We start from the raw sequence: 115,343 nt of genomic DNA, 5'->3' as shown, positions 1-115,343 counted from the left end.
AGATGCGGCGGATCCGCTAACCCGCACCTTTGAGGCGAGATATGTGCTTGAGGGGGCGCTGGCCAATGCGCCGCTGGGATCCACCGTGACACTTCATATTGCAGACGAGAAATCACCGGCGCAGGTGATGCAGGTGCCTTTAGCTGCACTTTATGATCCGGGCAAAGGGCCGGGTGTCTGGGAGATTTCGGGTAAACCGGCCAGGGTGTCATGGCGGCCCGTGCAGGTGCTGAGGTTGGGGGAAGATGCGGCGAGGGTCACCGGGAGCTTAACGCCGGGTGAACAGGTGGTCGCTCTGGGCGCGCATCTGCTGCATGAAGGTGAGGCCGTGCGCATGGCTGAACAGCGCGACGCCCGCGTCGCCGGGAGCCAGCCATGAGCGGGGGAAGATTCAATCTTTCAGCGCTCGCCGTGCGTGAGCGCTCAATCACCCTGTTCCTGATTATCCTGATCACCGTGGCCGGTATCCTTTCGTTTTTCGAACTGGGGCGGGCTGAAGACCCGCCGTTTACCGTCAAACAGATGACGATTATTACTGCCTGGCCGGGCGCCACCGCGCAGGAAATGCAGGATCAGGTGGCTGAACCGCTGGAAAAGCGGATGCAGGAGCTTAAGTGGTATGACCGCAGTGAGACGTATACGCGTCCCGGCCTGGCGTTTACCATGCTTTCGCTGCAGGACCGCACGCCGCCTTCACAGGTGCAGGAAGAATTTTATCAGGCGCGCAAGAAGCTGGGGGATGAGGCCAAAAATCTGCCGGCAGGCGTCATCGGGCCGATGGTCAATGATGAATTCTCCGACGTGACCTTCGCGCTCTTTGCGCTGAAGGCGAAAGGGGAGCCTCAGCGACTGCTGGTGCGCGATGCGGAATCTTTGCGTCAGCGTCTTTTGCATGTGCCGGGGGTTAAAAAGGTCAATATTATCGGTGAACAGGCTGAACGCATCTTTGTCTCGTTCTCGCATGACCGGCTGGCCACGCTGGGCATTTCGCCTCAGGATATTTTCTCCGCCCTTAACAGCCAGAACGTCCTGACGCCCGCCGGTTCGATTGATACCCAGGGGCCGCAGGTGTTTATCCGCCTTGATGGCGCTTTCGATAAGCTGGAGAAAATCCGCAAAACGCCCGTTGTCGTTCAGGGCAGAACCCTGCAGCTTTCTGACGTGGCAACCGTTGAGCGGGGCTATGAAGATCCGGCGACCTTTATGATCCGCAATCAGGGTGAACCGGCGCTGCTGCTGGGCATCGTGATGCGGGACGGCTGGAACGGTCTGGATCTGGGTAAAGCGCTGGATGCGGAAACGGCCAGCATCAATGAGGGGATGCCGCTGGGCATGACGCTGACCAAAGTCACGGATCAGTCAGTCAACATCAGCTCCGCCGTTGACGAGTTCATGATCAAATTCTTTGTCGCGCTGCTGGTGGTGATGGTGGTGTGCTTCGTCAGTATGGGCTGGCGCGTGGGCGTGGTGGTGGCCGCGGCGGTGCCACTGACGCTGGCGATCGTCTTTGTGGTGATGGAAGCTTCCGGCAAAAACTTTGACCGCATTACTCTGGGCTCACTGATCCTGGCGCTCGGGTTGCTGGTGGATGATGCCATCATCGCCATCGAAATGATGGTGGTGAAAATGGAGGAGGGCTACGACCGCATCAAAGCCTCGGCCTATGCCTGGAGCCACACGGCGGCGCCGATGCTGGCGGGCACGCTGGTCACCGCCGTCGGTTTCATGCCCAACGGGTTTGCGCAGTCCACCGCCGGCGAATACACCAGCAACATGTTCTGGATTGTCGGTATCGCCCTGATTGCTTCCTGGATTGTGGCAGTGGTGTTTACGCCGTATCTGGGCGTGAAAATGCTGCCGAAAATCAAAACAGTGGAAGGCGGACATGCGGCGATTTACAACACCCGCCATTACAACCGCTTTCGCCGGTTACTGACCCGCGTTATCGCCCGCAAGTGGATAGTCGCGGGTACCGTGATTGCGCTCTTTACGGTCGCGATACTCGGCATGGGGCTGGTGAAAAAACAGTTTTTCCCGACCTCCGATCGCCCGGAGGTGCTGGTTGAAGTGCAGATGCCTTATGGCACCGCGATTGAGCAAACCAGCGCCACCACGGCGAAAATCGAAGCCTGGCTGAGAAAGCAGAAAGAGGCAAAAATCGTCACCGCCTATATCGGGCAAGGGTCGCCGCGTTTTTATCTGGCCATGGCGCCTGAGCTGCCCGATCCGTCGTTTGCGAAAATTGTCGTGCTGACGGACAGCCAGGAAGCGCGCGAGGCGCTCAAGTTCAGGCTGCGTGAAGCGGTTGCCAGCGGTCTGGCACCTGAGGCGCGCGTGCGCGTGACCCAGCTGGTGTTTGGTCCGTATTCTCCTTACCCGGTGGCCTACCGGGTCATGGGGCCGGATCCCGCCACGCTGCGCGAAATTGCAGACAAGGTCGAAAAAGTGATGCAGGCCAGCCCGATGATACGGACCGTCAATACCGACTGGGGGCCGCGGGTACCGGCGCTGCACTTCACGCTCAATCAGGACCGTCTTCAGGCGGTGGGGCTGACATCGAATGCGGTCGCGCAGCAGCTTCAGTTCCTGCTTTCAGGTGTTCCTGTCACCGCAGTGCGTGAAGATATCCGTTCGGTGCAGGTCATGGGGCGTGCGGCGGGGGACATCCGTCTCGATCCGGCAAAAATAGCGGGCTTTACCCTGGTGGGTTCTTCCGGCCAGCGCATTCCGCTGTCTCAGATAGGGGAGGTTAAGGTGCAAATGGAAGATCCTGTTCTGCGCCGTCGCGACCGCACCCCGACCATTACCGTTCGGGGTGATATCGCCGAAAATCTGCAACCGCCGGATGTCTCCGCGGCAATTATCAAAGCCTTGCAGCCGGTCATCGGGACGCTGCCGGCCGGATACCGCATAGAACAGGCGGGTGCGATTGAGGAATCCGGTAAAGCCACTCAGGCGATGGCACCGCTGTTCCCAATCATGATTGCCATGACGCTGTTGATTATTATCCTGCAGGTGCGGTCAATGTCGGCGATGGTGATGGTATTCCTCACTGCACCGCTGGGGCTGATTGGCGTGGTGCCCACGCTGTTGCTCTTTAACCAGCCGTTTGGCATCAATGCGCTGGTAGGACTGATTGCGCTGTCGGGCATCCTGATGCGTAACACCCTGATCCTGATAGGGCAGATCCATCACAACGAACAGGAGGGGCTGGCACCCTTCCATGCGGTGGTGGAGGCGACGGTGCAGCGCGCGCGACCGGTGTTGCTGACGGCGATGGCGGCCATTCTGGCGTTTATCCCGCTGACGCACTCGGTATTCTGGGGAACGCTGGCTTACACCCTGATTGGCGGAACCTTTGGCGGCACCATTATCACGCTGGTGTTCCTGCCCGCGATGTATGCCATCTGGTTCAAGATACGGCCCGAAAAGCATGAGTTTACTGAAAGTAAAATCGTGCCTGACGCCAACCGATAGTCCTTAAACGATGAGGGTTTAACGAGGCCACCGGTCGGCAAGTCGTTCCACCGGATAGCTTTTTTGACATCTTAACTGCCCGCAGCCTTACCGGTCGCGGGCGTTTTTTTGAACAGTATTTCCGGGTTCCCCGCAGAGACTCCCGCCGTTTCTGAGTGCCAAAAGCAGCCATGCTCATGAGGGAGAAACCTTCCTGAAACAGAGGCACGTGGCATATCAACTCAACACCAGGAGCCGGCAATACCTTTACGCTTTGCAGCCCGTCACCTGCGGGTAAGCCCTGCATACCAGCATCAATTTGTCCTTTGGCTCAAAGCCGTGATCAATCATGCAGCGTTGCGCTTTGGCGGTACTTCCGATGCTGGCGACATTCAGATTTGACCCGAGGGGTTTGGGATAGCCGCAGGCGTACATGAACGGCAACGCTTCCCGGTTATTAGGAACCTGCGTTGAGAACCCCCTTGGCGCGCCCACTTTACGCCAGGTGACCTGCATGTCCTCGTACCTGCCGGAGTCCGGATTTATCGGGTAGAACCCTTCATCGGCATGATAGGGCAGCGCTTCGAGCCGGGACTGGCTGAGCGGATGCCCCTGTTTTTTTTCGACGCAAGCCGGAAGTTCGGGCATGACCTGACAAAAATCAAACCCGTCTTTACGGGTAAAACCCCTGTGTTGCATGCACAGGAATTGCAACGCCTGTTCGTTTTCGGGCAGGGTATTCATTGAAAGGCCAACCGGATCACCACATTCAGTCATGGCCGATTTCACAGCCTCTTCGGTGGTTGAGGGGCGTTGCCACTGGGTGTACTCCGCAGCAGGTGGACAGCCTGTCAGAAAAAATACCGAAATGACCACGGAAGGGAATGTCATTAGCTGAATTTTACGGAACATCGTGATCCTTATGTTGCCTGCAGATTTTCTGCCGCTACTTCTTCACAATCCCGGCAATATCATTGGTGTTCATCAGATGATAATCGCCGTTCATGTCGGTGTAGCTGGTCATGCCGGTATCACGGTCGCGATCCGGTTCGCCGTGGGCGAAAAACTGGTCACCGGCCTTGGTGTTGATCACGTAATCACCGGCGCATCCGGAGAGTGTCAGGGCCAAAACCACGGCCGTCAGGCAGGATAATTTCTTCATTGTTCAGTTGTTTCCCTTTGCAATTATCTGCCCGCATTACAAAACAACCGCCATGAACATGCAAAGAATAAAAATGTCAGCAAGCGTAAGAGCGGGAGCCGCCGGGCAAGATCCTCTGCGTCTCATCGTGGTGCACGCGAGGGCGGCGTGGCCCTTTTTCGCCTGTTTTCAGCACCAGCACGGTGCGATGTGATCAGACCGTTGTTTCTGCAACTTGCCTCAGAGCTGGCCGCCACGCGCTCTATACTCAACATGACCTGCTGTTCAGTCACACATTGCAACACTGGCAGCAATTTTGCTTAAGGTTTTCACCTTTGGCAAAACCGTAAGGAAACCCCGCCGTCGTCCCCAGGAAATTTCAACTACTCCATTTCAGTGCTTTTGTTCGTGTTTTTGCTACAGGATTTACGACTACGCTCAGGCGTTTTTACTAAACCATTTTGCTCAAACAGGCTTCTAAGGAACATGATGATGTCGATGAAATTTATAAGAAATCCACTCTCTCTTTTACTGGCAGGTTGTCTGGTGACGGCGTTTTCCGCGCAGGCAGATATTGTGATTGGTGTCGCAGGCCCGTTCACTGGCCCGAATGCCACCTATGGCGATCAATACTGGCACGGCGCAACGCAGGCGGCAGAAGACATTAATGCCGCAGGCGGGATCAACGGCGAAAAAATCAAACTGGTGCAGGGCGATGACGCCTGCGAACCGAAACAGGCGGTCGCCGTCGCCAACCGTTTAGTCGATCAGGATAAAGTGCAGGCCGTGGTCGGGCATTTCTGTTCCTCTTCCACCATGCCTGCCTCCGAGGTGTACAACGACGCCGGGATCATCGCCATTACACCCGGATCCACGAATCCGCAAATCACCGAACGCGGCATGAGCGATATGTTCCGCATGTGCGGGCGCGATGATCAGCAGGGGCTGGTGGCCAGCGATTACATCATCGACAAACTGAAAGCCAAAAAAGTGGTCATTATTCATGACAAAGACACCTACGGTCAGGGTCTGGCGGATGCCACCAAAGCGGCGCTCAACAAACGCGGCGTGAAAGAAGTGATGTATGAAGGTTTATCGCGCGGCGAAAAAGACTTCAACGCGCTGGTGACTAAAATCAGTGCGCAAAAACCGGATGTGGTGTTCTTCGGCGGCTGCCATCCTGAAGCCGGTCCGCTGGTGCGCCAGATGCGTGAGCAGGGCGTTCAGGCCACCTTCTTCTCCGGCGACTGTATCGTCAACGAAGAGATGGTCACTGCCGCAGGCGGTCCGCAATACACCAACGGCATTCTGATGACTTTCGGCAAAGACCCGCGTCTGATCGCCGAAGGGAAAGCAGTTATCGATAAATTCCGCGCCAACAAATTCGAGCCGGAAGGCTACACCCTTTACTCCTACGCCTCCGTACAGGCGATTGCCGCCGCCTTCAAAGCCACCGGCGGCAGCGATTCCGCCAAAGCCAGCGCGTGGCTGAAAGCCAACAGCGTCGATACCGTCATGGGTAAAAAATCCTGGGACAGTAAAGGCGACCTGAAAGTCTCTGATTACGTGGTTTATAAATGGGATGACAAAGGAAAGTATCAGGAAGTGAAGGAATAAATCATCTCGATTTGCCCGTTCTGATCTGTGTCAGACCGCGCCCTTATTGGGGTGCGGTCAAAAAAAGAGACTGCGTATTTATGGATTCATTCTTCCTGCAACAGCTGTTCAATGGCATTACGCTGGGTGCCGTCTACGGGTTGATCGCCATCGGCTACACCATGGTTTACGGCATCATCGGCATGATTAACTTTGCTCACGGCGAAGTGTATATGATTTCTGCCTACCTCTGCGCCATCGCGCTGGCGCTGCTTTCCTTCTTCGGGGTGCACTCTTTTCCGCTGCTGATCCTCGGCACGCTGGTCTTTACCATTGTGGTCACCGGCGTTTACGGCTGGGCAATTGAGCGCATCGCCTATAAACCGTTGCGTAATTCCACGCGTCTGGCACCGCTGATTTCCGCCATCGGCATGTCACTGATTTTGCAAAACTACGCACAAATCAGTCAGGGGCCGCGCCAGCAGGGTATTCCGACGATGTTTGATGGCGCGCTGCGTTTTCATATCGGCGACAGTTTTGTCCAGATGACCTACACCAAACTGTTCATTCTGGTGGCCGCATTTGTCGGCATGCTGGTGTTGTCATGGATTATTAGCCACACCCGGCTCGGGCGTATGTGTCGCGCGGTGCAGCAGGACAGAAAAATGGCCTCGATTCTGGGCATCAACACGGACCGGATTATCTCGCTGGTCTTTATGATTGGTGCGGCGATGGCCGGGCTGGCGGGCGTGCTGGTCACCATGAATTACGGCACGTTTGATTTCTACGCCGGATTTATCATCGGTATCAAAGCCTTTACTGCTGCGGTGCTGGGCGGGATCGGTTCCTTGCCGGGTGCGATGCTCGGCGGGCTGATTTTAGGCATTGCCGAAGCGCAATTCTCCGGCATGGTCAATTCCGATTACAAAGATGTTTTCTCTTTTGGATTGCTGGTGGTGATCCTCATTTTCCGCCCGCAGGGCCTGCTGGGTCGCCCGGTAGTGACTAAAGTGTGAGGGAAAATATGACGTCACAAACTGCTGTTGCGGATCACGGCTTCTCGCTCAAACGCTGCCTGCTGGATGCCATTTTTGCCGGGCTGGTCGCCCTGATCATATTCGGGCCGGTAGTGGGCGTGGTGCTCGACGGGTACAGTTTCAACTTTCACAGCCAGCGGCTGGTGTGGATTATCGCTGCGGTAATGGCCGGTCGCTTTCTGCTCAGTGCCTTTCTGGAAACGGCTGCCGGGCAGACCATGCGCGCGCGTTTTGAACGTGACAGCGCGGGTGTTTACGTCCGGCCTGCGGATCACAAAAGCAGCCTGCGCTGGGTGTTGCCCCTGTTAATCGCGCTGGCGATATGCTTCCCGTTCGTCGCCACCAAATACATTCTGACCGTGGCGATTTTAGGGCTGATTTACGTGCTGCTCGGCCTCGGGCTGAACATCGTGGTCGGTCTGGCCGGGCTGCTGGATTTAGGGTATGTGGCGTTTTACGCCATCGGCGCGTACGGGCTGGCACTCGGGTATCAGTATCTCGGCCTTGGGTTCTGGTCAATGCTGCCGCTGGCGGCGGTGATGGCTGCACTGGCAGGCGCATTGCTGGGGTTTCCTGTGCTGCGCATGCACGGCGATTATCTGGCGATCGTCACGATGGGCTTTGGCGAAATCATCCGTCTGGTGCTCACCAACTGGCTGTCTTTCACCGGCGGGCCGAACGGCGTTTCTGCGCCTGCGCCGACGTTTTTCGGGTTGGAATTCGGAAGGCGGGCGAAAGAGGGCGGCGTGCCTTTCCATGAGTTTTTCCATCTGACCTACAACCCCAACATGAAGTTTATTTTCATCTACGCGGTGCTAGTTCTGGTGGTATTGCTGGTGCTGTTTATCAAGCACCGCCTGACCCGTATGCCGATTGGCCGTGCGTGGGAAGCGCTGCGTGAAGATGAAATTGCCTGCCGCGCGATGGGGCTGAACCATGTGCTGGTCAAGCTTTCGGCCTTTACGCTCGGCGCGTCGACGGCCGGTATCGCGGGTGTGTTTTTCGCCACCTATCAGGGTTTCGTGAATCCGACCTCTTTCACCTTTTTTGAATCGGCGCTGATCCTCGCCATTGTGGTGCTGGGCGGTATGGGCTCGACCATCGGCGTGGTGCTGGCGGCCTTTGTGCTGACCGTCGCGCCGGAGCTGCTGCGCAGTTTTGCCGAATACCGCGTGCTGTTGTTCGGTGTGCTGATGGTGGTGATGATGATCTGGCGGCCACGCGGGTTAATCCGCATCAGCCGCAGCGGGTTTGCCGTGCGTAAAGGAGTTGCGCCATGAATTCAGCGGTGATGAACGACAGCATCCTCAGCGTTGACCATCTGATGATGCATTTTGGCGGCATCAGGGCGCTCAATGACGTCAGCCTGGACGTTAAGCGCGGTTCGATCACCGCGTTAATCGGCCCGAACGGTGCCGGTAAAACCACGGTATTTAACTGCCTGACCGGTTTCTACAAAGCCACCGGCGGTTCCATTTCGCTGCACACCCGCCGGGGCGCGACCAATGTGATTCAGGTGCTCGGACAGAAATTCCAGCCCGACGACTGGATAAAACCGGCGCAGCTCGGCAAACGTATTTTCTACAAAATGTTTGGCGGCACGCATCTGGTTAACCGCGCCGGGCTGGCGCGTACTTTCCAGAATATCCGGCTGTTTCGGGAAATGTCGGTGGTCGAAAACCTGCTGGTGGCGCAGCACATGCAAACCAACCGCAATCTTATCGCCGGTGTTCTCAATACGCCGGGGTATCGCCGGGCAGAAAATCAGGCGCTGGATCGGGCATTTTACTGGCTTGAAGTGGTCGAGCTGGTGGACTGTGCCAACCGCCTGGCGGGGGAGATGTCTTACGGGCAGCAGCGACGGCTGGAGATTGCCCGCGCCATGTGTACCGCACCGGAAATGATCTGCCTAGACGAACCGGCCGCCGGGCTCAATCCGGTGGAAACGCGCACGCTGAGCAAAATCATCCGCTTCCTGCGCGACCACCACGGGATCACCGTGCTGCTGATTGAACACGACATGGGCATGGTGATGGAGATCTCAGACCACATTATTGTGCTCGACCATGGCGATGTGATTGCCGGAGGACCGCCGCAGGCGATTCAGAATAATGAGAAAGTCATTGCCGCATATCTGGGTGCTGATGAAGACGACGAGGTCAGCTTATGAGCGATGCAATGCTGGAGTTTCGTGACGTGGACGTTTTTTACGGTGCCATTCAGGCGCTGAAACAGGTGTCGCTGGAGGTCAGTCAGGGGGAAACCGTGGCGCTTATCGGCGCGAACGGCGCAGGGAAATCGACGCTGCTGATGTCGATTTTCGGGCAGCCGCGCATTCGCAGCGGGCAGATTTTATTTCGCGGCGAAGATATCAGCCGCAAATCCACGCACTTCGTGGCGGCAGCGGGCATTGCCCAGTCGCCGGAAGGGCGGCGGGTGTTTCCGGATATGACCGTCGAGGAGAACCTGCTGATGGGCACCATTCCCGTCGGCAATAAACACGCGGCTGAGGATTTGCAATCCATGTTTGATTTGTTTCCCCGCCTGAAAGAGCGACGCAGACAGCGGGCGATGACCATGTCCGGCGGCGAACAACAAATGCTGGCGATTGCGCGGGCGCTGATGAGTCGCCCGAAACTGTTGCTGCTCGATGAACCCAGTCTCGGGCTCGCGCCGATTATCGTGAAACAGATTTTTCAGATCCTGCGCGAACTGGCGAAAAACGGCATGACAATCTTTTTGGTGGAGCAGAATGCGCACCACGCACTGAAACTCTCCGATCGCGCCTACGTGATGGTCAACGGGCAGATCCGTCTGAGCGGCAGCGGCGAGGCTTTACTGGTCAACCCCGAGGTGCGAAAGGCTTACTTAGGCGGCGTGTAAAGGGTCATTTTGTTGCCCGTCGTGACGCCCGTGATGCCCGCATCGCGGGTTTTTTTTTAGCGTTTTTTTCCTGAATTTTTCTCATTTCAAACGCTCCCTCCACATTTCACTCATACTATTCCCGTATCATGCAATTCCTACAATTTAGTGAACGGCAGGTTACATCTTTGCGGTATCATGCAGAGATAAGCATCACGAATTTGTGAAAAAATGGTTTATTCGGATAAATCAGTGACATAAAACAGCATCAGGGCGTTGACCCCCGGATGTTCAACAGGCTATATAGCGCAACCCGTTTTTGGCACAAAATTTTCCTGTCTCAGGGATGAAGTGAATGACAAACGGGTCATTTACTCGATGAATTGAACCGTCGGCGCTGCTGGCAAACAGCAGACTCGTTCGTAGTGTTTATTTTTTTTAATCAGACAGGGCGCTAAAAATGGCTTCTGAGTGGCTTTCATTTGTTTTATTTCTTTCCTCTATCTATTTCTACGTCACACGGGCGTCGGCCGGTCGTATCTGGTTTTCGCTGGTGCTGTTCTTCTTAGGGCTTTACGTCATTCTGAACGTGATCCTGATTGGCAGTAATTATTTCACCGGTGAAGGCATCACCGATGCGGTGTTGTACACCGTGACCAGCAGCCTTAAAGGCGCCGGACTGAACAAATATATCCTGCCGTTCCTCGGCTTGCTGGCCGGGCTGGTCATCGTGTTCTGGCTGCTGGCCTGGGGCCTCAGGCAGCGCCGTGCAAAAAGCAGCAGCTGGGTTTACAGCGTGCTGGCCGTGATGCTGGCGGTGTTTTCCGTCGGCTCGACTCAGGCCTTCCAGAACATTTCCCGTCTGGTGAAAACGCAAATGTCCGGCAGTGGCGCGGATTTCGATACGTATTACAAAGTGCCGGTGAAAGCCGTGAAGGGCGAGAAAAAGCCTAATCTGGTCTATATCTATGGCGAAAGTCTGGAACGCACCTATTTCGATGAAAAGGTCTTCCCGGGGCTGACCACCGAATTAAGCCGTCACAAGGCGGAAAGCACGGATTTCACCAACACCCGCCAGTTGCCGGGCACCGGTTACACCATTGCCGGCATGGTCGCTTCACAATGCGGGATCCCGCTGTTCGCGCCGTTTGATGGCAACGCCTCCAGCGCGCTGGCGACCTTCTACCCTGAAAACGTCTGTCTGGGCGATGTGCTTAAAGGCGCGGGTTACACCAACTACTTCTATCAGGGGGCTGAACTGGCGTTTGCCGGGAAAGGCACATTCCTGAAATCCCACGGTTTTGACCACCTGTACGGCTACAATGAACTGCGTCCAACCGTTGCCGATCCGGCGTACAAAAATGACTGGGGCTGGTACGACGACACGCTGCTCGACGAGGTGTACAAGAAATTCATCGAACTGAGTAAAGCGGGTAAGCCATTCTCCCTGTTCACATTGACCGTGGATACGCACCACCCGGACGGTTTTATTTCCCGCGGCTGCACGCGCAAAGCCTATCCGGTCACCGGCAAACCGAATCAGTCTCTGAGCGCGGTGTCCTGTAGTCAGGAACTGATTGCGGCGTTTATCGATAAAATTAAAAAGTCGGGCTATTACGACAACACCCTGATTGTGGTGTCTTCCGATCATCTGGCGATGAACAACACCGCCTACAACATTCTGACCAAACAGAACCGCAAAGATCTGTTCTTCGTGCTCGATGGCCGCAAACCTGTGGGTGATCTGAATGCCGCGAAGCGCAGTACGCTGGATAACGGTGCCACCGTGCTGGATATGATGGGCGGTGACAACTTCATCGGGCTCGGACGCAGCGGGATTTCTGCGACATCAATGACCGAGCAGTTCCTCAATATCGATGACAAAGTCAACGCCTGGAAACCGGCGGTCATTAAACAGTGGGGCTTCCCGAACAGCATCAAAAATTACACCGTCAGTAACAAGGAAAACAGTTTCACGTTCTCCGGTATGACCATCAAAACGCCGTTCATTTTGAAAGTCACCAGTGACAAGATCGAACCGATGTTTGACGTCTATTTATCCACGCCGCTGAAAAAACAGCTGTCCACGCTGTCCACCAGCGACAACTTTGTCTGGGTCGATAAATGCTACGAAATGGGCCGCGTCTGGGCACCTGAATTGGCGCTCAATACTGGCCTTTGCGTGGCTTCCGGCAACCTCGGAGCACGCCCGGGCATCGTGCAGGCAACGGGCGATACCTTTAAAGGCAAGGTGGATTTTGTGAAGGATACGTCCGGCAGCAACGCGATTTATCAGCAGACGGTAAAAATGCTGAACGTGGATGATGCCGATACCACCTATAAATCTGAGGCGATAGCCTTCATGCTGCCGGGGATGCCGGAGCAGGTGAAAGCCATTACCGGTATTTCTGCGCTGGAAAACTGGGGCCGCTGGTCAGACGCTAATCTGGCGCCGTCGGTGAAAATTGATTACGTCAAACCTCTGCCGACCACCTTTGACGTGGTGATCCGCGCCAGAGCCTATGGCAATAACATTGATAAACCGGTGTCTGTGCGCGTCGGCGATCAGGAGCAGTTTGCTTCCTTTGGCGATAAAGACGGAACGGTGAAATTGCAGTTTACCAACCCCGGTGCGGCGCAAAGTATTGTTATCACACCACCGTCACCGACAGAACCGACCGAGGGCACCAGCGGCGGATTCCTGCCGCGTAAACTCGGTATCGGTATGGTGTCGCTGGAGGTTCAGCCGGTCGATCCGCAGTCATAACGCCTCAGTCATCAGGACAAAAACCCGCTGCGGCGGGTTTTTTATTGGCCGTCATCTTGGCGCAAAATCCTTATCGTTTTTATCGCTTTACTATGCCATTTTACATATTCAATTCAGGAATATGTATCTCTTAAACAATATTATAAAGAAATAAGCCGATCGGTATACTCGCCAAATTCCTGCACAAAATCACAGCCATGTGCAGGCCTCTCATCAATACTTTTGGGGATAACCGATGCAGACAACATTCAACAAAACCAAGACCCGCGTTAACCGTGCATTTTTACTGGCAGCGACGTCTGCTGTCATGATTTCAAGCGGCATTCTTGCTCCGCTTTCTTTGGCGCAGGCGGCGGATAAAACCACCATTAAAGTCGGCATCATCAGCGGCGAAGACGAAGATGTCTGGCGCGAAGTGGTGAAGCAGGCGGCCGCGAAAGGGCTGACCGTGAAACCGGTGGTCTTCAATGATTACAACCAGCCTAACGAAGCGCTGCAAAACGGCGAAGTGGACGCCAATGCCTTCCAGCATCAGCCATTCCTCGATAATCAGATCAAAGTAAATCATTACGATATCGTGCGCGTGGGTTACACCGCTGTGTGGCCGATTGGCCTGTATTCTAAAAAAGTGAAAACGGCTGATGAGCTGAAAGAAGGCGCGGTGATCGGCGTTCCAAACGATCCGGCTAACGAAGCGCGTGGTCTGATCCTGTTACAACAGTCCGGCGTGATTAAACTGAAACCGGGCGCGGGTATTTTCGCGACCACCGCAGACATCATTGAGAACCCGCGTCACGTCACCATCAAAGAACTGGATTCCGGCATTATCGGCCGCTCGGTTCCGGATCTGGACGCGGCAATCGTCAACACTGACTGGGCGCTGAAAAGCGGCCTGACGGCGGCTGACCGTATCGCGCAGGAGCCGGTAAAAGGCAATCCTTATAACAACTTCATTGCAGTAAAAACAGAGAACGCCAATGCGCCGTGGGTGAAAACATTAGTTGCCGCCTACCAGAACGACGACGTGAAAAAAGTGTTTGATAAGGTCTATAAAGGCACCGGCGTCACGGCCTGGTAAGGATGTAAAGCATGACGATTATCTCTGAGATCGACGCGCATTTTACCGGTTCTTCCGCCGATGAACATTACGCCGGGGAAGCGCAGGTGAATGCGTTCGTAAGAGCTGAACGGACAGGCGCGGCTGAACATGCTGAAGACGTGGTGCAACTGCACCGCGTCAACCGCCGTTTCGCAAACACGCAGGCCCTCAAGGATGTGTCGTTAACCGTCAGACGGGGAGAGATCCTCGGCCTTATCGGTCGCAGCGGGGCAGGGAAATCGACCCTGATCCGCTGCCTTAACGGACTGGAACAACCTGATGATGGCGTGATCAAAATCGAAGGACACACCATCACCGGCCTTAGCGAAAAAGCGTTGCAGTCGGTGCGCAGCCGCGTCGGGATGGTGTTTCAGCACTTTAATTTACTGTCGGCCAAAACGGTTGAGCAAAACGTCGCGCTGCCACTGAAAATTGCCGGTTACGACAAAGCACGCCGCCAGGCGCGGGTCGCCGAATTACTGGCACTGGTCGGGCTGGAAGATAAAGCCAAAAACTATCCGGCGGCGTTGTCCGGCGGGCAAAAACAGCGTGTCGGTATTGCCCGTGCGCTGGCCGCCAACCCGGCATTATTACTCTGCGATGAAGCCACCTCGGCACTCGATCCGGAAACCACGCGATCCATTCTGGCGCTGCTGCAATCCCTTAATCAAAAACTCGGCATCACCATTTTGCTGATCACCCATGAGATGGAAGTGATCAAAAAAATCGCCCACAGGGTGGCGGTGATTAACGCCGGGGAAATCATTGAGGAAGGGCCGGTCTGGCAGGTGTTTGCTCATCCGCAATCTCAGCTGACGCGCACGCTTTTACAGGGATTACTGCCCCAGTTGCCGGAAGCGCTGGCCGAACAGCTTTCGCCGGTACGTCAGGGCGAGGCGATTTACAGCGTGCACTATGCCGGGCAAGGCCGTCAGGGCGAGATCCTCACACTGATGGCGGCGGAACTGCCGGGGCAATTCCGTCTGATTCAGGGCGGCGTCGACCATATTCAGCATTACGCCGTGGTGCGTTTTTTCTTCTCTGTCCCGGTTGATAATCCGGCGTCAGAGCAGGCTGTTTTACACTGGCTGCACCAGCACCAGGCAACCGTGGAGCTGACAGGCTATGTCTCCAGTAATGCTTGATTTATTGATTAACGCTGTCGAAGAAACACTGCTGATGACCGCCATCTCCGGGCTGTTCTCACTGATTGCCGGTTTGCCACTTGGTCTGATTCTGGTGATGAGCAGCCCTGGCGGCATTGCCGAAAACCGCTGGGTCAACCGCTCGCTGGGGCTGGTCATCAACGGTTTCCGCTCACTGCCTTTCATCATTTTGCTGGTGGCATTGATCCCCGTAACGCGCTTTCTGGTCGGCACGTCGCTCGGCACCTGGGCAGCCATTGTGCCGCTCTCCATTACGGCGACACCGTATTTTGCCCGCGTTGCCGAAGTCTCTCTGCGCGATGTCGATCGTGGCCTGATTGACGCCGTTCGCGCGATGGGCGCCAGTAAACTGCGCATCGTCTGGGACGTGCTGATCCCGGAAGCCTTGCCCGGTATTTTATCCGGGTTCGTGGTGACGCTGGTGGCGCTGATTGGGGCTTCGGCGATGGCGGGGGCTATCGGCGCAGGCGGGTTGGGCGATCTGGCAATCCGTTACGGCTATCAGCGTTTTGAAACGGTGGTGATGATTGAAGTGATTGTGGTGCTGATTGTCATGGTCTGCGGCATTCAGTGGCTGGGCGATCGCATCGTGGCACGCGTCGATAAACGCCATTAAAAAAGCCGGTCGTCTGTGAATGGCGACCGGCCCGTTCCGTCATTACATTTCGCTGCGTGAGCGCCAGCGTTCACGCGCCATAAACCCTTTCACACCGATATCCAGGAACGGGCGCGGCGGCAGATAACTGGCGCGTCCGACCGTATGCATATCGGCCAGGAGCGGGTGATCTTCTCCCGCCGCATGATCCGCCAGCAACCGGCCAAAGGCGCTCTGCTTTGAGCTGCCGGAGCCGTTGCATCCCGCCGAAGAATAGACATTCTCCGACAGATTCCCCCACACCGGCGCACCGTTGCGCGTAATGCTGATCAACCCCGACCACGTATAGGCCATATTGACGTCCTGCAACTGCGGATAAATGCGGGCGAACAGTTCCTGATGGCGTCGCGCATGGCGGCCGGTTTCTACCGCACCGGTCACCAGACCCGGCGTGAAATTAACATGCTCGCGGATCAGGAAACGATGATCGGCGGTATAGCGCAGCGTCGCGCCCGCCAGCGCATTCACCGGTGTTGAGCCCCAGGGTGAAATATCCCCGATCCGCTGGCGTTGTTCCGGCGTCAGCGGTTGAGTGAGGGTGGCAAACGTCGACATGGCAAACACGTTGCCTTTAAACAAGGGTAATCCGCGTGCCGCGCCATTAATCGCCAGCATCAGTTTGCGTGCCCGGACTTCTCCATGCGGGGTTTCAGCCCGGATCGCGCCCTGTGTATCAATCTGCAACGCCGGAGAATTGGCATAGACGGTAACGTTCGGGGGCAGGGTCGCCACCAGTCCGCTGATAAGCGCAGCCGGATTCACCAGAATGCAGTTGGGCGTATATACCGCACTGCGATAAAAACCAGTGCCCAGACGCTGTTTCAGCGCTGCGTTATCCAGCCGTTCAAAACGTTCGCCCAGCGTGGTGAGTTCGTCCTGATAGTGCGCGATGTCATCATCAAATTGTTCGCTCACCGCGCAGTGATATTTCCCGGCGTTCTGCCAGTCGCATTCAATACCGTGCTGATCGACGGTTTCTTTCAAATGCGCAAGACCAAACTGTAAAAGACGGCGGTAAGTCTGCGCCTGCTCGAGCTCTGCGGAGGTGCTGCCAACCGTGTGCGGCAGGTCAATCACGAAACCGGAGTTACGCGCAGAGGCGTTATCCGCGACATCCAGCGCTTCGAGCACGACAACGTGTTCATGCGGGCGAAGCTCCGCAATACGGCGGGCAAACGCCAGCCCGGCAAACCCTGCGCCAATCACCAGCCAGTCAGCGGTTACTTTACCGTGCAACGCCGGATGGCGGGGCGTGTTACCGCGCACGGCAGCCCAGCCATTAATATTCTGATCAAGAGGTAAATGTTTAATTTTCATCGTTATGTGAGGTCGTTATCCCAGGTGGTTCGATCCTAATGGATAGACGTATAGATGTCTAATGCGGATTAGACATAACGATATAGGGGGCAGTAAGGGCCGGTTAAAATTAGGACAAAGTGAACGAAAATCAGGCAGGGTTAACTTGATAGAATGCGCGCGGGTGCTTGAGGCTTATCTGGCTTGAGCAGCGTTGTAAAAGACATAATAGTTGTTCAAGGCATAATAAGAAGAAAGCCCCGAGGAGATTTTTCAATCAACCCGAGGCTATCACTTCATGCCTAGACAACATGAGGATAGCCTCTTAAAAGCAGAAATGCAACGGAGGGCAAGATGTCGCGAAAGCTTGTGTTACACGGACTCATCGTGGTTTGTTTCACATTGCTGGCCTGGACCTGGATGGTGCGTGATTCGCTGTGCGAATTGCATATTAAGCAGGGGAAAACAGAAATTGCGGCAGTCTTAAGCTACGAAATTAAGAGCTAACCGTAAGGTGGGGTTCGCCCCACCTTTTTGGTTGTTGTCGACGTATGTTGGCCTCAGGCACCCATTCTTTAACATTACCCTGCCTATTCTGGAAGCTGTATTCCGTATTGGAAACGTCCCACTTGTGAATCACTCCCGGCATCGCAATATGAAAGAATTGCGCATCCAAAGTAAGGGCGATCCCCTTCGGGCGTTTTATGCTTTTGATCCTTTGCGCAGAGGTATTTTACTTTGCGCGGGAAACAAAGTGGGTAATGAAAAACGATTTTATGAAGTCATGATACCGGTCGCCGACAATGAATTTACACGGCACCTGAATACGATAAAAGAAAAGGAATTGCCTTAATGAGCAGAACTCTTGAACAGCTACTGGCATCCGTAAAACCTGAAGTTGCTGCACAAGCGCAGGCGATGGCCGTTGATATTTTGATTACCCTTGAGCTGGCCGAACTGCGTGAAAGAATGAATAAAACACAATGTGAGATGGCTGAAGCGTTGGGCATTAAACAGCCTACGGTTGCCGGTATGGAAAAGCCGGGCCGTGACCTGAAATTGTCGACGTTGAAACGTTATGTTGAAGCAGCAGGTGGCAAGTTGCGCCTGGAAATCGATTTGCCGGATGGCACTCATTTTGAATTTGCGATGTAACCGCATGGCCTGACCTGCACGAATTCGTGCACATAATCAGAATGCAAAAAGCCCGCTTAAGTTTCCTTAAGCGGGCTTTTCTAATTTGGCTCCTCTGACTGGACTCGAACCAGTGACATACGGATTAACAGTCCGCCGTTCTACCGACTGAACTACAGAGGAATCGTTTGAACGGGGCGAATAATAACGACTGCCCGTGGGCATGTCAAAGGGTTAACGAAAAAAGATGACCGACTGCTTTCTTAACATCCAACCTGTTGACTATTAAGACAAAGTGATTGATTCCTCGTCCTCAAAACGCCTTATCTGCCTCTGCGTGCGCGGAGGATGCACTAAAAGTACACACAAGCTGCCTGTTTGTTGTGCACCTCTCGCTCATCCGGCGGTTCTGTAAAAGGACCAGGCCGGGTTTTTAGCGACTTTCCGGCCTGAACGCCCCCTGATTCAAGATCTGCTGCACAAATTTCGCTCATTTCTCGGGGTTGGCACACCCCGTGCATTGTTATTTAACTAACAAGAGCTAGTTTTATGACAATAAAGCAACACGGAGTTAACCAATGCAGCCAGCGCAGGATGTGATTGAACAAATCGAAGCCTCGTTCGCCGTGCAGACGCCAACCGGCAAGCGCATCGCCAGTTATCTGCTGGCAAATCTGGCGCAGATCCCGTTTGAGACGGCGGACAGCATCGCGCGCAGCGCAGCGACCAGCGGCATTTCCGTCGGGCGTTATCTGCGCAGCCTGGGCTATCGCAATCTGGATCACTTCAAGCAAACGCTGCGCCTGCAAAGCGGCACCGCCTATCAGCCGTGGGTGGTGACCGACCGCCTTGGCGCGTATCGCGAGCGCAGCAAACAGCCGCAGCAGGAAAAGCTCCGGCAGTCACTGACGCTCGAACTTGAAGCCATCAATCATGTGTATCAGCTGGCACAGAGCGACAGCTTTGCGCAGATCAGCCGGCGTCTGGCTGATGCGGAGGCCGTATTCATTCTCGGGATCCAATCCGTGCGCGGCATTGCCAACAATTTCTCCAGTTATCTCGAATACTTACGCCCGAAAGTCTATTTCGCCGACGGCCTTTCCGGCACCTATGTTGAATCGCTGAATTCGGAATTCGCGCAGCCTTATCTGGTGGTCACCGACACCCGAGCGTATTCAAAAATGGCGCAAACCTATTGCGAAGCGGCCTGCGAACGCGGGCTGAATGTCGCGCTGATCACCGACATTTACTGCCCGTGGGCGCGCGATTATCCGGTGGATTTGTTGCAGGTGAAAACCGACACCGGCCAGTTCTGGGATTCGATGGCGCCACTCAGTTGCCTGTTCAACCTGCTGTGTTCGGCGGTGCTCGAACTGCGCGGTAACGACGTGGAGCAGCGTCTGGCGAATAACCGGATTTTACAAAAACAGCTTGGACAATTTGAATCCTAACCTTCACACCAGCGGACAGATTTATTGATGAACACGAAAACACCTGATATCGCCCTGATCGATCTGGCAGAGGTTTTACCCGATGCCGTCATCGACCTGAAATATGCCACGGCAGATAACCTGACCGGTCAGCCGATTTATCGCGAATCGCGCTGCCTGTTACACCCTGATGCCGCTGCTGCACTGGTGCGCTGTAACCAGGTGGCAAAACTGGCCGGCTTTACCCTGAAAATTTACGACGCTTACCGGCCACAGGCTGCGCAGGCCTGTTTGTGGGCGGCCTTTCCAAACCCGGATTATGTGGTGGATATCAGACTCGGTTCGCACCACAGCCGCGGGGTGGCGGTGGATCTGACTCTGCTGGATGAGCAGGGCAATGTGGTGGATATGGGCGCGGGCTTTGATGAAATGACCGAAATCTCGCACCCGTTTTATCCGGATTTACCGCCGCACATTCAGCGTAACCGCCTGTTGCTTAACGCAGTGATGGCGGCGGGCGGCTTTAAAGGTATCACCAGCGAGTGGTGGCACTTTGAATTACCGGATGCCAAAACGTATCCGTTGTTGGAAGAGCGGTTCGGCTGCTTTCCGCCGGTGAATGCCGCGTAATCATTGCACGTCTCTTATCACTTTTTGACAGAGCCAGGAGTTCTCCGATGAGCAACACAGCAATCAACACGTTTCGCAAAAATACAAAGACACAGATCGCCGGTGCCATTTTTCTGGCCTTGTCAGGCTTAAGTTTTACCGCCCAGGCCGCCGTGCCGAAAGACATGCTGGTGATTGGTAAAGCGGCGGATCCGCAAACGCTGGATCCGGCGGTGACCATTGACAACAACGACTGGACGGTGACCTATCCGGCCTATCAGCGTCTGGTGCAGTACAAAACCGAAGACGGTAAAGGCTCAACGCAGGTGGAAGGCGATCTGGCGGCAAGCTGGACGGCTTCACCCGATCAACTGGTCTGGACCTTTAAACTCAAGCCCGGCGCCAAATTTGACGATGGCACCGACGTCAATGCCGACGCGGTGAAATGGTCCTTTGAGCGTCTGATGAAAATCGGTCAGGGTCCGTCGGAAGCTTTCCCGAAAGATATGACGGTGACGGTGGTGGATCCGATGACGGTCACCTTTACGCTGAAAACGCCGTTCGCGCCATTCCTCTACACGCTGGCTAATGACGGCGCAGGCATCGTCAACCCGGCGATTGCCAAAGCCAATCCTGCCGACGAAGGTAAGGCGTGGCTGGCCGGTCATACTGCCGGTTCCGGCCCTTACAAGCTGGATCGCTGGCAGAAAGGTCAGCAACTGGTGCTGGTACCGAACCCGCACTACAACGGCGCGAAACCGGCGTTCAAACGCGTGACCGTGAAAATTATCGGTGAAAGCGCCACCCGCCGCCTGCAGCTGTCGCGTGGCGATCTGGATATCGCCGATTCCCTGCCGATGGATCAGCTGGCGGCACTGAAGAAAGAGGGCAACGTTGCTGTCGAGGAATTCCCGTCGCTGCGCGTAACCTATCTCTATCTCAATAATGCCAAAACGCCGCTCAATCAGGTGGATTTACGCCGTGCGATTTCCTCAGCCGTGGATTATCAGGGCATGGTGAAAGGCATTCTCGGTGGCAATGCCAAACAGATGCGCGGGCCAATTTCTGAGGGCATGTGGGGCTTCGACCCGACGGCGAAGCAATACACCTTAGATCTGACGCAGGCCAAATCTGATCTGGAGAAAGTCAAAGAGAAACCGAAGACGCTGGATTTCCTGTATTCCGATAACGATCCGAACTGGGAATCTATCGCGCTTGCCGTGCAGGCGAGCCTCGGTCAGGCCGGTATCAGCGTGAAGCTGGAAAAACTGGCAAATGCCACCATGCGCGATCGCATCGGGCAGGGCGATTACGACATCTCCATCGGTAACTGGAGCCCGGATTTCGCTGACCCGTACATGTTCATGAACTACTGGTTCGAGTCCGATAAAAAAGGCCTGCCGGGTAACCGTTCTTTCTACGCTAACCCTGAGGTCGATGCCTTACTGAAAAAAGCGGTGTCGGTGACCGATCAGAAAGAGCGTACCGGTTACTACCAGCAGGCGCAGAAAATCGTTATCGACGAAGCGGCGTACGTTTACCTGTTCCAGAAAAACTATCAGGTGGCGATGAACAAAGACGTGAAAGGCTTTGTTTTCAACCCGATGCTGGAGCAGGTGTTCAACGTGGGGCAAATGCACAAGTAACAGCGGCATCATTCACGAAAGCCCCTTTCAGGATCTGAAGGGGGTTTTACGGGGAAAACACTATGACTTTTTGGACGTTGATCCGCCAGCGCTGCTGGGGCCTGATACTGGTGATGGCGGGCGTTTGCGTGATCACTTTTATCATTTCGCACATGATCCCCGGTGATCCGGCGCGGTTACTGGCGGGCGATCGCGCAAGTAATGAAATGGTCGAACATATCCGTGAACAGCTCGGGCTGAACCAGCCGCTGTATGTACAGTTTTTCCGTTATGTCAGTGATTTGCTGCACGGTGATTTGGGCACGTCGATCCGTACCGGACGTCCGGTGCTGGAAGACCTGAAAGCCTTCTTCCCGGCGACGCTGGAGCTGGCGGTCAGCGCCCTGTTTCTGGCGATTGTGCTTGGCATTCCGCTGGGCGTGTTGTCGGCGGTATACCAGAATAAATTTCCCGATCATCTGGTGCGTTTGCTTTCCGTACTGGGCATTTCCACGCCTGCATTCTGGCTGGGGCTGGGCGTCATCATCCTGTTTTACGGCCATCTGAACCTGCTGCCGGGCGGCGGAAGGCTCGACGACTGGCTGGATCCTCCGGCTGATATCACCGGTTTTTATGTGCTCGACTCCCTGCTGACCGGCAACTGGGAGACGTTCTGGAACAGTCTGCAACACCTGGCGATGCCTGCGCTGACGCTGGCGTTCGTCCATATGGGCATCGTGGCGCGGCAAATTCGTTCGGCGATGCTGGAGCAACTGAATGAAGATTATATCCGCACGGCGCGTGCCAACGGGCTTTCGCGCTGGCGGGTGATCCTCAGCCACGCCTTGCCGAACGCGCTGATCCCGTCGGTAACGGTGCTCGGGCTGGCGATGGGCGATTTACTCTACGGCGCGGTGCTGACCGAAACCGTTTTTGCCTGGCCGGGCATGGGCGCGTACGTGGTGAATTCGATTCAGGCGCTGGATTTCCCGGCGGTAATGGGCTTTGCGGTGGTGGTGTCGTTTGCGTACGTCATCGTCAATTTGTGTGTGGATTTACTGTATGTGTGGATCGATCCGCGCATTGGCCGTGAGGGGTGAGGCATGTCTGTGATTGAACCGGGCGTCAATAATCACCGGGCCGATATTGTGGCACCGGACGTCAAACCGCGTTTCGCCAGCTGGCGGCGCACATTCCATCTGCTGAGCCGCAGCCCGCTGACCCTGCTCGGGCTGGCGATCATGCTGATCGTGCTTTTCATCATGATTTTCTCGCCGTGGCTGGTACCGCACGACCCGAACGCCATCAGCCTGACCGACCGGCTACAGGCACCTTCCGCGCTGCACTGGTTTGGCACGGATGAAGTCGGGCGCGATCTGTTCAGCCGCGTGTTGATTGGCAGCCAGCAGTCGGTGGCGGCAGGGCTGGCGGTGGTGATTATCGCGGGCAGCATTGGCTCGTTGCTCGGCTGTTTTTCCGGCGTGGTCGGCGGTCTGGTGGATGCGCTGATCATGCGCTGCATGGACATCATGCTCTCGGTGCCGTCGCTGGTATTAACCATGGCGCTGGCCGCCGCGCTCGGGCCCAGTCTGTTTAACGCCATGCTGGCGATTGCCGTGGTGCGCATCCCGTTTTATGTGCGGCTGGCGCGCGGGCAAACGCTGATGCTGCGTCATCAGGCATATATGCAGGCCACGCGCACATTCGGCGCGTCGCGCTGGCATCTGATTACCTGGCACGTTTTACGCAACGTTATGCCGCCGCTGGTGGTGCAGGCTTCACTGGATATCGGCACCTCGATTCTGATGGCGGCGACGCTCGGCTTTATCGGCCTCGGTGCGCAGCAACCGACCGCAGAATGGGGCGCGATGGTGTCTAACGGCCGTAATTATATTCTCGATCAGTGGTGGTATTCGGCATTCCCCGGCGTGGCAATCCTGATCACCGCCACCGGTTTTAACCTGTTCGGCGACGGTCTGCGCGACCTGCTCGATCCGAAAAGCAGAGGGCGCTGACATGACTGAGCAAACCCACGGGCCGGTACTGGAAATCGACAAGTTGCAGCTGGTCTTTCCGGTCTACGGCGGCGAAGTAAAAGCACTGAATCAGGTGTCACTGTCGGTCAGTGCCGGTGAAATTGTCGGCGTGGTCGGTGAGTCCGGTTCGGGCAAATCGGTCACCGCGATGATGGCGATGCGCCTGTTGCCGCCCGACGGTTTTACCGTCACCGGCGGCGAATTACGCATGCTCGGCACCGACGTGGTGCGCGCCAGTGAAGAGCAGATGCGTACTTTGCGCGGCGCACGCGTAGCGATGATTTTTCAGGAGCCGATGAACGCCCTGAACCCGACGCGCAAAATTGGCCGTCAGATGTGCGAAGTCATCTGCCTGCATCAGAAACTCAGCAAGGCGCAGGCGTGGCAAAAAGCCATCGGGTTACTGGATGACATGCAGATCGCCGACGCGGAGCAGGTGATGTCCCGCTATCCGTTTGAACTTTCAGGCGGTATGCGCCAGCGGGTGTTAATCGCCATGGCTTTTTCCTGCGAGCCGGAACTGATTATCGCCGACGAACCGACGACGGCGCTGGATGTCACGGTGCAGCGTCAGGTGCTGCGGTTACTCCAGCGCAAAGCCCGCGCCAGCGGTACCGCCGTGTTATTTATCACCCATGACATGGCGGTGGTGTCGCAGCTGTGCGACCGGGTTTACGTAATGTATGCCGGGCACGTGATCGAAAGCGGCAATACCACGGATGTGATCGACACGCCGTCGCACCCGTATTCCATCGGCCTGTTGCAGGCGGCACCGGAAAACGGCACCCCCCGCAGCCTGCTGAAAGCCATTCCCGGCACGGTGCCGAATCTGTCAAATCTGCCGCAGGGCTGTGCGTTTCGCGGGCGGTGTCATTATGCCGATGACCGCTGTTTAACCACGCCGGAACTTACCCCGCTGGCCCGGCATCCGCAGCAATCCGTTGCCTGCTGGCATCCGCAGCGTGAAATCCGCATCCAGCCGATTGAGGAGCTTTCCTGATGATTGATGAAGCGTTAGTCGAACTCCAGGATGTGCGCGTACGTTTTCCCGCAAGCTTTAACTGGCGCGGTAAACCGACGGGTTATGTGCATGCGCTGAACGGGCTGGATCTCAATATCATCCGTGGCGAAACCTTAGGGATTGTCGGCGAATCAGGCTGCGGAAAGAGCACGCTGGCACAATTACTGATGGGATTACAAAAGCCGAGCAGTGGGGAAATCCACCGCGCGCGCCACGACAATTCGTGGTTCGGTTCCGGGATGCAGATGGTGTTTCAGGATCCGCAATCGTCGCTGGATCCGCGTCTGCCTGTCTGGCGGATCATCACCGAGCCGGTGTTCGTGCAAAAACACAACAGCAGCCGCGAGCGCCGTGAACTGGCCGCCACGCTGGCGGAACAGGTAGGCATCCGTAAGGAATACCTCGACCGTCTGCCGCATGAATTTTCCGGCGGTCAGCGTCAGCGTATATCCATCGCCCGCGCGTTATCTTCAGAGCCAGACATCATTGTGCTGGATGAACCGACCTCCGCGCTGGATATTTCGGTGCAGGCGCAAATTCTCAATTTGCTGGTAGAACTGCAACGCCAGCGCAATCTGACCTACGTGCTGATTTCTCATAACGTATCCGTCGTGCGCCACATGAGCGACCGCGTGGCGGTGATGTATCTGGGGCAAATCGTTGAACTGGGTGCAGCAGAAAAAGTGCTGACCGAACCGCAGCATCCCTATACCCGGTTGCTGCTCGATTCCGTTCCCCGCGCGGGACGTGCGCTTGATGACGGAATAGTGGATAAGAAAGGGGAGTTACCCAGTAACCGAAATCTGCCGATGGGGTGTTATTTCCGCGAACGCTGCCCGCTGGCCGGCGACGGCTGCCAGATGCCGCAGGGTCTTGTCTGCGGGGCAGACGGGGTGGTGGCGAGGTGTCATCGGGTTATGCCGGAGCGGGTCTAAAGACGCTTTTTAATTTCAAGGTCAACGTCGTGGGTTGCCACCCACACGGGCCTTAAGGTCAAAACTGTGGGTTGCCATCCACACGGGCCTTAAGGTCAAAACCGTGGGTTGCCACCCACACCGGCCTTAAGGTCAAAACCGTGGGCGTCGGCCCACACCGACTTGGGGGGCGGCATATCGCCGCCGCCCCCCAAGACCCCCCGGGCTCTTTTACTGCGCGCTATCGCAGGAACGACGGACATGTTCCGAAGCTATCGTGAGTGGCGCAAATCCAGGTGCTTCGCACTGCCTTCTCTCGGTCTTCGAGCCATAGGTCTCGAAGCCGCTCCGTTCAGCTGGATTTTGAGCACGCCAGTTAACTTTTTGAAAAGATGAGAATCAGTCTGCTTTTGAATTTAAGATCGTGCGGGCGATTCAGAAATCTCGCTGAGTGAGAGGTTGCAGACCCGAGTTTTGAAAAGATGGGAATCAGTCTGCTTTTAAATTTAAGATCGTGCGGACGATTCAGAAATCTTGCTGAGTGAGAGGTTGCAGACCCGAGTTTTGAAAAGATGGGAATCAGTCTGCTTTTAAATTTAAGATCGTGCGGGCGATTCAGAAATCTTGCTGAGTGAGAGGTTGCAGACCAGAGTTTCAAAAGATGAGAGTCAGTCTGCTTTTGAATTTAAGATCGTGCGGGCGATTCAGAAATCTCGCTGAGTGAGAGGTCGCAGACCAGAGTGTTGAAAAGATGGGAATCAGTCTGCTTTTAAATTTAAGATCGTGCGGGCGATTCAGAAATCTTGCTGAACGGAGCGGCCTGGAGACCCAAGGCTCCAGGACCGAGAGAAGGAACCGCGCAGCGGCAAGATTTCCAGCCTGTCGCCGTGCTACCTGAAACATAGCCAGCGAGCGATAGCGCGCAGTAAAAGAGCCGGAGATTCTTAAGAGGCGCGGCGATAGGCGCCTCTTGAGGCCCGTGTGGGTGGCAACCCACGGTTTTGACCTTAAAGCCCGCGCGCCGGCACCCCCACGCCCCCCGACCTTATGATCGGTTCCCATCACCACGATGCAAAATATCCACGGTTTTCTCCCACTCAAACGGCTCCAGATCCGAATACCGGATCCCCTTCGCGGCCAGCGCATCCACCAGCCCTTGCTGGGCAAGCACGGTGCCGGAACTCATGTTCGGCGAGATGCCGACATCCGCGAGTGTTTTCACCACTTCGCGCATCTCCTCGGCGCGGCGTTTGCCGTGCTCGGCGATGCGGCTGATGAGATAGTGCGGCAACTGTGCGTCCCAGCCGAGTGACGGAAAGCTGGCGTGCAGCGAGGCCAGCACTTCATTCTCCACGCCGTACTGGCGTGCGGCGCTCAGGCATTCGGCGGTCAGGGCTTCGAGGCCTTTGATCATCACGCTGCGGCACATCTTAATGGCGGAAGCTTCTCCGACGGCGGTGCTGTGGACTTTGCTGTTAAATCCGTTTTCGTTCAGCCACTCGCTGATGGCGTAAACATGCGTGCCGCCCAGCAGCAACGGGGTTTTTAGCCGCGCAGGCGGGTAGGGTGCCATGACGGCGACGTCGATGTAATGGCCGCCCGCCTGTTCAATCAGCGCCATCGCCTCGCGTTTGGTGTTCGGCGAAACAGAATTCAGATCGAGAAAAAACTGTCCGGGCGCGAGATGCGGGGCGACGGCTTCGGCCACCTTTAGCGCTTCGGCGGCGGTCACGGCAGAGAACATGACCTGGCTGTTTTTTACGGCGTCTTCCACAAACAGCGCAAAGTTCACTCCGGCGTCACGGGCGCGCTGGCGTATCACCGCTGAGTCGCTTTGCTTATCAAAGGCCACGATATCCAGCGCCGGATTTTGGTTTTTTAAATCCGTAGCCAGAATCGTGCCGACCTCGCCGAGGCCAATTAAGGAAATGCGGGTGACGTTATTCATGATGCGGTTCCTGATGTTCGTCCTGATGGCCGTCCCACACACTGGCGGGGATGGCGACGCGGCCTTCAAAAATCAGGCGCGCGGTGCGTAACAGCGCGCAGCCTCTGAGGCGCTGTGCGCCGGTTTGAGTCGGATCAAGTTTTAGTTCCACACTGAACTCGCCGGTCGGGTGTTCGACGCTGACCCGCGGTGTGTCGCCGCAGGGTGTTTGCGCCAGTCCTTCGGTGATGCTGCCGGGGATCAGGCAGGCGCTGGCGACGCTGACCGCGCCGAGCACGCCAATCGAGGCGTGGCAGCGGTGCGGAATAAATGTCCGGCTGGAGATGGCGCCGCCGTTTCGCGGCTCAGCGATCAGCGTCATTTTCGGTACGGTGCGCTGCGAGACATCGCCGAGATTCATTTTCGGGCCCGCCTGCAAGCGGATCGACTCGAGACGCTGTTTCAGCGCCGTATCGGCATCCAGTTGTTCGCGGGTTTCATAGCCGCTGCGACCGACATCGGCGGCGCGCAGCAGGATCACCGGCATACCGTTGTCGATGCAGGTGACGTCAATGCCGTCGAAGGTATCGCGGGCGTTGCCGGTGGGCAGTAACGCCCCGCAACTGGAACCCGCGATATCGGCAAATTCGACGCTGATTTTAGCCGCCGTGCCGGGTACCCCGTCGATGCGCAATTCCCCCTGATAACTGACTTCACCGTCTCTGACCGGCACATGCGCGGTGGCAATCTGCCCGGTGTTTTCCATAAAAATGCGCACCGGCGTGATGCCGTCCAGCGGGCTGACCAGCTGCTTTTCGAGGGCGAACGGACCCACGGCGGCCAGAATATTGCCGCAATTTTGTCCGTAATCCACCCCCGCTTTATCGACATTCACCTGTGCAAACAGATAATCGACGTCGGCATCAGGCCGCGCGGAAGGGCGGATAATCGCCACTTTGCTGGTCAGCGGATCCGCACCGCCGAGGCCGTCAATCTGGCGCGGGTCAGGGGAACCCATCACTGCCAGCAGGACGCGGTCGCGCAACGCTTCATTTTGTGGCAAATCAGCGGCCAGGAAAAACGCCCCTTTCGAGGTGCCGCCGCGCATCAGCAGGCAGGGGATCCGGGTTTGTGGCATATCCGCTCCTCAGCGCTTTTCGGCCTGTTCTGCTTCTTCGGTGGAATCGAAATATTTCAGCCCTTTTTCTGCCAGACGCGGACGCATGTTGTAGATATCCAGCCCGAGTTCGCCGTCAGCCATTCTGGCGCGTTTGCTTTCTTCCAGCGTTTCCCGTTCGCGGCTGGCCTGCGCCACCCGGGCGACGTCTTCACGACGCACCACCACCACGCCGTCATCATCAGCCACGATGGCATCGCCGGGGTAAACCAGTTGCCCCGCACACACCACCGGCACGTTCACGGAACCGAGCGTTTCCTTGATGGTGCCCTGCGCATGAACCGCCCGCGACCAGACGCGAAATCCCATGTCGCGCAGGGTTTTGGTATCACGCACACCGAGATCGGCCACCAGCCCGACCACGCCGCGCGCTTTGAGCGATGTTGCCAGCAAATCACCGAAGAAACCGTCAGAACATGGCGAAGTTGGTGCCACCACCAGAATATCTCCCGGCTGACACTGTTCGACAGCCACGTGGAACATCCAGTTATCGCCCGGCGCGGTCAGCACGGTGACCGCGCTGCCGGAAATCGCACAATCTTGCTGGATCGGACGGATACCCGCCTCCAGCAAGCCTTTACGACCCTGTGCTTCATGTACCGTCGCGACGCCGAAGGCCGCGAGAGCGGTAACGTCCGCTTTATCTGCCCGTGGAATATGGCGAACCACGACGCCTTTTTTACCGACCAGACTCATGCTAAATCCTCCGTCACGCGCGGGAAGATGCTTTGATAACCTTCGCCGTAAACGATGTTTTTGGCGCTGGTGATACCGACGTTACGTTTCGCCTGCACGCCGCGCTGCTGGGCGACGCGGGTGTAGTATTCCCACAAATGTTCCTGACCGGCCATGCACTGAATGGCCTGATATTTTTTGTCCCAGACGTCGGTGATATCGAGCAGCACGTCGGGTTTCCAGTCGCACTGCTCCGGCTGATGTGGCTCAAAACAGTACACCGGTGGCGCGCCGACGATGGTTTCGCCGGGCTTATACCCCTCGGCCTGCGCGATAATCCGCGCTTCCTGCGCCAGATGCGTCGCCATCGGGTGATCGTAGTTGTACGGGTCTTTCAGGGAATGGGTCAGCACGAAATGCGGCTGCACACGGCGGTAAACGTCGGCCAGGCGGAACAGCGATTCTTTATCGGCACGCAGCGGATAATCGCCCATATCGAAAAATTCAACGGTGGCACCGAGAATTTCAGCGGCGGCCATCGCTTCTTCGCGACGCGAGGCTTTCACCACGTCCTCGGTCATATTGCCTTTGCGCCACAGTTTGGCGGATTCACCCCGTTCGCCGAACGACAGGCAAACGATGTGCACCGCGTAACCGGCCTGAGTATGTTTGGCGATGGCACCGCCCGCACGCCACACGAAATCGGCGGAATGGGCGCTGACAACTAATGCGCTTTTAGCATCATCTTTTTTGGGCTGAGTCATGAGGGTGTCCTTGGTTTTATTGTTCTCAAAATGTCTGAGTTCCATGCTGTCAGCCAACGTGCGTGACGGGTAATTCATTTGATTGCAGGGGGTATGCGTTTTATTTATATTGCAGCGAGGTGTCACGCAAAAAAACCAGAAGGGAGAAGGGGATGGCGGAAGCTGAGATGCTGAGTAACCTGATGCAAATACGGGCGTTTTGTCAGGTGGTCGATCAGGGGAGCGTATCCCGTGCGGCGGATGAACTGTACCGCACCCAGTCGGCGGTTACGCGGGCTATCCGTGACCTGGAACAGTTTCTCGATGTGCCGCTGTTTGAGCGCCACGCCAACGGCATGTTGCTGACGGATTTCGGCAAATGCGTCTTGCCCCGCGCACGGCGGGCCATTGCCGAGCTGCGCCAGATCCCGTCGCAGCTGGCGAAATTGCAGGGCAAAAGCGGCCAGCGGCGGGGCGATACTGAACCGCTGTATCTGTTTAACGTCCGGCGTCTGCAAATCTTTATCTCTTTGTGCAACACGCGGCATATGCAGACGGTGGCGACCCTGCTTGGTCTGAGTCAGCCTGCGGTCAGTGCCGCGCTGAAGGTGCTGGAAAACGGTGCCGGTCTGGCGCTGCTCGAACGTACGCCGCACGGCATGATGCCGTCGCTGGCGGGGCAGGATATCCTGCCGAATCTGCGCCGTGCGCTCAGCGAGCTGCGGCACATTCCCGCCGATCTTGCGGCTCGCCGCGGCGTGCTGGAAGGGACGGTGCAGGTTGGGGCGTTGCCGCTTGGCCGCACGCGGTTACTGCCGCAGGCGATCATCGGGCTGACGCAGCGTTACGCCGGGGTAAAAGTGGTCACCAATGAAAGCGCGTTCAGTGCGCTGGCCTCTGAGCTGCGTTCCGGCGAAGTGGATTTCATTTTTGGCGCACTGCGTTCCAGCGATTACGCGGCGGATATGGCGACTGAAACCCTGTTTACCGAAAGCATGGTGATTCTGGCGAGAAAGGGGCATCCGTTGCTGGCAGAGACCGTGACGCAGGAGCATTTGCGCAAAGCGCGCTGGGTGTTGCCGCGCGCCGAAACCCCCGCCCGACGCCTGCTGGACAACAGCTTTGCCGCCATGGACATGCCGCCGCCTGACCCGGTAGTGGAAAGTGGCGATCTGGGTATTGTGCGCGGGCTATTGCTCGGTTCCGACATGCTGGCAGCGGTGTCTGCCCGCCAGCTGGAACACGAGCTTGAATCCGGCGAACTGGTCAAACTGCCGCTGGAACTGGCCGATACGCACCGCGCCATCGGCCTGACGTTTCGCGCCGGCAGCCTGTTGTCACCGGCGGCCGGCGCGCTGGTCGAGGAGATCAGAAAGGTGTGCGGCTAAATTACTTCTTCAGATTCACCACTGCCTGCCTGATGGCATATTCATACCCCTGAATGCCAAACCCGCAGATCACGCCGACGGAGACGTCGGAGAGAAAGGAGTGATGGCGGAAGGCATCGCGTTTGTGCACGTTGGTGATGTGCACTTCGTACAGCGGCAGGCTGACGGCGGTCACCGCGTCGCGCAGGGCGACGGAGGTGTGCGTCCAGGCGGCAGCATTCAGGACGATGGCATCCGCGTTGCCGCGACAGGCCTGAATGCGGTCAATCAGCTCGCCTTCGTGATTGGTCTGGAAGAAGTCGATGGTGGCGCCGCAGCTTTCGCCGGTCTGATGACACAGCTTTTCGACAGTCGCCAGCGTGTCGTGACCGTAGGTTTCCGGCTCACGCGTGCCGAGCAGATTGAGATTCGGGCCGTTAAAGACGGCGATTTTATAATTCATGGTCTTTCCTTTCTTCAGTCATCCGTAAATCCAAACAACGCTTTCGGCGTCTGCCACAAAATCTGCTGACGGGTTTTTTCGTCGGGGAATAATTGCTCCACCAGCATCAGCAACGTGCCGAGATCCATCCGGTGTTCCGCCCGCAGGAACGGCCAGTCAGAACCCCACATGCAATGCTCAGCGCCAAAGGCATTGAGCAGGGCGTGCTGATAGGCGTGTCCGTCCTGATAAGGGAAAGGCTGGCGGCTGAACTTCGCCAGGCCCGAGAGTTTCACCCAGGTGCGTTGCTGGTCAGCCAGGCCGAGAAGTGCCTGAAACGCCGGTTGTTGCAGGCCCTGCGTGACGTCAGGGCGGCCGGAGTGATCAATCAGCAGCCGCGTTTTGCTGCGGTTGATCAGCGGCAGCAGCGCCAGCAGCTGATCGTTTTGCACCTGAATGGCCGCGAACAGTTCCAGTTCGGCAAGACGCCCCATCAGTCCGTCGAGATGCAGAAACGGCTCCGTGCCGAGCATCGCCACATTCATGGCGATGCCGACCACACCGGCCTGTTTCAGGCTGGCGAGTTGCTCAATGCTGATATCAAACGGCACCACGGCGATGCCTTTGAAGCGGCCATTGCCTTTTTCCAGCGCATCCAGCAGACAGGTGCTGTCGGTGTTGTAACCTGACGTCGGGCCGACAATCAGCGAGTGGCGGATGTTGTACGCCTGCATCACGGCGCGGTAATAATCGGTGGTGCCGATCTCGTGCCCTTGTGGACGATAAGGCGTGTCCGGAAGGTACGGGAAGCGCGCCGGATCAAACACGTGGTGATGAGTGTCGATCTTAGGTTGCTCAAAAATCGTCATGCTTTCGCTTTACCTGCTACTGAATAGAGAACTTGTTGATTGCGGGTTTTCTGGAATTCCTCCAGCGTTTCGCCGCGCATCGCGGAATAAATATGTAAGTTGGAGACGCCGACCACCGCGCCGAGTTTTTCCAGCAGGAAGAAGCTGACGCCGTAATGGATCATGCCGCGCCAGTCGAGTTCGCGCAGAAGTGTTTGTTCCTCTTCGGTCAGCTTCGTTTCCGCGAACAGCGCATGCTGATCGGTGAGAAAACGCTCGCGCCACGCAGGCTGGATCAGACGGTGCAGGAACCGGTTGATGCGCAGGGCTTTCAGACTGCGCGCCTGAGTGAACGGGTAGGTGCCCGGCAGCTTTTCGACCCCCGCCATTTGCTGTGCGATTTTGTCACGCTGGCGCTGCTGCACATCATACGGGGCTTCGCGGGACTGATTCTCAAGGATCAGCGTGGCGATACCGGTCATTGACGGCAGGTAATAGGCCTGATGCAGTTTCTTCACGTTGGCAGATAACGCCCCGCGCATCACCAGCCACATGATCACTTCCGCGCCTTCCATGCCGCCCAGCGTGGCGAATTCCGCCAGCGTCATTTCGGTCAAACGCTCCGGGTCGTTAACGATCATATCGACAAACTGTTCATCCCATGCCGGGTTGTTAAAACCGCAGCGTTCGCCGTGGACCTGATGGGAAACGCCGCCGGTGGCGACAATCGCTACGTTCAGATCTTCCGGAAAGCTTTCAATGGCGCGGCGCAGCGCCTGACCGAGTTTGTAACAGCGGCGGGAGGTCGGAATAGGGAACTGCAATACGCCGATTTGCAGCGGGACGATTTGCGTTGGCCAGCCGCCTTCGTGCGGCATCAGGGCAGAAAGCGGCGAGAACAGGCCGTGATCCAAAGGCTTATCCTGAAAGAAGGACATATCAAACTCGTCCGCCATCAGGCTGGCACCGATATGCTGCGACAGCGCCGCATGGCCTTTGACCGCAGGCAAATCGCGCGCGCCACCGCCTTCATCGGCCACTTCATAATGATCGTCAATACCCAGCGTAAATGCCGAATAGTGATCGAAGAAAAACGACGTGACGTGGTCGTTGAAAATGTAGACCAGCGCGTCAGGTTTCTTTTCTTCGAGCCATTTTTGCATCGGCGCAAAGCTTTCGAAAATCGGCGCCCAGGCACTTTCATCCTGCTTATTGTGGTCAACCGCAAAACCGATGGTCGGGGTATGTGAAACTGCTAAACCGCCTATGATTTTCGCCATCTTAAATCCTCAATACTTTTTGTAGGGTAACCGCGACGCCAATGTCGCGCCGCGTGAGCGATGTGTCTGACTTAGGTTTCTGATTCTTGTGTTTCTAATTATAAGGTGGCTAATCCAGAGACTAGCGGATATTCAGGGTGCGCGACAACTCCGGGATGTCAGTAATATCAACGCCTTTGATCATCTCGGCCGGGTGCGCCGCGCGGTGCAAAAGAATGCTCAGACCCGCCAGCAAGGCAGGCAGCGCCAGAATAATAAAGATCATGTTCTGGCCGGAGAAAACGCCGAGCAGGACGCCGCCCAGTGATGAGCTGATGATCGCGCCGCTGCGCCCGATGCCGTGCATCCAGCAGACGCCGGTGGCGCGCATTTCGGTCGGGTAGAAGGCCGGGGAAAAGGCCTGCAAGCCAGTCTGAGCGCCGTTAATGCACACGCCGCTGATGAACACCAGCAGGGCGAGAATGTCCGGGCCGAAGTTGCCGATGCCCTGCGAGAGCAGGCTGACCACGCCCATCATGTAGAAGCCTGCGATGACGCGTTTTGCAATGAATCTGTCCATCAACCCGCCGACCATCAGGCCGCCGAAGGTGCCGCCCAGCTGGAACAAACCGGCGACGATGGCCGCGCGCTCCAGTGAGAATCCGCCGTTACGCATAATGGTTGGCAGCCAGCCGTTGAGCAGATAAATCACGAACAGCCCCATGAAATAGGTGACCCACAAGACAATCGTGCCCTTGGCATAGCCGTTGGCGAACAGCTGGAAGACTTTGGCTTTTTTCTGAATCACCGGGGCTTTAAGCACAAATTTGGTGCCTTCGCTGAACACGCCACCGGCGCGGGTCAGCACTTTGGCGATTTTCTCTTTCGCTACGTTGCGCACCACCATGTACATGGCGGATTCCGGCAGGATCCACATCAGCAGAGGCAGCATTAGCAGAGGCAGGATCCCGCCCGCAAAAATCACCGCTTTCCAGCCAAAATGCGGCAGCAAACCGGCGGCAACAAACCCGCCTGCGCCGGAACCGACGTTAAAGCCGCTGTACATCACGGTGATCATCAGGCTGCGGCGGCGTTCGGGCATATATTCCGACACCAGCGTCACGGTATTAGGCATCACCGCCCCTAATCCCAGGCCGGTGAGAAAACGCAGGATCGCCATTTCCACCGGCGTGCGGGCAAAGGTGCTCAGCAGGCTGAACAGCGCGAAACAGAGAATCGACCACATCAGCACCCGTTTGCGACCGAACCGGTCCGCATTTGGCCCGGCAATCAGCGCACCGATCGCCACACCAAACATGGCGGCGCCTAAAATCGGGCCCATTTCCGCACGGCTGATGCCCCAGTCTTCGATCAGCGCCGGGGCGATAAAGCCCATCACCGCGGCGTCGTAACCGTCGAACATAATGATGATGAAACACAGGGACAGGACCACCCATTGATATTTGGATATCGGGCGGTCGTCTATCCAGGCTTTCACGTCCACGATGGAGTTGTTGCTCATAGGGTACGCTCTCTGTTTTTTTTATTAATATGTGATCGGATTAAAACTTTGAAAAAAATTTCACTGACCGGCTTAGCACGCACAACGGTCGAGAAGGGTTTTTATTAAGATTATTTTATTTGTTAAACAATGAGTTGGTTATTCATTGTGGTGCTTCCTGATAACCAACTTAGGGGCTGGAAAGCGCGCTGTCTGCCATAAAATCATTATGCAGGTATGAGTTTTATTTATATGAAGGCATAAAAAAACGGCAGACAGGCTGCCGTGATGCAAAGCGTTAATCAGCAGAGAGGAGGAAAGTGGACACTGCACACCACCGGGCTACGCAGGCATATCCCAGAAACAGTCGCTGTCGAGCGTGACGGACGCGATTTTTTGCACCGGCCCGCGCATGTTGACCTGAAAATCACCGCTGAAACGGATGGCAAGTTTTCCTCCCGGCATATGCACCGTGACATTTTCGTCCACCAGCCCCAATTTGTGCATCGCGCTGGCCGCTGCACAACTGCTGCTGCCGGACGCCAGCGTATACCCGGCGCCGCGTTCCCAGATGCCGATACTGATGTTGCTTCTGTCCAGCACTTGCACGAACTGCACGTTGGTCCGTTTCGGGAAAATCGCCAGTGTTTCGATTTCCCCGCCGAGTTGTTTCACGACATCCAGATCCAGTTTTTCAACGCGGATCACGCAGTGCGGATTACCCATGGAAACCAGTGTCGCGCAAAGATGATGTCCGCCCGCAACCAGTGGCAGCGCGAGGGCTTCATCACCTTCAACATTGGCCGGTAAGGCCGCCGGGGAGAATTTTGCCTGGCCCATATCGACAATCACCTGATGCGCGCCTTCAGTCACTTCGCAACGCACCTGGCCACCCGAGGTATTCACCAGAAAGGGTTCATGGGATACGCGGCCTGTATCAAACAGGTAGCGGGCGTAAATGCGCAGTCCGTTGCCGCTTTTCTCGGCCTCAGAACCGTCGGGATTGATAATGCGCAGCGAGGGGATGTCGGCGTCGTCATGGTCGATCAGCAAACCGTCGGAACCGATGCCGTAATGACGGTCGCAGATGCGCCGGATTTGCTCATGGCTGAGCTGGGCGGCGACGCTGTGATGGCAGACCAGATAATCGTTACCCAGTCCGTGATAGCGGTGAAAAATCATTGTGGCAGCTCCGGAAGTATTCATCATTGATATGAATAGATTTAATCGGAAACTGCCCATTTGTCAGCTAATTTCAGGCATGCAACCACGCCAGACCTTCAGCCTTCATCTCTTTTTCGAGCTGGCTGAATTTTGTGGCGAAAATACGCTTCACCGGAAAGCCGCTCTGTTCCAGCAGATAAGCCAGCGGCGCATATTCACGCGGGTATTTCGCGACGATGGATTGATCAATGTCCACCAGACCTTGCGGGAAGGTAAAAGTCCCCATGTCATAAACAGACTGGCGTTTTACGATGCGCCACACGCCGTCTCGTTTTTCGATCAGATCATAAAAGCGGTTGTGGTTGCTGCAACCAATGCCGAGTTTGACATTTTCGCCGACAATCATCGCGTTGGTTTCTGCAATGGCGCGGTTACCGTTAAAGGTGATGGCGGGGGAGGCTATCAGGTGCTTCGTCACAAGATCAGAACCGCCCATCTTTTTTGAGCCTTCCACAAACTGGCTGAAGATGCCTTCAAACCAGGTGACTTCAATGGTGCCGTCATCGTGGAAAAGTTCAAGCAGCTGATCCCACTGGGATAAATCGCGGTGGATCCAGCCGTTCATCAGGTCGGCTATATCTTGCTGGTCTTGCAGTGCAGGGGTCATGGTAAGGCTCCGAAATAAACAGGGAACTTATGCTACATTTTAAATAGTCACATTAGCAACTATACCTTAAGTTATTTGTTTGCCAGATGTAACCAACGTCATGATTGTGGCCGTTTGCGGGGCGGCAAATCCCTGCGCCTTTTCACTTAACCCCTTGTCAGGTTTTCTGGAAGATATCCCGAGATTCCCGCTGCAAGTCTGTGCAAATCCGTTTAATGCTTCTTTTTTTATCACTTTGTGGAGTACGATTTATAGATTATAGTCTATACAAGGATGACGCATTATGTGGCCGGTACTCACAACGGATATGTTCGATGCATGGTTTGAACGACAGGATGGTAAAACTCAGGAGAAGTTACTGGCCGGAATGCTGGCGCTGGCTATCGGCGGGCCGGAAACAGGAAGGCCGCTGGTGGATACGGTCTATGAATCCGCTTATACGCACATGAAAGAACTGCGTGTGCAGCACAGAGGAAACCCGTTCAGGGCTTTCTTTGCCTTCGATCCCTTTCGCCAGGCAATTATTCTTTGCGCGGCGAAGAAAGAAGGAAACGAAAAACTCTTTTATCAGCGGATGTTAAGAATGGCCGACCGGGCCTATCTGGAACATCTGCAGCAGCCGCAAGGAGCAAGTCATGGCTAAAAATCTTAAGCAGTTAATGTCAGAACGTTCTCAGGCAAGTCAGGAACGTATCACCCATATGGCAGAGGAAATGCTGCTGGAAGTCCGGCTGCAGGCGCTGCGTGAGCAACTGGTGTTATCACAGGCCGAAGTCGCGAAAGCCATGGGGATCAGTCAACCTTCTGTGGTCGCCATTGAACAACGCGGAAACGACATCAAACTCTCCACCATGAAACGGTATATCGAAGCAATGGGCGGGAAGCTGCGGCTGAACGTCGAAATGCCAGACGGCAAACATATGGAGTTTGCCGTCTGAATGCTGGGGAAGGTGGGGAGGCTGAACCTGAAGGCTAGCTGCCGAGTCGCCCCATGACTGAAGCCCCGACTAACCCGCCGCCGGTCAGGAATTTCCCGGGTATCAGCAGCGGCTCGGTGTAGGTATGCAGCACGCCGGCGCGTACTTTTTGATCCAGCGCGGCGATCAGTTCTGTCGCCGAAGCCAGGCCGCCGCCTGCGACGATCCGTGAAGGACCGAGAATATTCACCAGCAGCGCCAGCGGTTCGGCGACCAGTTCCAGCCAGGCGTTCACGGTGAGAGAGGCATCGGTATCGCCATTCAGCCAGCCGGTCACAATTTCCAGACTGGTGTTTTGCTGGCGGTGGAAATGCTGATGCAAACGCTCCATGCCGCGTGCGCCACCGAGCATGTCGAGACAACCGGTCTGCCCGCAGCCGCATGTCAGGCGCGGAACGCAGTAGCTTTCGCCATTGAGTGTCAGCGCCGTGCGGGTAATAGCGCCATGCCCCCATTCACCGGTGACACCCCCGTGGCCGCGCACCAGCTGGCCATTGATCACCAGACCCCCGCCAACGCCGGTACCTAAAATGATGGCGGCGACCACAGCATGATGTTGTGCGTTGCCCGCATGAGCTTCGGCAAGGGCGAAACAGTCGGCATCGTTAGCGGCAGTGACCGGGCGCTCAAGCGCAACGCTGAGATCTTTCGCCAGTGAATGGCCGGTAAAGGCTGGAATGTTGGTTGCCAGCATTTCGCCCGTTTGCGGTGAAACCAGACCGGCAGTGGAAATGGCGAGCGGGGTGGATGACGGTAAATCCGCCCCGTAACGGGTGATGAGTGTTTGCATGGCATCGACGAAATCGTCCCAGGAGGCGACGGGTGTCGGGACTTTGCCGCACTCTTCAATTTCGCCAGAACGACGTGAAATGCCAAATTTAATAAACGAACCGCCGATATCGGCGCAAAAAACGGCTGAGGTCATGAGCGTGTGTCCAGTAAATCTCGCAGTCCGTCGCCCAGTACGTTAAAACCAAGCACGGTCAGCATAATGGCCAGACCGGGGAACAGCGAAAGGTAAATATTAATGCCGAGGAAGTTGCGGCCATCGCTCATCATGGTACCCCATTCCGGCATCGGCGGCTGCACGCCAAGCCCGAGAAATGAGAGGCTGGCAGCGGCGAGGATCACCGTACCGGCGGTCAGCGTCGATTGCACGATAATCGGCCCGATGGCATTGCGTAGAATGTAATGCACGATGATGCGGTAGTTCGATAAACCCAGCGCCTGTGCGGCCTCGACGTATTCCATCTGCTTTAATCCGAGCGTCAGGTTACGGCTCAGGCGCGCGTACACCGGGATGGCAAACAATGAAATCGCGATCAGCAAGTTTACCAGCCCGCCGCCGAGAATACTGACCACCAGAATCGCCAGCACGATGCCCGGAAACGCGAACAACATGTCCATAAACCACATGATGATCATGTCGGTATAACGCCCCGCCATACCGGCGATAATTCCCAGCGGAATGCCGATAATCATCGCCAGCCCGACGCTCAGCACTACTTCGATAATCGAAATGCGTGCGCCATAAATCACGCGGGCAAAAATATCGCGGCCATAATCGTCTGTGCCAAACCAGTGACCGGCATCGGGCGGCAGCAGGGTATCAATCAGATCCTGAGCGTAAGGATCGTGACGGGTGATAAGCGGCGCGAAAAGGCCAGCCAGCACGATCAGGCTGACGATAAAACCGCCGAGGGTCACGGCAGGATGACGCCATAACCAGCGGAAAAAGCGCAGCGTGCGCGGTTTGCGACGGGCTAATGGCGTGATAATGGCAGACATTAATCGAACCTTATTTTTGGATTCAGGAAAGCGATCAGTAATTCACCGAGCAGGTTCATCACCACCACGCCGCAGACGGCGACCAGCGCCACGCCCTGAATCACCGGGTAATCGCGATAGCGCACGGAATCCACCAGCAGGCGGCCAATGCCCGGCCAGTTGAAGACGGATTCTGTGACCACCGCGCCGCCAATCAGGCTGCCGAAATTGAGCGCCACGATAGTGACAATCGGGATCAACGCATTACGAAACGCATGGCTGCAATAGACGGTGGTGGCGGATAACCCTTTGGCGCGCGCTGTGCGGATATAATCTTCCGATAACACATCCAGCATGCTGGAGCGTGTCATGCGCGCCATCACTGCCATCGGTAAAACGGCCAGCGTGACCGAAGGCAAAATGTAGCTTTTCCATGACGTCGCGCCGAGTAACGGCAACCAGCCAAGACTGACCGAGAAGGTGTTCATTGCCATCAGCCCCAGCCAGAAGTTGGCGATGGACGCACCGGCAATCGCCAGCAACATCACGCCAAAATCCGGCCAGCGGTTACGGTACACCGCGCCTATCATGCCCGCCGGAACGCCCACCGCCACCGCCAGAAAATACGCCAGCACGGCCAGCATCAGGGTATACGGCATACGTTCACCAATTTCCTGCGTGACCGGCTGCTGCGACTGCAATGAGACGCCGAGATTGCCGTGTAAAACGTCACCGGCAAAATGCAGGTATTGCGTCACCAGCGGTTGATCAAGCCCGAGGCGCACACGCATGGCATCGACCGCTTCCTGCGTGGCTTCGGGACCGGCCATCAGACGCGCCGGATCCCCCGGCAGCGCACGGATGGAGACAAAAATCAGCATCGACACGCCGATCAGGATGATCGGGAAGGCGATGAGTTTTTTGGCAAGGTAAGCTTTCATGGTGCTTTTCCACTGTTCATGCCGCAGTTATTTTTTCTGTGCATCTTTAACCACAATTTGCCCGCCCGGGATCATCGTGACGCCTGAAATGTTTTTGCCGGTGGCGTACAAATCATTCTGGTAATACAACAGTACCTGCGGCGCCTGCTGGTTAATCTCTTTCTGCGCATCGACGTAAATCGCGTTACGGGTATTTTCATCCAGCGTCGAAGCCGCTTTGTCTAACATCTCATCCAGTTTCGGATCGCTGAAGAAGCCCAGATTGGCGCCGCCCGGTGCGAAACTTTTGCTGTAGTAAAGCGGACGAAGTTGCAGATCTGCGCCGTTCGCGCCGGAAGACCAGGAGGCCAGAACCGCGCCGGTGTTGTCGGCTTTTTTACCGGCCTGATCGGCAAACGCTGCCTTAGTCCACACGCCGCTTTCCATGATTTTCACGTCCAGTTTCACGCCGATTTTCGCCCACATGCTTTGCAGCACCTGACCGATGCGGGCGTCCTGACCCTGCACCGCAATCGACATGGTGAAACCGTCAGCGACACCGGCTTCTTTGAGCAGGGCTTTGGCTTTTGCCAGATCCAGCGGATACGGGTTGAGTGTTTTGTCATAACCGGCGGTGACCGGTGCCAGCGGTGAGTTCGCCGGTTGTGCGAAACCGGACATGATGGCGCGCACCAGCCCGTCGCGGTCGGTGGCGAAGTTCAGTGCCTGACGCACGCGGACGTCGCTCAGCGGTTTGAGATCGGTGTTCAGCGCCACCCAGAATACGGAAGCGCCAGGGCTTTCATGCAGGTCAAACTTCGGATTGTTCTTCAGCACGCGGGCAAACTGCGGCGGGACAGGGTTGATGACGTCGGCTTCACCGGCCTGCAACGCCATGTTCATCACCGAAGGTTCGGCGCTCCAGGTCCATTTGATGTCATCCGGCCCGGCGGCTTTATCGCCCCAGTAACCCGGATATTTTTCTTCCAGCACGAATTCGCCGGTCTTGTACTGCACCATTTTGTAAGGACCGGTGCCGACGGCCTTGCTGTCGAGCGTGCCGGTTTTATCCGCCGCCGGGCTGACCATCAGACAGGCGCCGGTGGTCAGTAGATTCAGGAAGGCCGGGTACGGTTTTTTCAGTTTGAACACGACGGTGGATTCGTCGGTTTTGGTCACGCTGTCGAGGAAGGTACGCAGACGTCCGCTGGCTGCCAGACCGCGTTTGGTGTCGAGATGACGGGCGAAGTTGGCGACGACGGCGTCGGCGTTAAACGGTGTGCCGTCGTGGAAGGTCACACCGCTGCGCAGTTTGAAGGTCCACACCAGACCACTTTCGTCACTGCTCCACGAGGTTGCCAGCGCCGCTTCCGGTTTGAGTTGCGGCGACATGCGCAGCAGGCCTTCGTACATCGGGTCCAGTACCGTGCCGGTAAAAGTGGCGGTCTGGTTGCCCGGATCCATACTGCGCGGCGCTTCGTTTTGCATCACGTTCAGCGTGGCGGCAAAAACCGGCAGCGAAAAGGCGGCGAGCAGTGCGCTGCTCAGCAGCGTTAACTGCACGGGACGCCGGATGTAACGGGTAATCTTCATGTTCTGCCCTCTGCGTGAAAAATCGGATTAAGTGGCTCTGGCTCAGTCTGCCGGTTCGTCAAAACGCCGGTATTAACGACAGCTTGTTTTAACAAAGAGATTTAACAAATAGTTCATATGAAATACTTATGTATGAACATTTAGTTTAATTTGTGAACTAATTAGCATTGATATATCCATTTCTACCGTTTAATGTCAATGCAGATGAGCGAAAACTGAGAGCGCCAAAACGAATATGCTAACAACTTTGCAACGTCAGATTTTAGGTGCAGTGAATGCCGCAGGCGGTTTAAGCCGTACCGAACTGGCGCAATTCTCAGGCATGAGTAAAGCGGCCATCGGCGGCGTGGTGCGTGAAATGCTCGAGGCCGGTTTTCTGCATGAAGCGGAAACGGTGCCGGGCAGCGGGCAGGGCAGACCCTCGGTACGGCTGGTGGTGCATCCTGACGGCGCCTGGTTTGCCGGGGTTTCTTTGCTGCAAAATCCGGCGCAAATGGCGCTGATCAATTTGCATGGCGAAATACTGTCGCGGGTGTCTTTTGCGGCGGACGCGGATCCGCAGCAGCTGGCGGCGAACATCGCCGGTGCCTTACCTGCGTTACTCGAACCTCATCACGAGGCGGCGAAAAAGCTGGTCGGGCTGGGCGTGACGCTTTCCGGGCTCATCGATGAACATCAGTCGACCTGCGTGCAGTCGGCGTTGCTGGGCTGGCGCGATGTGCCGCTGGCAAAGCTGATTTCGCAGGCGACCGGCATGGAAGTGGCCATTGAAAATGACGCCAAAGCGCTGGCGGTGAGCGAGAAAAGTTTCGGCCAGGCGCGGGATCTGAGTAGCTTTACGCTGGTCAGCCACGGCGCGGGCATCGGCAGTGCGCATTTTATTGCCGGAAAGCTGCACCGGGGTTTGCACGGCGGAGCGGGGGAAATTGCGCACTGCACGCTGGAGCTGAACGGTTCGCCCTGCCGCTGCGGCAAGCGCGGTTGTCTGGACACGCTGGCATCGCTCAATGCGATTGCGGAAATGGCGAAAGCGGAAGGGCTGGAGGTCACCACCATCGGCGGCCTGGAGCTGCTGGCGATGCAGGGTCAGACTGCCGCCATCCGCATTTTGCATCGTGCCGGGTCTGCGCTCGGTTTAGCGATATCCCATCTGATTCAAATTAATGACCCGGATCTGATTCTGATTGCACATCAGGATGCCGATTTTTCCGGGCTGTTCGGCACGGTTGTGCATCAGTCTGTTGAAGCCAACGTGCTGCCGGGCAACGCCGGTAAAACGCCGGTCCGCACTTTTACCCTAAACGACGACACCTGGGCGCGCGCGGCGGCAAGTATTGCTGCACATCGCTTTCTTGTCGGTCTGAAGCCAGTCTGAGGAATCATCAACATGCGTATAGCTGTCAGCGGTATCCATATTGAATGCAGTACTTACAATCCGGTTTTGAACGAAGAGAAAGATTTTACCGTTGTGCGCGATGCGCAGCTTCTGGCCTCACCGCGCTTTCGTTTTTTGCAGGATTATCCGGCGACGTTTTTGCCGACTATCCACGCCCGCGCCATTGCCGGTGGTCCGGTAGCGCGGGCAACTTACGATAAATTTAAAGCAGAAATGCTGGCGGGGCTGGACGCGCAAAAACCCTTCGATGGTGTGTATCTGGCGATGCACGGCGCGATGTACGTTGAAGGTTTAGAAGATGCCGAAGGCGACTGGATCGCCGCGGCGCGAAAGGCGGTGGGGCCGGACTGCCCGATCAGCGTCAGTTACGATCTGCACGGTAATGTCTCGCAGCGCATTATTGACGCCATCGATATGTTTTCCACCTACCGCACGGCGCCGCATATTGATGTGGAAGAAACCATGCGTCGTTCGGTCGCCATGCTGGTGAAACATCTGCAAACCGGCGTGAAACCGACGCTGCTGTGGGTGCCGGTGCCGGTGGTATTACCGGGCGAGCGCACCAGTACCGAAGATGAACCGGCGAAAAGTTTGTACGCCCGCCTGCCGGAAATGGATGACGTTGACGGCGTGTGGGACAGCTCGCTGATGGTGGGTTATGTGTGGGCGGATGAACCGCGCGCGACGGCTGCGGTGATCATGACCGGCACCGACCGCGCGGTACTGGAACAGCAGGCCACGCAACTGGCGCAGGCTTACTGGGACGCGCGCGAAGACTTCGTATTTGGCTGTGAAACGGACACGGTTGAAGCCTGCGTGAAAAAAGCCATTGCCTGTGAAACGCGCCCGGTGGTGCTGGCCGATTCGGGCGATAACCCGACCGGCGGCGGCGTCGGTGACCGCGCCGACGTGTTACAGGAGCTGATCAGGCAATACGCCCAAAATACGATTGTCGCCGGGATCGCCGATGCACCGGCGACGGAAGCGGCATTCAATGCCGGGGTCGGATCAATTCTGACCCTGACGCTCGGCGCGTCGCTGGATCATTCCAGCCCGCAGGTAAAAGGTGAGTTTGAAGTGGTTTTCCTGCTCGATGCGCTGACACCGGCAGACCGTCAGGCGGTTCTGCGCACGGGTGGTATTGATGTGGTGGTGTCTGCACGCCGCAGGCCGTATCACAACATCAGCGATTTCACCGTGCTGCAACTGGATCCGCATACTGCCGATATTGTGGTCGTGAAATCCGGCTATCTCTCGCCTGAACTGGCGCCGATTGCCAGCCCGAATTTAATGGCGCTGTCTAACGGCGTGGTCGATCAGTTTGTTGAGCGCCTGCCGCGTAACCGCAAAGCGCGCAAAACTTTCCCGTTCGACCGGGACTTCAGCTTTGTCCCGCAGGTGCAGCTGTCGGCGAGGAGCAAATAAGATGAGCGAACCGGAAAATCGTCAGCCTGTGCTGAGCGTAAAACATCTCACCACCTCTTTTCGCGGTGATGATGACTGGCTGCCTGTGGTGCGGGATTTGTCTTTTGATGTGTATCCCGGTGAAACGCTGGCTATTGTCGGGGAATCCGGTTCGGGGAAAAGTGTCACGTCGCTGTCGGTGATGCGTTTACTTAAGGCGCAGGGCAGTAAGATTGAGGGCGAAGTCTGGCTGAATCAGCGCAGTTTGCTGGCGCTTTCGGATAAGCAGATGCGCGATATTCGTGGCAATGAAATGGCGATGATTTTTCAGGAACCGATGACGTCGCTCAATCCGACATTCAGCATCGGCAGGCAGATTGCGGAAAGCCTGAAGCGGCACCGCGGGATGTCCTCCGCGCAGGCGCGGGCCGAAACCCTGAAGCTGCTGGAGAAAGTCCGTATTCCGAATGCTAAAGCGCGTTTTGACGAGTATCCGCATCAGTTTTCCGGCGGTATGCGTCAGCGCGTGATGATTGCCATGGCGCTGGCGCTGAAACCGAAGTTGCTGATCGCTGATGAACCGACCACGGCGCTGGATGTGACCATTCAGGGGCAGATTCTGGATCTGATTAAAACATTGCAGGAAGAGGAAGGGATGGCGGTGTTGTTCATCACGCACGATATGGGCGTGGTGGCGGAAATCGCGGACCGCACGCTGGTGATGTACCGCGGTGAGGCGGTAGAAAGCGGGGCGACGGAGGATATTTTCCATCGCCCGCAGCATCCTTATACCCGCGCGTTGCTGGCGGCGGTGCCGAAACTCGGATCGATGCAGGGGCGTGGCTGGCCGTTGCGCTTCCCGCAAATTAATCTGCAAACCGGTGAGGCGAGCGTGCCAAAGGAAGTGGCTGGCACGGTTGATGCCGGGGCGACGCCGTTGCTTTCGGTGAAAAATCTCAGCGCAAGGTTCCCGGTGTATGGCGGTATTTTCAGTCGTCAGGTGGGGGCGGTTCATGCGGTGGAGAACATCAGCTTTGATTTATTTCAGGGCGAAACGCTGTCGCTGGTCGGTGAATCCGGCTGCGGCAAATCCACCACCGGCCGCGCAGTAACGCGCCTGCTGAAACCACACAGCGGGGCGATTGATTTCGACGGTTTCGATGTCATGAATCTGGGCAAGCGCGACATTTTACAGATGCGTCAGCGCATCCAGATGATTTTTCAGGATCCGTTTGCCAGCCTCAATCCCCGTATGCGGATTGGCGACGCGCTGATTGAACCGATGCTGCAACACAAACTGCATAACCGCAGCGATGCAAAAGAGAAAGCCGCGTCGTTGCTGCAAAAAGTCGGGTTGTCGCCGGACATGCTGCGGCGTTTTCCCCATGAGTTTTCCGGCGGTCAGCGTCAGCGGATTTGTATTGCGCGCGCGCTGACGCTGGATCCAAAAGTGATTGTGGCCGATGAATCTGTTTCCGCCCTGGATGTCTCGGTGAAAGCGCAGGTAGTGAATTTACTGCTCGATTTGCAGGAAAGTATGAATCTGTCTTATCTGTTCATTTCGCATGACATGGCCGTGGTTGAGCGGGTGAGTCATCGCGTGGCGGTGATGTATCTGGGGGAAATTGTCGAGATCGGCCCGCGTGCGGCGATATTCGATAATCCGCAGCATCCGTATACGCGAAAACTGATGGCGTCAGTGCCGGTGCCGGATCCGTCGCGCAGAATGCTCAAACGACAAATGCAGGTGGACGAGCTGAAAAGTCCGGTGCGCGATAACGGCTATATTCCACCGCAAAGGCAGTATCAGGAAGTCTCGGCAGGGCATTTTGTTCAGGTTTGATTCGCAGTAGATAAGAGGTTATTTCAGAGAAGTTACTAAGGGATGAGTCAGGAAGATGGTGGTGGGGGAAGGATTACCCGGCCTCTGGCCTCGCCCTGCGGGTCGTTGCTGCGCAACGCTGTCTCGCTTCGCTCGGCTCGAACCTTCGGGTCGAAGATTCTCTATCCTTCCCGATCTGAGCTTTATTTGATTTTTGTTTTTTGTGGGAGGTAACGAGAACTACTGGAAGATGGTGGTGGGGGAAGGATTCGAACCTTCGAAGTCGATGACGGCAGATTTACAGTCTGCTCCCTTTGGCCGCTCGGGAACCCCACCACAATTTTTTGTGGATTTTTACTACGTACTTCTTAGCCATAAATCATCATGTGCTACATGGATGATTTCACGTTACAGCGGTTAACGCTGCGAACGGGGCGCATAATACCAAATGAAACGGATGTGTAAAGTGCTGAAAGCGATAAAAAAGTTCGATTGCGGTTTTTTTGTTCTTAACGATGCTTCTCTGTGCGAAAAGCATCGTCAGAACAGCTTTTACAGAATAACCGTGCGGTTTCCGTAAACAAACACGCGCTGCGCCAGAACGCGATAAAGCGCACGGCTGAGCACATTTTTTTCAACGTCACGACCGGCGCGCATCATATCTTCAGCCGTGTAGGTGTGATCGACGTTAATCACGTCCTGCATGATGATCGGGCCTTCGTCTAAACTGTCGTTGACGTAATGCGCAGTGGCACCAATCAGTTTAACGCCGCGCTCGTACGCCTGATGGTAAGGGCGTGCGCCGATAAAGGCAGGCAGGAACGAGTGGTGAATATTGATAACCTGATGCGGATAATGCTGCACAAAACCCGGTGTCAGCACGCGCATGTATTTCGCCAGTACGACGTAATCAGGCTGGTACTGATCGATCTGGGCAATCATCGCGCTGTCATGCTGTTCGCGGGTCAGGCCTTCGTGGCTGACCAGATGGAACGGAATGTCAAAGCGTTCAACCAGCGATTGCAGCGTGTCGTGGTTACCGATAACGGCAGCGATCTCAACATCCAGTCCACCGTAAACGGCTTTCATCAACAGATCACCCAGGCAATGGGCCTCTTTGGTCACCAGAATGACGATACGGCGACGGCCTGTGCTGTTTAACTCACGTACCGAACCCGCCGGCAGCGCGCTGTCGAGATCGGCAAGCAGTGTGGTGTCGTTGAAGATCCCTTCCAGCTCGGTGCGCATGAAGAAGCGTCCGGTGCGGTGATCCACGAATTCATTGTTCTGCACGATATTGAGTTCGTGCTTGTAGCAAATGTTAGTGATTTTGGCGATCAGACCTTTTGCATCAGGGCAAATGGTGCGTAATACCTTGGTTTGTACGTTCTGTTGCGGCATGAGGGTGTGGATCCTGTCCAAGACTGGTAGTCATAATGCGGTCAATTATTTACCGCAGCACTTCTTATATTTTTTACCCGAACCGCAAGGGCAGACATCATTGCGGCCTGTCTGCGGTTTGATTCCATCTATATAGTACCAGCGATCTTTCAAACGAAGAAATCGCGAACGTTCATGAATAAGATGGATTTGTTCCTGACCGGTTTCGGTAAAGCGTGCGGCGAACTCCACAAAACCTTCGTCCTGATCACGGCCTTCGTGCTGGTTTAACACCTGCAATCCAAGCCATTGCGTGGTCGCAAACCCGTCTTGCAAACTTTCGCGCCAGTGCTCTGCGTGACAATCCGGGTGCCAGGTGGCGATCAGATAACTCGCATTTTTCAGTGTGTACGCGGTGTAGCGCGAACGCATCAGCGCGGCGGGTGTGGGCGCAGGTTTTGTCTCGTCGATGTAAGGCTGGCAGCATTCGTCGAACAAAATGGTGCTGCCGCAAGGGCAAAGTAGGGACACGTAAACTCCTGATTCAGCCTGTATTACATATGTTACAAGCAGGTTGCGCTATTGAATGCGTCAAAGTGTTATGTTACCTAACATCCTCGCCGTGTGGCAACGCGCTTCCCGGTTCACTTTTTATCCACAGTTGGCATTAAGGTTTTCAAATGAGTAGAAAAGTCACGATCGGTCTGGCCCTTGGCTCGGGAGCAGCAAAAGGCTGGGCGCATATTGGCGTGATTAATGCCCTGAAAGACATGGATATTGAGGTGGATGTGGTCGCCGGATGTTCGGTTGGCGCGCTGGTGGGTGCGGCGTATGTCAGCAACAGATTGCCGGCAATGGAAAGTTGGGTGCGATCTTTTAGTTACTGGGACGTGCTGCGGCTGATGGATTTTTCATGGAAGCGTGGTGGACTGCTGCGCGGCGAGCGGGTGTTTAATGCGGTCGGCCAGATTATCCGCGTCAGCGAGTTCGAAGAATGTTCGAAAAAATTCGGGGCTGTAGCGACCAACCTGAGTACCGGGCGTGAACTGTGGCTGACGAAAGGGGATTTGCACGAAGCGGTGCGTGCTTCCTGTAGTATGCCCGGCCTGCTGGCTCCGGTCTGGCACAACGGTTACTGGCTGGTGGATGGGGCGGTGGTCAATCCGGTGCCGGTATCGCTGACCCGTGCGCTGGGGGCAGATATCGTTATCGCAGTAGATTTGCAGCACGACGCCCATCTGATGCAGCAGGATCTGCTCACGGTACAGCCGACCGGAGATGAACACAGTCTGGAGAAAGAGCTGAGCTGGCGGGACAGACTTCGCCAGCGACTGACCCGCCCGAATGCCCGTAAGCCGAACGTCAGTCCTTCAGCCATGGAAATCATGTCGACGTCCATTCAGGTACTGGAGAACCGCCTCAAGCGTAACCGCATGGCGGGAGATCCGCCGGATGTGGTGATTCAGCCCTATTGTCCGCAAATTTCCACACTGGATTTCCATCGCGCTGCGGAGGCAATCGAGGCGGGGCGTCTCGCTGTAGAAAAACAACGTGAGCAATTGTTACCCTTGATAAAAAACAAACCGTTCTGAGTGGCTTAACGTGCGCATTGACGGAATCTGATAATTCTGACAAGCAAAATCAGGCTTTATGAGCCACTATTAGAATAAGAAAATCCGGGGGTCGTGATGGATAAACCACTTACAAGCAAGCACATACTTATCGTAGAAGACGAAGCCGTTTTCCGATCTGTGCTCGCGGGTTATGTGAGTTCTCTCGGCGCTACCTTCACGGAAGCAGAAAACGGCCTACAGGCACTCTCTCTGATCGAAGATTTCCCTCCTGATTTAATCCTTTGCGATTTGGCGATGCCCGAAATGGGCGGCATTGAATTCGTTGAGAACCTGCGATTGCAGGGAAATAAAATTCCTGTTCTGGTGATTTCAGCCACCGATAAAATGACTGACGTGGCAACGATGCTGCGCCTCGGTGTGGAAGACGTATTGCTCAAGCCCATCGGCGATCTCCAGCGCTTGCGCGAAGCCTTGCTCACCTGCCTGTATCCGAAACTGTTTTCTTCACAGGCGATGGAAGAGAGTTCACTGGTTCAGGACTGGGAAGCCTTGTGCCGGAATCCGAATGAAGCGCAGCGCTTGCTGAAAGAGTTGCAGCCACCGGTTCAACAAACCCTTGCTCACTGCCGCATTAATTACCGGCAACTGACCACCACCGACCATCCGGGGCTGGTGCTGGACATCGCGGCGCTGTCGTCTAAAGATCTTGGTTTCTATTGCCTTGACGTCACCCGTGCGAACGAAAATGGGGTGCTGGCGGCACTGTTGCTGCGTGCTATTTTCAACAGCCTGCTGCGTGAGCATCTGAGCGATCAGCATCAGCGGTTGCCGCAGATGTCGACGCTGCTCAAGCAGGTGAATCACTTATTTAAACAAGCCAATCTGAAAGGGCAGTTTCCTCTTCTGCTCGGTTATTATCATGCCGAGCAAAAAAACCTGATTCTGGTGTCTGCGGGATTACACGCCAACGTCAATACCGGGACCAATACCATCCAGCTCAGCAACGGCGTGCCGCTGGGCACGACAGGCGCCACCTATTCTAACCAGATAAGCCAGCGCTGCGACGCGTGGCAGTGCCAGGTGTGGGGATCGGGTGGACGTCTGAGATTAATGTTGTCTACTGAGTGAGCATATTTCTCAGCAAGTAGAATAATGCCTTAATAGTATTGAGCATTTCTTCCGCACGACTTTTCATATTCATGATTCATCACATTATTCTAAGACCTATCTTATGCAAAATATGCCATTGCAGAGGCACTTACGTGTGAAACTGGTATAATGCGCCCAGAAATTTAGCCGTCTAATTAACGTTGTCTAAAAATGTTTGTTAAAAAATAAATAATAGGAATTCGCTGATGAAAGTAACAGTTTTTGGTATCGGTTACGTCGGACTTGTTCAGGCGGCGGTTCTTGCTGAAGTCGGGCATGAAGTTTTGTGCATCGATGTTGATGCGAACAAAGTTGAGAACCTGAAAAATGGTCAGATCCCCATTTTCGAACCGGGTTTAACGCCGCTGGTAAAACAAAATTATGAAGCCGGGCGTCTGATGTTTAGCACCGATGCGGCCGAAGGCGTGGCGCATGCCACCGTTCAGTTTATTGCTGTGGGCACGCCGCCGGATGAAGATGGCTCCGCCGACCTGAAATATGTTACCGCTGTAGCGCGGACTATTGCTGAACACATGACCGACACAAAAGTGGTGATTGATAAGTCTACCGTTCCGGTCGGCACGGCAGATAAAGTTCGTGCCGTGATGACCGAAGTGCTGAAACAGCGCGGCGTAGACATCGATTTCAACGTGGTGTCAAATCCGGAGTTCCTGAAAGAGGGGGCCGCTGTTGCCGACTGCATGCGCCCGGAGCGTATCGTCATCGGTACCGACAATCCTGACGCCATCGACCCTATCCGTGAACTGTACGAGCCCTTCAACCGCAATCATGATCGTATGATCCTGATGGACATTCGCAGTGCTGAGCTGACCAAATACGCTGCTAACTGCATGCTGGCCACCAAAATCAGTTTTATGAATGAAATGTCCAATCTGGCTGAAATGCTGGGTGCGGATATCGAGAAAGTCCGTCAGGGGATCGGTTCTGATTCCCGTATCGGTTATCACTTTATCTATCCTGGCTGCGGTTACGGCGGTTCCTGTTTCCCAAAAGACGTGCAGGCATTGATCCGCACGGCGGAACATATTGGTTATCAGCCAAAATTATTACAGGCTGTGGAACAGGTGAATTATCAGCAGAAATATAAATTACCGACTTTCATTCAGCGCCACTTCGGCCAGGATCTGCAGGGTAAAACCTTCGCACTTTGGGGGCTGTCCTTTAAGCCGAATACCGATGATATGCGTGAAGCTTCCAGCCGCGTTTTAATGGAACAACTTTGGGCCGCGGGCGCGAAAATCAAAGCCTACGATCCGGAAGCCATGAATGAAACTCAGCGAATTTACGGCCATCGTGAAGATCTCGAACTGATGGGAACCAAAGAATCCGCATTGCAAAACGCCGATGCGCTGATTATTTGTACGGAATGGCAGAATTTCCGCGCGCCTGATTTCGATGTCATCAAAAATGCATTAAAAGAACCGGTCATCTTTGATGGTCGTAATTTATTCGATCCTGAACGTTTAGAAAAACGCGGGTTCACTTACTACGGGATTGGCCGTGGTGCATCAGTTAATCCGGTTCTGTAAGGAGAATTCATGAAATATCTGGTTACCGGCGCTGCAGGGTTTATTGGTTTTTATGTGTCACAACGTTTGCTTTCGGCAGGCCATACCGTTGTCGGGATGGATAATCTCAATGACTATTATGACGTCAATCTGAAACTCGCACGTCTGTCACAACTGGAAAATAAAGACGGCTTTGAGTTTTTCAAGCTGGATTTAGCCGATCGTGAGGGTATGGCGGCATTGTTTGCGGCACAGCGTTTTGATCGTGTTATTCATTTGGCTGCGCAGGCCGGTGTCCGGTATTCCATTGAGAATCCTTTAGCTTATGCAGATTCTAACCTCATAGGATTTGTTAATGTGCTGGAAGGGTGCCGTCATAATAAAGTCGGTCATTTGCTTTATGCGTCTTCCAGCTCAGTTTATGGTCTGAACAAGAAGCAACCCTTCTCAACGGATGATTCGGTTGATCATCCCGTGTCATTGTATGCTGCGACGAAAAAAGCCAATGAATTAATGGCTCATACTTATTCGCATCTTTATCGCCTGCCAACCACCGGATTACGTTTCTTTACTGTTTACGGTCCGTGGGGGCGTCCTGATATGGCGCTGTTTAAGTTTACCAAAGCAATGATCGCCGGTCAGAGTATTGATGTTTATAACCACGGCGAAATGCGCCGGGACTTCACATATATCGATGATATTGCCGAATCCATTGTTCGCCTGCAGGATGTCATTCCACAAGCGCAGCAGGACTGGACGGTAGAAGAAGGTTCTCCTGCCAGCAGTTCAGCGCCTTATAGTGTCTATAACATCGGTAATAACCATCCGGTGAAGCTGACGGCCTATATCAGCGCGCTTGAGAAGGCCCTTGGGATTGAGGCTGAAAAGAATATGCTGCCTATGCAGCCTGGTGACGTGCATGAAACCAGTGCGGATACACAGCCGCTGTATGAGGCTATCCACTTTAAGCCGGAAACGACGGTTGAGCAGGGCGTGCAGAACTTTGTTGACTGGTACCGCGATTTTTACCAGGTCTGACATAAACTAATAACAAAAGGCTGCCCAGGCAGCCTTTTTCATTTATCAGAAATAATTCAGTTAAATCTTATGGTTGTTTAACCTGGTTTGTTTTTGATTTTTGTTGCTACCCGAAATGCATCACCCTAAATACATAACAAAAAACCCATCACAAGGATGGGTTTTAGCATTAATAACACTGAAGTCAATAAGGGCAATTACAGCAGGAAATCGTCCAGTGATTTGCCTTGCTCTTCGATTGCTTTCTTGATCACAGCTGGAGTACGACCCTGGCCAGTCCAGGTTTTGTTTTCGCCGTTCTCGTCGATATATTTGTATTTCGCAGGGCGTGCAGCACGCTTAGCTTTACCAGCAGATTTGGTAGCAGCCATTGTTTGCAGCAATTCGTTAGGATCAATGCCATCAGCAATCAGCATTTCACGGTATTGTTGCAGTTTACGTGTACGCTCTTCAATTTCAGCAGCTGCCTGAGAATCTTCTTCGCGACGTTCGTTAACAACAACTTCTAATTTCTCCAGCATCTCTTCCAGAGTTTCGAGAGTGCATTCTCTTGCTTGTGCGCGCAGAGTACGGATGTTGTTCAGAATCTTTAATGCTTCGCTCATTATACTAGTCTCAAATTATATGGTGGGGGGCGTTTGGTTAATAATAGATTGCTCTTCTCTATTCTGCAATAGCCAATTTGAACACCTGACTCTAATTTACGCATTTAAAGCAAATATTGATAACAGTGTAAAAATATAGTTGAGCCGGGACACACTATTTATCTGGGGCATATAAGCTAATTTTCAATACATTCTTCAGGTGTATTCGCGTGCCGCAAGATGCGTTGTATAACTTTGCGAGACTTCGCACAAATAAAACATTTACGTCAGCATCTATTGTAAGGATATGGCAAATCAGGGCATTAATGCTACAGCCTTTAGGATTTTTACCGAATTTTTAAGACTCCGCTGATCGGAACCGCTATGTATAGACAAACCAGCGTACACATAAGGTATTACATATAAATACCGGTCAGGTAAGGTAATAAGGTGTTCAGATAACGCATTATGATTGGCGGGTTTTATAATTTCTGTTTGTAAATTTCTGTGTTTTTTGAAAAGTCATAAAGCGTTATTCATGGATCTTATTGGGATCGGTGACGCGATGTTATCAGCCGGCAGGGGCTATGGTACAATCCTTGCCGAAAAATTCCGCCATCCAATACTTAACGGGGTCGCCGCTTAATGGCTCAACTTTATTTTTATTACTCGGCGATGAACGCCGGTAAATCGACATCTTTGTTGCAGTCTTCATATAATTATCAAGAACGTGGCATGCGTACGCTGGTCTTAACGGCGGAGTTAGATCACCGGTTTGGCGTCGGTATGGTCAGTTCTCGTATCGGGTTGTCATCGCCTGCGGAACTTTACAATAAAGAAACCGATCTCTTTAATTTGATCGCACAGGACAGCGGCTCACAGCGCCTGAATTGCGTTTTGATAGATGAGTGCCAGTTTCTTACCAAGGCGCAGGTGTCGCAGCTTACAGACGTCGTGGACGACCTTGATGTGCCGGTTCTGTGTTACGGATTGCGGACAGATTTCCGTGGCGAGCTTTTTGAAGGCAGCGAGTACCTGCTGGCATGGGCGGATAAGCTGGTTGAGCTTAAAACCATCTGTCACTGCGGCCGTAAGGCCAACCGTAACCTCCGCATGGATGAGAAGGGTAACGCGCTTCACGATGGTGCACAGGTGGTCATTGGCGGGGATGAGAGCTATGTGTCCGTTTGCCGCAAGCATTACAAAGAAGCCATGGCCGCGATAGCTCCCCTTGACGATACAAAGACACGCTAAGTCAGCCGGGCCTGTGAGCGGTAGCAAACCTGTACCAGATTGAAGAGTGCCATTAAAACGTCGAGTGACGCTCCTGATGGCACAATAAAAAAACCCGCCATTTGGCGGGTTTTTTGCTTACGGGAATCTCAGCAGATTATTTTTTGCTGGTTTTCTTTTCAGCTTTCAGTGCCGGAGCTGCAATGGCAACTTCATCAGCAACATCTTCGTTGTACTCACGACCGTAGTAAGTATCCATCAGAATCTGTTTCAGTTCGGCGATCAGCGGGTAACGTGGGTTAGCACCGGTACACTGGTCATCAAACGCATCTTCAGACAGTTTGTCTACTTTCGCCAGGAAGTCAGCTTCCTGCACACCGGCTTCACGGATTGAAGTTGGAATACCCAGATCCGCTTTGATTTCGTCCAACCAGTTCAACAGTTTCTGGATTTTCTGTGCAGTACGGTCACCAGGAGCGCCCAGACCTAAATGGTCAGCGATTTCTGCGTAACGACGACGCGCTTGTGGGCGGTCATACTGACTGAAAGCAGTCTGTTTAGTTGGGTTATCGTTCGCGTTGTAACGGATAACGTTTGAAATCAGCATGGCGTTGGCCAGACCGTGTGGAATGTGGAACTCTGAACCCAGTTTATGGGCCATTGAGTGACACACACCCAGGAAGGCGTTCGCAAACGCGATACCAGCGATAGTGGCCGCATTGTGCACACGTTCACGAGCAACCGGGTTTTTAGAACCTTCGTGATAGCTGGCTGGCAGGTTTTCTTTCAGTAATTTCAGCGCCTGCAGAGCCTGACCATCAGAATATTCATTCGCCAGTACGGAAACGTAAGCTTCCAGTGCGTGAGTCACCGCATCCAGACCACCGAACGCACAGAGTGATTTCGGCATGTTCATCACCAGGTTGGCATCAACGATAGCCATATCTGGGGTGAGCGCGTAGTCAGCCAGAGGATATTTCTGACCTGTTGCGTCATCTGTCACTACTGCAAACGGAGTGACTTCAGAACCGGTACCGGAAGTGGTAGTGACGGCGATCATTTTCGCTTTCACACCCATTTTCGGGAATTTGTAGATACGTTTACGGATATCCATAAAGCGCAGCGCCAAATCTTCAAACTGAGTATCTGGATGTTCGTACAGTACCCACATGATTTTAGCGGCATCCATCGGTGAACCACCACCCAGCGCGATAATCACGTCTGGTTTGAAGGAGTTCATCTGCTCAGCACCTTTACGAACGATACTCAGCGTTGGATCCGCTTCTACTTCGAAGAAGACTTCAGTTTCAATACCGTGACCTTTCAGAACGCTGGTGATTTGGTCTGCATAGCCGTTATTGAATAAGTAGCGGTCAGTAACGATGAAGGCGCGTTTCGCTCCGTCCGTCGCCACTTCTTCCAGTGCGATTGGCAGTGAGCCACGACGGAAGTAAATAGATTTTGGAAGTTTATGCCACAACATGTTTTCTGCTCGCTTCGCTACAGTTTTCTTGTTGATCAAGTGTTTTGGACCGACGTTTTCAGAGATGGAGTTACCACCCCATGAACCGCAGCCCAGCGTCAGAGAAGGGGCAAGTTTGAAGTTATACAGGTCACCGATACCACCCTGTGAAGCAGGGGTGTTGATCAGAATACGTGCGGTTTTCATTTTGTTGCCAAAATAATTAACACGTTCTGGTTGGTTGTCCTGGTCTGTATACAGACAAGAGGTGTGGCCGATACCGCCCATTTCTACCAGTTTTTCTGCTTTTGCTACCGCATCTTCGAAATCTTTCGCACGGTACATCGCAAGGGTAGGGGACAGTTTTTCGTGTGCAAACGGTTCTGATTCGTCAACAACGCTGACTTCACCGATTAACACTTTAGTATGAGCTGGCACTTTGATGCCGGCCATTTCAGCGATTTTCGCGGCTGGCTGACCTACGATTGCCGCGTTCAGGCCACCGTTTTTAAGAATGATGTCGGAAACGGCTTTCAGCTCTTTACCCTGCAGCAGGTAGCCGCCGTGAGAAGAGAAACGTTCACGCACTGCGTTATAAACAGAATCAACCACGATGATGGACTGTTCAGACGCACAGATAACACCGTTATCGAAGGTTTTAGACATCAGAACGGAAGCGACAACACGTTTGATATCAGCGGTTTCATCAACGACAACCGGGGTATTACCTGCACCAACGCCAATCGCGGGTTTACCGGAGCTGTAAGCGGCTTTCACCATGCCCGGGCCACCGGTTGCCAGGATCAGGTTCAGATCCGGGTGATGCATTAACTGATTGGACAGCTCTACGCTTGGTTCATCAATCCAGCCAATGATGTCTTTTGGCGCGCCCGCAGCGATAGCGGCTTGCAGAACGATATCTGCGGCTTTGTTGGTTGCGTTTTTAGCACGTGGGTGTGGAGAGAAGATGATACCGTTACGTGTTTTCAGGCTGATCAGCGCTTTGAAAATCGCGGTAGAAGTTGGGTTAGTTGTCGGTACGATACCGCAGATGAGGCCGATTGGCTCAGCGATAGTGATAGTACCGAAGGTGTCATCCTGACCGAGGATGCCACAGGTTTTTTCATCTTTATAAGCGTTGTAGATATATTCAGAGGCGAAGTGGTTTTTGATCACTTTGTCTTCGACGATACCCATACCGGATTCTTCAACAGCAAGTTTTGCCAGCAGAATTCGAGCATCAGCAGCAGCCAGGGCGGCGGCGGCGAAGATCTTATCTACTTGTTCTTGACTGAAGTTGGCGTATTCACGTTGTGCCTTTTTCACTCGGGCAACGAGTGCGTTCAGTTCAGCGACATTTGTTACAGCCATAATGCTCTCCTGATAAAGTTAAACTCTTTTAGTAAATAACCTGCCAGAGATGAGTATAGCCTTGCTATCCTCCACTGCGAGAAAGTAATTATTACTACTGTTCTCAATGTGTTATCTCTGTCTCTTTATTTGCTCAAAGAGCTTTCAGTCGTGTAGCACCCAGAGTAGATAAATTGTCATTCCGCGCCATTTTGTGAACGTTTATCTCAGAGAGTGTTCGCAAGTACCGGTGAGTGACTATGCGCAAAGCTTACCTATTTGTAGGCAGAGGGAATTTGATCTGGATCACTAAACACCAATGCTGACTCCTTTCAGCTGGGGTTTAATAAGAATGATTATCAAAAAAGTGGAAACTATCTACAACTTAACGGCTTTTTGAGGCAGTAATATTACACTTTTTTAACAAAAGTGTCATTCACTGCTTTTTAATGAAATTCTGGTGATAAATACCATGAAACGACGTGGCGCCATCTTTGCAATTCCAGTACATTAGCGCCCCATCAAGACCTTCATCTACTGGCAATTTGTGCGGAGTTCTGCGTGAGCCAATCTTTATTAGATTTTTCAGGCTATATCAAATTTTTCGTCGGGTTGTTCGCGCTGGTTAACCCGGTAGGGATCCTGCCTGTCTTCATTAGTATGACCAGCTATCAGGCTGCCGCCGGTCGTAATAAGACCAACATGACGGCTAACTTATCCGTTGCCATTATATTGTCGACAGCGTTGTTCCTCGGCGATGCCATTCTGCATCTGTTTGGGATTTCCATTGATTCATTCCGCATCGCAGGCGGCATTCTGGTTGTGACCATTGCGATGTCGATGATCAGCGGCAAACTTGGCGAAGATAAGCAGAACAAACAAGAGAAGTCGGAAACTGCGATCCGTGAAAATGTCGGTGTAGTGCCTTTGGCATTACCCTTGATGGCAGGGCCCGGGGCAATCAGTTCTACGATTGTCTGGAGTTCCCGCTATAACGGCTGGCAGAATCTGCTGGGTCTTACGCTGGCGATCATCTTCTTTGCCTTTTGTTGCTGGCTTCTGTTCCGTGCGGCACCGCTGTTGGTTCGTTTACTGGGGCAGACGGGCATCAACGTGATTACCCGAATCATGGGGTTGTTACTGATGTCTTTGGGCATCGAATTTATTGTGACAGGAATTAAAGCTATTTTCCCCGGCCTTCTCTAATCAATACGCAGCCAAATTATCACGAGATCATAAACGTGATTTCGTGATAATTATTACGTCTGCTTATAATCGAATGCATTAATATAGTGCAGCTAATGGTGTAAATAAGAGCATTTGCACCCTAATGTGGCGTAAACTCCCTTCTCAGACTTCTTTTGAATCCAAGCCTTCATTTCTTATAATAAACTTAGCTATTTTTTTGCTAAAACCCCTCCTTTACTGCCCGTATTGCCGTTAATTTATCCACATCATTCTGTAAGGCTTGTGCAGGCCGTATCGAGATGTTATTAGTGTTAACACAGCAGTTAACAGGGCTTTATCCTTGAAATCGTCAGAATGTTAACTGATTGTGTCAGTCGAGTTCTTGAGCAACCTCGCAGGAGATTTCGGACCTGTAAATTGCATTTAAGATGAGTTTAAACAGCAAGTTACCTGCTGTTTCACGGCGTAGGTATCTTGGGCGCTCAAAAGCTTAGTAACGTATAAAAGAGAATTGCGTAACAAATTTGCAAAATTAATTGGCGCCGATATCGGGGTTCTGATAATTTTCAAATCGTCTTAACAAATGGAAAATTGTGTAGAGTCATGCTCTAAGTGAGAACGAATCTTGCAAGGCACAGAAAGATTGAAGCAATTTCATTTGTTTTTGGAGAGCAAAGTGTCGCAATACGTACCGCAAAATTATCCTCAGTCGTTTTCTTTTCGCAGGAACACGATCTTTGCGTTACCGCCATTACACAGCTCTGAGTTGAATCTTCCCGCTCAGCAAAACAAATCTTCAGTTCTTCTTCTTAATTGATTTCTGACGTTTGATGACGGCGGAAATGCTTTCACCTATACCGGTGACAGCCAAAAAATTTTATTTAAAGTCATTAGGAATATCAGTATGCGACTGCCTGGTGTACCTCCGGAATGAATGCCGGTGATAAACGGGGTAAGTCAAATGGAGGAGATCTTCCTTAACGATCTCTGAAACCGCATGGCGCTTAACAGCCTGACGTTTCACTTGCTTCACGCAGTAATAGGGGAAGCCATCCGCGGATGGTTACTGAATGGGGGCCTTTCTTGAGCAATTCGTTCCTGCTTGTGAAACCCGTAGACGCAGTAAGGGTTTATCTTGCGCCAGAGTGTGCAAGTTCATAATAAAAATTGGAGTTGAATGACAATGACCAACATCACAAAAAAAAATCTGCTGGCTGCCTGCATCATGGCTGCGGTTGGCGCCATTTCCATTAATACCGCCTTTGCAGCCACCGTGCCTGCTGGCGTGACCCTGTCAGACAAGCAAGAGCTGGTGCGTAACAACGGTTCAGAAGTACAGTCCCTTGATCCGCATAAAGTGGAAGGCGTACCTGAATCCAACGTGATCCGTGATCTGATGGAAGGGCTGGTCAATACCGACAGCAAAGACGGCAGTGTGATCCCTGGTGTTGCCACCAGCTGGGATAATAAAGATTTCAAAGTCTGGACCTTCCACCTGCGTCCGGAAGCAAAATGGTCTAACGGCGATCCTGTGACTGCTCAGGATTTCGTATACAGCTGGCAGCGCCTGGCTGACCCAAAAACCGCCTCTCCTTATGAAAGCTACCTGCAATACGGCCACATCGAAAACATCGATGACATCATCAGTGGTAAAAAAAGCCCTGATACGCTGGGTGTGAAAGCGATTGATGACCATACTCTGCAAGTGACCCTGACTGAGCCAGTACCGTATTTTGTCAAAATGCTGTCTCACACCGCGATGAAGCCGGTGAACAAAAGTGTTGTTGAGAAATTTGGCGATAAATGGACTCAACCAGAAAACTACGTCAGCAATGGCGCATACAAACTGAAAGCATGGACCGTCAACGAACGTATCGTGCTCGAACGTAGCCCGACTTACTGGGACAACGCCAAAACTGTGATTAACCAGGTTACCTATCTGCCAATTTCTTCAGAAGTGACAGACGTTAACCGCTACCGCAGTGGCGAAATCGACATGACTTACAACAACATGCCGATTGAACTGTTCCAGAAGCTGAAAAAAGAAATCCCTACCGAAGTTCATGTTGACCCGTACCTGTGTACTTACTACTACGAAATCAACAACCAGAAAGCACCATTCACTGATTCACGCGTTCGTGAAGCACTGAAACTGGGCCTGGATCGCGACATCATCGTGAACAAGGTGAAAGCGCAGGGCGACCTGCCAGCCTACAGCTACACCCCTCCTTACACCGACGGCGCAAAACTGACGCCTCCGGCCTGGTTCAAAGAGACTCAGGATCAGCGCAACACCGAAGCGAAAAAACTGCTGGCTGAAGCGGGTTACACACCGGCTAAACCTCTGACCTTCGAACTGCTGTACAACACCTCTGACCTGCATAAAAAACTGGCGATCGCCGCAGCGGCTATCTGGAAGAAAAACCTGGGCGTTGACGTGAAACTGGTTAACCAGGAGTGGAAAACCTTCCTGGACAGCCGTCATCAGGGCAACTTCGATGTGGCGCGTGCCGGCTGGTGCTCTGACTACAACGAACCTTCTTCTTTCCTGAACACTATGCTGTCTGACAGCAGCAACAACACCTCTCACTATAAGAGCGCAGCGTTTGATAAAGCGATTGCTGACACTCTGACCGCGAAGACGGATGACGAGCGTGCTGATCTGTATCAGAAAGCTGAAACCCAGCTGGATAAAGATTCCGTTATCGTGCCTGTTTATTACTACGTGAACGCGCGTCTGGTGAAACCTTATGTTGGCGGTTACACCGGTAAAGATCCACAGGACAACGTCTACGTGAAAGATCTGTACATCATCAAACACTAATCAGTGAAAAGAACAGGGCATCCCCGAGCTGCCCTGTTTTTTATTTGATGTAAGTAATGTTCTTAGCGCTGACGTTCAGTGCCAAAGCAAAGAGCCACCACGATGACCCACACACGCGGGGCATCGTGACCAAGCCAAAACTATCAAGCTGTAGTGACAGGCTTAGAAACAGGTACGGGCAATGTTAAAGTTTATTTTACGCCGCTGTCTGGAAGCGATTCCGACGCTATTCATTTTGATCACCATTTCGTTTTTTATGATGCGTCTCGCCCCCGGTAGCCCTTTTACGGGTGAGCGTAATCTTCCGCCAGAAGTTATGGCCAACATTGAGGCGAAATATCACCTCAATGATCCAATCTATAAGCAGTATTTCAATTATTTAGAACAACTGGCGAAAGGTGACTTTGGCCCGTCGTTCAAATACAAGGATTACACCGTCAATGATCTGGTCGCGGCTTCTTTCCCGGTTTCGGCGAAATTAGGCCTGGCGGCATTCATTATGGCGATTGTGTTTGGTGTGACGGCGGGCGTTATTGCTGCGCTGAATCAAAACACCAAGTGGGACTATACGGTGATGGGGGTCGCCATGACCGGGGTGGTTATCCCCAGTTTCGTGGTCGCGCCATTACTGGTGCTGATATTTGCCATCACGCTGAAATGGCTGCCGGGCGGCGGCTGGAACGGCGGTGGGGTGAAATACATGATCCTGCCGATGGTCGCCTTGTCACTGGCCTATATCGCCAGCATCGCGCGTATCACCCGTGGTTCGATGATCGAAATTCTGCACTCCAACTTTATCCGTACAGCCCGCGCCAAAGGCTTGCCGTTGCATCGCATTATTTTGCGCCATGCACTGAAACCTGCGCTGCTGCCGGTGCTGTCCTACATGGGGCCAGCATTTGTTGGGATCATCACCGGTTCGATGGTTATCGAGAGCATTTTCGGATTGCCGGGCATCGGCCAGTTGTTTGTTAACGGCGCTTTAAACCGTGACTACTCACTGGTATTGAGCCTGACTATTTTAGTGGGCGCATTGACCATTTTATTCAATGCGATCGTTGACGTGCTGTACGCCGTCATCGACCCGAAAATCCGTTATTAATGCCGGAGTACGTCAATGATGTTAAGTAAGAAAAACAGCGACGTTGTCGAGAACTTCAGCGAAAAACTGGAAGTTGAAGGCCGCAGCTTGTGGCAGGACGCACGTCGTCGCTTTATGCATAACCGCGCAGCGGTAACCAGTCTGATCGTTCTGGCCTTTATTGCGCTGTTCGTGGCATTTGCCCCGTTGCTGTCGCAGTTTGCCTACGATGATACTGACTGGAACATGATGTCAGCCGCGCCTGATATGGCTTCTCACCACTTTTTCGGTACTGACTCATCAGGCCGTGACTTACTGGTGCGTGTGGCAATCGGCGGGCGAATCTCCCTGATGGTCGGGGTTGCTGCTGCGCTGGTGGCGGTGATCCTCGGGACTCTCTACGGGTCTTTGTCCGGCTACCTGGGCGGCAAAATTGACTCCGCTATGATGCGTTTGCTGGAAATCCTCAACTCCTTCCCGTTCATGTTCTTCGTTATCCTGCTGGTGACCTTCTTCGGGCAAAATATCCTGCTGATATTCGTTGCGATCGGCATGGTGTCGTGGCTGGACATGGCGCGTATCGTGCGTGGTCAGACCCTCAGCCTGAAACGTAAAGAATTCATCGAAGCGGCGCTGGTCAGTGGTGTGAGTACGCGAAATATCGTATTGCGTCACATTGTTCCTAACGTACTCGGTGTCGTCGTGGTCTATGCGTCGCTGCTGGTGCCAAGCATGATCCTGTTCGAATCCTTCCTGAGCTTCTTGGGTCTGGGTACGCAGGAGCCGCTGAGCAGTTGGGGCGCGTTACTGAGTGACGGTGCCAACTCGATGGAAGTTTCACCTTGGTTACTGCTGTTCCCGGCAGGCTTCCTGGTTGTAACTCTGTTTTGTTTCAATTTTATCGGCGATGGCCTGCGTGATGCCCTCGACCCGAAAGATCGTTAAGGAGTGCAATCATGAGCACCATTGAACAAATTCAGGCGAATGCCGCGTCATCGCACGCTGCGAACGGGCAGACGCTGCTTGATGTTAAAGACCTGCGCGTCACGTTCGAAACTCCGGACGGTGATGTGACTGCGGTTAACGATCTTAACTTCGATCTGCGCGCTGGCGAAACCCTGGGGATCGTTGGCGAATCCGGCTCCGGTAAATCTCAGACTGCGTTTGCGCTGATGGGGTTGCTGGCGAGCAACGGTCGCATTGAAGGCTCGGCTAAATTCAACGGCCGCGAAATTCTCAATCTGCCGCAAAAAGAGCTGAACAAGCTGCGCGCCGAACAGATTTCGATGATTTTTCAGGATCCGATGACTTCACTGAACCCGTACATGCGTGTGGGGGAGCAGTTGATGGAAGTGCTGATACTGCACAAAAATCTCAGTAAACGTGAGGCCTTCGAAGAATCTGTGCGCATGCTTGACGCGGTGAAAATGCCGGAAGCCCGCAAGCGTATGAAGATGTTCCCGCACGAGTTTTCCGGCGGCATGCGTCAGCGTGTTATGATTGCGATGGCGCTGTTGTGCCGTCCGAAGCTGCTGATTGCTGACGAACCGACCACGGCCCTCGACGTGACCGTTCAGGCTCAGATCATGACGCTGCTGAATGAGCTGAAAGCCGAGTTCAATACGGCGATTATCATGATCACCCACGATCTGGGCGTTGTTGCCGGTATCTGTGACAAAGTGCTGGTCATGTACGCAGGACGTACCATGGAATATGGTCGCGCCCGCGACGTTTTCTACGAGCCTTGCCACCCGTATTCCATTGGTTTGCTGAATGCCGTTCCGCGTCTTGATGCGGAAGGTGGCGCGATGATGACCATTCCGGGTAACCCGCCGAACCTGCTGCGCCTGCCTAAAGGCTGTCCGTTCCAGCCACGTTGTCCGCACTCGATGGATATTTGTGCCACTGCACCTCCGCTTGAGCGTTTCGGTGATGGTCGTTTGCGTGCGTGCTACAAGCCGCTGGAGGAACTGGTATGACAGACAATACAATCATGGACAGCGCGGCAATGAACACCCATGCGCCGGAGAAAAAAGTCCTGCTCGAAGTGGCCGATCTCAAAGTCCATTTCGACATCAAAGATGGTAAACAGTGGTTCTGGCAGCCTTCCAAAACCCTGAAAGCGGTCGATGGCGTGACGCTGCGTCTGTATGAAGGGGAAACGCTGGGCGTCGTTGGGGAGTCCGGTTGTGGCAAATCCACCTTTGCCCGTGCGCTGATCGGCCTGGTGAAAGCGACCGATGGCCGTGTGGCGTGGCTTGGCAAAGACCTGCTGAATATGTCTGATAACGAGTGGCGTAAAACCCGCAGTGACATTCAGATGATTTTCCAGGATCCGCTGGCGTCGTTGAATCCACGTATGACCATCGGGGAAATTATCGCCGAGCCGCTGAAAACCTATAACCCGAATATGCCTCGGTTAGAGGTGAAAGAGAAAGTGAAGGCGATGATGCTGAAGGTCGGGCTGTTGCCTAACCTGATCAACCGCTATCCGCATGAATTCTCCGGCGGTCAGTGTCAGCGTATCGGTATTGCACGCGCACTGATCCTTGAGCCGAAACTGATTATCTGTGACGAACCGGTTTCCGCTCTCGACGTTTCCATTCAGGCGCAGGTGGTTAACCTGCTGCAACAGTTGCAGCGCGAAATGGGGTTATCCCTGATCTTCATCGCGCACGATCTGGCCGTGGTGAAACATATCTCCGACCGTGTTCTGGTCATGTATCTGGGCCACGCTGTTGAGCTGGGGACCTATGATGAGGTGTACAACAATCCTCAGCATCCGTACACCCGTGCGCTGATGTCAGCGGTGCCGGTACCCGATCCGGATAAAGAGCGCAACAAAGTCATTCAGTTGCTGGAAGGGGAATTGCCTTCGCCGATCAACCCGCCGTCAGGCTGCGTTTTCCGCACCCGCTGTCCGATTGCCGGTCCGGAATGTGCGATCACCCGTCCGTTGCTTGAAGGCAGTTTCCGCCATGCGGTTTCCTGCCTGAAAGTCGACCCGCTCTGATAAATCTCTCAGACGCAAAGCATAAAAAAACCTGCCGGTGGCAGGTTTTTTTTCATGCAGCTTTTAAGATTACTCTTTCCAGAGAATATGGCAGAGCTTGTGATCTTTCTCGCGGCACAGCAGTACGCGGGCAAAAATATCATTGATCGGCTGGTCTTCTGCATCAGCCAGACCAATCACCACTTCGGCGAAGAAGTCAGGATTTAGATCGAAATCGACGTGATCCACCCAGTCTTCTGCCGGATCGTATAACTCAGCGCCGCCGCGTTCTTCAAATTGCAGATTGAAGATCAGGATATCTGCGGGGTCGAGGTTATCTCCAGCCAGTTCCAGAAAGATATCATAGGCTTGCTCAAGCGTTTCGTCTTCGGTCAGGCGATTATTCAGGTCCATAGCGTTCTCATTTACAAAAAGTGTATTCAGGCATCAAAAAAGCCGGTACTGCGTCTATTACACCACGCCCAATCCGGCATTTACAGCAGCGGACTGAAAAAGTAGAACAAACGCTCGACGATACGGTGCCAGAAAGGCCGTTTGAGCCAGGCTTCGACATCCAGCAGGTGCGAACGGGCAATATAATCGTCCTGAACACGGCCAAGATCATCACCAAATCCGGCGTCATCGATCACCAGCGTTATCTCGAAATTCAGCCACAGGCTGCGCATATCCAGATTTACCGTACCCACCAGACTCAGCTGCCCATCGACAAGAATACTTTTGGTATGCAGCAGACCGTCTTCGAACTGGTAAATTTTGACACCGGCTTCCAGTAATTCTCCGAAGAACGCTTTGCTCGCCCAATCCACCATCATTGAATCGTTTTTCATCGGCAGAATGATACTGACGTCCACCCCGCGCTGGGCGGCGGTACAAATCGCATGCAGCAGATCATCGCTTGGCACCAGATACGGTGTGGTCATCACCAGTTGTTCGCGGGCGGAATAGGTCGCGGTCAGCAACGCCTGGTGGATCATATCTTCCGGGAAACCCGGCCCGGAGGCGATAACCTGAATAGTATGGCCACTTTCCTGCTCGAACGGCATCTGGTTGAGATCCGGTTCGGGCGGCAAAATGCGTTTACCGGTTTCAATCTCCCAGTCACAGGAGTAGACGATGCCCATGGTGGTGGCGACCGGGCCTTCCATGCGCGCCATCAGATCAACCCACTGGCCGACACCGGCATCCTGTTTGAAGAAGCGGGGATCGACCATGTTCATACTGCCGGTGTAAGCCACATAGTTATCGATCAGCACTACTTTGCGGTGCTGACGCAAATCCATACGGCGCAGGAATACACGGAAAAGATTAACCTGCAACGCTTCGACCACTTCGATACCGGCATTACGCATCATTGCCGGATACGGGCTCCGGAAGAAAGCCACGCTGCCTGCAGAGTCCAGCATCAGACGGCAATGAATACCGCGACGCGAAGCCGCCATCAGCGATTCTGCGACCTGATCCACCAGCCCGCCGGGCTGCCAGATATAGAAAACCATCTCAATATTGCTGCGTGCCAGTTCGATGTCGCGCATCATCGCTTTGAGGACGTCATCGCTGGTGGTCAGCAGTTGCAGCTGATTCCCTTTGACACCCGCAATGCCCTGACGACGCTCGCACAGCTGGAATAATGACGCGGCGATTTCGCTGTTTTCGGTCGCGAAAATTCGCTGGCACTCTTTCAAATCGTTCAGCCAGCGAGCCGTGGAAGGCCACATCGCTTTCGCCCGCTCGGCGCGGCGTTTGCCCAGATGCAATTCACCAAACGACAGATAGGCAATAATTCCGACCAGAGGAATGATGTAAATGATCAACAGCCACGCCATGGCAGAAGGCACCGCGCGGCGTTTCATTAAAATGCGTAACGTCACGCCGGCTATCAGTAACCAGTAACCAAAAACCAGAAATCCGCTGATTACCGTATAAAAAGTTGTCATAAAGACGAAAAATCCTGTTCGAAAGCCATGGGCATAAGTGTACGTGTTTGGGGAGTTCTTTTAACCAACTTTTTCCCACCAATCAATCAACTACCTCTTAAAGCAACCCGGCGATAAGAAAATCATCAGGGTGCTGACTTCAAGGTTAGCTGATTACGGTCAACAAGGTGAGAAACAAGACTTGGATAACACGATCATCGGCCTATAATGTCCCGGCTAAATTCTTCCGTTCTTATTCTTTCATGATTGAACAGTGACGGCCACCACGGGACACAGGTGTATGAAACGCAGTAAAAATGAAGTCGGTCGCTGGCGCATGTTACGCCAGACTCAGCGCCGGAGAAGCCGCTGGCTGGAAGGTCAGTCGAGACGCTATCGTCACATCTACCGTATTCGTCAAATACACCATCAACAACATCAGCGCCTGTCATTGTATGCCGTGAACTACGAATGGGGTTCATGATTAGCGGGATTTAGGCTGAAAAAGCGCGCCACATTTTTTACAGACCAGCGTGGAGTTTTTGCGAACTTTGGTGCTGATTTGTTCAGCAACATAACCGCATTCCGGGCAGGTAACCTTCGTGGTTTTACTGGTTAGAAACTTCAGTCCGTCGAAGAATGACATAATGCTTACCTCATGGGCAGGGGTGAACATCCTAACACAGAAGCCATGAAAGCATTGTGACGGGTTTCGGGGTTATTGCGTCACGAAGGTTGCGTTCGTGACGCTTACCGACCTTAGAAAACGCGTTTGAACGGTTTTACTGTGACGGATTTATACACGCCAGCCGCGACATACGGATCGGCATCAGCCCAGACCTTTGCCTCTTCCAGCGTTTCAAACTCAATCACTACCAGCGAGCCGGTCATGCCAGCGGTACCCGGATCTTCGCTGTCAATGGCCGGTGTCGGGCCGGCAATCACTACGCGTCCCTGGTCATGTAATGCTTTCAGGCGTTCAATGTGTGCAGGGCGGGCCGCTGCGCGTTTTTCCAGTGAATCGGAAACATCTTCAGAATAGATAACGTAAAGCATGAGCCACCTTTAATTTGATTTTAATAAGCATTCTGTCCGGGTTCAGTGCGGGCAGAGTGATGTGCAGAATTAACATAGCTAAACCTGAAGCCGGATGAAAGTGCTTTGCGCGGGATCAAGGCAGAGGTTATTTGAGAATAGTTGTCATCTCGGTGTTGAATATGATTGCTATTTACATTTAAACTTGCGGCTTCACGGGGAAAAAGAATCATTATGCCGCTAAAAAAGTTTAGGTTTATTCGCAAGGTTTCTTTGCCGGTGGCACTTTCCGTCGGCTTACATGCTGCAGTTATTGCCGCTGTGCTTTATGTCACGGTGAGTGACGCGCTCAAGCTGCCAGTGCAGGAACAGAAAGTCATGAGTGTGACGATGGTCAATCCTGCTGACTTTGCGCCACCACCGCCGCCGCCTCAGGCAGAACCGACACCGCCGGAACCTGAACCAGAGCCGGAAGTGGTTCCAGAGCCACCGCCTCCGCCGGAAGCCGTGGTGATCCCGGAACCCCCAAAACCTAAGCCGAAACCGGTTAAAAAACCGGTGGTGAAGCCGAAGGTAAAACCCGTTGAGCGTCCGGTAGAAAAGCCGACACAAACAGTTCAGACGGCACCGGTGACCAGCAATCAGCCCGTGACCAAACCGGCCAACCAGCCGCCAGCGTCAAGTAACACGCAAAGTTCCAGCGGTCCGCGTCCCCTTGAACGTGGCAAACCGTTCTATCCGGCGCGTGCTTTAGCGTTACGCATCGATGGCCGTGTCCGCGTGCAGTTTGATGTAGACAGTGACGGTCGCGTGGAGAATGTGCGTATTCTCTCAGCGGAACCTCGCAATATGTTTGAACGAGAAGTGAAGCAGGCGATGCGTAAGTGGCGCTATGAACCGAAGGCTGCCAGTAACCTGGTGGTTAATCTGGTATTCAAAGTGGAAGGTGGTTCGTCCGTCGAGTAAGCCACGCTTTCTGTAGCGGATAAAAAAGGTCGCTCTTTAACAGGCGACCTTTTTTGTTTCTTAAGCATGACGGCGTTTTATTAATCCTGCGACACACCGTCAGAATCAACGCTGAAATTACTTCGGCCGTCTGGAAGCTGGCGCGATTTGCCTTCTTCATCCACGGCAACATACGTGAAGACCGCTTCAGTGGCTCTGTAACGCTGCCCGATGGGCTCGGAGGAGACTTTCTTAACCCAGACTTCCACATTGATGGTGATGGAGCTGTTGCCGGTGCGGATGCAGCGTGCGTAGCAACATACAACATCTCCCACGGCGACAGGTTTGAGGAACGTCATGCCGTCCACCCGCACTGTCACCACGCGACCTTTAGCGATCTCCTTGGCCTGAATCGCACCACCCATATCCATCTGCGACATTAACCAGCCGCCAAATATATCGCCATTCGCATTGGTATCCGCGGGCATTGCCAGCGTACGCAGCACCATTTCACCATTAGGTAAGCTATGTTTTTCGTTCATAGAGAGTGGCTTCACACAGTTCAATGATTTCAAAAATTAAGGCCTTTCAGAGAAAGGCCCAGACAGGAGAACACTTATTTTTTTTCTTCATCCGGCATATGCCGGTAAATATACACCCCGCTCAGCAGGGTAAATACCAGCGTCAGGACCGTCAGGCCGAACACTTTAAAGTTAACCCAGATATTTTGCGGTAACCAGAATGCGACGTAAATATTCGCCAGACCGCAGAGCAGGAAAAATATCGCCCAGCTGACATTCAGTTTATTCCACACGTGATCGGGTAATGTCAGTTCTTTGCCCAGCATTCGCTGAATCAGCGGTTTTTTCAGCACCAGCTGGCTTATCAGCAGTGCGCCGGAGAACAGCACGTAAATCACGGTCACTTTCCATTTAATGAATTCATCATTATGGAAAACCAGCGTCAGGGTGCCGAACACGGCAACCATGGCAAAGGTGATTAATGTCATTTTTTCAATTTTACGGTACACCACCCAGGTGATGACCAGCGCCAGCGCCGTGGCAGCGATTAACGCGCCTGATGCGACGAAAATGTCGTAAAGCTTATAAACCACAAAAAAGACAATCAGGGGAAGAAAATCGAGGAGCTGCTTCATACTTCATTCCATGTTTTATGTATGGGATGACTATACCGGAATCATTTCGCGGACAAAAGAAAAGGGCGCCTGAGCGCCCTTTAAAAAGAGTTGTAAATATTACACGCGTAATTTTGTGTAAAGACGGAACAGATAAATCAGCAATAAGGCAGAAACCAGATTGCTCAGCGCGCTCAGGATCACCGCGGCAACGTCAGGAGACAGCATCGCCAGGCGGCTCACCACCAGCAACAGCACCATTTTTGCTGCCAGCCAGAACATGATCGCCGGAACCACTAAGCGCAGATTCGCGAACGCCAGTTTGCTGCTTACTTTTACGGATTTGAACACGCCGAGTTTTTCATTAACGCACAGCACCGGAGACAGGGACGTCGCCACCGCCAGCACAATGCCCGGAACGACGAACAATGTCAGGCCCAGTTGCACCAGCAGCGTACAAATCAGCATCAGACCGAACAGGCGAGGCATAATCGGTGCCGCAGCGCCAAGTGCCCGCAGCGCGCTGGTCCGCATTCCGCCGGAAACCTGCTGAAGCAGAACTAACATTCCGCCAACCAGTAACACATTGCCGATCAGCGCAGAAAAAGTGGCCGCTGCAGAAACCTGAAGCAACACTTTCTGCTGGTCAGGCGACATGCTTTGAACCAGCTCCTGAATACTCATGCCGGTGTTACTCAGCAAATCGTCGCTGCCTGCACTGAGCACGCTAAGCTGGTCGCTGCCAGGCATGAAAATCTGGTTCAAGATGACGGTAATTAATGCGGTCAGCACGCAGAGCAGCAAAATGCTACCCAACTGATTACGCATAAAATTAAAACTGTCACGGTACAACGTACTGGCCGTGATAGGCATGAACGCTCCTTGGCAAAAAGCAAAAATCAATAAGGCGGGGATTGTACCCTTTAAATACACTCCGCCGATAGTTTTGCGCTGACTTCCTGTCATTTTGCATGATGATTTGCTGCCTGAAGCCATCAGCTAACAAAATCAGGTAACGGTAAATTCACTTCCAGCGGGGGCAGGCCGTAATGCGCACGGGCGCGGTCACAGGCGGAGTTACTCACGTCATTCAAACCCGACTGATCGAATTCGCGGCAGGGTGAGGGGCGATTAAGGTAAATGGAACAGGAAACAGACTGACCCACTTCACCTTCCAGAGCGATACAGCGCGGTGACTTACTGCCAGTGCCCTGCATACAACTCAAAAAGGGAGTGACTTGCTCCGTCAACGCCTGCGGAACCTGTCCGCCAGCCTCTTCAGATTCAGCCCAATAAAAGGATACCCGGAAATACGCACAGCATGCGCCACAGGTCATACACGGATTGTTCATTTCGCTCATTTTGGAAAGCGGCCGACTCCTTTACGGCACCAAACCAAAATCCACAGAACTGTCCAAACTACGCAGTGCCTTTTTTTTAAGCAACAGATATTCGCTGCATTTGTGAACTCAACAAATTCCCTCGTTTTTGATGTAGATCAATTCCTTTGTTTTTATAGATTTAGATCGGTTTGCTAAAGATGCAATTTGTGAAAATTTGTTTTAAAGATGTGATCCCGCGTAGATCAAACCATGCCACAGAGTGGGTATCATTCGCGCGGTGAATACTAATCCATACAAAGGGAAGGGATAATGAAAGCAGCATATTGGGCACTCGTCGCGGCAGCGGCATTTCCGGCAGTGGCGAACGCACATCAGGCAGGGGATGTGATTTTTCGCGTAGGAACAGCCACGGTTCGTCCGACCGAAGGATCAGACAATGTACTTGGACTGGGTTCTTTTGATATCAATAACAATACGCAGATGGGCATGACACTCGGCTATATGTTTACCGATAACATCGGCGTCGAGTTACTGGCCGCCACGCCGTTTCAGCATAAAGTCGGGCTGAAAAGCACCGGCACCATCGCGGAAGTAAAACAGTTGCCGCCGTCGCTGATGGCGCAGTACTACTTCGGAGATAAGCTGGATAAACTGCGTCCGTACCTCGGTGTGGGTATCAACTACACCACCTTTTACGACACAAATTTTAACCAGACTGGCCGCGATGCGGGATTGTCAGACCTGAGCGTAAAAGACTCCTGGGGCGTGGCTACGCAGGCCGGTCTTGACTACAACCTCGATGAGAACTGGCTGATCAACATGTCTGTCTGGTGGATGGATATTGATACGGAAGTGAAATTCAAAGCCGGTGGCGAGCAGCAAAACATCAACACCCGGATTGACCCGTGGGTCTTTATGTTTGGCGTCGGCTACCGTTTCTGATCGACGATACAGGCATAAAAAAGAGGCGCTCAGGCGCCTCTTTCACGTTTATTTCCGGCAAGCCTGATTACTTCAGACGCATGTCGTTCTCAATTGAACGAACACCGGCCACGCCGCGCGTCACTTCTACCGCACGGTTAGCATCAGCGGTTGACGTCACAAAGCCACTCAGCTGTACGCGACCTTTAAAGGTTTCGACGCTGATTTCACGCGATGCGATGGTTTTATCTGCCAGTAAGGCTGATTTCACTTTCGTCGTCACCACGGTGTCATCGATATAACCGCCGGTTCCTTCTGATTTTTTTGTTGGCGCACAGGCGGCAACGGCCATTACCACAACGGCTGCCATGCAGAACGCAGACAAGGTCTTGAATAGCTTCATAAATAACTCTCCATGCTTTGTTATAAAACCAAAAGAAACGATCAGTACACATAAGGCCTGAACTCACGCAAGCGATGCGGTCAGAGCCCGTATAATCATAGGCTTGGTGAGTGATTTTAGTTTGGTTTATTCATGGGGTTTATACAAATAAATAGGCAACTATTTAAGTGCAGAAAAATCGCAAAGAGGTGAAAAGAGACAGAACGCGAGTGTTTTAACCTCTCACGTTCTGTTTATATCGGTTATGCGCGGGTGGCGGCTTTCATTTCACTGACGAAACGGGAAAGCTGAGCCAGCATTTCGGAAGGCTGGTGCAGATTGTTTTCGATAATACGCACGGTCGCAGAACCGGAAATAGCCCCTGCTGCGCCTGCGGCCAGGGTTTCTTTGACCTGCGCAGGTTCGGAAATACCGAAGCCCTGCAGAGGTGGCGCGGCGTTATATTCACGCAACTTATCGACCAGATGATTCAGAGGCGTCAGCGCACGCTTTTCAGTGCCGGTCACGCCAGCACGTGACAGCAAATACGTGTAGCCGCGGCCGTGCGAGGAGATCTCGCGCAGCAAATCGTCTGACGCATTAGGCGGACAGATAAAGATGGGGGCGATACCGTGACGCAGCGCGGCTGCACGGAATGGCGCAGACTCTTCAAACGGCACATCAGCCACCAGCACAGAATCGACGCCCACTTCAGCGCAGCGCTGATAGAAGGTTTCAATGCCGTTATGGAAAACCAGATTAGCGTACATCAGCAGGCCAATGGGGATGTCCGGGTGTTTTTCGCGAATGCGCGCCAGCATATTGAAGCACTGCGTCGGCGACACACCGGCAGCAAAGGCACGCAGGTTAGCATTCTGGATAACAGGACCGTCGGCCAGCGGATCGGAGAAAGGGATGCCGAGTTCCAGCGCATCGGCACCGGCTTCAATCAGCGTATCAATGATTGACAGTGACAGCTCAACGCCCGGGTCACCAAGCGTAACGAAAGGAACAAACGCGCCTTCTTTTTTGCTTTCCAGACGCGCGAATAATTGCTGATAACGTTCCATTAAATTTCTCCCCGGGCAGTCAGGATGTCATGTACGGTGAAAATATCTTTGTCACCGCGACCCGACAGGTTCACCACCAGAATTTGTTCTTTCTCCGGTGTTTCTTTGATCATTTTCAGTGCATGTGCCAGCGCATGTGAGGATTCAAGAGCCGGAATAATCCCTTCGTAGCGGGACAAAGCTTTAAAGGCTTCCAGCGCTTCGTCATCGGTGATCGAGACATATTCCGCACGGCCAATGCTGTTGAGATGCGCATGCTGCGGTCCGACGGACGGGAAATCCAGACCGGCGGAGATAGAATAGGACTCTTCGATCTGGCCTTCTGACGTCTGCATCATCGGCGCTTTCATACCAAAATAAATACCCACGTGGCCGTGTTTGAGCGGTGCGCCGTGCTGCCCGGTTTCAATGCCCAGGCCGCCCGGTTCAACACCAATCAGCTTCACGCTGGTGTCGTCGATGAAATCAGCAAACATCCCGATGGCATTGGAACCGCCGCCGACACAGGCGATCACCGCATCCGGCAGGCAGCCTTCGCGTTCCTGCATTTGCGCTTTGGTTTCTTCGCCGATCATGCGCTGGAATTCACGCACGATGGTCGGATACGGATGCGGACCTGCCGCGGTGCCGAGCATGTAGTGGGCGGTTTCATAGCTGCCAGACCAGTCGCGCAGCGCCTCGTTACAGGCATCTTTCAGCGTGGAGGAGCCGCTGTGTACCGGGATCACTTCTGCACCCATCAGACGCATACGGAACACGTTCGGGGACTGACGCTCGATGTCTTTGGCGCCCATATAAATGCGGCATTTCAGGCCGAGCAGGGCACAGGCCAGTGCTGACGCCACGCCATGCTGACCGGCGCCGGTTTCGGCGATGATCTCCGTTTTGCCCATGCGTTTCGCCAGCAATGCCTGACCCAACACCTGGTTCGTTTTGTGCGCACCACCGTGCAGTAAATCTTCGCGCTTAAGGTACAGCTTGGTTTTGGTGCCAGCCGTCAGGTTTTTACACAGCGTCAGCGCCGTCGGACGGCCCGCATAGTTTTTCAGTAAATCAATGAATTCAGCCTGAAACTCAGGGTCGCGCTGTGCGCTGACAAAAGCTTCTTCCAGCTGCGCCAGCGCAGGCATCAGAATTTGCGGCACATACTGGCCGCCAAATTCGCCAAAGTAGGGATTAAGTAAAGTCATGATATTCCGTCCTGTCTGTCAATTTTTGCGTCATTGCGTGCGGCTTAATACGCCCGCAATGTCTGGAATACGGCGGTGATTTTTTCGGCATCTTTGATGCCCGGCTCGCTTTCAACACCGGAATTGAAATCCAGCCCCGCGCAACCGAGCTGCGCGGCTTCGACGCAGTTATCTGCGCTCAGACCACCGGCAAGCAGCACGTTGCTCAGATCCTGACCGGCCAGCTTGCTCCAGTCGAAACGATAACCGGTGCCGCCTTTGCCGTTGTCCAGCACGTAGCGGTCAACATTATGCAGGTCGCGTGACGGGATGCTGTCTTTAACGCTCAGCGCTTTCCAGATCTGAATATTGTCTGGCAGCACCGCACGCAGTTCATCGATGTACGTCTGGCTTTCCTCGCCGTGAAGCTGCACGGCGGCCAGGTTCAGTGTCTGAGCCGTTTCAGCCACGTTGCTGACCGGTTCGTCACGGAATACGCCGACATATTTCAGCGGTGCGCCGTTCTGTACTTCTTTCGCCAGCGTGTGTGTCACAAAACGCGGTGACCCCTCGACGAAAATCAACCCGCCGTAAATGGCACCGGCTTCATGCGCGGCCCGGGCGTCCTGAGCGCGGGTCAGCCCGCAGACTTTATTATCACCCAGCAGCACACGGCGTACCGCGCTGTTCAGGTTCTGTTCAGACATCAGCGCGCTGCCAATCAGGAAACCATTGGCGAAGCGGCTCAGCTCACGAATTTGCCCGTAGGTGTTGATCCCTGATTCGCTGATGACGGTGACGCCGTGCGGTACACGCGGGGCCAGCTCGCGGGTGCGGTTGAGATCGATAGACAAATCGCGCAGATCACGGTTATTGATGCCGACCACTTTGGCTTTCAGTTGCACCGCGCGATCCAGTTCTTCTTCATTACTGGCTTCCGTCAGCACGCCCATATTCAGGCTGTGGGCGACGGCGGCAAGCTGAACGTACTGATCATCATCCAGAATTGACAGCATCAGCAGAATCGCATCGGCCTGATAGAAACGGGCCAGATGGATCTGATACGGGTCGATAATGAAATCTTTGCACAGCACCGGCTGCGTGGCGGTTTTGCTGACCAGAGGCAGGAAATCGAAACTGCCCTGGAAGTATTTTTCGTCGGTTAATACGGAAATAGCGGAGGCGTAGTCTTTATACACGCTGGCGATTTCTACCGGATCAAAGTTTTCGCGGATCTTCCCTTTCGACGGAGAGGCTTGTTTGCACTCCAGAATAAAGGCCGTTCTTGCGCCTTGCAGGGCATGGTAGAAACTGCGCTGGCTCTGAGTTATTTCATTCTGAAAGCTGGCCAGCGGTTGTTGTTCTTTACGCGCCGCGACCCAAATTTCTTTGTCGCGAACAATCTTGTGGAGCACGGTTTCCTGCTGCATCACTTATCCTCTTGCTGCCAATGCCAACACGCGCTGGTAGGGTTCACCACTGCGCATGACGGCCAATGCCTGTTGTGCGTTTTGTTTTAAATCTTCCTGACCGAAAAGGCGCAGCAGCATCGCCACATTGACGGCTACCGCGGCTTCATGGGCCGGATCACCTTTACCTTGTAATAAGCGTGCCAGAATGTCACGGTTTTCTTCCGGTTCGCCGCCGAGAAGGGATTCAATAGGGTAATTGTCCAGACCGAAGTCCTGCGGCGTGACCTCGTAGGTGGTAATTTTGCCGTCTTTCAGCTCGGCCACCTGCGTGGCTGCGTGGATCGCGACTTCATCCATACCTGCGCCGTGAACCACCGCCGCACGCTCGTAACCCAGTGCCCGCAGCGTTTCTGCAATCGGCAACACCAGTTCCGGGCTGTAAACGCCTATCAGCGCCAGCGGCGGACGTGCCGGGTTAATCAGCGGGCCGAGCACGTTAAACAGGGTGCGGGTTTTCAGTGATTTGCGTACCGGCATCGCATGGCGAAAACCGGTGTGATACTGCGGCGCAAACAGAAAACACACGTTCAGGTCATCAAGCGCCGCGCGGGATCCTTCCGCCGGCATATCCAGACGGATACCAAACGCGGCCAGTAAATCCGATGAACCGGAACGACTGGATACGCTGCGGTTACCGTGTTTCGCCACACGCGCACCACAGGCAGCCGCCACAAAGGCGCTGGCGGTAGAAATGTTGATGCTGTTCGTGCCATCGCCGCCGGTGCCGACGATATCCGCGAACGGATAATCCGGGCGCGGGAACGGTTCGGCATGCGCCAGCAGCGCCTTTGCCGCACCGGCGATCTCAGCCGGTTGCTCGCCACGCACTTTCATACTGATTAAGGCTGCCGCTAACTGAGCCGGTTCCAGTTCGCCATTGACGATGGCGGTAAATAACTGCTGGCTTTCTTCCTGCGTCATCGGCTGTGCGCGATACAGATTCTCCAGAATGCCGGGAATAGTTTGCGTTTGCATGATCGCTCTCCTTACGCCAAAGCCCAGGCCAGTGTCTGCTCAAGCAGACGGGCGCCCTGTGAAGTTAAAATGGATTCCGGATGGAACTGGAAACCGCATACGCGATCTTTTTCATGACGCACTGCCATCACCATGTCGCCGTAGCGTGCGTTGACGGTCAGCCCGTCGGGGATCTGGCTGCCGACCAGCGAGTGGTAACGCGCCACCGGCAGAGGGTTGTTCATCCCGGCAAACATGCCTTCATTATCATGCGTAATCGAAGACGCTTTGCCGTGCAGAATTTCACCTGCCTGACCGACAAAACCCCCGTAGGTTTCCACAATCGCCTGATGACCGAGGCAGATGCCGATAATCGGCAACTGACCGCGCAGACGTTTGAGCAATTCAGGCATGCAACCGGCTTCTGACGGGGTGCCCGGTCCCGGAGAGAGTACCAGCACCGGTTTTTCCAGCTGGCTGAGTTTTTCGATAATCACGTCAGCCGGGATCTGATTGCGGTAAATCACCACGTTGTGACCGCTTGAACGCAACTGATCGACCAGGTTGTAAGTAAAGGAATCGACGTTATCGATGAGTAAGATATCGGCCATCTTAAAATACCTCTTTGGCATTGTGGGCAGTGGCGATGGCGCGCAGTACAGCACGGGCTTTATTACGGGTTTCGTCGGCTTCGGCCTGCGGTACGGAATCCAGTACCACACCGCCGCCAGCCTGCACGGTGGCGATGCCGTCTTCAACGTAAGCAGAGCGGATGACGATGCAGGTATCCAGATCGCCGTGGGCGGTGAAGTAACCCACCGCGCCGCCATAGCTGCCGCGGCGGGTTTGTTCGGAAGCCGAAATCAGCTGCATAGCGCGCACTTTCGGCGCACCGGTCAGCGTGCCCATATTCATTACCGCCTGATAGGCGTGCAGTACGTCGAGATCATGACGCAGCGTGCCGACCACACGGGACACCAGATGCATCACGAAAGAGTACCGGTCCACTTTGGTCAGGTCGGCGACATAACGGCTGCCCGGCTCGCAGATACGTGCCAGATCGTTACGCGCCAAATCCACCAGCATCAGATGTTCGGCCAGCTCTTTGTGGTCGGTACGCATTTCCAGTTCGATGCGGCTGTCGAGATCCAGATCCAGCGAACCATCGGCACGGCGGCCGCGCGGACGGGTCCCGGCAATCGGATAAATTTCAATCTGGCGGTTAGTGGCGTCATATTTCAGCGCGCTTTCCGGGGAGGCGCCAAACAGCGTGAAATCGTTGTCCTGCATAAAGAACATGTACGGACTAGGGTTGTTATTTTTCAGCGTTTCATACGCGGCCAGCGGAGCAGGGCAAGGCAGGGAGAAACGGCGCGAAGGCACCACCTGGAAAATCTCACCGGCGCGGATGGCCACTTTCATTTTCTCAACCACAGCACCGAACTCTTCATCACTCTGGTTCACGCTCAGTTGCATTTCCGGCACGTTCTGCTGCGGGATGGCGTGCGGTGGCTGTTGCAACTGATGTTGCAGTTGTTCGAGGCGGGCATACAGACGCTGTTTCTCATCAGCCGACGGCGTAAACAGGCTGGCCTGCAAACGACAGGTGCGGTTCTGGTGATCGAGCACCAGCAGCGTTTCAGAAAGATAGAAGCAGAAATCCGGGCAACGCTGGTCGGAGGTTAATGCAGGTAAATCTTCGAAACCGGCGACCAGATCATAGGCAAACAACCCGCCGAGGAACATCGCCTCACGCTCCTCTGCCGGAGATTCAACGCAGGTCAGAATGCTGCGTAACGCGTCGAACACTGAACGGGAACGCAAACGCGCATCTTCATCCTGCATCTGATCGATACCAGGGAACGTCAGTTCACGGCCATTCGGGCGGACGTCATTGCGAATTTCAGCAGGCAGCGCGGCATCAATCAGCGGCAGTAAAGAGGCACCGTTCGGCGTCAGGGCCTGAATGGACACCTGCAAACCCAGCGCGGTGATGCGCAGGGCGCTGTCAACAATCAGCAGGCTCTTCAGGTTTTCTTTACTGGTCACTTCGGAGGACTCAAGCAGCAGGGTCGCAGGACGCGCGCCGCACAGCTGATGAAAAATGGCCGTCGGGTCGCCGCGATAACATCCCTGCGCGGTCAGCAATTCTAAACGAGGTGTTGGAGTTGTCATTTTGCTTCCTGAATTTTTATCAACGTTTTCTAATAAACGGCCATAAAAAAGCCCGCATTAAGCGGGCTTCGGAAATCTTGCAGCGTCTGATGACAGCTATGCGTGATTACTCCGCCCGACAAGGGGAAGTACGCCACCAGCTGAGAACCGCCATCATGTGAATTTTCATCATCAGACACTCTTGTTAGTTTATGAAAGCTATGGTTTTAAAAACTAAGCTTTCTGAATCGGTTTGTCACGACGTTCTTCAGCGAACTGCCTCGTGAACTTGCGTACTAGTAAACTAGTTCACGGATATAAAGTCAACCCTCTTTTCAGCGGATTTCACAACTTTAGTGCGCTCAGATGTTATCGCACCGTAACAGTGCGTAACGGCGAGGTGAAAACATCGGCAAGATAGCCCTAACGTGAGGCGGCCTAACGCGTTATGATATGAACTGCATTCAGAAAAGGTTAAATCCCCGACGTGACGATGACTTTACCCACAACAGTTTCACCCCCGAAAGACGACCAGAACCTCAGCACGGCCTTCACGCTTTACGATCTCCACAGCCATACCACGGCGTCGGACGGCTATTTAACGCCTGAAGCACTGGTCGCGCGGGCGGTTGAAATGCGCGTCGGCGTACTGGCGATCACCGATCACGACAGTACCGAAGGGCTGGCACGTGCGGCGCAGGCGATTGCGCAGCAGCAATTGCCGCTGGTGCTGATTAATGGCGTTGAGATTTCCACTTTGTGGGAAAACCATGAGATACACATTGTCGGGCTGGGCATTGATCCGCAGCATCCGGCGATGATGAGCTTACTCAGTGCGCAGGCCGGTTTGCGTCAGCAACGCGCGCAGGAAATGGGCAACCGGCTGGCGAAAGCACGCATTGACGGTGCCTGGGAAGGCGCGCTGCGTCTGGCCAACGGCGGAGCCGTCACCCGTGCGCATTTCGCCCGCTATCTGGTGGAATTCGGCGCGGCGGATAACATCGCGCAGGTGTTCAAAAAATTCCTCGCCAAAGGCAAGACCGGCTACGTTCCGCCACAGTGGTGTACAATAGAACAAGCGATTGATGCGATTCATCAGTCAGGCGGACAGGCCGTCGTCGCCCATCCGGGGCGATATGATCTTTCGACCAAGTGGCTGAAACGCTTACTGGCGTATTTTGCTGAGCAGGGCGGTGATGCGATGGAAGTCGCCCAGTGTCAGCAGGCACCGAATGAGCGTGCGCAGCTGGCAGCCTACGCCCGTGATTATCAGTTACTGGCCTCGCAGGGTTCAGATTTCCATCAGCCCTGTTCGTGGATTGAGCTTGGCCGCAAACTTTGGCTTCCCGCAGGCGTTGAACCGGTATGGCAACACTGGCCGCTTGCGATGACACAGCCTGAAATTGAACCGGTCTGATGCCTGACCGGAAAAGAATAAAGAGTGAGAGGATCCAATGAGTCAATATTTCTATATTCACCCCGAAAATCCGCAGCCGCGCCTGATCAGTCAGGCGGTAGAGCTGCTGCGTAAAGGTCAGGTCATTGTTTATCCGACCGATTCCGGTTACGCCCTGGGTTGTCGTCTGGAAGAAAAAAATGCGATGGAGCGGATTTGCCGGATCCGTCAGTTAGACAGCAACCACAATTTCACACTGGTATGCCGCGATTTGTCCGAGCTTTCGACGTATGCCTATGTCGATAACGGCGCTTTCCGCCTGATGAAAAACAACACGCCGGGCAACTACACCTTCATTCTGAAAGCGACCAAAGAAGTGCCGCGCCGTCTGATGAGTGAAAAGCGCAAAACCATCGGTCTGCGCGTGCCCTCCAATCCTATCGCCATCGCCTTGCTCGATGCGCTGGGCGAACCGCTGATGTCCACCACGCTGATGATGCCGGGCAATGATTTTGCGGAATCTGATCCGGAAGACATCAAAGATCAGCTGGGCAAACTGGTGGATCTGGTCATTGATGGCGGTTCCATCGGCCAGCAACCGACCACGGTGATTGATCTGACCGAGTCGGTTCCGGAAGTGGTTCGCGAAGGGGCAGGCGATCCGACGCCTTTCCGCTAAGCATTTACGCGCTACTGGCTAAAAAATAATCACCCTGACAGCCCCCGAAGCATACAAATTGCAGATAATTGTGTATAATGGCGGGCTGACTTTTTGTAAGTCATTGTATTGATAAGTAATGCTGTCTGGCGATGTGTTTTATCTGTGCATGTGTCGAGTGATCCCGTGCAGAAATGAAGTTTCCGCGACAGTCCGCTTATCTCCCAAACTGAATTTTGACGGGCAGGCGATGTTCACATCGTGCTGGCCGCTCCCCCCGACGCCTGTGAAGGCGACAAATGAGGCTGCTCAATGAGCGAGAAGTATAATTCCCAGAAACACTCCAGTGACAGATCCAAACCGGCACGTTCACCAGGTGATAAGCCGAAAAGCGGCAGAAACTCCGGTGCAGCGAAAGCCCGTCCTGAACTGTCACGTGCTGAAAAACGCGGCGAAAAGCCACGTTCAGACAAGCCACGTAGCGATAAACCTAACAGTGATAAACCCCGCAGCGACAAACCGCGTTCAGACAAACCACGTTCTGATGCCGGTCGCAGCGATTCACGTTCTGATTCCCGCATCGAAAAACCAGGTCGCGGCAAGACACGTCCTGAAAATCCACGCGGCGAAAAACCTCGTGCGGTGAAACCACGCGCCGGCAAGCCAAAAGCTGAAACGCTGTTTGATGAAACCGGTGACGAAGACGAAGTGAAGTACCAGAAGCCGAAAAATGCGCTGGACAGCACCGAAGGGCAAAGCGAAAAGCTGCAAAAAGTGCTGGCACGTGCGGGCCACGGTTCGCGTCGTGAAGTGGAAGCGATGATCCAGGCCGGGCGCGTCAGCGTCGACGGTAAAATCTCTACGCTCGGCGACCGCGTTGAAGTCACCGGCGGCACAAAAATCCGTCTCGACGGCCACGTGCTGTCAGTGATGGAGTCCCAGGACACCGTGTGCCGCGTACTGGCGTACTACAAGCCGGAAGGCGAGTTGTGTACCCGCAGTGATCCTGAAGGCCGCCCGACCGTCTTCGACCGTCTGCCAAAAATGCGCGGTTCGCGCTGGATTGCCGTAGGCCGTCTTGATGTCAACACCTCGGGCTTGCTGCTGTTCACGACCGACGGTGAACTGGCAAACCGCCTGATGCACCCCAGCCGTGAAGTTGAACGTGAGTATGCGGTGCGCGTATTCGGTCAGATTGATGATGAAAAAATCAAACAGCTGAGCCGTGGCGTGCAGCTGGAAGACGGCCCTGCCGCTTTCCGCTCCATCAAATTCCAGGGTGGCGAAGGTCTTAACCAGTGGTACAACGTGACCCTGACCGAAGGCCGTAACCGTGAAGTGCGTCGCCTGTGGGAAGCTGTTGGCGTTCAGGTCAGCCGTCTGATCCGCGTTCGTTACGGTGATCTGAATCTGCCAAAAGGCCTGCCTCGCGGCGGCTATAAAGAGCTGGATCTTCCGGACATCAACTACCTGCGCACGCTGGTAGAAATGAACGAAGAAACCGTCAGCAAAATGCCGGTAGAACGTGACCGCCGCCGTGTGAAAGCTAACCAGATCCGTCGCGCCGTTAAGCGCCACACTCAGGTGGCTCCTGCACGTCGCAGTGCCCCGGCGAAAAGAGGCTAATCGCAACTTAGCGATATTGTTTCGAATCCGCTGAAGAACCGCAGTCACCGACTGCGGTTTTTTTTGATCTCCATTCAGGGAACTGACGAATACGCCTGTTACCAGTCGATTCCCTGTTGCGCCATAATTCCGGCATCAAAAGCATGTTTCACCGGGCGCAGTTCGCTGACGGTGTCGGCCATTTCCAGCAAATCGCGATGGCAGCCCCGGCCGGTGATGATGACTGTCTGATGCGCCGGACGCGCATTTAGGGCATCCACCACGTCCTGCAATTCGAGATAGCCGAAACTGACCATGTACGTCAGCTCATCAAGCACTACCAGATCTAAAGAGGCATCGGCAAGCATCCGCTTTCCATGCTGCCATACGGCCTGACAGGCCTGCGTATCCGTCTCTTTGTTCTGAGTTTCCCAGGTAAAGCCGGTCGACATCACCTGAAACTCAACCCCGTGCGGTTCGAGCAGGTTTTTTTCACCGTTCGGCCATTCCCCTTTGATGAACTGTATGACCGCAGCGCGCATCCCGTGACCGACGGCGCGGGTGACGGTGCCGAAAGCCGCCGTGGTTTTGCCTTTGCCGTTGCCGGTGAAAACAATCAAAATTCCGCGCTGTTCTTTCGCGGCGTCAATGCGTGCATCGACCTGTTCTTTTAACTTTTGCTGGCGCTGCTTGTGGCGATCTTCGGTCATGAAAGGCTCCGTTGTATTTTCAGGGCATTCTGGCACGGCTATTCGGCAGGGCCCGCTTTGCGGCCTGGCTGGGCATCAAAACTCATGCCGGTTTTACGGCGGCTGTCGTCGCCCATCAGGTACAGATACAGCGGCATAATATCGGCAGGTGTCTTGAGCTTATCCTTGTTTTCATCCGGAAACGCCGAGGCACGCATACTGGTGCGCGTGCCGCCGGGGTTGATGCAGTTGACCCGCAGCCCGGTGTGTTTATGTTCTTCCGCCAGCACCTGCATCATCCCTTCGGTGGCAAACTTCGAGACGGCATAGGCGCCCCAGCCGCTGCGGCCTTCGCGCCCCACGCTTGAGGTGGTGAAGACCAGTGAAGAGCTGGCCGATTTCAGCAACAGCGGCAACAGCGCCTGCGTCAGCATGAAGGTGGCGTTCACGTTCACCTGCATCACGTTCATCCAGTCCTGCAGGTCGATGTCTGCCATCGGCGTGATCTCGGTGAGCAGCCCGGCGTTATGCAGAACACCGTCGAGATGCGGTACCCACTGTGCAATCTGATCCGCAACGCGCTGGCAATCCTGCTGGCTGGCAGTGAGCAAATCAAGAGCATAAATGAAAGCAGGGCGCAGATTTCTCGCCGCAATCTCCTGCTGAACGCTGGCCAGTTTACTTTCGGTACGGCCAAGCAAAATCACCTGAGCGCCGAAGCGGGCATAGGTGAGGGCGGCTTCGCGGCCAATGCCGTCGCCTGCGCCGGTCACCAGAATAATGCGGTGATTGAGTAAGTCAGATTTCGGATGATAGTGCACGTTCTGTCCTCATAACGGGTCGGAATGTGGAGGCAAATGGCCGTCGTCACATGCGTCATTTGTAAAATCAAAACGCCGGAAGTGGGAGATATTGCGCTCAACCAGGGTCCGGCATTTCGGCGGAATTAGGGTGTGTTTCAGGTGTGATCACCGGTTATATGCCTGAAATGAACATGAGTTTCAATGATTAACCGAAAAACAGACAGCTCTTTTGTAACAAAATTGGAACAGACGCGCATCCGTATTTACCTCTGGCTGACAATGTCACATTCCCGCAAGACGCCGGTTAAGCTATTGTCTAGAATGTTCAGCATCTTTATTACCACGGTTTTATTTGCACATTGAAAAGGCGGTTTGAGTGGATTTACTTTCTCTTTATGGGTTGTTTTTAGCCAAAGTCGTCACCGTAGTCATCGCCATCGGCGCACTGGTGGTCCTGGTGGTCGGGCTTCGTCAGCGTAAATCTCAGGGTAAAGGTGAGTTACAGCTGACAGACCTGGGTGAACAATATCGCGAGATGCAGCGTGAAATGCGCACTGCAAGGCTTAATCCCGCAGAGCAAAAACTGCGCGGAAAAGAGCTGAAGAAAAAGGATAAAGCAGAAGCCAGACAGAAGAAATTGCAGGCGAAAACCGGCGAGAGCAAACGCAAACCTTGCCTGTATGTGCTGGATTTCAAAGGCAGTATGGACGCCCATGAAGTGACCTCGCTGCGTGAGGAAATTTCTGCGGTGATGGCCGTCGCCACGCCGGAAGATGAAGTGTTGTTACGTCTGGAAAGTCCCGGCGGTGTGGTCCACGGGTACGGCCTGGCGGCCTCGCAGTTAGTGCGTTTACGCCAGAGCGGCATCCGCCTGACGGTGGCGGTAGACAAAGTGGCGGCCAGCGGCGGTTATATGATGGCCTGCGTTGCCGATCGTATTGTCGCGGCACCTTTTGCGATCATCGGTTCCATCGGCGTGGTTGCGCAAATTCCTAACTTCAACCGCTTGCTGAAAAAGAATGATATCGACATCGAATTGCATACTGCTGGCGAATTCAAACGGACGCTGACCCTGCTGGGTGAAAACACCGAGGAAGGACGCGAGAAATTCCGTGAAGACCTCAACGAAACGCATGTGCTGTTCAAAGATTTTGTGCACCAGAATCGCCCTTCACTGGACATTGATGCCGTGGCGACCGGTGAGCACTGGTTTGGCACACAGGCGCGTGAAAAGGGGCTGATTGATGCCATCGGAACCAGTGATGATTTGCTGATTGCTGAAATGAAAAACCATGAGGTGATTGCAGTGCGTTACGCACGCCGCAAACGCATGATGGACCGGTTCACCGGCAGCGCGGCAGAAAGCGCCGACCGCCTGTTCCTGCGCTGGTTGCAGCGCAGTCAGAAACCGCTGCTGTAACCGAACATTCAATAATGAAAAAGGGACGAAAGTCCCTTTTTTTATCACTGTTTTTTATCAGTAAATCTTCAGCCAATCCCGGTTGGCATTCACTTAATTTTCGAGATGGTATTTTTCTGAAAACAGATGTGCCAGATGTTTAAACATATTAAATACGGCCGTTGTTTTTCGGGTGGGTAAACCGTCGTCATCCATGAAGAATTCCCCGCGGAAAACCAGCACATTGCCTTTCTGCTCAACCTCTGTGGCGATCATTCCCTGCATGTAATCTTCATGTTCACGGATAACCTTATTCGCTTCGATCAGTAAAGCTTCACGACTAATTGCCGATGTATTTTCGTGCATGTTATTTACTCCCCACTATAATTTCTGACGATATTGTAATCCTGCTGACGATAAAACCGCAAATCTGCTGGGGTTAATCCTTTAAGTAAGTGGTCATGTTTTGCGCAGTCAGGGGAAAAGTTTCACCACTTTATCGAAATGGGGGATTCGGTGTTAATTAGGTTGCGCAGCGATTTTTATCAGGTAGAGTGTGGGATTTTGTGGCTTCAGGTGGAATGTTTTGTTTACGCTTGGTCATTATTTGACGTGAAAACAGGCACAGTCCGCTGAACCCTGTCTGGTTAATCCCTCGCAGAATCAGTGTTTTGAACCTCTGGAAGTCAGATCGCTCGTTCTTTGAAAGAAATGAGTTGACGTTCTGACTCACTGCCGCAATATAAAAAAAGACATGATATTGTGCCGCGGCATAACTAGACAAAAACTTCTTCAGCTGATGAAGAATCATTCAGGTAAAGGTAATTATGGGCAAAGCTCTCGTAATAGTTGAGTCCCCGGCAAAAGCCAAAACGATTAATAAATATTTAGGAAATGACTACGTGGTTAAGTCCAGCGTCGGTCATATTCGTGATTTACCGACCAGTGGATCCGCTGCTAAAAAAACCGCCGTCTCAACCGAAGAAAAGCCAAAGAAAAAAGTAAAAAAGGATGAGAAAACTGCGCTGGTTAATCGCATGGGCGTCGATCCTTATCACGGCTGGGAAGCGCAATACGAAATACTTCCTGGCAAAGAAAAAGTGGTTGCCGAGTTAAAAGCGTTAGCCGAAAAAGCTGACCACATCTATCTCGCAACCGACCTTGACCGCGAAGGAGAGGCGATTGCCTGGCATTTGCGGGAGGTGATTGGCGGTGACGATAAACGTTTCAGCCGCGTGGTCTTTAACGAAATTACCAAGAACGCGATTCAGAACGCTTTTAAAGAACCGGGCGAACTGAATATTGATCGTGTTAATGCCCAGCAGGCGCGTCGTTTCATGGACCGCGTGGTGGGTTACATGGTGTCGCCACTGCTGTGGAAGAAGATTGCCCGCGGTTTATCCGCCGGTCGTGTTCAGTCCGTGGCGGTGCGTCTGGTGGTCGAGCGTGAAAAAGAAATTAAAGCGTTCGTGCCGGAAGAGTATTGGGAATTGCATGCAGATTTGCTGGCGAAGAAAGATACCGCGCTGCAAATGGAAGTCACGCATCATCTCGACAAACCGTTTAAACCGGTTAATAAAGAACAAACTCACGCTGCGGTTTCGCTGCTTGAAAAAGCGCGCTACACGGTCGTCGATCGTGAAGACAAACCGACCAGCAGTAAGCCGGGCGCACCTTTTATTACCTCCACGTTGCAACAGGCTGCCAGCACACGTCTGAGCTTTGGCGTGAAGAAAACCATGATGATGGCCCAGCGTCTGTATGAAGCCGGTCACATTACCTACATGCGTACCGACTCCACCAACCTGAGTCAGGATGCGGTAGAAATGGTTCGCGGCTACATCGGTGAGAATTTCGGTGATAAATACCTGCCGAAAGCGCCGTTGCAGTACAGCAACAAAGAGAATTCACAGGAAGCGCACGAAGCGATTCGTCCTTCTGACGTGGCCGTGGTGTCTGAACAACTGAAAGACATGGAAGCCGATGCCCAGCGTTTGTACCAGCTGATCTGGCGTCAGTTTGTTGCCTGCCAGATGACACCGGCGCAATACGATTCTTCCACGCTGACGGTGAAAGCGGGCGATTACTCCCTGCGCGCCAAAGGCCGTACTTTGCGTTTCGACGGTTGGACGAAAGTCATGCCAGCGCTGCGTAAAGGGGACGAAGACCGCATTCTGCCTGCTATTGAAGTCGGTACCGACCTCGATCTGCAACAACTGCTGCCCACTCAGCACTTCACCAAGCCGCCTGCGCGTTTCAGCGAAGCGTCACTGGTTAAAGAGCTGGAAAAACGTGGCATTGGCCGTCCGTCTACCTATGCGTCGATCATTTCGACCATCCAGGATCGCGGCTATGTTCACGTTGAAAACCGCCGTTTCTACGCTGAGAAAATGGGTGAAATCGTCACAGATCGTCTGGAGCAAAACTTCCGCGAACTGATGAACTATGATTTCACCGCGCGCATGGAAGACGGTCTGGATCAGGTTGCCAACAACAAAGCTGAGTGGAAAGCCGTGCTCGACGAATTCTTCACCGAATTCAGCAAGCAACTGGAAACCGCAGAAAAGGATCCGGAAGAAGGCGGTATGCGCCCGAACCAGATGATCCTGACCAGCATTGAGTGCCCGACCTGTGGCCGCCCGATGGGTATCCGTACCGCCAGCACCGGGGTGTTCCTCGGCTGTTCCGGTTATGCATTGCCGCCGAAAGAACGCTGCAAAACCACCATCAACCTCATCGCGGATGCCGAAGTGCTCAACGTGCTGGAAGGGGATGAGGCAGAGGCCAATGCGCTGCGTGCGAAACGTCGTTGTGGCAAATGTGGCACTGCGATGGACAGCTACCTGATCGACAACCAGCGTAAGCTGCACGTCTGCGGTAACAACCCGGAATGTGACGGTTACGAAATCGAGCAGGGCGAATTCCGCATCAAGGGCTATGACGGCCCGATCGTTGAGTGCGAGAAATGTGGTTCTGAAATGCACCTGAAAATGGGACGTTTCGGCAAGTACATGGGTTGTACCAATGACGAGTGCAAAAACACCCGTAAGATCCTGCGTAACGGTGACGTTGCACCGCCGAAAGAAGATCCGGTTCCGCTGCCTGAGTTGCCGTGTGAGAAATCAGACGCCTACTTCGTTCTGCGTGACGGCGCTGCCGGTGTGTTCCTCGCGGCCAATACTTTCCCGAAATCGCGCGAAACCCGTGCGCCGCTGGTGGAAGAGCTGAAGCGCTTTAAAGATCGCTTGCCAGAGAAACTGAGTTATCTTGCGGACGCGCCCGTCGCTGACCCGGAAGGCAACAAATCGATGGTACGTTTCAGCCGCAAAACTAAGCAGCAGTACGTGTCTTCGGAAAAAGACGGCAAAGCCACTGGCTGGACAGCGTTCTTCGTTGACGGCAAATGGGTGGAAGGCAAAAAGTAATGATTGCCGTTAGCCCGCCTGTCAGGCGATAACTCATTGTTACTCTTTTGTGAAAAACCAGTCCTCCGGGCTGGTTTTTTTATTGCATTCAGATCTATCATCGACAGGTTTCTGACCACTTTCTTCTCAGGCTTATGCTGTCTGCGTTAATCCTTATGTTATCTGGCTATACAACGTGTTAATTCTTGATATAATTGTTATATAAAATTTATTTTTATTCACAATAGTAATAAGCTAATGCGTCTGCCTCATAAAAAGGCGCGTTTACAGACTTCGGGCATTCAATAAAAATCATTTCCAGTCTGTTCAGCCGGCAGGCGAACAGGGATGGTGACAGGGTTTGAAACCAGGGTGGTATGAGATATGAAATTGCAGCAACTGCGCTACATCGTAGAGGTTGTTAATCACAATCTGAACGTCAGTTCGACGGCAGAAGGCCTGTACACGTCGCAGCCAGGGATCAGCAAACAAGTCAGAATGCTGGAAGATGAGCTCGGTATTCAGATCTTCTCCCGCAGCGGAAAACACCTGACGCAGGTCACACCGGCAGGGCAGGAAATCATCCGTATCGCCCGCGAAGTGTTGTCCAAAGTTGATGCGATCAAGGCCGTGGCCGGTGAGCATACCTATCCTGACAAGGGATCCTTGTATGTCGCCACCACGCACACGCAGGCACGCTACGCCTTGCCGAACGTGATTAAAGGCTTTATCGAGCGTTACCCGCGCGTTTCACTGCATATGCATCAGGGCTCTCCGACGCAAATCGCGGAGGCCGTTTCAAAGGGCAACGCGGATTTCGCCATTGCTACCGAAGCGCTGCACCTGTACGACGATCTGATCATGTTGCCTTGCTATCACTGGAACCGCGCGGTGGTGGTTCAGCCCGATCATCCGCTGGCGGGTAAAGAGAAGGTCACCATCGAAGAGCTGGCGGCCTATCCCATCGTCACTTATACCTTCGGTTTTACCGGTCGCTCGGAACTCGATACCGCGTTTAACCGCGCCGGTCTGACGCCAAAAATTGTGTTCACCGCCACTGATGCGGACGTGATCAAAACCTACGTGCGGCTGGGGTTGGGCGTGGGCGTGATCGCCAGTATGGCGGTCGATCCGGTTCAGGATCCGGATCTGGTGACCGTGGATGCGCGGGATATTTTCACCTACAGCACCACCAAAATCGGTTTCCGCCGCAGCACGTTCCTGCGCAGCTACATGTACGATTTCATCCAGCGCTTTGCACCGCATCTGACGCGTGACGTGGTGGATACCGCGATTGCCCTGCGCTCGAATGAAGATATCGAAGAGATGTTCAAAGACATCAAATTACCGACGAAATAATTCCGCCACTGTTTCTGATGTAAAACGTCCCGCGCCATCTTCTGATGACGCGGGATTTTTTTTTCGGATGATCCGTTTGAGCTGTTATCAAAATGTTAACAATAATATGTGTTATCTTTATATATGCACTTATAAGCCAGCGGGTTATTCCTCTTTCGCCCAGCTGGTGCTGTGAAGCATAAGGAGAAGCTATGTCGTCCGATATTCGTAACAGAAGTCTGGATAAGCTGGCAGTCCAGGGTAAGGAGTTCCACTACTACAGTCTGCCACTTGCCGCCAAAACGCTGGGTGATATTCAGCGCCTGCCTAAATCTCTTAAAGTCCTGCTCGAAAATCTGCTGCGCCACGTTGACGGTGACACTGTCACGGAAAATGATTTGCTGCAGCTGGTGGAATGGCAAAAAACCGGCCACGCCGATCGCGAAATTGCTTACCGTCCGGCACGCGTTCTGATGCAGGATTTCACCGGGGTACCCGCCGTGGTGGATCTTGCCGCAATGCGTCAGGCTGTTAAACGCCTCGGTGGCAATGTCGATCAGGTGAATCCGTTATCGCCGGTCGATCTGGTTATCGACCACTCGGTCACCGTGGATGAGTTTGGCGATGAAGAGGCGTTTGATGAAAACGTCCGGCTGGAAATGGAGCGCAATAACGAGCGTTATCAGTTCCTGCGCTGGGGGCAAAAAGCTTTTAACCGTTTCCGTGTGGTGCCGCCGGGCACCGGTATTTGTCACCAGGTCAATCTGGAGTATCTCGGTCAGACCGTCTGGCATGAAGAACAGAATGGCAAAACGGTGGCTTATCCCGATACGCTGGTCGGTACAGACTCCCACACCACCATGATCAACGGCCTGGGCATTCTGGGCTGGGGTTGCGGCGGTATTGAAGCTGAAGCGGCGATGCTCGGACAGCCGGTTTCCATGCTGATCCCGGACGTCGTGGGCTTCAGGCTGACGGGAAAACTGCGCGAAGGGATTACCGCCACCGATCTGGTGTTAACCGTCACGCAGATGCTACGTAAACATGGCGTGGTGGGTAAATTCGTTGAATTCTTTGGCGACGGTCTGGCCGATCTGCCGCTGGCGGATCGCGCGACCATTGCCAATATGTCGCCTGAGTTTGGTGCAACCTGCGGGTTCTTCCCGGTGGATGACGTCACCCTCGGTTACATGAAACTCAGTGGCCGCAGCGATGAACAAATCGAACTGGTGAAAGCCTATTCACAAGCGCAGGGCTTATGGCGCAATGCCGGTGATGAGCCTGTGTTCACCAGCACACTGGCGCTGGACATGGGCGATGTCGTGCCGAGTCTGGCCGGTCCGAAACGTCCGCAAGACCGCGTTGCGCTGCCGGATGTGCCAAAAGCCTTCAAAGCCGCCACTGAACTGGAACTGGGCAATAACAAGCCGGGGCATACTGACAAAGAAAGTTTCACTCTTGATGGCCAGCATTACTCGCTGGACACCGGCGCGGTGGTCATTGCGGCAATCACCTCCTGTACCAACACCTCCAACCCGAGCGTACTGATGGCGGCCGGGCTGCTGGCCAAAAATGCCGCTGAAAAAGGGCTGACCAGTAAACCCTGGGTGAAAACTTCTCTGGCACCGGGCTCTAAAGTGGTGACCGATTATCTGAATGCCGCCGGGCTGATGCCGTATCTGGAAAAACTGCGCTTCAATCTGGTGGGTTATGGCTGTACCACCTGTATCGGTAACTCCGGCCCGCTGCCTGAACCTGTTGAATCCGCCATCAAAAGCGGTGATTTAACGGTGGGGGCTGTGCTGTCGGGTAACCGTAATTTTGAGGGGCGTATCCATCCGCTGATCAAAACTAACTGGCTGGCATCGCCGCCGCTGGTGGTGGCTTACGCGCTGGCCGGGAATATGAACGTCAATCTGACGACCGATCCGCTCGGTGAAGATCAGCAGGGTCAGCCGATTTATCTGAAAGACATCTGGCCAACGGCGGCGGAAATCGCACTTGCCGTCGGGCAGGTCACGACGGAAATGTTCCACAAAGAGTATGCCGAAGTGTTCAACGGCGACGCCAGCTGGCAGGCGATTCAGGTCGAAGGGACGCCAACGTACACCTGGCAGGAGGACTCCACCTATATCCGCCATCCGCCGTTCTTCAGTGACATGAAGGCTGAACCGGATGCAGTGGAAGATATTAAAGACGCGCGCATTCTGGCGATTCTGGCGGACTCCGTTACCACCGATCACATCTCACCGGCCGGGAACATCAAAATCGACAGCCCGGCGGGACTGTATCTGAAAAACCACGGTGTCGAACCGAAAGCCTTTAACTCGTACGGCTCCCGACGCGGTAACCATGAAGTGATGATGCGCGGAACGTTTGCCAACATCCGTATCCGCAACGAAATGGTGCCGGGCGTGGAGGGCGGTTATACGCGCCACATCCCGTCGCAGGAACAGCTGGCCATCTACGACGCAGCGATGCGCTATCAGCATGAAAGCGTGCCGACGGCGGTGATTGCCGGCAAAGAGTATGGTTCCGGCTCCAGCCGTGACTGGGCAGCGAAGGGGCCGCGCCTGCTGGGCGTGCGCGTGGTGATTGCCGAATCCTTTGAGCGGATCCACCGTTCGAACCTTATCGGCATGGGCATTTTACCGCTCGAGTTCCCGCAGGGCGTGACGCGCAAAACGCTGAAACTGACCGGCGACGAGCAGATCAGCATCAGCGGGCTGCAAACGCTGAAACCGGGGCAGGAGGTGCCGGTGCAGATCGCGTTCGCTGACGGCCAGACGCAAACTATCAACGCACGCTGCCGTATCGATACCGGCAACGAACTGACCTATTTCCAGAACGGCGGCATTCTGCATTACGTGATCCGCAAAATGTTGTGATGGGTAAAATGCGTTAATACTGCGTTTTCTGCATAAAAAAGGGCACCTTCATAAGGTGCCCTTAATATTTGCCGGTCAGAATTACTTGTGGCGCAGATCGTTATCGAGCAGATGGCCCATTTTGGCTGCTTTGGTCGATAAATAACGCTCGTTTTCCGGGTTACGCCCGACAACCAGCGGAACGCGTTCGACGATGTTGATCCCGGCTTCTGTCAGAATTTCGACTTTTTTCGGATTGTTGGTCAGCAGGCGGACCGAATCAACACCCAGCAATTTGAACATGTCGGCGCACAGCGTGAAGTCACGTTCATCGGCGGCAAAACCGAGCTGGTGGTTGGCTTCGACGGTGTCGTAGCCTTTGTCCTGCAGGGCGTAAGCGCGGATTTTGTTCAGCAAACCGATGTTACGGCCTTCCTGACGGTGATACATCAGAATGCCGCGACCTTCTTCGGCGATGTCGTTTAACGCTGCTTCGAGCTGAAAACCGCAGTCACAGCGCAGGCTGAAGAGGGCATCGCCCGTCAGGCATTCAGAGTGAACGCGTGCCAGAACGGGCGTTTCACCACTGATGTCACCAAAAACTAACGCCAGGTGGTCATGCCCGGTGGCCAATTCTTCAAAACCCACCATCAGGAAATCACCCCAAGGTGTCGGCAGATTGGCTTCTGCCACCCGTTTCAGCTGCATTTTACGCTCCAAAAAAAACACAAATTGTCTTCATTTACAGTGAGTATTTTACTTATTGATGCGCATCCTACGTGCGGATGCGGTGTCAGGATAGGGAATCGGTGCCTTTCCTTCACAACAGGGCACCATTTTGCCACAGTTTGACCTGCGCATTGACGGGAATATTTGAACAAATAGTTCATAACTTATGAACTATAACAGTAACCTCAACAACCCGGATTTAAGGAATGTGCAAGAATTACAACATTGCTACACTTCTACTCTTTTACGCATTTTACGAAAACAGAAAGGACGACTATGTTTGATATCGCCAAACGCACCGCCCTCGGGGCACTTCTTCTGCTTATCATGCCAGCGGCGGTGTGGGTCAGTGGCTGGCTATGGACACCCGGCGGCAATCCGGCGATTCTACTCCCGCTCTACTGGGTGACCGAAACCGTCAGCCAGCCCTGGGGCGTGTTGACCACGGTTATTCTGTGCGGCTGGTTTTTATGGTGCCTGCGTTTTCGTCTCAAAGCGGCAATCGGGCTGGTGCTGATGATTTCTGTGGCGCTGCTGATCGGCCAGTCCACCAAGACGTACATCAAAAAGGAAGTGCGCGAGCCGCGCCCTTACGTTGCCTGGCTGGGCACTGATCATCAGATGAACGTTGAAGAATTTTACGGTCTGAAACGCAAGGCGCGCAGCCAGCAGGTGAAAGAACTGCTCGGCGATAACGTCCAGATCCCGCACTGGCTGAACAGAAGCTGGCAGAAAGATACCGGTTACGCATTCCCGTCCGGCCATACCATGTTTGCTGCTACCTGGGCGTTACTGGGTATCGGGCTATTGTGGCGCCGTAAACACTACAAGACGGTGACCGCGCTGATGGTGTGGTCGGTGGTGGTGATGGGCAGCCGGCTGATGCTGGGCATGCACTGGCCGCGCGATTTGATTGCCTCGGTGGGGATAAGCTGGCTGCTGGTGACGCTGGCCTGCTGGCTGACGGACCGTTACATCGGTCCGCTGACGCCGCCACCGGCAGAAGATCAGGACATCGCAGAGCGCGACTGAGGCGGTTCTCACGCGCACAGCGTTTCTGAAAAGAGGGGGGCTTTTACCGTTCCCCTTTGATTTCACGCAGATCGTCCCCATATCACTGATATGTTGTTTTCACCGGTTCACGTCGCCGATCGCAAAAGTCGTGCGATCTTCAGACAGTTACTCTTTTAACCCTCTGCAATGTTTCCCAGCTTTGTGCAGAAATGCTAACTTATTAGGTCGGGACGAGAGTTTTTGGCATAATTCATCCGGTACACCCGGCATTACAGGAATGAATGTGAAATATCTGCTGATTTTTTTATTTTTACTGGTCATCGTGGTGATTTCCATCACGTTAGGCGCGCATAACGATCAAACTGTGACCTTCAACTATTTGCTGGCGCAGGGTGACTATCGCGTATCGACGCTGCTCGCCGTGCTGTTTGCGACCGGTTTCATTCTGGGATGGGTCATCTGCGGATTGTTTTACCTTCGTGTACGCCTTTCACTTGGCCGTGCTCAGCGCAAAATCAAACGTCTGGAACTGCAAATCGAACCCGTGGCTGTCGTGACGCCGCCTGCAGCATCTTATGATGTCAGCAAGGAATAATCCTTTATGTTAGAGCTGCTGTTTCTGTTGTTGCCCGTTGCGGCCGCCTATGGCTGGTACATGGGGCGCAGAAGTTCTCAGCAGGACAAACAGGAAAATGCTAACCGCCTGTCGCGTGAATACGTTGCCGGGGTTAACTTCCTGCTTTCCAATCAGCAGGATAAAGCGGTCGATCTGTTCCTCGAAATGTTGAAAGAGGACAGCAGTACGGTCGAAGCGCACCTGACTCTGGGTAACCTGTTCCGCTCCCGTGGCGAAGTCGATCGCGCGATCCGTATCCACCAGTCCCTGATGGAAAGCGCCTCGCTGACGTTCGAACAACGTCTGTTGGCTGTGCAACAACTGGGTCGTGACTACATGACCGCCGGTTTTTACGATCGCGCCGAGGACATGTTCAACCAGCTGGTGAAAGAGCAGGATTTCCAGCTTTTCGCGCTCGAGCAGCTCCTGATCATTCATCAGGCCACCAGCGACTGGCAGAACGCCATCGATGTGGCCGAACGTCTGGTGAAACTGGGTAAAGAAAACCGTCGCAAAGAGATCGCGCATTTCTGGTGCGAACTGGCCTTGCAGGCAATGGTGTCGGACGATTTTGATAAAGCCACCGGCCTGCTGAAAAAAGCTGCCCAGGCCGACAAACTTTGCGCCCGCGTGTCGATCATGCAGGGCCGGATTCTGATGGCGCAGGGCGATTATCGCAAAGCCGCCGATGCGTTACAGCGGGTGCTTGAGCAGGACAAAGAAGTGGTCAGCGAAGCGCTGCCGATGCTGCAGGAGTGCTATCAGAATTTACAGGATACGCTGGCCTGGGCGGAGTTTCTCAAACGCTGTGTGGACGAAAATACCGGTGCCACGGCTGAACTGATGTTGGCGGGAATCATTCATCAGGAAGAAGGGCGGGAAGTGGCGCAGAACTACATCAACCGTCAGCTTCAGCGCCACCCGACCATGCGCGTGTTCCACCATCTGATGGATTACCATCTGGCGGATGCGGAAGAAGGGCGAGCGAAAGAAAGTCTGGGATTACTGCGGGATATGGTCGGCGAACAGATCCGCACCAAGCCGCGTTACCGTTGCCATAAATGCGGCTTTACCGCGCATTCGTTGTACTGGCATTGCCCGTCGTGTCGTGGCTGGGCAACCATAAAACCTATTCGCGGGCTGGACGGGCAGTAGCGATATAAACGCAACATAATGGTTTTAAACGGGCAATAACCTTATTGCCCGTTTTTATGTCGGTCAGACCTGAATTTACTTCTTCTTGCTGCTCGCTTTACGGGCGCTGATCAGCGTACGTAATTTCTTGATTTCTTTGGCCGTCAGCGCCGGCTCAGACTCTTCCGCCAGATGCTGATTATCAATGTCATGTTCGGTCGCTTTCGCGGCTTTCTTCCCTTTATGCGCTTCCGGATTAAAACTTGCCTCCAGACGTGCGGCGACTTCTGCACTGAGTGAATGTTCTGCGTCTGCAGCTGCGTTCTTGATCAGCTCTTTTAATTCCACCGGAATTTTTACGGTCAGGGTCGTTATCTCACTCATTTTTCTGCCTTTCCTTCGTGTAAAAGTAACAAGCTAAGCCAGCCTTGTGACATCGTCTAGTGATTAACAAAAATTTAATAAAAGTGTCACATTAGGCATAGCTGTAAATTCAGCGTCTTGCCATGTAAAATGCGGGCGGCAGAAATTAAGCTTTCCCTTCCAGATTTGATAACTCACAAGAGGCTGAAGACATGAAGTCAGAAAATAAGATTAACAACAACGACTTAAATTCCTCACCTATTGTTGTCGCCCTCGATTATGCCGATAAATCTGCGGCGCTCGCCTTTGCAGATAAAATCGATCCCCGTGATTGCCGTCTGAAAATCGGCAAAGAGATGTTCACTCACTTCGGGCCGCAGATGGTCAAAGATTTGCAGTCGCGCGGATTCGACGTATTTCTGGATCTGAAATTCCACGATATTCCTAACACCACCGCCCACGCGGTGGCCGCGGCTGCCGATCTCGGCGTATGGATGGTCAATGTGCACGCCAGCGGTGGCGCGCGCATGATGACGGCGGCAAAAGAAGCGCTGGCCCCCTTTGGTAAAGATGCGCCACTGCTGATTGCCGTGACGGTTCTGACCAGCATGGAAGGCAGCGATCTGGCCGATTTAGGCATTACCCTTTCTCCGGCGGATTACGCAGAGCGTCTGGCTCGCCTGACCCGTGACTGCGGCCTGGACGGCGTGGTCTGTTCCGCGCAGGAAGCCACGCGCTTTAAAAGCGCGCTGGGCAGTGCATTCCAGCTGGTCACGCCGGGGATCCGTCCTGCCGGCAGCAAAGCTGACGATCAGCGCCGGGTGATGACGCCGCAGGAAGCGATGGCGGCCGGAGTGGATTATATGGTGATTGGTCGTCCGATCACCCAATCCGCCGATCCGGCGCAGACCCTGCGTGAAATCCGTGATTCATTGCGTTAAGCAGAGGCTGATATGAACAACGACAACAACAGTCGCCTGGTCTATTCAACAGACAGCGGCAGGATTGATGAACCGAAAGCGGCAGTCGTTCGCCCGAAAGGCGATGGCATTGTGCGCATTCAGCGTCAGACCAGTGGCCGTAAAGGGAAGGGCGTGTGCCTGATCACCGGCGTTGATCTCGATGACGCAGCGCTGGAAAAACTGGCGGCGGAATTGAAGAAGAAGTGCGGCTGTGGCGGTTCAGTGAAAGACGGTGTGATTGAGATCCAGGGCGATAAACGCGACCTGCTCAAACAATTGCTCGAAGCGAAGGGAATGAAAGTCAAACTGGCGGGCGGCTGATTAACCCTGAAGGTGATGAGATGCTGCGCCGGTCAACAGCGCAGCCTCTTTCTGTTTTTTGACTCTGTTTTTATTTGCTAACCTGATGACCCACAATACCACCGACTGCTGCGCCACCTAATGTACCTAACGTACTGCCATCAGTCAGAACCGCACCACCCAGTGCACCGGCACCGGCACCAATCGCCGTGTTACGGTCACGTTTAGACCAGTTACCGCAGGCGGTAACAGACATCGCAAGAGTCACAACCAGTGCAATACTGGCAACGCGTTTATTTACGAGCATCATAGTTATCTTCCTCAAAGGATTAACGTTCAGCATCATTTATAAGTATAGGTAAGTTGCAGCGTTCTCACCGAAATTCACCTTGTATTCCTTCACGCTACTTACAAATTCTCTGGCTGTTCCGAACCTTTATTCATAATTCGTATCATCCGGACGCACTTTTGCATCCGTTGAATTAAAATAGTGAAATTACCATTCATTCACTAGGTGAATAATCTTAATTCACCAGTGTGCTGCGTGAGCGGAGCACAAAAGACTAAAGGGCGGCGAGATTTCATCCAAATCTGTCCCTGCGGGCACTTTTGTGTTTGCAGCAGAACTGTACGCACTCTTTAGCGATTTCCCCCATACCTGCCACCTCCTGCCGCCCAGACAATAGGTCATCGACAGACGAGGGAACCAACATGCTGAAACAACTGAAAGAGCAGGTACTGGAAGCCAACCTGGCACTGCCTCGCCATCATCTGGTGACCTTCACCTGGGGAAATGTCAGCGCGGTAGATCGCCAGCAGGGGCTGATGGTCATCAAGCCGTCCGGCGTGGAATACGAAAACATGGGTGTGGATGACATGGTGGTGGTGGAGCTGGAATCCGGCAAAGTGGTTGAAGGCAATAAAAAGCCCTCATCCGATACCGATACCCACCGGGTGTTATACCTGAACTTCCCGCAGGCGGGCGGCATCGTGCATACCCATTCGCGCCATGCCACCATCTGGGCGCAGGCAGGCATTGATATTCCGGCATGGGGCACCACACACGCGGATTATTTTTACGGCAATATTCCCTGCACACGCCTGATGACCGAAGCAGAAATTGCCGGGCGTTACGAATGGGAAACCGGAGAGGTGATTGTGAAAACGTTCGCCGAACGCAACCTGTCACCGGCTGATATCCCGGCCGTGCTGGTGCATTCTCACGGGCCGTTCACCTGGGGGAAAGATGCAGATAACGCGGTGCACAATGCGGTCGTGCTGGAAGAAATCGCCTACATGGGCATCTTTTCCCGCCAGCTGACGCCGCACTTGCCAGACATGCAGCCGCAGTTACTGGATAAACATTATTTACGCAAACACGGCAAGAACGCCTATTACGGTCAGTGAGACAGGATGAAGTCAGCCGACCAGGCTGACTTTTACCCCTGAAAGCGCAAGCTGTTGCTGAAAGTCTTCCGGCAGTTTGTCGTCTGTGATCACCCGGCTGAAGGCATTGACCGGCCCGAGCGGATTGAGGTTAATCTGGCCGAACTTCGACGAGTCCGTCAGCACAATGTTCTCAGCGCCTTTCGCTATCACCGCATTGACAATATCCGCCCGCAACATATCTCTGCCGGTAAATCCGGTGGCCTCAGTAAACCCGTCAATGCCGACAAATGCCTTACTGAAATTGGTTTGTTGCAGACACATTTTGGTCAGCGGGCCGACCACCGTCTGGCTGGTTTTCTGATACATACCGCCGAGCAACACCACCTCGCACGGCATACTTTTCAGCAGTGACGCCACATAGCTGCTGACGGTGATCACCGTCAGATTCTTCTTGTCGGAAAGGTACTGTGCCAGCAAGGCAATGCTGCTGCCGCTTTCAAAAAAAACCGTTTCACCGTCGCGGATTAACGATGCCGCGAACCTGGCCAGTTTTTGTTTCTGGGCGAAATTCGACATCATGCGGGTATCCACGTCGTCGGTCTGAATGGCGACGGCAAAGCCGTGCGCACGACGCAGATAATCACGCTGCTCCAGCTGGGTCAGATCATGGCGGATGGTCACTTCCGACACCTGACAAATCTCCGACAACTCACTGACGCTGATCCGCTGTTTATCGTTTACCCATTGCAGAATAACTTGTTGTCTGTCGTTCATAATCGCCCGAAATACGGGCGGCCACAGCCGCCCCGATAAAGGTAAATTCAGAGGTGAACATCAAAGCGTATGTTCAGTGCGCGCAATAATATCATCCTGCGCCTCAGGCGATAAAGCCGTAAAGAACGCGGAATAACCGGCAACGCGCACCACCAGATCGCGGTAGTTTTGCGGCTCTTCGCGTGCCTTAAGCAGCGTCTCGCGGGAGACAATGTTGTACTGCACGTGCCAGCCACGATGTTCCTCAAAGAAGGTGCGCAGCATCAGCATTAATGTCTGGCGGTCGCCTTCATTGTCCAGCGAGGCCGGATTCAGTTTCTGGTTCAGCAACACCCCGCCGAGGATCGCTGCGGTCGGCAATTTACCCAGCGAATTAAACACTGCCGTCGGCCCGAGATGGTCGGTGCCGGATGCCGGACTCGCGCCTTCTGCCAGTGGAGTGTACGCCTTTCTTCCGTCTGGTGTTGCGGGGGTGGCCGCACCAAAGGGCACGTTGGCAGAAATCGACGAGGTCCCCGCGTAGTAGGTGCCGCCAGTCGGGCCACGGCCAAAACGGGTGTTGTGATAATTTGCCAGTTCATCGATGTAACACTGATAGGCGCGCACCAGCAGTTGGTCAACGTCATCATGATCGTTGCCGTATTTTTCCGCGCCGTTAATCAGACGCTGACGCAGACGCTCACCGTCCAGCCCCTCATAGTCTGATGCCAGCGCTTTAGCCAGTTCCTGCTGGCCAATCACACCCTGATCGAACACCAGTTTTTTCACCGCCGCCAGGCTGTTCCCCAGATTGGCGATACCGACCTGCAACCCTGATACCCAGTCGTACTTCGCGCCGCCCTGTTTGATGGTTTTGCCGCGCTCGATGCAGTCATCGACCAGTGCCGAGCAGAGAATATCCTGCGCATTTTCTTCCAGAACGGTATCAACCACGCATTCGATTTCGATGGATTTGCGCGTGTAATAACGGATCTGCGCATCCCACTGCGCAAACACCTGTTCGAAATTCTCGAAATTCCCCTGCGACAAACCGCGCGCCTGCGGCAGGAAGCAGGTTTGGCTTTTCGCGTCCTGCCCTTGTTCCAGCGCGGCGAGCATGACGCGGGCAAAGTTGATAAAACTCATGCCGGTGCAGCGGTAACCCCATTTTCCACCGACCGCGGTTTCGATGCAGCCGATGGCGGCATAATCGTAAGCATCTTCTTTTTCGACGCCCAGTTTGATGAATTCAGGGATCACGATCTCATCGTTATTGAAGGCGGGCATACCGAATCCGCAGCGGATCACCTGCACACAGGCATCGAGGAAATCGGCACTCATACCGGCGTGATAGCGCACGCTCAGGTTTGGCTGGGTCGAACGCAGCTGCCCGCACGATTCCAGCACCGCGTAGGAAAGGGGATTTACGGCATCAGACGGCACGCCGTGATGCAAATTCTGACCGCCAATGGTGACGTTCTGATACAACGGGCTGCCCGCCGACGCTTTCGAGTGGGTACCGGAGCGGATCTTATTGACCTCCAGCAGTTTCAGCCAGCAGCTTTGCAGCAACTCGATCGCCTGATGGCGTTCCAGCGTCTGCTCCAGCTCAACATCGCGGCGGTAGAACGGATACAAATACTGATCCATGCGGCCAAACGACACCGAGTGACCGTTGGATTCAATCTGCAAAATCAGCTGAATGAAATAGCACAGCTGCAAGGCCTGCCAGAAGTTTTCAGGCGGCTGATGGGCGATCAGCTCGCAGTGGGCAGCGATGGTCAGCAATTCGGCACGGCGGCTTTCGCGCGGCTCCGAAGCGGCCATTTCGCGCGCCAGGCTGGCGTAGCGGACGATGTGATCGCTGAACGCCGCCAGCGTGATATCAATGGCTTTAAGCAGCTGTTCTTTATGCAAATCCTCCCAGTCAGTCAGATTAATGCGGCTGCGTCGCTCATCGACTTTCTGACGCAGCCCGTCCAGCCCCAGCTCCAGCAGCAGCGGGAAATTCACCGCCAGATGGGCATCACCGGACGTCATATTGCCTTCGGCTTTGATAATGCCGCTGTCGAGCAGCGCTTTTTGTTCGTCAGTGAACATGCCGTAGCAGCGATCCTGCACCGTCTGGCCGCGCCACCACGGGCAAATTTCATGCAGGATTTTCTTATTGGCTGCGCTGACGGCAAAACCTGCCCCCGGTCGGTCAGCCAGCGCGTCTATTTCATTTTCAATCCAGCCGACGGTGTATTCCGGAAAAATCGGCGCGGCGCGCACTTCGCTGGCCTGATTGCCGACGATCAGCTCGTCATGTTTGATCCAGAGGGTGCGCTGACTCAGGTGTCTGGCCAGCGCCAGCGCGCGGCGAACCGGCAGCGGTTTGTCGGCGTGTTGCTGATAAACCTGCGTGTAATGCTGCGCGCGCTCGGTACAGACCGGCGGTTTAACGATATGGATCAGCGCTTCTTTATGCGCACGAATACGGGCGGAAAGGGTGTTCAGATTCAGTTGAGTCATTCTTTTTATCCTCTTAACTGTGCACAAAGCCCTTTTTCTGCGGCGTATTCTTCGGCGAATGTCAGCAGGTCAGGGGCATTTAACGGCTGGCGCGCGGCCAGATAAGGTTGTCCGAGCAGCACGTATTTATTGATACCCAGGGTGTGATACGGCAAAAAATGGATGGCTTCGCAGCCCGTTTCTTCAGCAGCAAAATCGATAATCTGACGGACAGACGCCCGGTCGGCGTTGAAATCAGGGATCAGCGGAACGCGCACAATCAGCCTCTGACCCGCTGCGGCCAGACGCCGGAAATTATCCAGCACCCGTCTGGCCGAGCCACCGGTCAGCCGCCGGAAGGGGGCGTCGGCGACATGTTTGAGATCGGCCAGCAGCAAATCCAGCGCGCCAAGTGAAGGGTCGATGTATTTCCACGGCACATGCAGACAGCTTTCAACGGCGGTGTGCAGCCCTTCCTGACGGCAACGTTGCAGCAGCGTCAACGTGGTGTGCGGCTGCATGAAAGGTTCACCGCCGGAAAGCGTCACGCCGCCGCCGGTGCGCTGATAAAAAGGTTTATCGCGCAGGATCTGCGTCATCAGCGCGTCAATATCCGCCTCATTCCCGCACACGCTCAGCGCACCGGCCGGGCAAACCTGTTCTAGCTGGCACATATCGCTGGCGAGGAAATCGTCCCGACGGATCTCAATACCGTTCTCCGTGACGGCCACGGCGTGGGGAAATGCCTGCGCACAGTGCTGGCATCCGGCGCTGCACAGACGGGCGTCGAACAGAATGTCAGGCGCAGCCGCACGGCTTTCCGGGTTCTGACACCAGGTGCAACTCAGTGAACAGCCTTTGAGAAAGACGACCGTGCGGATCCCCGGGCCATCATGAGTGGAATAACGCTGCACATTGAAAATCATAAGGACACTCTCGCGGTTAAAAACCTTCACTCATAATTTACAGGCTTTCATTCGTAAGTCAGTTTGATGATGATCAACAAACCTTGCGCTTGCAGGCGTACACTCTCAGAACTTTGCATTCGCTCACAGGTTTCAAGGAGAGGGTTATGGAGCTGTATCTCGATACTGCCGATGTCATTGCGGTAAAACGTCTTTCACGCATTCTGCCGTTACAGGGAGTGACCACCAATCCGAGTATTGTGGCGAAAGAGGGGAAATCGCTGTGGGACGTACTGCCCGCACTGCGTGATGCGCTGGGCGGCACCGGGAAATTATTTGCGCAGGTGATGGCATCAGACGCCGAGCAAATGGTCGCTGAAGCCCTGTTACTCTCACAACGGGTATCGGGTTTAGTGGTGAAAATACCGGTCACGCGGGAAGGCCTGGCGGCGATTAAAAAGCTGAAAGGGATGAACATTCCGACGCTCGGCACAGCGGTTTACGGCGCGGGTCAGGGATTGTTATCGGCGCTGGCCGGTGCGGAATATGTTGCGCCTTATGTGAACCGGGTCGACGCGCAGGGCGGTGACGGCATCGCGATGGTCAAAGAGTTACAGACGCTTCTCACCCTCCATGCACCGCAGTCCAAAGTTCTGGCGGCGAGTTTCAGAACGCCGCGTCAGGCGATGGATTGTTTGCTGGCAGGCTGCCAGTCGATCACTCTGCCGGTGGACGTGGCTGAACAGCTGCTCAACACGCCTGCGGTCGAAGCGGCCATAGAAAAGTTTGACGCAGACTGGCGGCAGGCCTTCGGCACCACGTCCCTCGGCTGATTTCCCCTTCGTTTCACCCCCGCCCGCACAGGTCACTGTTGCGGGTTTTTTTGTTTCCATAGGTTAAGAATTTTCGTACAAAAAAGCTGGAAATGTGATTTCGCGCCGAAATTAATTATTGACGAACGCCATTAATGAAACTGCTGATCTAAAAAATAGAAACATCGTTTCATTTTATGATTGCGGTCAATTTTATAAGCCTGATGAATGGATAACGTAACGGCATAACGTCATCCAATACTTTTATATCAGGTGGAAAATATGCACATTAAAAGAGCGATAGAAAGAATCCCCGGCGGCATGATGTTGGTGCCTCTGTTCATCGGCGCGCTGTGTCACACCTTTGCCCCTGACTCGGGAAAATATTTCGGTTCCTTCACCAACGGGCTGATGACCGGCACGGTGCCTATTCTGGCGGTCTGGTTCTTCTGCATGGGTGCCTCCATCAAAATCAGCGCGACCGGTACCGTACTGCGTAAATCCGGCACACTGGTTATCACCAAAATTGCCGTTGCCTGGATTGTGGCGGCAATAGCCTCGCGCTTTATGCCGGAAAACGGCGTCGAGTTTGGCTTCTTCGCCGGGCTGTCGGTGCTGGCGCTGGTGGCGGCGATGGACATGACTAACGGCGGTTTATACGCCTCGGTGATGGAGCAATACGGCACGAAAGAAGAGGCGAGCGCCTTTGTTCTGATGTCGCTGGAATCTGGCCCGCTGATGACCATGATCATTCTCGGCACGGCGGGTATCGCCTCTTTTGAACCGCACGTCTTTATCGGTGCCGTTCTGCCCTTCCTGATTGGTTTTGGCCTGGGTAATCTGGATCCTGAACTGCGTGAATTCTTCGGCAAAGCGATTAAAACGCTGATCCCGTTCTTTGGTTTTGCACTCGGTTGCACCATCAATCTGACCGTGATCGCACAGACAGGTCTGCTGGGTATTCTGCTGGGTCTTTCGGTGATTGTCGTGACCGGTATCCCGCTGATGCTGGCAGATAAATTTATCGGAGGAGGTGACGGGACCGCCGGTATCGCCGCCTCCAGCTCCGCCGGTGCGGCAGTAGCAACGCCCGTGCTGATTGCTGAAATGGTGCCGGAATTCAAAGCCGTCGCCCCGGCCGCCACGGCGCTGGTCGCCACCTCGGTGATTGTGACCTCGATTCTGGTCCCTATCCTGACGGCCATGTGGTCGAAAAAAATGAAAGGAAGAGCCGCAAAACAGAGCGTTAAGCTGGAGACGGTGGCGCGAATTAAATAAGCAGAAACGAAGGGGGCGTTCAGTTCCCCCTTTATCACCCCGGTTTATAACCCCGGCGCTTTCCACATCGACGTCGTCAAATGCCGGTCAACCAGCCCCAGTTGATCGGCATACACTTCCTGCCAGTTGGCTTTCTGCACCAGATATTTTGCATGATTGGCCACATCCGGCTGATATTCCCGCTCCCAGCGCACCAGGGCTTCGCCGGTATCCGCGAGAGAGGCATACACCCCGGCAGCCACACCGGCCGCAATCGCGCAGCCCAGCGCCGTGGCTTCTTTTACCACCGGCACATTCACCGGCACGCCGGTGACGTCACTTAAAATCTGACACCACAATTTCCCCTTCGAACCGCCACCGGAAAACACCAGTGATTTGGCGCGCACGCCTGAAAAAGCGGCGATCATGTCAAGATTACAGGCCGAGACGATAGCGGCGTTTTCCTCCAGTGCGCGGAACAACGTCGGTTTGTTGCATTTTTCAGGGTCGATGGAGAGATTGATGAACGACGGCGCGGCGTGATACCAGTTTTTGAAATGCATCGCATCAGAGAACACCGGCGTCACGCCCCACGAACCGACCGGCACGCGGGCGGCCATGTCTTCCAGCAGGCTGTAAGTGTCCACACCCAGCCGCTGCGCCAGGGTTTTCTCTTCGGTGCAGAACGCATCACGGAACCAGCGCATGGTCAGGCCGGTGAAAAAGCTGATGGATTCCGCCTGCGCCATGCCGGGGATGACGTGCGGATTCACGCGGATATTCATCTCTGGGTCGGTCACCGGCTGGGGTAAATTGACGATTTGCTGCCAGAACGTGCCGCCGAGTACGGCGGTCTGGCCGGGGCGCACCAGCCCGAGGCCGAGCGTGCCGAGCTGCGCATCGCCGCCGCCCATGCCGACCGGCGTTCCCGCTTTCAGCCCGCAGGCATCGGCGGCGCTGGCGGTGACGTAGCCGAGGCGGGTGCCGGTTTCAGCCACCGGCGACAGCATATCGGCACGCAGACCGGCCATGTCCAGCAACTCAGGCCGCCAGTTACGGGTGGTGAGATCTAACATCCCGGTGGTGCCGGCATTTGACGGGTCAACCGCCAGTTCGCCGCTGAGCATATACGCCAGCCAGTCGCTGATCATCGTGATGGTAGCGGCCTGACGGTAGATATCCGGGCGATGATGAGCCAGCCACAGCAAACGCGGCATGGCGCTGAGTGCCAGCGTCTGGCCGGAACATTCATAGACTTCGCGTTCAAATTCAAAATCGTGGATTTCTTTCAGTTCGGAGACTTCGCGGCTGGCGCGCGCATCCACGTTGGCGCAGGCCCAGATCGGGGCGCCGGATTTGTCATACAGCACAATGCCTTCGCGCATCGAACAGGCAGCAACGGCGCGGATGGCGGAGGCGGGGAGATGTGCTTCCTGCAATGCCTGACGGATACACTGGCAGGCCAGCTGCCAGTTTTTTTGCAGATCAAATTCCATCGAGCCGGGCACATCCGGCACCGCCAGATGGATCCACTCGGCCTGTCCGGCGGCTATCTGTTCGCCTTCGAGATTGAAAATCACCGCGCGGACACTGCCGGTCCCGGCGTCCAGCGCCATTAAATAGCTGCGTTCGTGGTCAGAGTTCAGGGTTGAGGTCATCGCCAGGTTCTCCCGTGCCGGTTTATCGGGCACCTGTTACCTGACCGCCACACCCCTTACACCCTGCGGGTCAGCCGAGCAGCGCCAGCATGGCTCTTGCTGTGCTCTCTTCAGTAACCAGTGCGTTAATGCGTTTACCTTTCAGCGCCGCGACAATGGCCTCGGCTTTCTCGACACCGCCCGCCACGCCTAACACGGTGGGGATGCTGGCCAGTTCGTCCGGCTTCACGGCGATCAGCTCATCGTGGATCGCCATATTTTCTGCCAGCTCGCCGCTGCGCTGCATAAAGAAACCGAGAATGTCGCCGACCGCGCCTTTGCGGCCAAATAACAACTGTTCGCCTTCGCTGATATACCCGGAGCGCAGGATGGTCGCTTCCTGTTTCTGATTCAGCGAACCAATGCCGACCACCGCGATATCGGCGGCGCAGGCTGCCAGCATCACGTCGTGAACGTTTCGTTCCTGACGGAAAATCGCGGCCACGCTGGCGGATGACGCCCGCAGCGGCGCGGGAATAATGCTGACACCGCAGGCGGCATCCAGCTGGCCGATGCCGGTCATGTACGGCCCGACACCGCCGGAAAGCGTTACCATGCGGATTTGCTGAGAGGAGATAAATCCGCTCAGGTGTTGCAGCGTACTCATCGCCGTTTCGCCAAACCCTACCGCCAGCAGCTGTTCTGGTTTGAGCAGGGTCATCAGCATATGCGCCGCGCCGACGCCCAACCGTGCGCTCAGCGAGCCGTCGGCCAGCTGCGGCAGCACGCGGATTTGCTGCAAGTCAAAACGTTCCAGCAGGGTGTTTTCCAGCGACAGACACCCTTCGAAACGCGAGTTAATTTGCACCCGGATCACCCCGGACTGCCGGCCTTTTTCCAGCAGGCGCGAGACTTTCAGCCGCGTCAGCCCAAGCCGTTCACCAATCTCATTTTGGGTCAGGCCGTCGTGGTAATAGAACCACGCGGTGCGCGCCAGCAGTTCCTCTTCACCCATGCTGAATTCCAGATGATTAGTTAAATCGGACAGGACCGTTTTTGTGCCGTTTTCAGAAGTCATAGTGAACACTTATCAAAATGTAGATCAATTGTTCGTTAACGAAATGTTGTTAACTGTGATGTGTATGGCAAATTCCAAATGATTGACGCCTGAATCATATCGCAGAGTATATGAGTTGAACAAATTGTGATCGACCCAAAAGTTTTCTTCCCCGCCGCAGACTAGGTTTATGAACAATGTTAAATGATAAATACATTTGTTCACTTAATGTATCCAGTCCGAGGGCGACGCATGCAGCACAGCGAACATTCATCCGCAACACCCGGTTGCCCGCCTGTACTTTTACAGGTCAGCGGCGTCAGCAAAAATTTTTCCGGTATCGCCGTGCTGAAAGACATCAGTTTCAGCCTGCACTCCGGGGAAGTGCATGCGCTGCTCGGCGGGAACGGGGCCGGGAAATCAACGCTGATGAAAATCATTGCCGGCGTCGAAACCGCGGACAGCGGTGAGATGCAGCTCGCGGGGCAACCGCTGGTGGCGATGACCCCCGCGAAAGCGCATGAGGCGGGCATCTATCTGGTGCCGCAGGAGCCGATGCTGTTCCCGAGCCTGACGGTGCGGGAAAATATTCTGTTTCGCTTACCCGCCCGGCAGGCCAGCGAGAAAAAACTGCAACACACGCTGGACGGGCTGGGCTGCAACCTGCCGCTCGGTGCGCTGGCAGGCACCCTTGAGGTGGCCGATCAGCAACTGGTGGAAATTCTGCGCGGTCTGATGCGCGACGCGCGATTGCTGATCCTCGATGAACCGACCGCCTCGCTGACACCGGCTGAATCCGCCCGCCTGTTTACCCAGGTCAGGCATCTGACTGACAAAGGCGTCGGCGTGGTGTTTATCTCGCATAAACTGCCGGAAATCCGCGCGATTGCCGACCGTGTCAGCGTCATGCGCGACGGCAATATCGCGCTGAGCGGCACATTGTCTGACCTCGATAACGATGCGCTGATCCGCGCTATCACCCCGCAAAACCTGGACAACGCGCTGCCCGCAGAACAAAAACTGTGGCTGGATCTGCCCGGCACACGGCGTAATCAGGCAGGCAGCGAACCGGTCTTAGACGTGCAGAATCTGACCGGTGAAGGCTTTATCAATATTTCCTTCAGCGCCCGCGCCGGGGAAATCGTCGGGCTGGCAGGCGTGGTGGGAGCAGGGCGGACCGAACTGGCGGAAACCCTGTATGGCCTGCGCCCCGCGCAAAGCGGTCAGGTGATGCTGATGCAACAAGACATCAGCGGCCTGACCACCTTACAGCGGCTGAAAAAAGGGCTGGTGTATCTGCCGGAAGACCGGCAGGCCTCCGGCCTTTATCTGGATGCGCCGCTGAGCTGGAACACCACCTCACTCACCTTCAACCGTCAGGGCTGGTGGCTGAATATCAAACGCGAAGCCGCGGTGCTGGAACGCTATCACCGCGCACTCGGCATTAAATACCGCGACGGGGCGCAAACCGCCCGCACGCTTTCCGGCGGTAATCAGCAAAAACTGCTGATCGCCAAATGCCTCGAGGCGCAGCCAGCGGTGCTGATTGTGGATGAACCAACGCGGGGCGTGGATGTGTCCGCGCGCGCCGACATTTACCAGCTGCTGCGCAACGTGGTGGAGCAGAACGTGGCGGTGATCCTGATTTCTTCCGATCTGGATGAGATCGAAGCGCTGGCAGGGCGGGTGTTCGTCATGCATCAGGGTGAACTGAGCGGCGAATTGCGCGGGGCGGACATCAACGTCAATAACATCATGCACATCGCGTTTGGTAATCATCCCCAGACCGCCGCCACCGGAGGATCCTCATGCTAAAGCGCATACAGAACAATCGTGAACTGACCGCGCTGATGGCGATTATCGCGCTGTTTGCCCTGCTCGGCGCAATGGACAGCCAGTCGTTCAGCTTCCAGACCCTGAGCATGATTTTCGGCAGCGCGCAGATCCTGATGTTGCTGGCGATGGGGGCCACCGTGGTGATGCTGACCCGCAACATTGACGTGTCGGTGGGTTCCATTACCGGCCTGTGCGCCGTGACGCTGGGCGTGCTGCTCAACGGCGGCATGAACCTGCCGCTGGCTTGCCTGCTGACGCTCGGCACCGGCCTGCTGGCCGGGGTGTTCAACGGTGTGCTGGTCGCGTGGCTGCGTATTCCGGCGATTGTCGCCACGCTCGGTACGCTCGGTTTATACCGCGGGCTGATGCTGCTGATGACCGGCGGCAAATGGATTGAAGGCTTACCGGCCGGGCTTAAATCGCTCTCTGAACCGGTGTTCCTCAGCGTTTCATCACTGGGCTGGCTGGTGATTGTTTTACTTGTGGCGATGTTCTGGATGCTCAGCCGCACCGCCTTTGGCCGCAGTTTCTACGCTGTCGGCGACAACTTACAGGGCGCACGGCAGCTCGGCGTGGCGGTCAACCGCGTGCGCATTCTGGCGTTCGGCATCAACGGCATGATGGCGGCGATCGCCGGGATCGTGTTCGCCTCGCAAATCGGCTTTGTGCCAAACCAGACCGGCAGCGGGCTGGAGATGAAAGCCATCGCTGCCTGCGTGCTGGGCGGCATCAGCCTGCTCGGCGGCACCGGTTCAATCGTCGGCGCGGTGCTCGGCGCCTATTTCCTGACCCAAATTGACAGCGTGCTGGTGCTGTTACGTCTTCCTGCCTGGTGGAACGATTTCATCGCCGGCGTGGTGTTGCTGGCGGTGCTGGTGTTTGACGGCAGATTGCGGCAGGCGTTGCAGAAAAACCTGCGCCGCCAGAAATACGCCCGTTTTCTTTCCGCCAGCCCGCCGGTTTCAAAGAAACCTGCTGAACGTAAATCTCAGCATCCGAAAAATACCAGCCGACGGCTAAGCACCGGCAAAAAGAGCGGGGTGGTGTGATGAACAAACTTCAACAATATGGCTGGGAAGCGGCGCTGCTGGTGCTGCTAATCGCCGAAATCTTGCTGTTCGGTTTCGCCAACCCGCGCATGCTGGACGCCAGTACACTGCTGTTCAGTACCAGTGATTTCATCACCATCGGCATTGTGGCGCTGCCGCTGACGCTGGTGATTGTCAGCGGTGGCATCGACATTTCTTTCGGTTCCACCATCGGCCTGTGCGCCATCGCGCTCGGCGTGTTGTGTCAGGCCGGTGTGCCGCTGGCGCTGGCGATAGTCCTCACGCTGGCGCTCGGTGCCGCCTGCGGTTTACTCAACGCGGCGCTGATCCTCTATACCGGCGTCAATCCGCTGGTGATCACGCTCGGAACGCTCTATCTGTTCGGCGGCAGCGCCTTGCTGCTTTCGGGGCTGGCGGGCGCGACGGGTTTCGAAGGCATCGGTAATTTCCCGGATGCCTTTACCAATTTCGCCAATCAGGTGGTGCTGGGATTACCCATGCCGCTGCTGATCTTCCTGCTGGCGACGCTGTTTTTCTGGCTGCTGATGCACCGCAGTCGCACCGGTCGCAACGTGTTTCTCATCGGTCAGAATGCCCGTGTGGCGCGTTACGGCGCGCTGCCGGTCAGCCGCACGGTGTTTGCCCTTTACGGCATGACCGGGCTGGCCTCGGCAGTGGCCGCCATTCTGATGACCTCTTATTTCGGCTCGGCGCGTTCAGATCTCGGTAACGCCTTGCTGATGCCCGCCATCACCGCCGTGGTGCTCGGCGGCGCCAATATCTACGGCGGTTCAGGTTCCATTCTCGGCACGGCGCTGGCGACGCTGCTGATCGGGTATCTCCAGCAGGGTTTACAGATGGTCGGCGTCTCCAGTCAGGTTTCCAGCGCGCTGTCGGGTGCGCTGCTTATCCTGGTGGTGATTGGCCGTTCCGCCAGCCTCAACCGGGGTCTTATCCGCAGTGTTTTCCAGCGTTATCGCCAGCGTTGGTCTGCTCCTTCTTCTTCTGTCACGTCTTCTCAATAAGCCGGGGTTAATGATGAAAGCCAACACAATGAAAACCGTATTAATTGCCAGCGCCGTCAGCCTCGCCTGCCTGAGCGCGCAGGCGGCAGAACGTATCGCGTTTATTCCTAAACTGGTCGGCGTCGGCTATTTCACCAGCGGCGGTAACGGCGCCACGGCGGCGGGCAAGGCGTTGGGCGTGGATGTAACCTACGATGGCCCGACCGAACCGAGCGTTTCCGGTCAGGTGCAGATGATCAACAACTTCGTCAATCAGGGCTACAACGCGATTGTGGTCGCGGCGGTGTCGCCCGACGGATTGTGTCCGGCGCTGAAACGCGCCATGCAGCGCGGCGTAAAAGTGCTGACCTGGGATTCCGATACCAAACCGGAATGCCGTTCGATTTACATCAACCAGGGCACACCGCAGCAGCTCGGATCTATGCTGGTGGAGATGACGGCGAGTCAGGTGAAGAAAGAAAA

Annotated in this window: 104 protein-coding genes, 2 tRNA genes, 1 other RNA gene, 2 pseudogenes and 1 other annotated feature (2 of these 110 only partly in view); of the genes and pseudogenes, 60 read left to right on the top strand and 49 right to left on the bottom strand. The window is 54.4% G+C overall.

The window, feature by feature from the left end; all coding sequences use genetic code 11:
- Both ACO0U8_RS01985 and ACO0U8_RS01980 read left to right on the top strand, forming a co-directional pair.
- On the top strand, positions 1-379 hold the end of the coding sequence (locus ACO0U8_RS01985) for an efflux RND transporter periplasmic adaptor subunit (protein ID WP_421670176.1). Its footprint begins 731 nt before the window's first position; only the last 379 of its 1,110 coding nucleotides appear in the window; its start codon lies off the left edge, out of view; it ends in the stop codon at positions 377-379.
- Positions 376-3,477 (top strand): efflux RND transporter permease subunit, encoded by a 3,102-nt coding sequence (locus ACO0U8_RS01980; protein ID WP_421670175.1) that lies wholly within the window; start codon positions 376-378, stop codon positions 3,475-3,477. The genes ACO0U8_RS01985 and ACO0U8_RS01980 overlap by 4 nt, the downstream gene beginning before the upstream one ends.
- 246 nt (positions 3,478-3,723) lie before the next feature.
- Here the strand turns inward: ACO0U8_RS01980 and ACO0U8_RS01975 are convergent, their stop codons facing one another.
- Positions 3,724-4,368, bottom strand: coding sequence for a hypothetical protein (locus ACO0U8_RS01975; protein WP_421670174.1), 645 nt, complete (start codon positions 4,366-4,368; stop codon positions 3,724-3,726).
- A 34-nt stretch (positions 4,369-4,402) separates the two neighbouring features.
- A complete protein-coding gene (locus tag ACO0U8_RS01970) occupies positions 4,403-4,618 on the bottom strand; it encodes a YgdI/YgdR family lipoprotein (RefSeq protein ID WP_056780940.1) in 216 nt (71 codons plus the stop codon).
- Positions 4,619-5,089: 471 nt separating this feature from the next.
- On the opposite strand from ACO0U8_RS01970, the gene ACO0U8_RS01965 reads away from it, so the two are divergent.
- The 9 genes from ACO0U8_RS01965 to ACO0U8_RS01925 all read left to right on the top strand — a co-directional run bounded on the left by ACO0U8_RS01965 (position 5,090) and on the right by ACO0U8_RS01925 (position 15,740).
- Complete coding sequence (locus ACO0U8_RS01965) at positions 5,090-6,214, top strand: branched-chain amino acid ABC transporter substrate-binding protein (RefSeq protein WP_056780937.1); 1,125 nt, start codon at positions 5,090-5,092, stop codon at positions 6,212-6,214.
- An 80-nt stretch (positions 6,215-6,294) separates the two neighbouring features.
- Positions 6,295-7,209, top strand: coding sequence for an ABC transporter permease subunit (locus ACO0U8_RS01960; protein WP_056780933.1), 915 nt, complete (start codon positions 6,295-6,297; stop codon positions 7,207-7,209).
- An 8-nt stretch (positions 7,210-7,217) separates the two neighbouring features.
- Positions 7,218-8,510 carry a high-affinity branched-chain amino acid ABC transporter permease LivM gene (livM, locus tag ACO0U8_RS01955; protein WP_421670173.1) on the top strand — a complete coding sequence of 431 codons (1,293 nt, stop codon included), beginning with the start codon at positions 7,218-7,220 and terminating at the stop codon, positions 8,508-8,510.
- An 11-nt stretch (positions 8,511-8,521) separates the two neighbouring features.
- Positions 8,522-9,400, top strand: coding sequence for an ATP-binding cassette domain-containing protein (locus ACO0U8_RS01950; RefSeq protein WP_156362048.1), 879 nt, complete (start codon positions 8,522-8,524; stop codon positions 9,398-9,400).
- On the top strand, positions 9,397-10,113 hold the full coding sequence (locus ACO0U8_RS01945; RefSeq protein ID WP_056780926.1) for an ABC transporter ATP-binding protein: 717 nt from the start codon (positions 9,397-9,399) through the stop codon (positions 10,111-10,113). The genes ACO0U8_RS01950 and ACO0U8_RS01945 overlap by 4 nt, the downstream gene beginning before the upstream one ends.
- Before the next feature lie 439 nt (positions 10,114-10,552).
- Complete coding sequence (opgB, locus tag ACO0U8_RS01940) at positions 10,553-12,859, top strand: phosphatidylglycerol--membrane-oligosaccharide glycerophosphotransferase (protein WP_421670172.1); 2,307 nt, start codon at positions 10,553-10,555, stop codon at positions 12,857-12,859.
- A 235-nt stretch (positions 12,860-13,094) separates the two neighbouring features.
- Positions 13,095-13,937: a MetQ/NlpA family ABC transporter substrate-binding protein gene (locus tag ACO0U8_RS01935; RefSeq protein WP_056780923.1), complete on the top strand. Its 843-nt coding sequence runs from the start codon at positions 13,095-13,097 to the stop codon at positions 13,935-13,937.
- Between the two features lie 11 nt (positions 13,938-13,948).
- Positions 13,949-15,103 (top strand): methionine ABC transporter ATP-binding protein, encoded by a 1,155-nt coding sequence (locus ACO0U8_RS01930; RefSeq protein WP_421670171.1) that lies wholly within the window; start codon positions 13,949-13,951, stop codon positions 15,101-15,103.
- Positions 15,084-15,740 carry a methionine ABC transporter permease gene (locus tag ACO0U8_RS01925; RefSeq protein ID WP_056780917.1) on the top strand — a complete coding sequence of 219 codons (657 nt, stop codon included), beginning with the start codon at positions 15,084-15,086 and terminating at the stop codon, positions 15,738-15,740. The genes ACO0U8_RS01930 and ACO0U8_RS01925 overlap by 20 nt, the downstream gene beginning before the upstream one ends.
- A gap of 42 nt (positions 15,741-15,782) precedes the next feature.
- On the opposite strand, the gene ACO0U8_RS01920 is transcribed toward ACO0U8_RS01925, so the two are convergent.
- Entirely contained in the window at positions 15,783-17,096 is a 1,314-nt protein-coding gene (locus tag ACO0U8_RS01920; protein ID WP_421670170.1) for an NAD(P)/FAD-dependent oxidoreductase, read from the bottom strand.
- 333 nt (positions 17,097-17,429) lie between these two features.
- On the opposite strand from ACO0U8_RS01920, the gene ACO0U8_RS01915 reads away from it, so the two are divergent.
- From ACO0U8_RS01915 to ACO0U8_RS01905, 3 genes and pseudogenes are all read left to right on the top strand, one after another.
- On the top strand, positions 17,430-17,582 hold the full coding sequence (locus tag ACO0U8_RS01915; protein ID WP_072158177.1) for a Hok/Gef family protein: 153 nt from the start codon (positions 17,430-17,432) through the stop codon (positions 17,580-17,582).
- A gap of 124 nt (positions 17,583-17,706) precedes the next feature.
- Positions 17,707-17,928, top strand: a pseudogene (locus ACO0U8_RS01910) (type II toxin-antitoxin system RelE/ParE family toxin); the annotation flags it as partial.
- Positions 17,928-18,230: a helix-turn-helix domain-containing protein gene (locus tag ACO0U8_RS01905; protein ID WP_390975206.1), complete on the top strand. Its 303-nt coding sequence runs from the start codon at positions 17,928-17,930 to the stop codon at positions 18,228-18,230. The pseudogene ACO0U8_RS01910 and the gene ACO0U8_RS01905, both read left to right, overlap by 1 nt.
- 86 nt (positions 18,231-18,316) lie before the next feature.
- Here the strand turns inward: ACO0U8_RS01905 and ACO0U8_RS01900 are convergent.
- A tRNA-Asn gene (locus ACO0U8_RS01900) sits at positions 18,317-18,392 on the bottom strand.
- Between the two features lie 395 nt (positions 18,393-18,787).
- On the opposite strand from ACO0U8_RS01900, the gene ACO0U8_RS01895 reads away from it, so the two are divergent.
- The 7 genes from ACO0U8_RS01895 to ACO0U8_RS01865 all read left to right on the top strand — a co-directional run bounded on the left by ACO0U8_RS01895 (position 18,788) and on the right by ACO0U8_RS01865 (position 25,865).
- On the top strand, positions 18,788-19,660 hold the full coding sequence (locus tag ACO0U8_RS01895; RefSeq protein ID WP_056780909.1) for a MurR/RpiR family transcriptional regulator: 873 nt from the start codon (positions 18,788-18,790) through the stop codon (positions 19,658-19,660).
- A 27-nt stretch (positions 19,661-19,687) separates the two neighbouring features.
- On the top strand, positions 19,688-20,269 hold the full coding sequence (gene ddpX / locus ACO0U8_RS01890; protein WP_421670169.1) for a D-alanyl-D-alanine dipeptidase: 582 nt from the start codon (positions 19,688-19,690) through the stop codon (positions 20,267-20,269).
- Positions 20,270-20,316: 47 nt separating this feature from the next.
- A complete protein-coding gene (locus ACO0U8_RS01885) occupies positions 20,317-21,894 on the top strand; it encodes an ABC transporter substrate-binding protein (RefSeq protein WP_421670168.1) in 1,578 nt (525 codons plus the stop codon).
- Between the two features lie 62 nt (positions 21,895-21,956).
- On the top strand, positions 21,957-22,973 hold the full coding sequence (locus tag ACO0U8_RS01880; protein ID WP_122095541.1) for an ABC transporter permease: 1,017 nt from the start codon (positions 21,957-21,959) through the stop codon (positions 22,971-22,973).
- 3 nt (positions 22,974-22,976) lie between these two features.
- Complete coding sequence (gene ddpC / locus ACO0U8_RS01875; protein WP_056780896.1) at positions 22,977-23,888, top strand: D,D-dipeptide ABC transporter permease; 912 nt, start codon at positions 22,977-22,979, stop codon at positions 23,886-23,888.
- Position 23,889: 1 nt separating this feature from the next.
- On the top strand, positions 23,890-24,909 hold the full coding sequence (locus ACO0U8_RS01870; protein ID WP_421670167.1) for an ABC transporter ATP-binding protein: 1,020 nt from the start codon (positions 23,890-23,892) through the stop codon (positions 24,907-24,909).
- Positions 24,909-25,865 (top strand): oligopeptide/dipeptide ABC transporter ATP-binding protein, encoded by a 957-nt coding sequence (locus ACO0U8_RS01865; protein ID WP_421670166.1) that lies wholly within the window; start codon positions 24,909-24,911, stop codon positions 25,863-25,865. Before ACO0U8_RS01870 ends, ACO0U8_RS01865 begins: the two co-directional genes overlap by 1 nt.
- A gap of 1,024 nt (positions 25,866-26,889) precedes the next feature.
- Here ACO0U8_RS01865 and ACO0U8_RS01860 read toward each other — a convergent pair.
- The 4 genes from ACO0U8_RS01860 to galB are packed head-to-tail and all read right to left on the bottom strand — an operon-like array spanning position 26,890 to position 30,387.
- Positions 26,890-27,792, bottom strand: a complete 903-nt coding sequence (locus ACO0U8_RS01860) for a DUF1932 domain-containing protein (protein WP_421670165.1) — start codon at positions 27,790-27,792, stop codon at positions 26,890-26,892.
- Positions 27,785-28,909 carry a 4-oxalomesaconate tautomerase gene (locus tag ACO0U8_RS01855; protein WP_421670164.1) on the bottom strand — a complete coding sequence of 375 codons (1,125 nt, stop codon included), beginning with the start codon at positions 28,907-28,909 and terminating at the stop codon, positions 27,785-27,787. The genes ACO0U8_RS01860 and ACO0U8_RS01855 overlap by 8 nt, the downstream gene beginning before the upstream one ends.
- Positions 28,910-28,918: 9 nt before the next feature.
- Positions 28,919-29,644, bottom strand: coding sequence for a 4-carboxy-4-hydroxy-2-oxoadipate aldolase/oxaloacetate decarboxylase (locus tag ACO0U8_RS01850; RefSeq protein WP_183846676.1), 726 nt, complete (start codon positions 29,642-29,644; stop codon positions 28,919-28,921).
- A complete protein-coding gene (gene galB / locus ACO0U8_RS01845; RefSeq protein ID WP_056781025.1) occupies positions 29,641-30,387 on the bottom strand; it encodes a 4-oxalmesaconate hydratase in 747 nt (248 codons plus the stop codon). The genes ACO0U8_RS01850 and galB overlap by 4 nt, the downstream gene beginning before the upstream one ends.
- A 152-nt stretch (positions 30,388-30,539) precedes the next feature.
- On the opposite strand from galB, the gene ACO0U8_RS01840 reads away from it, so the two are divergent.
- Positions 30,540-31,754: a LysR family transcriptional regulator gene (locus tag ACO0U8_RS01840; RefSeq protein WP_421670163.1), complete on the top strand. Its 1,215-nt coding sequence runs from the start codon at positions 30,540-30,542 to the stop codon at positions 31,752-31,754.
- Between the two features lies 1 nt (position 31,755).
- Here the strand turns inward: ACO0U8_RS01840 and aroQ are convergent, their stop codons facing one another.
- The 6 genes from aroQ to ACO0U8_RS01810 form a co-directional block, all read right to left on the bottom strand.
- Positions 31,756-32,196 carry a type II 3-dehydroquinate dehydratase gene (gene aroQ, locus ACO0U8_RS01835; protein WP_056780876.1) on the bottom strand — a complete coding sequence of 147 codons (441 nt, stop codon included), beginning with the start codon at positions 32,194-32,196 and terminating at the stop codon, positions 31,756-31,758.
- Positions 32,197-32,210: 14 nt separating this feature from the next.
- A complete protein-coding gene (locus tag ACO0U8_RS01830; protein ID WP_421670162.1) occupies positions 32,211-33,044 on the bottom strand; it encodes an amidohydrolase family protein in 834 nt (277 codons plus the stop codon).
- Entirely contained in the window at positions 33,041-34,303 is a 1,263-nt protein-coding gene (locus ACO0U8_RS01825; protein ID WP_421670161.1) for a gallate dioxygenase, read from the bottom strand. The genes ACO0U8_RS01830 and ACO0U8_RS01825 overlap by 4 nt, the downstream gene beginning before the upstream one ends.
- A 121-nt stretch (positions 34,304-34,424) precedes the next feature.
- A complete protein-coding gene (locus ACO0U8_RS01820) occupies positions 34,425-35,804 on the bottom strand; it encodes an MFS transporter (RefSeq protein ID WP_421670160.1) in 1,380 nt (459 codons plus the stop codon).
- A 321-nt stretch (positions 35,805-36,125) separates the two neighbouring features.
- Positions 36,126-36,965, bottom strand: a complete 840-nt coding sequence (gene dapF, locus ACO0U8_RS01815) for a diaminopimelate epimerase (protein ID WP_421670159.1) — start codon at positions 36,963-36,965, stop codon at positions 36,126-36,128.
- A gap of 73 nt (positions 36,966-37,038) precedes the next feature.
- Positions 37,039-37,614 carry a nuclear transport factor 2 family protein gene (locus ACO0U8_RS01810; RefSeq protein WP_421670158.1) on the bottom strand — a complete coding sequence of 192 codons (576 nt, stop codon included), beginning with the start codon at positions 37,612-37,614 and terminating at the stop codon, positions 37,039-37,041.
- Between the two features lie 283 nt (positions 37,615-37,897).
- Here ACO0U8_RS01810 and ACO0U8_RS01805 point away from each other — a divergent pair, with 283 nt between their 5' ends.
- Positions 37,898-38,257 (top strand): type II toxin-antitoxin system RelE/ParE family toxin, encoded by a 360-nt coding sequence (locus tag ACO0U8_RS01805; protein WP_056780852.1) that lies wholly within the window; start codon positions 37,898-37,900, stop codon positions 38,255-38,257.
- Positions 38,250-38,552 (top strand): helix-turn-helix domain-containing protein, encoded by a 303-nt coding sequence (locus tag ACO0U8_RS01800; protein ID WP_421670157.1) that lies wholly within the window; start codon positions 38,250-38,252, stop codon positions 38,550-38,552. Before ACO0U8_RS01805 ends, ACO0U8_RS01800 begins: the two co-directional genes overlap by 8 nt.
- 34 nt (positions 38,553-38,586) lie before the next feature.
- Here the strand turns inward: ACO0U8_RS01800 and ACO0U8_RS01795 are convergent, their stop codons facing one another.
- The 4 genes from ACO0U8_RS01795 to ACO0U8_RS01780 are packed head-to-tail and all read right to left on the bottom strand — an operon-like array spanning position 38,587 to position 42,871.
- Positions 38,587-39,516 carry an ROK family protein gene (locus ACO0U8_RS01795; protein WP_421670156.1) on the bottom strand — a complete coding sequence of 310 codons (930 nt, stop codon included), beginning with the start codon at positions 39,514-39,516 and terminating at the stop codon, positions 38,587-38,589.
- The gene (locus tag ACO0U8_RS01790) at positions 39,513-40,379 is read right to left on the bottom strand and encodes an ABC transporter permease (protein ID WP_056780840.1); all 867 of its coding nucleotides are present in this window, start codon (positions 40,377-40,379) and stop codon (positions 39,513-39,515) included. Before ACO0U8_RS01790 ends, ACO0U8_RS01795 begins: the two co-directional genes overlap by 4 nt.
- Positions 40,379-41,299, bottom strand: coding sequence for an ABC transporter permease (locus ACO0U8_RS01785; protein WP_183846697.1), 921 nt, complete (start codon positions 41,297-41,299; stop codon positions 40,379-40,381). The genes ACO0U8_RS01790 and ACO0U8_RS01785 overlap by 1 nt, the downstream gene beginning before the upstream one ends.
- 27 nt (positions 41,300-41,326) lie before the next feature.
- A complete protein-coding gene (locus ACO0U8_RS01780; RefSeq protein WP_056780835.1) occupies positions 41,327-42,871 on the bottom strand; it encodes an ABC transporter substrate-binding protein in 1,545 nt (514 codons plus the stop codon).
- Between the two features lie 235 nt (positions 42,872-43,106).
- Here ACO0U8_RS01780 and ACO0U8_RS01775 point away from each other — a divergent pair, with 235 nt between their 5' ends.
- The 3 genes from ACO0U8_RS01775 to ACO0U8_RS01765 are packed head-to-tail and all read left to right on the top strand — an operon-like array spanning position 43,107 to position 47,514.
- A complete protein-coding gene (locus ACO0U8_RS01775) occupies positions 43,107-44,246 on the top strand; it encodes an ROK family protein (RefSeq protein ID WP_421670155.1) in 1,140 nt (379 codons plus the stop codon).
- 12 nt (positions 44,247-44,258) lie between these two features.
- The gene (locus ACO0U8_RS01770; RefSeq protein WP_421670154.1) at positions 44,259-45,692 is read left to right on the top strand and encodes a M81 family metallopeptidase; all 1,434 of its coding nucleotides are present in this window, start codon (positions 44,259-44,261) and stop codon (positions 45,690-45,692) included.
- Between the two features lies 1 nt (position 45,693).
- Entirely contained in the window at positions 45,694-47,514 is a 1,821-nt protein-coding gene (locus ACO0U8_RS01765; RefSeq protein WP_056780826.1) for an ABC transporter ATP-binding protein, read from the top strand.
- Between the two features lie 56 nt (positions 47,515-47,570).
- Here the strand turns inward: ACO0U8_RS01765 and ACO0U8_RS01760 are convergent.
- The 4 genes from ACO0U8_RS01760 to ACO0U8_RS01745 form a co-directional block, all read right to left on the bottom strand.
- Positions 47,571-47,700: non-coding RNA, RtT sRNA (locus ACO0U8_RS01760), on the bottom strand.
- Positions 47,701-47,744: 44 nt separating this feature from the next.
- Positions 47,745-47,829 (bottom strand) — tRNA-Tyr (locus tag ACO0U8_RS01755).
- 216 nt (positions 47,830-48,045) lie between these two features.
- On the bottom strand, positions 48,046-48,894 hold the full coding sequence (gene purU / locus ACO0U8_RS01750) for a formyltetrahydrofolate deformylase (protein ID WP_056780822.1): 849 nt from the start codon (positions 48,892-48,894) through the stop codon (positions 48,046-48,048).
- Positions 48,895-48,939: 45 nt separating this feature from the next.
- Complete coding sequence (locus ACO0U8_RS01745) at positions 48,940-49,404, bottom strand: YchJ family protein (RefSeq protein ID WP_421670153.1); 465 nt, start codon at positions 49,402-49,404, stop codon at positions 48,940-48,942.
- Positions 49,405-49,553: 149 nt separating this feature from the next.
- Between ACO0U8_RS01745 and rssA the strand changes: the two genes are divergently transcribed.
- From rssA to ACO0U8_RS01725, 4 genes are all read left to right on the top strand, one after another.
- Entirely contained in the window at positions 49,554-50,465 is a 912-nt protein-coding gene (gene rssA / locus ACO0U8_RS01740) for a patatin-like phospholipase RssA (RefSeq protein WP_056780813.1), read from the top strand.
- A 96-nt stretch (positions 50,466-50,561) separates the two neighbouring features.
- Entirely contained in the window at positions 50,562-51,575 is a 1,014-nt protein-coding gene (rssB, locus tag ACO0U8_RS01735) for a two-component system response regulator RssB (RefSeq protein WP_056780810.1), read from the top strand.
- 227 nt (positions 51,576-51,802) lie between these two features.
- Positions 51,803-53,146 carry a UDP-glucose dehydrogenase family protein gene (locus ACO0U8_RS01730; RefSeq protein WP_056780807.1) on the top strand — a complete coding sequence of 448 codons (1,344 nt, stop codon included), beginning with the start codon at positions 51,803-51,805 and terminating at the stop codon, positions 53,144-53,146.
- A 9-nt stretch (positions 53,147-53,155) separates the two neighbouring features.
- Complete coding sequence (locus ACO0U8_RS01725; protein ID WP_217204057.1) at positions 53,156-54,163, top strand: NAD-dependent epimerase; 1,008 nt, start codon at positions 53,156-53,158, stop codon at positions 54,161-54,163.
- A 197-nt stretch (positions 54,164-54,360) separates the two neighbouring features.
- On the opposite strand, the gene hns is transcribed toward ACO0U8_RS01725, so the two are convergent.
- Positions 54,361-54,768 (bottom strand): histone-like nucleoid-structuring protein H-NS, encoded by a 408-nt coding sequence (gene hns, locus ACO0U8_RS01720; RefSeq protein WP_056780802.1) that lies wholly within the window; start codon positions 54,766-54,768, stop codon positions 54,361-54,363.
- Positions 54,769-55,392: 624 nt separating this feature from the next.
- Between hns and ACO0U8_RS01715 the strand changes: the two genes are divergently transcribed.
- Positions 55,393-56,001: a thymidine kinase gene (locus ACO0U8_RS01715; protein ID WP_421670152.1), complete on the top strand. Its 609-nt coding sequence runs from the start codon at positions 55,393-55,395 to the stop codon at positions 55,999-56,001.
- Positions 56,002-56,137: 136 nt separating this feature from the next.
- Here ACO0U8_RS01715 and adhE read toward each other — a convergent pair whose 3' ends face one another.
- The gene (gene adhE, locus ACO0U8_RS01710; RefSeq protein ID WP_421670151.1) at positions 56,138-58,813 is read right to left on the bottom strand and encodes a bifunctional acetaldehyde-CoA/alcohol dehydrogenase; all 2,676 of its coding nucleotides are present in this window, start codon (positions 58,811-58,813) and stop codon (positions 56,138-56,140) included.
- A gap of 540 nt (positions 58,814-59,353) precedes the next feature.
- Here adhE and ACO0U8_RS01705 point away from each other — a divergent pair.
- From ACO0U8_RS01705 to oppF, 6 genes are all read left to right on the top strand, one after another.
- Positions 59,354-59,998, top strand: a complete 645-nt coding sequence (locus tag ACO0U8_RS01705) for a YchE family NAAT transporter (RefSeq protein WP_056780794.1) — start codon at positions 59,354-59,356, stop codon at positions 59,996-59,998.
- 1,165 nt (positions 59,999-61,163) lie between these two features.
- A complete protein-coding gene (gene oppA / locus ACO0U8_RS01700; protein WP_122095517.1) occupies positions 61,164-62,804 on the top strand; it encodes an oligopeptide ABC transporter substrate-binding protein OppA in 1,641 nt (546 codons plus the stop codon).
- A gap of 181 nt (positions 62,805-62,985) precedes the next feature.
- Positions 62,986-63,906 carry an oligopeptide ABC transporter permease OppB gene (gene oppB / locus ACO0U8_RS01695; protein WP_056780787.1) on the top strand — a complete coding sequence of 307 codons (921 nt, stop codon included), beginning with the start codon at positions 62,986-62,988 and terminating at the stop codon, positions 63,904-63,906.
- A 15-nt stretch (positions 63,907-63,921) separates the two neighbouring features.
- Entirely contained in the window at positions 63,922-64,830 is a 909-nt protein-coding gene (gene oppC / locus ACO0U8_RS01690; protein WP_056780783.1) for an oligopeptide ABC transporter permease OppC, read from the top strand.
- A gap of 11 nt (positions 64,831-64,841) precedes the next feature.
- Complete coding sequence (locus tag ACO0U8_RS01685; RefSeq protein WP_056780780.1) at positions 64,842-65,864, top strand: ABC transporter ATP-binding protein; 1,023 nt, start codon at positions 64,842-64,844, stop codon at positions 65,862-65,864.
- A 29-nt stretch (positions 65,865-65,893) separates the two neighbouring features.
- Positions 65,894-66,898 carry a murein tripeptide/oligopeptide ABC transporter ATP binding protein OppF gene (oppF, locus tag ACO0U8_RS01680; RefSeq protein ID WP_056781023.1) on the top strand — a complete coding sequence of 335 codons (1,005 nt, stop codon included), beginning with the start codon at positions 65,894-65,896 and terminating at the stop codon, positions 66,896-66,898.
- Between the two features lie 69 nt (positions 66,899-66,967).
- Here the strand turns inward: oppF and ACO0U8_RS01675 are convergent, their stop codons facing one another.
- Entirely contained in the window at positions 66,968-67,291 is a 324-nt protein-coding gene (locus ACO0U8_RS01675; RefSeq protein ID WP_056780777.1) for an HI1450 family dsDNA-mimic protein, read from the bottom strand.
- 80 nt (positions 67,292-67,371) lie between these two features.
- Entirely contained in the window at positions 67,372-68,832 is a 1,461-nt protein-coding gene (gene cls / locus ACO0U8_RS01670; RefSeq protein ID WP_056780773.1) for a cardiolipin synthase, read from the bottom strand.
- Positions 68,833-69,112: 280 nt separating this feature from the next.
- On the opposite strand from cls, the gene ACO0U8_RS01665 reads away from it, so the two are divergent.
- Positions 69,113-69,295, top strand: a complete 183-nt coding sequence (locus tag ACO0U8_RS01665; protein WP_056780770.1) for a YciY family protein — start codon at positions 69,113-69,115, stop codon at positions 69,293-69,295.
- Here ACO0U8_RS01665 and ACO0U8_RS01660 read toward each other — a convergent pair whose 3' ends face one another.
- Together ACO0U8_RS01660 and ACO0U8_RS01655 are read right to left on the bottom strand one after the other, a co-directional pair.
- A complete protein-coding gene (locus tag ACO0U8_RS01660) occupies positions 69,296-69,457 on the bottom strand; it encodes a YnfU family zinc-binding protein (protein ID WP_217204059.1) in 162 nt (53 codons plus the stop codon).
- A 113-nt stretch (positions 69,458-69,570) separates the two neighbouring features.
- Positions 69,571-69,867: a YciI family protein gene (locus tag ACO0U8_RS01655; protein WP_056780765.1), complete on the bottom strand. Its 297-nt coding sequence runs from the start codon at positions 69,865-69,867 to the stop codon at positions 69,571-69,573.
- Between the two features lie 213 nt (positions 69,868-70,080).
- Here ACO0U8_RS01655 and ACO0U8_RS01650 point away from each other — a divergent pair, with 213 nt between their 5' ends.
- The gene (locus ACO0U8_RS01650; RefSeq protein ID WP_122095516.1) at positions 70,081-70,812 is read left to right on the top strand and encodes an energy transducer TonB; all 732 of its coding nucleotides are present in this window, start codon (positions 70,081-70,083) and stop codon (positions 70,810-70,812) included.
- An 80-nt stretch (positions 70,813-70,892) separates the two neighbouring features.
- On the opposite strand, the gene yciA is transcribed toward ACO0U8_RS01650, so the two are convergent.
- From yciA to ACO0U8_RS01630, 4 genes are all read right to left on the bottom strand, one after another.
- Positions 70,893-71,333 carry an acyl-CoA thioester hydrolase YciA gene (gene yciA, locus ACO0U8_RS01645; RefSeq protein ID WP_056780758.1) on the bottom strand — a complete coding sequence of 147 codons (441 nt, stop codon included), beginning with the start codon at positions 71,331-71,333 and terminating at the stop codon, positions 70,893-70,895.
- A 74-nt stretch (positions 71,334-71,407) separates the two neighbouring features.
- Complete coding sequence (locus ACO0U8_RS01640) at positions 71,408-71,947, bottom strand: septation protein A (RefSeq protein WP_056780754.1); 540 nt, start codon at positions 71,945-71,947, stop codon at positions 71,408-71,410.
- Between the two features lie 99 nt (positions 71,948-72,046).
- Positions 72,047-72,799, bottom strand: a complete 753-nt coding sequence (locus ACO0U8_RS01635) for a YciC family protein (RefSeq protein WP_056780752.1) — start codon at positions 72,797-72,799, stop codon at positions 72,047-72,049.
- A gap of 122 nt (positions 72,800-72,921) precedes the next feature.
- Positions 72,922-73,287, bottom strand: coding sequence for a YkgJ family cysteine cluster protein (locus ACO0U8_RS01630; RefSeq protein ID WP_056780749.1), 366 nt, complete (start codon positions 73,285-73,287; stop codon positions 72,922-72,924).
- Positions 73,288-73,578: 291 nt separating this feature from the next.
- On the opposite strand from ACO0U8_RS01630, the gene ompW reads away from it, so the two are divergent.
- Complete coding sequence (ompW, locus tag ACO0U8_RS01625; protein ID WP_136375054.1) at positions 73,579-74,211, top strand: outer membrane protein OmpW; 633 nt, start codon at positions 73,579-73,581, stop codon at positions 74,209-74,211.
- Between the two features lie 67 nt (positions 74,212-74,278).
- On the opposite strand, the gene ACO0U8_RS01620 is transcribed toward ompW, so the two are convergent.
- From ACO0U8_RS01620 to ACO0U8_RS01595, 6 genes and pseudogenes are all read right to left on the bottom strand, one after another.
- Complete coding sequence (locus ACO0U8_RS01620; protein WP_056780743.1) at positions 74,279-74,593, bottom strand: BON domain-containing protein; 315 nt, start codon at positions 74,591-74,593, stop codon at positions 74,279-74,281.
- Positions 74,594-74,835: 242 nt separating this feature from the next.
- On the bottom strand, positions 74,836-75,642 hold the full coding sequence (gene trpA, locus ACO0U8_RS01615) for a tryptophan synthase subunit alpha (protein WP_136375053.1): 807 nt from the start codon (positions 75,640-75,642) through the stop codon (positions 74,836-74,838).
- Complete coding sequence (trpB, locus tag ACO0U8_RS01610) at positions 75,642-76,835, bottom strand: tryptophan synthase subunit beta (protein ID WP_421670662.1); 1,194 nt, start codon at positions 76,833-76,835, stop codon at positions 75,642-75,644. Before trpB ends, trpA begins: the two co-directional genes overlap by 1 nt.
- A gap of 41 nt (positions 76,836-76,876) precedes the next feature.
- Complete coding sequence (trpCF, locus tag ACO0U8_RS01605) at positions 76,877-78,241, bottom strand: bifunctional indole-3-glycerol-phosphate synthase TrpC/phosphoribosylanthranilate isomerase TrpF (RefSeq protein WP_421670150.1); 1,365 nt, start codon at positions 78,239-78,241, stop codon at positions 76,877-76,879.
- Between the two features lie 3 nt (positions 78,242-78,244).
- Positions 78,245-79,848, bottom strand: a pseudogene (gene trpD, locus ACO0U8_RS01600) (bifunctional anthranilate synthase glutamate amidotransferase component TrpG/anthranilate phosphoribosyltransferase TrpD).
- A gap of 1 nt (position 79,849) precedes the next feature.
- A complete protein-coding gene (locus tag ACO0U8_RS01595; RefSeq protein WP_421670149.1) occupies positions 79,850-81,412 on the bottom strand; it encodes an anthranilate synthase component 1 in 1,563 nt (520 codons plus the stop codon).
- Positions 81,413-81,454: 42 nt separating this feature from the next.
- Positions 81,455-81,557, bottom strand: a sequence feature (Trp leader region).
- Positions 81,558-81,884: 327 nt separating this feature from the next.
- Between ACO0U8_RS01595 and rnm the strand changes: the two genes are divergently transcribed.
- The 3 genes from rnm to rluB all read left to right on the top strand — a co-directional run bounded on the left by rnm (position 81,885) and on the right by rluB (position 85,071).
- The gene (gene rnm, locus ACO0U8_RS01590; RefSeq protein WP_056780715.1) at positions 81,885-82,808 is read left to right on the top strand and encodes an RNase RNM; all 924 of its coding nucleotides are present in this window, start codon (positions 81,885-81,887) and stop codon (positions 82,806-82,808) included.
- Between the two features lie 37 nt (positions 82,809-82,845).
- Positions 82,846-83,466, top strand: a complete 621-nt coding sequence (locus tag ACO0U8_RS01585) for an L-threonylcarbamoyladenylate synthase (RefSeq protein WP_056780712.1) — start codon at positions 82,846-82,848, stop codon at positions 83,464-83,466.
- 714 nt (positions 83,467-84,180) lie between these two features.
- Positions 84,181-85,071: a 23S rRNA pseudouridine(2605) synthase RluB gene (gene rluB, locus ACO0U8_RS01580; RefSeq protein WP_183848129.1), complete on the top strand. Its 891-nt coding sequence runs from the start codon at positions 84,181-84,183 to the stop codon at positions 85,069-85,071.
- 98 nt (positions 85,072-85,169) lie between these two features.
- Here rluB and cobO read toward each other — a convergent pair whose 3' ends face one another.
- Both cobO and ACO0U8_RS01570 read right to left on the bottom strand, forming a co-directional pair.
- Positions 85,170-85,760: a cob(I)yrinic acid a,c-diamide adenosyltransferase gene (cobO, locus tag ACO0U8_RS01575; RefSeq protein ID WP_056780705.1), complete on the bottom strand. Its 591-nt coding sequence runs from the start codon at positions 85,758-85,760 to the stop codon at positions 85,170-85,172.
- Positions 85,761-85,798: 38 nt separating this feature from the next.
- The gene (locus ACO0U8_RS01570) at positions 85,799-86,560 is read right to left on the bottom strand and encodes a YciK family oxidoreductase (protein ID WP_056780701.1); all 762 of its coding nucleotides are present in this window, start codon (positions 86,558-86,560) and stop codon (positions 85,799-85,801) included.
- Between the two features lie 358 nt (positions 86,561-86,918).
- On the opposite strand from ACO0U8_RS01570, the gene sohB reads away from it, so the two are divergent.
- A complete protein-coding gene (gene sohB / locus ACO0U8_RS01565; RefSeq protein ID WP_056780698.1) occupies positions 86,919-87,962 on the top strand; it encodes a protease SohB in 1,044 nt (347 codons plus the stop codon).
- 93 nt (positions 87,963-88,055) lie between these two features.
- Here the strand turns inward: sohB and ACO0U8_RS01560 are convergent, their stop codons facing one another.
- Positions 88,056-88,307 carry a YciN family protein gene (locus tag ACO0U8_RS01560; RefSeq protein ID WP_056780695.1) on the bottom strand — a complete coding sequence of 84 codons (252 nt, stop codon included), beginning with the start codon at positions 88,305-88,307 and terminating at the stop codon, positions 88,056-88,058.
- A gap of 461 nt (positions 88,308-88,768) precedes the next feature.
- Here ACO0U8_RS01560 and topA point away from each other — a divergent pair, with 461 nt between their 5' ends.
- The 3 genes from topA to acnA all read left to right on the top strand — a co-directional run bounded on the left by topA (position 88,769) and on the right by acnA (position 95,571).
- Positions 88,769-91,366: a type I DNA topoisomerase gene (gene topA, locus ACO0U8_RS01555; RefSeq protein WP_122095507.1), complete on the top strand. Its 2,598-nt coding sequence runs from the start codon at positions 88,769-88,771 to the stop codon at positions 91,364-91,366.
- A 363-nt stretch (positions 91,367-91,729) separates the two neighbouring features.
- Complete coding sequence (cysB, locus tag ACO0U8_RS01550; protein WP_056780687.1) at positions 91,730-92,704, top strand: HTH-type transcriptional regulator CysB; 975 nt, start codon at positions 91,730-91,732, stop codon at positions 92,702-92,704.
- A gap of 191 nt (positions 92,705-92,895) precedes the next feature.
- Positions 92,896-95,571 carry an aconitate hydratase AcnA gene (acnA, locus tag ACO0U8_RS01545; RefSeq protein WP_421670148.1) on the top strand — a complete coding sequence of 892 codons (2,676 nt, stop codon included), beginning with the start codon at positions 92,896-92,898 and terminating at the stop codon, positions 95,569-95,571.
- A gap of 81 nt (positions 95,572-95,652) precedes the next feature.
- Here acnA and ribA read toward each other — a convergent pair whose 3' ends face one another.
- Positions 95,653-96,258 (bottom strand): GTP cyclohydrolase II, encoded by a 606-nt coding sequence (gene ribA, locus ACO0U8_RS01540; protein ID WP_056780679.1) that lies wholly within the window; start codon positions 96,256-96,258, stop codon positions 95,653-95,655.
- 297 nt (positions 96,259-96,555) lie between these two features.
- Between ribA and pgpB the strand changes: the two genes are divergently transcribed.
- The 3 genes from pgpB (at position 96,556) to lapB (ending at position 99,064) form a co-directional block, all read left to right on the top strand.
- Positions 96,556-97,311 (top strand): phosphatidylglycerophosphatase B, encoded by a 756-nt coding sequence (gene pgpB, locus ACO0U8_RS01535; RefSeq protein ID WP_136375330.1) that lies wholly within the window; start codon positions 96,556-96,558, stop codon positions 97,309-97,311.
- 265 nt (positions 97,312-97,576) lie between these two features.
- Positions 97,577-97,888, top strand: coding sequence for a LapA family protein (locus ACO0U8_RS01530; protein WP_056781019.1), 312 nt, complete (start codon positions 97,577-97,579; stop codon positions 97,886-97,888).
- A 6-nt stretch (positions 97,889-97,894) separates the two neighbouring features.
- Entirely contained in the window at positions 97,895-99,064 is a 1,170-nt protein-coding gene (gene lapB / locus ACO0U8_RS01525) for a lipopolysaccharide assembly protein LapB (protein ID WP_421670147.1), read from the top strand.
- 75 nt (positions 99,065-99,139) lie between these two features.
- On the opposite strand, the gene ACO0U8_RS01520 is transcribed toward lapB, so the two are convergent.
- Positions 99,140-99,427 carry a hypothetical protein gene (locus ACO0U8_RS01520; protein WP_056780668.1) on the bottom strand — a complete coding sequence of 96 codons (288 nt, stop codon included), beginning with the start codon at positions 99,425-99,427 and terminating at the stop codon, positions 99,140-99,142.
- Between the two features lie 191 nt (positions 99,428-99,618).
- Between ACO0U8_RS01520 and pyrF the strand changes: the two genes are divergently transcribed.
- Both pyrF and yciH read left to right on the top strand, forming a co-directional pair.
- Entirely contained in the window at positions 99,619-100,347 is a 729-nt protein-coding gene (pyrF, locus tag ACO0U8_RS01515) for an orotidine-5'-phosphate decarboxylase (RefSeq protein ID WP_056780663.1), read from the top strand.
- 12 nt (positions 100,348-100,359) lie between these two features.
- A complete protein-coding gene (gene yciH, locus ACO0U8_RS01510) occupies positions 100,360-100,689 on the top strand; it encodes a stress response translation initiation inhibitor YciH (RefSeq protein ID WP_183846731.1) in 330 nt (109 codons plus the stop codon).
- Positions 100,690-100,759: 70 nt separating this feature from the next.
- Here the strand turns inward: yciH and osmB are convergent, their stop codons facing one another.
- Positions 100,760-100,978: an osmotically-inducible lipoprotein OsmB gene (gene osmB / locus ACO0U8_RS01505; RefSeq protein WP_421670146.1), complete on the bottom strand. Its 219-nt coding sequence runs from the start codon at positions 100,976-100,978 to the stop codon at positions 100,760-100,762.
- A gap of 401 nt (positions 100,979-101,379) precedes the next feature.
- Here osmB and araD point away from each other — a divergent pair, with 401 nt between their 5' ends.
- Positions 101,380-102,075 carry an L-ribulose-5-phosphate 4-epimerase gene (gene araD / locus ACO0U8_RS01500; protein WP_056780654.1) on the top strand — a complete coding sequence of 232 codons (696 nt, stop codon included), beginning with the start codon at positions 101,380-101,382 and terminating at the stop codon, positions 102,073-102,075.
- Between the two features lie 12 nt (positions 102,076-102,087).
- Here araD and ACO0U8_RS01495 read toward each other — a convergent pair whose 3' ends face one another.
- Genes ACO0U8_RS01495 through ACO0U8_RS01485 form a run of 3 tightly spaced genes read right to left on the bottom strand, consistent with a single transcriptional unit; the run spans position 102,088 to position 106,229 of the window.
- Entirely contained in the window at positions 102,088-102,831 is a 744-nt protein-coding gene (locus ACO0U8_RS01495; protein ID WP_122095503.1) for a DNA-binding transcriptional regulator YciT, read from the bottom strand.
- Between the two features lie 60 nt (positions 102,832-102,891).
- Positions 102,892-105,324 (bottom strand): formate C-acetyltransferase/glycerol dehydratase family glycyl radical enzyme, encoded by a 2,433-nt coding sequence (locus tag ACO0U8_RS01490; protein WP_421670145.1) that lies wholly within the window; start codon positions 105,322-105,324, stop codon positions 102,892-102,894.
- A gap of 5 nt (positions 105,325-105,329) precedes the next feature.
- Positions 105,330-106,229 carry a glycyl-radical enzyme activating protein gene (locus ACO0U8_RS01485; RefSeq protein WP_421670144.1) on the bottom strand — a complete coding sequence of 300 codons (900 nt, stop codon included), beginning with the start codon at positions 106,227-106,229 and terminating at the stop codon, positions 105,330-105,332.
- Positions 106,230-106,375: 146 nt separating this feature from the next.
- Between ACO0U8_RS01485 and fsa the strand changes: the two genes are divergently transcribed.
- Both fsa and kdgT read left to right on the top strand, forming a co-directional pair.
- Positions 106,376-107,041 carry a fructose-6-phosphate aldolase gene (gene fsa / locus ACO0U8_RS01480; RefSeq protein WP_056780627.1) on the top strand — a complete coding sequence of 222 codons (666 nt, stop codon included), beginning with the start codon at positions 106,376-106,378 and terminating at the stop codon, positions 107,039-107,041.
- Between the two features lie 261 nt (positions 107,042-107,302).
- Positions 107,303-108,298 carry a 2-keto-3-deoxygluconate transporter gene (gene kdgT / locus ACO0U8_RS01475; RefSeq protein WP_414071182.1) on the top strand — a complete coding sequence of 332 codons (996 nt, stop codon included), beginning with the start codon at positions 107,303-107,305 and terminating at the stop codon, positions 108,296-108,298.
- Between the two features lie 44 nt (positions 108,299-108,342).
- Here the strand turns inward: kdgT and lsrK are convergent, their stop codons facing one another.
- Both lsrK and lsrR read right to left on the bottom strand, forming a co-directional pair.
- Entirely contained in the window at positions 108,343-109,935 is a 1,593-nt protein-coding gene (gene lsrK, locus ACO0U8_RS01470; protein ID WP_168734077.1) for an autoinducer-2 kinase, read from the bottom strand.
- Positions 109,936-110,005: 70 nt separating this feature from the next.
- Positions 110,006-110,992: a transcriptional regulator LsrR gene (gene lsrR, locus ACO0U8_RS01465; RefSeq protein ID WP_056780619.1), complete on the bottom strand. Its 987-nt coding sequence runs from the start codon at positions 110,990-110,992 to the stop codon at positions 110,006-110,008.
- 231 nt (positions 110,993-111,223) lie between these two features.
- On the opposite strand from lsrR, the gene lsrA reads away from it, so the two are divergent.
- The 4 genes in view from lsrA to lsrB are tightly spaced (at most 28 nt apart) and all read left to right on the top strand, a layout consistent with a single transcriptional unit that may run on beyond the window.
- Positions 111,224-112,786, top strand: a complete 1,563-nt coding sequence (gene lsrA / locus ACO0U8_RS01460) for an autoinducer 2 ABC transporter ATP-binding protein LsrA (protein WP_421670143.1) — start codon at positions 111,224-111,226, stop codon at positions 112,784-112,786.
- Entirely contained in the window at positions 112,780-113,856 is a 1,077-nt protein-coding gene (gene lsrC / locus ACO0U8_RS01455) for an autoinducer 2 ABC transporter permease LsrC (protein ID WP_421670142.1), read from the top strand. The genes lsrA and lsrC overlap by 7 nt, the downstream gene beginning before the upstream one ends.
- Positions 113,856-114,881, top strand: coding sequence for an autoinducer 2 ABC transporter permease LsrD (gene lsrD / locus ACO0U8_RS01450; RefSeq protein ID WP_183846745.1), 1,026 nt, complete (start codon positions 113,856-113,858; stop codon positions 114,879-114,881). The genes lsrC and lsrD overlap by 1 nt, the downstream gene beginning before the upstream one ends.
- 28 nt (positions 114,882-114,909) lie before the next feature.
- Positions 114,910-115,343, top strand: partial view of an autoinducer 2 ABC transporter substrate-binding protein LsrB gene (lsrB, locus tag ACO0U8_RS01445; protein WP_421670141.1) — the 5' portion only. Its footprint extends 568 nt past the window's final position; 434 of the gene's 1,002 nt are visible here — the first part of the coding sequence; its start codon is at positions 114,910-114,912; its stop codon lies beyond the right edge, outside the window.

Origin of the sequence: Rahnella sp. EDr1-12, assembly GCF_049206505.1 — a bacterium.
Taxonomy (GTDB): domain Bacteria; phylum Pseudomonadota; class Gammaproteobacteria; order Enterobacterales; family Enterobacteriaceae; genus Rahnella; species Rahnella rivi.
This window is presented reverse-complemented; position numbering and strand designations above follow the sequence as displayed.

Bases quoted from the DNA above. Each gene is read 5' to 3' on its own strand.
- ACO0U8_RS01980 (WP_421670175.1), top strand. From the start codon at position 376: ATGAGCGGGGGAAGATTCAATCTTTCAGCGCTCGCCGTGCGTGAGCGC.
- ACO0U8_RS01975 (WP_421670174.1), bottom strand. From the start codon at position 4,368: ATGTTCCGTAAAATTCAGCTAATGACATTCCCTTCCGTGGTCATTTCG.
- ACO0U8_RS01970 (WP_056780940.1), bottom strand. From the start codon at position 4,618: ATGAAGAAATTATCCTGCCTGACGGCCGTGGTTTTGGCCCTGACACTC.
- ACO0U8_RS01965 (WP_056780937.1), top strand. From the start codon at position 5,090: ATGTCGATGAAATTTATAAGAAATCCACTCTCTCTTTTACTGGCAGGT.
- ACO0U8_RS01960 (WP_056780933.1), top strand. From the start codon at position 6,295: ATGGATTCATTCTTCCTGCAACAGCTGTTCAATGGCATTACGCTGGGT.
- livM (WP_421670173.1), top strand. From the start codon at position 7,218: ATGACGTCACAAACTGCTGTTGCGGATCACGGCTTCTCGCTCAAACGC.
- ACO0U8_RS01950 (WP_156362048.1), top strand. From the start codon at position 8,522: ATGAACGACAGCATCCTCAGCGTTGACCATCTGATGATGCATTTTGGC.
- ACO0U8_RS01945 (WP_056780926.1), top strand. From the start codon at position 9,397: ATGAGCGATGCAATGCTGGAGTTTCGTGACGTGGACGTTTTTTACGGT.
- opgB (WP_421670172.1), top strand. From the start codon at position 10,553: ATGGCTTCTGAGTGGCTTTCATTTGTTTTATTTCTTTCCTCTATCTAT.
- ACO0U8_RS01935 (WP_056780923.1), top strand. From the start codon at position 13,095: ATGCAGACAACATTCAACAAAACCAAGACCCGCGTTAACCGTGCATTT.
- ACO0U8_RS01930 (WP_421670171.1), top strand. From the start codon at position 13,949: ATGACGATTATCTCTGAGATCGACGCGCATTTTACCGGTTCTTCCGCC.
- ACO0U8_RS01925 (WP_056780917.1), top strand. From the start codon at position 15,084: ATGTCTCCAGTAATGCTTGATTTATTGATTAACGCTGTCGAAGAAACA.
- ACO0U8_RS01920 (WP_421670170.1), bottom strand. From the start codon at position 17,096: ATGAAAATTAAACATTTACCTCTTGATCAGAATATTAATGGCTGGGCT.
- ACO0U8_RS01915 (WP_072158177.1), top strand. From the start codon at position 17,430: ATGTCGCGAAAGCTTGTGTTACACGGACTCATCGTGGTTTGTTTCACA.
- ACO0U8_RS01905 (WP_390975206.1), top strand. From the start codon at position 17,928: ATGAGCAGAACTCTTGAACAGCTACTGGCATCCGTAAAACCTGAAGTT.
- ACO0U8_RS01895 (WP_056780909.1), top strand. From the start codon at position 18,788: ATGCAGCCAGCGCAGGATGTGATTGAACAAATCGAAGCCTCGTTCGCC.
- ddpX (WP_421670169.1), top strand. From the start codon at position 19,688: ATGAACACGAAAACACCTGATATCGCCCTGATCGATCTGGCAGAGGTT.
- ACO0U8_RS01885 (WP_421670168.1), top strand. From the start codon at position 20,317: ATGAGCAACACAGCAATCAACACGTTTCGCAAAAATACAAAGACACAG.
- ACO0U8_RS01880 (WP_122095541.1), top strand. From the start codon at position 21,957: ATGACTTTTTGGACGTTGATCCGCCAGCGCTGCTGGGGCCTGATACTG.
- ddpC (WP_056780896.1), top strand. From the start codon at position 22,977: ATGTCTGTGATTGAACCGGGCGTCAATAATCACCGGGCCGATATTGTG.
- ACO0U8_RS01870 (WP_421670167.1), top strand. From the start codon at position 23,890: ATGACTGAGCAAACCCACGGGCCGGTACTGGAAATCGACAAGTTGCAG.
- ACO0U8_RS01865 (WP_421670166.1), top strand. From the start codon at position 24,909: ATGATTGATGAAGCGTTAGTCGAACTCCAGGATGTGCGCGTACGTTTT.
- ACO0U8_RS01860 (WP_421670165.1), bottom strand. From the start codon at position 27,792: ATGAATAACGTCACCCGCATTTCCTTAATTGGCCTCGGCGAGGTCGGC.
- ACO0U8_RS01855 (WP_421670164.1), bottom strand. From the start codon at position 28,909: ATGCCACAAACCCGGATCCCCTGCCTGCTGATGCGCGGCGGCACCTCG.
- ACO0U8_RS01850 (WP_183846676.1), bottom strand. From the start codon at position 29,644: ATGAGTCTGGTCGGTAAAAAAGGCGTCGTGGTTCGCCATATTCCACGG.
- galB (WP_056781025.1), bottom strand. From the start codon at position 30,387: ATGACTCAGCCCAAAAAAGATGATGCTAAAAGCGCATTAGTTGTCAGC.
- ACO0U8_RS01840 (WP_421670163.1), top strand. From the start codon at position 30,540: ATGGCGGAAGCTGAGATGCTGAGTAACCTGATGCAAATACGGGCGTTT.
- aroQ (WP_056780876.1), bottom strand. From the start codon at position 32,196: ATGAATTATAAAATCGCCGTCTTTAACGGCCCGAATCTCAATCTGCTC.
- ACO0U8_RS01830 (WP_421670162.1), bottom strand. From the start codon at position 33,044: ATGACGATTTTTGAGCAACCTAAGATCGACACTCATCACCACGTGTTT.
- ACO0U8_RS01825 (WP_421670161.1), bottom strand. From the start codon at position 34,303: ATGGCGAAAATCATAGGCGGTTTAGCAGTTTCACATACCCCGACCATC.
- ACO0U8_RS01820 (WP_421670160.1), bottom strand. From the start codon at position 35,804: ATGAGCAACAACTCCATCGTGGACGTGAAAGCCTGGATAGACGACCGC.
- dapF (WP_421670159.1), bottom strand. From the start codon at position 36,965: ATGATTTTTCACCGCTATCACGGACTGGGTAACGATTATCTGGTCTGC.
- ACO0U8_RS01810 (WP_421670158.1), bottom strand. From the start codon at position 37,614: ATGACCCCTGCACTGCAAGACCAGCAAGATATAGCCGACCTGATGAAC.
- ACO0U8_RS01805 (WP_056780852.1), top strand. From the start codon at position 37,898: ATGTGGCCGGTACTCACAACGGATATGTTCGATGCATGGTTTGAACGA.
- ACO0U8_RS01800 (WP_421670157.1), top strand. From the start codon at position 38,250: ATGGCTAAAAATCTTAAGCAGTTAATGTCAGAACGTTCTCAGGCAAGT.
- ACO0U8_RS01795 (WP_421670156.1), bottom strand. From the start codon at position 39,516: ATGACCTCAGCCGTTTTTTGCGCCGATATCGGCGGTTCGTTTATTAAA.
- ACO0U8_RS01790 (WP_056780840.1), bottom strand. From the start codon at position 40,379: ATGTCTGCCATTATCACGCCATTAGCCCGTCGCAAACCGCGCACGCTG.
- ACO0U8_RS01785 (WP_183846697.1), bottom strand. From the start codon at position 41,299: ATGAAAGCTTACCTTGCCAAAAAACTCATCGCCTTCCCGATCATCCTG.
- ACO0U8_RS01780 (WP_056780835.1), bottom strand. From the start codon at position 42,871: ATGAAGATTACCCGTTACATCCGGCGTCCCGTGCAGTTAACGCTGCTG.
- ACO0U8_RS01775 (WP_421670155.1), top strand. From the start codon at position 43,107: ATGCTAACAACTTTGCAACGTCAGATTTTAGGTGCAGTGAATGCCGCA.
- ACO0U8_RS01770 (WP_421670154.1), top strand. From the start codon at position 44,259: ATGCGTATAGCTGTCAGCGGTATCCATATTGAATGCAGTACTTACAAT.
- ACO0U8_RS01765 (WP_056780826.1), top strand. From the start codon at position 45,694: ATGAGCGAACCGGAAAATCGTCAGCCTGTGCTGAGCGTAAAACATCTC.
- purU (WP_056780822.1), bottom strand. From the start codon at position 48,894: ATGCCGCAACAGAACGTACAAACCAAGGTATTACGCACCATTTGCCCT.
- rssA (WP_056780813.1), top strand. From the start codon at position 49,554: ATGAGTAGAAAAGTCACGATCGGTCTGGCCCTTGGCTCGGGAGCAGCA.
- rssB (WP_056780810.1), top strand. From the start codon at position 50,562: ATGGATAAACCACTTACAAGCAAGCACATACTTATCGTAGAAGACGAA.
- ACO0U8_RS01730 (WP_056780807.1), top strand. From the start codon at position 51,803: ATGAAAGTAACAGTTTTTGGTATCGGTTACGTCGGACTTGTTCAGGCG.
- ACO0U8_RS01725 (WP_217204057.1), top strand. From the start codon at position 53,156: ATGAAATATCTGGTTACCGGCGCTGCAGGGTTTATTGGTTTTTATGTG.
- hns (WP_056780802.1), bottom strand. From the start codon at position 54,768: ATGAGCGAAGCATTAAAGATTCTGAACAACATCCGTACTCTGCGCGCA.
- ACO0U8_RS01715 (WP_421670152.1), top strand. From the start codon at position 55,393: ATGGCTCAACTTTATTTTTATTACTCGGCGATGAACGCCGGTAAATCG.
- adhE (WP_421670151.1), bottom strand. From the start codon at position 58,813: ATGGCTGTAACAAATGTCGCTGAACTGAACGCACTCGTTGCCCGAGTG.
- oppA (WP_122095517.1), top strand. From the start codon at position 61,164: ATGACCAACATCACAAAAAAAAATCTGCTGGCTGCCTGCATCATGGCT.
- oppB (WP_056780787.1), top strand. From the start codon at position 62,986: ATGTTAAAGTTTATTTTACGCCGCTGTCTGGAAGCGATTCCGACGCTA.
- oppC (WP_056780783.1), top strand. From the start codon at position 63,922: ATGATGTTAAGTAAGAAAAACAGCGACGTTGTCGAGAACTTCAGCGAA.
- ACO0U8_RS01685 (WP_056780780.1), top strand. From the start codon at position 64,842: ATGAGCACCATTGAACAAATTCAGGCGAATGCCGCGTCATCGCACGCT.
- oppF (WP_056781023.1), top strand. From the start codon at position 65,894: ATGAACACCCATGCGCCGGAGAAAAAAGTCCTGCTCGAAGTGGCCGAT.
- ACO0U8_RS01675 (WP_056780777.1), bottom strand. From the start codon at position 67,291: ATGGACCTGAATAATCGCCTGACCGAAGACGAAACGCTTGAGCAAGCC.
- cls (WP_056780773.1), bottom strand. From the start codon at position 68,832: ATGACAACTTTTTATACGGTAATCAGCGGATTTCTGGTTTTTGGTTAC.
- ACO0U8_RS01665 (WP_056780770.1), top strand. From the start codon at position 69,113: ATGAAACGCAGTAAAAATGAAGTCGGTCGCTGGCGCATGTTACGCCAG.
- ACO0U8_RS01660 (WP_217204059.1), bottom strand. From the start codon at position 69,457: ATGTCATTCTTCGACGGACTGAAGTTTCTAACCAGTAAAACCACGAAG.
- ACO0U8_RS01655 (WP_056780765.1), bottom strand. From the start codon at position 69,867: ATGCTTTACGTTATCTATTCTGAAGATGTTTCCGATTCACTGGAAAAA.
- ACO0U8_RS01650 (WP_122095516.1), top strand. From the start codon at position 70,081: ATGCCGCTAAAAAAGTTTAGGTTTATTCGCAAGGTTTCTTTGCCGGTG.
- yciA (WP_056780758.1), bottom strand. From the start codon at position 71,333: ATGAACGAAAAACATAGCTTACCTAATGGTGAAATGGTGCTGCGTACG.
- ACO0U8_RS01640 (WP_056780754.1), bottom strand. From the start codon at position 71,947: ATGAAGCAGCTCCTCGATTTTCTTCCCCTGATTGTCTTTTTTGTGGTT.
- ACO0U8_RS01635 (WP_056780752.1), bottom strand. From the start codon at position 72,799: ATGCCTATCACGGCCAGTACGTTGTACCGTGACAGTTTTAATTTTATG.
- ACO0U8_RS01630 (WP_056780749.1), bottom strand. From the start codon at position 73,287: ATGAGCGAAATGAACAATCCGTGTATGACCTGTGGCGCATGCTGTGCG.
- ompW (WP_136375054.1), top strand. From the start codon at position 73,579: ATGAAAGCAGCATATTGGGCACTCGTCGCGGCAGCGGCATTTCCGGCA.
- ACO0U8_RS01620 (WP_056780743.1), bottom strand. From the start codon at position 74,593: ATGAAGCTATTCAAGACCTTGTCTGCGTTCTGCATGGCAGCCGTTGTG.
- trpA (WP_136375053.1), bottom strand. From the start codon at position 75,642: ATGGAACGTTATCAGCAATTATTCGCGCGTCTGGAAAGCAAAAAAGAA.
- trpCF (WP_421670150.1), bottom strand. From the start codon at position 78,241: ATGCAGCAGGAAACCGTGCTCCACAAGATTGTTCGCGACAAAGAAATT.
- ACO0U8_RS01595 (WP_421670149.1), bottom strand. From the start codon at position 81,412: ATGACAACTCCAACACCTCGTTTAGAATTGCTGACCGCGCAGGGATGT.
- rnm (WP_056780715.1), top strand. From the start codon at position 81,885: ATGACTTTACCCACAACAGTTTCACCCCCGAAAGACGACCAGAACCTC.
- ACO0U8_RS01585 (WP_056780712.1), top strand. From the start codon at position 82,846: ATGAGTCAATATTTCTATATTCACCCCGAAAATCCGCAGCCGCGCCTG.
- cobO (WP_056780705.1), bottom strand. From the start codon at position 85,760: ATGACCGAAGATCGCCACAAGCAGCGCCAGCAAAAGTTAAAAGAACAG.
- ACO0U8_RS01560 (WP_056780695.1), bottom strand. From the start codon at position 88,307: ATGCACGAAAATACATCGGCAATTAGTCGTGAAGCTTTACTGATCGAA.
- topA (WP_122095507.1), top strand. From the start codon at position 88,769: ATGGGCAAAGCTCTCGTAATAGTTGAGTCCCCGGCAAAAGCCAAAACG.
- cysB (WP_056780687.1), top strand. From the start codon at position 91,730: ATGAAATTGCAGCAACTGCGCTACATCGTAGAGGTTGTTAATCACAAT.
- acnA (WP_421670148.1), top strand. From the start codon at position 92,896: ATGTCGTCCGATATTCGTAACAGAAGTCTGGATAAGCTGGCAGTCCAG.
- ribA (WP_056780679.1), bottom strand. From the start codon at position 96,258: ATGCAGCTGAAACGGGTGGCAGAAGCCAATCTGCCGACACCTTGGGGT.
- pgpB (WP_136375330.1), top strand. From the start codon at position 96,556: ATGTTTGATATCGCCAAACGCACCGCCCTCGGGGCACTTCTTCTGCTT.
- lapB (WP_421670147.1), top strand. From the start codon at position 97,895: ATGTTAGAGCTGCTGTTTCTGTTGTTGCCCGTTGCGGCCGCCTATGGC.
- ACO0U8_RS01520 (WP_056780668.1), bottom strand. From the start codon at position 99,427: ATGAGTGAGATAACGACCCTGACCGTAAAAATTCCGGTGGAATTAAAA.
- pyrF (WP_056780663.1), top strand. From the start codon at position 99,619: ATGAAGTCAGAAAATAAGATTAACAACAACGACTTAAATTCCTCACCT.
- yciH (WP_183846731.1), top strand. From the start codon at position 100,360: ATGAACAACGACAACAACAGTCGCCTGGTCTATTCAACAGACAGCGGC.
- osmB (WP_421670146.1), bottom strand. From the start codon at position 100,978: ATGATGCTCGTAAATAAACGCGTTGCCAGTATTGCACTGGTTGTGACT.
- araD (WP_056780654.1), top strand. From the start codon at position 101,380: ATGCTGAAACAACTGAAAGAGCAGGTACTGGAAGCCAACCTGGCACTG.
- ACO0U8_RS01495 (WP_122095503.1), bottom strand. From the start codon at position 102,831: ATGAACGACAGACAACAAGTTATTCTGCAATGGGTAAACGATAAACAG.
- ACO0U8_RS01490 (WP_421670145.1), bottom strand. From the start codon at position 105,324: ATGACTCAACTGAATCTGAACACCCTTTCCGCCCGTATTCGTGCGCAT.
- ACO0U8_RS01485 (WP_421670144.1), bottom strand. From the start codon at position 106,229: ATGATTTTCAATGTGCAGCGTTATTCCACTCATGATGGCCCGGGGATC.
- fsa (WP_056780627.1), top strand. From the start codon at position 106,376: ATGGAGCTGTATCTCGATACTGCCGATGTCATTGCGGTAAAACGTCTT.
- kdgT (WP_414071182.1), top strand. From the start codon at position 107,303: ATGCACATTAAAAGAGCGATAGAAAGAATCCCCGGCGGCATGATGTTG.
- lsrK (WP_168734077.1), bottom strand. From the start codon at position 109,935: ATGACCTCAACCCTGAACTCTGACCACGAACGCAGCTATTTAATGGCG.
- lsrR (WP_056780619.1), bottom strand. From the start codon at position 110,992: ATGACTTCTGAAAACGGCACAAAAACGGTCCTGTCCGATTTAACTAAT.
- lsrA (WP_421670143.1), top strand. From the start codon at position 111,224: ATGCAGCACAGCGAACATTCATCCGCAACACCCGGTTGCCCGCCTGTA.
- lsrC (WP_421670142.1), top strand. From the start codon at position 112,780: ATGCTAAAGCGCATACAGAACAATCGTGAACTGACCGCGCTGATGGCG.
- lsrD (WP_183846745.1), top strand. From the start codon at position 113,856: ATGAACAAACTTCAACAATATGGCTGGGAAGCGGCGCTGCTGGTGCTG.